The organism is Pseudomonas azadiae (assembly GCF_019145355.1).
In the GTDB taxonomy this organism is placed as follows: domain Bacteria; phylum Pseudomonadota; class Gammaproteobacteria; order Pseudomonadales; family Pseudomonadaceae; genus Aquipseudomonas; species Aquipseudomonas azadiae.
The window spans coordinates 1,817,788-1,933,130 of sequence record NZ_JAHSTY010000002.1; the positions used below are offsets into that span (position 1 = coordinate 1,817,788).

The 115,343-nt window shown below is 61.6% G+C and carries 97 protein-coding genes and 2 pseudogenes (2 of these 99 only partly in view); 59 read left to right on the forward strand and 40 right to left on the reverse strand.

Annotated elements, in window-relative coordinates:
* Positions 1-514: the start of an apurinic/apyrimidinic endonuclease family protein gene (locus KVG91_RS24640; RefSeq protein WP_169375001.1), read on the reverse strand. Its footprint begins 515 nt before the window's first position; the window shows 514 of its 1,029 coding nt (coding positions 1-514); its start codon is at positions 512-514; the stop codon falls past the left edge of the window.
* Between the two features lie 361 nt (positions 515-875).
* On the opposite strand from KVG91_RS24640, the gene KVG91_RS24645 reads away from it, so the two are divergent.
* Together KVG91_RS24645 and KVG91_RS24650 are read left to right on the forward strand one after the other, a co-directional pair.
* The gene (locus tag KVG91_RS24645) at positions 876-1,301 is read left to right on the forward strand and encodes a DUF2231 domain-containing protein (protein ID WP_169375000.1); all 426 of its coding nucleotides are present in this window, start codon (positions 876-878) and stop codon (positions 1,299-1,301) included.
* Positions 1,298-2,590 carry a PQQ-dependent sugar dehydrogenase gene (locus KVG91_RS24650; RefSeq protein WP_169374999.1) on the forward strand — a complete coding sequence of 431 codons (1,293 nt, stop codon included), beginning with the start codon at positions 1,298-1,300 and terminating at the stop codon, positions 2,588-2,590. The genes KVG91_RS24645 and KVG91_RS24650 overlap by 4 nt, the downstream gene beginning before the upstream one ends.
* Before the next feature lie 30 nt (positions 2,591-2,620).
* On the opposite strand, the gene KVG91_RS24655 is transcribed toward KVG91_RS24650, so the two are convergent.
* Positions 2,621-3,526, reverse strand: coding sequence for a LysR substrate-binding domain-containing protein (locus tag KVG91_RS24655; protein WP_169374998.1), 906 nt, complete (start codon positions 3,524-3,526; stop codon positions 2,621-2,623).
* 95 nt (positions 3,527-3,621) lie between these two features.
* Between KVG91_RS24655 and KVG91_RS24660 the strand changes: the two genes are divergently transcribed.
* Positions 3,622-4,599 (forward strand): DMT family transporter, encoded by a 978-nt coding sequence (locus KVG91_RS24660; RefSeq protein ID WP_169374997.1) that lies wholly within the window; start codon positions 3,622-3,624, stop codon positions 4,597-4,599.
* Here KVG91_RS24660 and KVG91_RS24665 read toward each other — a convergent pair.
* Positions 4,586-5,989 carry an MFS transporter gene (locus KVG91_RS24665; protein ID WP_169374996.1) on the reverse strand — a complete coding sequence of 468 codons (1,404 nt, stop codon included), beginning with the start codon at positions 5,987-5,989 and terminating at the stop codon, positions 4,586-4,588. The genes KVG91_RS24660 and KVG91_RS24665 overlap by 14 nt on opposite strands.
* A gap of 142 nt (positions 5,990-6,131) precedes the next feature.
* Positions 6,132-6,662, reverse strand: a complete 531-nt coding sequence (locus KVG91_RS24670; protein WP_169374995.1) for a GNAT family N-acetyltransferase — start codon at positions 6,660-6,662, stop codon at positions 6,132-6,134.
* 264 nt (positions 6,663-6,926) lie between these two features.
* On the opposite strand from KVG91_RS24670, the gene proP reads away from it, so the two are divergent.
* Together proP and KVG91_RS24680 are read left to right on the forward strand one after the other, a co-directional pair.
* Positions 6,927-8,429 (forward strand): glycine betaine/L-proline transporter ProP, encoded by a 1,503-nt coding sequence (gene proP / locus KVG91_RS24675; protein WP_169374994.1) that lies wholly within the window; start codon positions 6,927-6,929, stop codon positions 8,427-8,429.
* Positions 8,430-8,480: 51 nt separating this feature from the next.
* A complete protein-coding gene (locus tag KVG91_RS24680; protein WP_169374993.1) occupies positions 8,481-8,984 on the forward strand; it encodes a GAF domain-containing protein in 504 nt (167 codons plus the stop codon).
* Here KVG91_RS24680 and KVG91_RS24685 read toward each other — a convergent pair.
* Positions 8,923-9,879: an AraC family transcriptional regulator gene (locus KVG91_RS24685; RefSeq protein WP_169374992.1), complete on the reverse strand. Its 957-nt coding sequence runs from the start codon at positions 9,877-9,879 to the stop codon at positions 8,923-8,925. The two genes, KVG91_RS24680 and KVG91_RS24685, sit on opposite strands and share 62 nt — an antisense overlap.
* A 166-nt stretch (positions 9,880-10,045) precedes the next feature.
* Between KVG91_RS24685 and KVG91_RS27850 the strand changes: the two genes are divergently transcribed.
* From KVG91_RS27850 to KVG91_RS24695, 3 genes are read left to right on the forward strand one after another with little or no spacing between them, the layout of a single operon-like run.
* On the forward strand, positions 10,046-10,168 hold the full coding sequence (locus tag KVG91_RS27850) for a hypothetical protein (protein ID WP_256664817.1): 123 nt from the start codon (positions 10,046-10,048) through the stop codon (positions 10,166-10,168).
* Entirely contained in the window at positions 10,165-11,373 is a 1,209-nt protein-coding gene (locus KVG91_RS24690; RefSeq protein WP_169374991.1) for an MFS transporter, read from the forward strand. Before KVG91_RS27850 ends, KVG91_RS24690 begins: the two co-directional genes overlap by 4 nt.
* A gap of 32 nt (positions 11,374-11,405) precedes the next feature.
* Complete coding sequence (locus tag KVG91_RS24695; RefSeq protein WP_169374990.1) at positions 11,406-13,979, forward strand: bifunctional diguanylate cyclase/phosphodiesterase; 2,574 nt, start codon at positions 11,406-11,408, stop codon at positions 13,977-13,979.
* Between the two features lie 12 nt (positions 13,980-13,991).
* Here KVG91_RS24695 and KVG91_RS24700 read toward each other — a convergent pair whose 3' ends face one another.
* Positions 13,992-14,813 (reverse strand): AraC family transcriptional regulator, encoded by an 822-nt coding sequence (locus tag KVG91_RS24700; RefSeq protein ID WP_169374989.1) that lies wholly within the window; start codon positions 14,811-14,813, stop codon positions 13,992-13,994.
* Positions 14,814-14,911: 98 nt separating this feature from the next.
* Between KVG91_RS24700 and KVG91_RS24705 the strand changes: the two genes are divergently transcribed.
* Both KVG91_RS24705 and KVG91_RS24710 read left to right on the forward strand, forming a co-directional pair.
* Positions 14,912-16,123, forward strand: a complete 1,212-nt coding sequence (locus KVG91_RS24705; RefSeq protein WP_169374988.1) for an MFS transporter — start codon at positions 14,912-14,914, stop codon at positions 16,121-16,123.
* 114 nt (positions 16,124-16,237) lie between these two features.
* The gene (locus KVG91_RS24710) at positions 16,238-17,362 is read left to right on the forward strand and encodes a sensor histidine kinase (RefSeq protein ID WP_169374987.1); all 1,125 of its coding nucleotides are present in this window, start codon (positions 16,238-16,240) and stop codon (positions 17,360-17,362) included.
* Between the two features lie 68 nt (positions 17,363-17,430).
* Here the strand turns inward: KVG91_RS24710 and KVG91_RS24715 are convergent, their stop codons facing one another.
* Positions 17,431-17,853, reverse strand: coding sequence for an MAPEG family protein (locus tag KVG91_RS24715; protein ID WP_169375003.1), 423 nt, complete (start codon positions 17,851-17,853; stop codon positions 17,431-17,433).
* Positions 17,846-18,151 (reverse strand): DUF2834 domain-containing protein, encoded by a 306-nt coding sequence (locus KVG91_RS24720; protein WP_169374986.1) that lies wholly within the window; start codon positions 18,149-18,151, stop codon positions 17,846-17,848. The genes KVG91_RS24715 and KVG91_RS24720 overlap by 8 nt, the downstream gene beginning before the upstream one ends.
* A gap of 77 nt (positions 18,152-18,228) precedes the next feature.
* Here KVG91_RS24720 and KVG91_RS24725 point away from each other — a divergent pair, with 77 nt between their 5' ends.
* Both KVG91_RS24725 and KVG91_RS24730 read left to right on the forward strand, forming a co-directional pair.
* Positions 18,229-19,023 carry a helix-turn-helix domain-containing protein gene (locus tag KVG91_RS24725; protein WP_169374985.1) on the forward strand — a complete coding sequence of 265 codons (795 nt, stop codon included), beginning with the start codon at positions 18,229-18,231 and terminating at the stop codon, positions 19,021-19,023.
* A 54-nt stretch (positions 19,024-19,077) separates the two neighbouring features.
* Complete coding sequence (locus KVG91_RS24730) at positions 19,078-20,787, forward strand: amidase (protein ID WP_169374984.1); 1,710 nt, start codon at positions 19,078-19,080, stop codon at positions 20,785-20,787.
* Positions 20,788-21,644: 857 nt separating this feature from the next.
* Here KVG91_RS24730 and KVG91_RS24735 read toward each other — a convergent pair.
* Together KVG91_RS24735 and KVG91_RS24740 are read right to left on the reverse strand one after the other, a co-directional pair.
* Entirely contained in the window at positions 21,645-21,863 is a 219-nt protein-coding gene (locus KVG91_RS24735; protein ID WP_169374983.1) for a DUF6434 domain-containing protein, read from the reverse strand.
* Positions 21,864-21,959: 96 nt separating this feature from the next.
* The gene (locus KVG91_RS24740) at positions 21,960-23,057 is read right to left on the reverse strand and encodes an SMP-30/gluconolactonase/LRE family protein (protein WP_217894947.1); all 1,098 of its coding nucleotides are present in this window, start codon (positions 23,055-23,057) and stop codon (positions 21,960-21,962) included.
* Between the two features lie 214 nt (positions 23,058-23,271).
* Between KVG91_RS24740 and KVG91_RS24745 the strand changes: the two genes are divergently transcribed.
* Complete coding sequence (locus KVG91_RS24745) at positions 23,272-23,703, forward strand: nuclear transport factor 2 family protein (RefSeq protein ID WP_169376923.1); 432 nt, start codon at positions 23,272-23,274, stop codon at positions 23,701-23,703.
* Positions 23,704-23,731: 28 nt separating this feature from the next.
* Here the strand turns inward: KVG91_RS24745 and KVG91_RS24750 are convergent, their stop codons facing one another.
* Complete coding sequence (locus KVG91_RS24750) at positions 23,732-25,057, reverse strand: aminotransferase-like domain-containing protein (RefSeq protein ID WP_169376922.1); 1,326 nt, start codon at positions 25,055-25,057, stop codon at positions 23,732-23,734.
* A 92-nt stretch (positions 25,058-25,149) separates the two neighbouring features.
* Here KVG91_RS24750 and KVG91_RS24755 point away from each other — a divergent pair, with 92 nt between their 5' ends.
* Complete coding sequence (locus KVG91_RS24755; RefSeq protein ID WP_169376921.1) at positions 25,150-26,040, forward strand: DMT family transporter; 891 nt, start codon at positions 25,150-25,152, stop codon at positions 26,038-26,040.
* Here the strand turns inward: KVG91_RS24755 and KVG91_RS24760 are convergent.
* Entirely contained in the window at positions 26,037-26,588 is a 552-nt protein-coding gene (locus KVG91_RS24760; protein WP_169376920.1) for a YceI family protein, read from the reverse strand. The genes KVG91_RS24755 and KVG91_RS24760 overlap by 4 nt on opposite strands.
* An 87-nt stretch (positions 26,589-26,675) precedes the next feature.
* On the opposite strand from KVG91_RS24760, the gene KVG91_RS24765 reads away from it, so the two are divergent.
* The 3 genes from KVG91_RS24765 to ampC are packed head-to-tail and all read left to right on the forward strand — an operon-like array spanning position 26,676 to position 29,310.
* Positions 26,676-27,170, forward strand: coding sequence for a PaaI family thioesterase (locus tag KVG91_RS24765; RefSeq protein ID WP_169376919.1), 495 nt, complete (start codon positions 26,676-26,678; stop codon positions 27,168-27,170).
* A gap of 44 nt (positions 27,171-27,214) precedes the next feature.
* Positions 27,215-28,102: a YghX family hydrolase gene (yghX, locus tag KVG91_RS24770; RefSeq protein ID WP_169376918.1), complete on the forward strand. Its 888-nt coding sequence runs from the start codon at positions 27,215-27,217 to the stop codon at positions 28,100-28,102.
* A 59-nt stretch (positions 28,103-28,161) separates the two neighbouring features.
* On the forward strand, positions 28,162-29,310 hold the full coding sequence (ampC, locus tag KVG91_RS24775) for a class C beta-lactamase (RefSeq protein ID WP_169376917.1): 1,149 nt from the start codon (positions 28,162-28,164) through the stop codon (positions 29,308-29,310).
* 26 nt (positions 29,311-29,336) lie between these two features.
* Here the strand turns inward: ampC and KVG91_RS24780 are convergent, their stop codons facing one another.
* Entirely contained in the window at positions 29,337-30,293 is a 957-nt protein-coding gene (locus tag KVG91_RS24780; RefSeq protein ID WP_169376916.1) for a polyprenyl synthetase family protein, read from the reverse strand.
* A gap of 270 nt (positions 30,294-30,563) precedes the next feature.
* On the opposite strand from KVG91_RS24780, the gene idi reads away from it, so the two are divergent.
* The 5 genes and pseudogenes from idi (at position 30,564) to KVG91_RS24805 (ending at position 36,101) form a co-directional block, all read left to right on the forward strand.
* The gene (idi, locus tag KVG91_RS27740) at positions 30,564-32,108 is read left to right on the forward strand and encodes an isopentenyl-diphosphate Delta-isomerase (RefSeq protein WP_225927053.1); all 1,545 of its coding nucleotides are present in this window, start codon (positions 30,564-30,566) and stop codon (positions 32,106-32,108) included.
* A 308-nt stretch (positions 32,109-32,416) separates the two neighbouring features.
* Positions 32,417-32,609: pseudogene (locus tag KVG91_RS27745) on the forward strand (GFA family protein); the annotation flags it as partial.
* A gap of 112 nt (positions 32,610-32,721) precedes the next feature.
* Complete coding sequence (locus tag KVG91_RS24795; protein WP_169376915.1) at positions 32,722-33,618, forward strand: dihydrodipicolinate synthase family protein; 897 nt, start codon at positions 32,722-32,724, stop codon at positions 33,616-33,618.
* Positions 33,619-33,701: 83 nt separating this feature from the next.
* Positions 33,702-35,276, forward strand: coding sequence for an aldehyde dehydrogenase (NADP(+)) (locus KVG91_RS24800; RefSeq protein ID WP_169376914.1), 1,575 nt, complete (start codon positions 33,702-33,704; stop codon positions 35,274-35,276).
* 126 nt (positions 35,277-35,402) lie between these two features.
* Positions 35,403-36,101 carry a GntR family transcriptional regulator gene (locus KVG91_RS24805; RefSeq protein ID WP_169376913.1) on the forward strand — a complete coding sequence of 233 codons (699 nt, stop codon included), beginning with the start codon at positions 35,403-35,405 and terminating at the stop codon, positions 36,099-36,101.
* A 174-nt stretch (positions 36,102-36,275) separates the two neighbouring features.
* On the opposite strand, the gene KVG91_RS24810 is transcribed toward KVG91_RS24805, so the two are convergent.
* On the reverse strand, positions 36,276-37,277 hold the full coding sequence (locus tag KVG91_RS24810) for a 4-hydroxyproline epimerase (RefSeq protein WP_169376912.1): 1,002 nt from the start codon (positions 37,275-37,277) through the stop codon (positions 36,276-36,278).
* A 23-nt stretch (positions 37,278-37,300) separates the two neighbouring features.
* Complete coding sequence (locus KVG91_RS24815; protein ID WP_169376911.1) at positions 37,301-38,545, reverse strand: NAD(P)/FAD-dependent oxidoreductase; 1,245 nt, start codon at positions 38,543-38,545, stop codon at positions 37,301-37,303.
* A 366-nt stretch (positions 38,546-38,911) separates the two neighbouring features.
* Between KVG91_RS24815 and KVG91_RS24820 the strand changes: the two genes are divergently transcribed.
* The 6 genes from KVG91_RS24820 (at position 38,912) to KVG91_RS24845 (ending at position 44,583) form a co-directional block, all read left to right on the forward strand.
* Positions 38,912-39,742 (forward strand): transporter substrate-binding domain-containing protein, encoded by an 831-nt coding sequence (locus KVG91_RS24820; RefSeq protein ID WP_169376910.1) that lies wholly within the window; start codon positions 38,912-38,914, stop codon positions 39,740-39,742.
* 50 nt (positions 39,743-39,792) lie between these two features.
* Positions 39,793-40,455 (forward strand): amino acid ABC transporter permease, encoded by a 663-nt coding sequence (locus KVG91_RS24825; RefSeq protein ID WP_169376909.1) that lies wholly within the window; start codon positions 39,793-39,795, stop codon positions 40,453-40,455.
* 6 nt (positions 40,456-40,461) lie between these two features.
* Positions 40,462-41,121 (forward strand): amino acid ABC transporter permease, encoded by a 660-nt coding sequence (locus KVG91_RS24830; RefSeq protein WP_169376908.1) that lies wholly within the window; start codon positions 40,462-40,464, stop codon positions 41,119-41,121.
* Positions 41,114-41,839: an amino acid ABC transporter ATP-binding protein gene (locus KVG91_RS24835; protein ID WP_169376907.1), complete on the forward strand. Its 726-nt coding sequence runs from the start codon at positions 41,114-41,116 to the stop codon at positions 41,837-41,839. Before KVG91_RS24830 ends, KVG91_RS24835 begins: the two co-directional genes overlap by 8 nt.
* Before the next feature lie 121 nt (positions 41,840-41,960).
* On the forward strand, positions 41,961-43,775 hold the full coding sequence (locus KVG91_RS24840; protein ID WP_169376906.1) for a serine hydrolase domain-containing protein: 1,815 nt from the start codon (positions 41,961-41,963) through the stop codon (positions 43,773-43,775).
* 4 nt (positions 43,776-43,779) lie between these two features.
* Positions 43,780-44,583 (forward strand): MipA/OmpV family protein, encoded by an 804-nt coding sequence (locus KVG91_RS24845; protein ID WP_169376905.1) that lies wholly within the window; start codon positions 43,780-43,782, stop codon positions 44,581-44,583.
* Here KVG91_RS24845 and KVG91_RS24850 read toward each other — a convergent pair.
* A complete protein-coding gene (locus tag KVG91_RS24850; RefSeq protein ID WP_169376904.1) occupies positions 44,580-45,857 on the reverse strand; it encodes an ATP-binding protein in 1,278 nt (425 codons plus the stop codon). The genes KVG91_RS24845 and KVG91_RS24850 overlap by 4 nt on opposite strands.
* Positions 45,858-46,565: a winged helix-turn-helix domain-containing protein gene (locus KVG91_RS24855; protein ID WP_169376903.1), complete on the reverse strand. Its 708-nt coding sequence runs from the start codon at positions 46,563-46,565 to the stop codon at positions 45,858-45,860.
* A 157-nt stretch (positions 46,566-46,722) separates the two neighbouring features.
* Here KVG91_RS24855 and KVG91_RS24860 point away from each other — a divergent pair, with 157 nt between their 5' ends.
* Positions 46,723-47,922 (forward strand): MFS transporter, encoded by a 1,200-nt coding sequence (locus tag KVG91_RS24860; RefSeq protein ID WP_169376902.1) that lies wholly within the window; start codon positions 46,723-46,725, stop codon positions 47,920-47,922.
* On the opposite strand, the gene miaE is transcribed toward KVG91_RS24860, so the two are convergent.
* The gene (miaE, locus tag KVG91_RS24865) at positions 47,878-48,480 is read right to left on the reverse strand and encodes a tRNA-(ms[2]io[6]A)-hydroxylase (RefSeq protein ID WP_169376901.1); all 603 of its coding nucleotides are present in this window, start codon (positions 48,478-48,480) and stop codon (positions 47,878-47,880) included. The genes KVG91_RS24860 and miaE overlap by 45 nt on opposite strands.
* A gap of 151 nt (positions 48,481-48,631) precedes the next feature.
* Between miaE and KVG91_RS24870 the strand changes: the two genes are divergently transcribed.
* Complete coding sequence (locus KVG91_RS24870) at positions 48,632-49,495, forward strand: universal stress protein (RefSeq protein ID WP_169376900.1); 864 nt, start codon at positions 48,632-48,634, stop codon at positions 49,493-49,495.
* A 129-nt stretch (positions 49,496-49,624) separates the two neighbouring features.
* Here the strand turns inward: KVG91_RS24870 and KVG91_RS24875 are convergent, their stop codons facing one another.
* A complete protein-coding gene (locus tag KVG91_RS24875; protein ID WP_169376899.1) occupies positions 49,625-50,095 on the reverse strand; it encodes a DUF1289 domain-containing protein in 471 nt (156 codons plus the stop codon).
* A 397-nt stretch (positions 50,096-50,492) separates the two neighbouring features.
* Here KVG91_RS24875 and acnB point away from each other — a divergent pair, with 397 nt between their 5' ends.
* Positions 50,493-53,102, forward strand: coding sequence for a bifunctional aconitate hydratase 2/2-methylisocitrate dehydratase (gene acnB / locus KVG91_RS24880; RefSeq protein ID WP_169376925.1), 2,610 nt, complete (start codon positions 50,493-50,495; stop codon positions 53,100-53,102).
* A 231-nt stretch (positions 53,103-53,333) separates the two neighbouring features.
* Here acnB and KVG91_RS24885 read toward each other — a convergent pair whose 3' ends face one another.
* A complete protein-coding gene (locus KVG91_RS24885; RefSeq protein WP_169376898.1) occupies positions 53,334-54,611 on the reverse strand; it encodes a serine/threonine transporter in 1,278 nt (425 codons plus the stop codon).
* Between the two features lie 397 nt (positions 54,612-55,008).
* Here KVG91_RS24885 and KVG91_RS24890 point away from each other — a divergent pair, with 397 nt between their 5' ends.
* Positions 55,009-55,533 carry a cysteine hydrolase family protein gene (locus KVG91_RS24890; RefSeq protein ID WP_169376897.1) on the forward strand — a complete coding sequence of 175 codons (525 nt, stop codon included), beginning with the start codon at positions 55,009-55,011 and terminating at the stop codon, positions 55,531-55,533.
* 10 nt (positions 55,534-55,543) lie between these two features.
* Here the strand turns inward: KVG91_RS24890 and KVG91_RS24895 are convergent, their stop codons facing one another.
* Positions 55,544-55,876: a hypothetical protein gene (locus tag KVG91_RS24895; protein ID WP_169376896.1), complete on the reverse strand. Its 333-nt coding sequence runs from the start codon at positions 55,874-55,876 to the stop codon at positions 55,544-55,546.
* Positions 55,873-56,208, reverse strand: a complete 336-nt coding sequence (locus KVG91_RS24900) for a hypothetical protein (RefSeq protein WP_169376895.1) — start codon at positions 56,206-56,208, stop codon at positions 55,873-55,875. Before KVG91_RS24900 ends, KVG91_RS24895 begins: the two co-directional genes overlap by 4 nt.
* A 181-nt stretch (positions 56,209-56,389) precedes the next feature.
* Between KVG91_RS24900 and KVG91_RS24905 the strand changes: the two genes are divergently transcribed.
* The 3 genes from KVG91_RS24905 (at position 56,390) to KVG91_RS24915 (ending at position 59,330) form a co-directional block, all read left to right on the forward strand.
* Complete coding sequence (locus tag KVG91_RS24905) at positions 56,390-57,343, forward strand: 2-hydroxyacid dehydrogenase (RefSeq protein ID WP_169376894.1); 954 nt, start codon at positions 56,390-56,392, stop codon at positions 57,341-57,343.
* A gap of 129 nt (positions 57,344-57,472) precedes the next feature.
* Complete coding sequence (locus KVG91_RS24910) at positions 57,473-58,540, forward strand: phosphotransferase family protein (RefSeq protein WP_169376893.1); 1,068 nt, start codon at positions 57,473-57,475, stop codon at positions 58,538-58,540.
* Between the two features lie 22 nt (positions 58,541-58,562).
* Positions 58,563-59,330, forward strand: a complete 768-nt coding sequence (locus KVG91_RS24915; RefSeq protein ID WP_122488127.1) for an SDR family oxidoreductase — start codon at positions 58,563-58,565, stop codon at positions 59,328-59,330.
* On the opposite strand, the gene KVG91_RS24920 is transcribed toward KVG91_RS24915, so the two are convergent.
* The gene (locus KVG91_RS24920; protein ID WP_169376892.1) at positions 59,331-59,774 is read right to left on the reverse strand and encodes a carboxymuconolactone decarboxylase family protein; all 444 of its coding nucleotides are present in this window, start codon (positions 59,772-59,774) and stop codon (positions 59,331-59,333) included.
* A gap of 154 nt (positions 59,775-59,928) precedes the next feature.
* On the opposite strand from KVG91_RS24920, the gene pdxR reads away from it, so the two are divergent.
* The 6 genes from pdxR to KVG91_RS24950 all read left to right on the forward strand — a co-directional run bounded on the left by pdxR (position 59,929) and on the right by KVG91_RS24950 (position 71,460).
* On the forward strand, positions 59,929-61,362 hold the full coding sequence (gene pdxR, locus KVG91_RS24925) for a MocR-like pyridoxine biosynthesis transcription factor PdxR (RefSeq protein WP_169376891.1): 1,434 nt from the start codon (positions 59,929-59,931) through the stop codon (positions 61,360-61,362).
* A gap of 84 nt (positions 61,363-61,446) precedes the next feature.
* On the forward strand, positions 61,447-61,728 hold the full coding sequence (locus KVG91_RS24930) for a putative quinol monooxygenase (RefSeq protein ID WP_169376890.1): 282 nt from the start codon (positions 61,447-61,449) through the stop codon (positions 61,726-61,728).
* Positions 61,729-61,941: 213 nt separating this feature from the next.
* Positions 61,942-63,048 (forward strand): efflux RND transporter periplasmic adaptor subunit, encoded by a 1,107-nt coding sequence (locus KVG91_RS24935; RefSeq protein ID WP_169376889.1) that lies wholly within the window; start codon positions 61,942-61,944, stop codon positions 63,046-63,048.
* Between the two features lie 2 nt (positions 63,049-63,050).
* The gene (locus KVG91_RS24940; RefSeq protein WP_169376888.1) at positions 63,051-66,134 is read left to right on the forward strand and encodes an efflux RND transporter permease subunit; all 3,084 of its coding nucleotides are present in this window, start codon (positions 63,051-63,053) and stop codon (positions 66,132-66,134) included.
* Between the two features lie 110 nt (positions 66,135-66,244).
* Positions 66,245-71,089, forward strand: coding sequence for an RHS repeat-associated core domain-containing protein (locus KVG91_RS24945; RefSeq protein WP_217894948.1), 4,845 nt, complete (start codon positions 66,245-66,247; stop codon positions 71,087-71,089).
* The gene (locus KVG91_RS24950) at positions 71,086-71,460 is read left to right on the forward strand and encodes a hypothetical protein (protein ID WP_169377653.1); all 375 of its coding nucleotides are present in this window, start codon (positions 71,086-71,088) and stop codon (positions 71,458-71,460) included. Before KVG91_RS24945 ends, KVG91_RS24950 begins: the two co-directional genes overlap by 4 nt.
* Positions 71,461-71,647: 187 nt before the next feature.
* Here KVG91_RS24950 and KVG91_RS24955 read toward each other — a convergent pair whose 3' ends face one another.
* Positions 71,648-72,877 carry a M20/M25/M40 family metallo-hydrolase gene (locus KVG91_RS24955; protein ID WP_169377654.1) on the reverse strand — a complete coding sequence of 410 codons (1,230 nt, stop codon included), beginning with the start codon at positions 72,875-72,877 and terminating at the stop codon, positions 71,648-71,650.
* A gap of 40 nt (positions 72,878-72,917) precedes the next feature.
* Positions 72,918-73,547 carry a LysE family translocator gene (locus tag KVG91_RS24960; RefSeq protein WP_169377655.1) on the reverse strand — a complete coding sequence of 210 codons (630 nt, stop codon included), beginning with the start codon at positions 73,545-73,547 and terminating at the stop codon, positions 72,918-72,920.
* Positions 73,548-73,649: 102 nt separating this feature from the next.
* Between KVG91_RS24960 and KVG91_RS24965 the strand changes: the two are divergent.
* From KVG91_RS24965 to KVG91_RS24990, 6 genes and pseudogenes are all read left to right on the forward strand, one after another.
* Positions 73,650-74,438, forward strand: a pseudogene (locus KVG91_RS24965) (aminotransferase-like domain-containing protein); the annotation flags it as partial.
* Between the two features lie 226 nt (positions 74,439-74,664).
* Positions 74,665-75,915: a ribonucleotide-diphosphate reductase subunit beta gene (locus tag KVG91_RS24970; RefSeq protein WP_217894949.1), complete on the forward strand. Its 1,251-nt coding sequence runs from the start codon at positions 74,665-74,667 to the stop codon at positions 75,913-75,915.
* Between the two features lie 150 nt (positions 75,916-76,065).
* Complete coding sequence (locus KVG91_RS24975) at positions 76,066-76,554, forward strand: DUF1289 domain-containing protein (RefSeq protein ID WP_076952353.1); 489 nt, start codon at positions 76,066-76,068, stop codon at positions 76,552-76,554.
* A 50-nt stretch (positions 76,555-76,604) separates the two neighbouring features.
* Positions 76,605-77,519: a class I SAM-dependent methyltransferase gene (locus KVG91_RS24980; RefSeq protein WP_169377139.1), complete on the forward strand. Its 915-nt coding sequence runs from the start codon at positions 76,605-76,607 to the stop codon at positions 77,517-77,519.
* Between the two features lie 149 nt (positions 77,520-77,668).
* Positions 77,669-78,385: a phosphatidylcholine synthase gene (gene pcsA, locus KVG91_RS24985; protein ID WP_169377138.1), complete on the forward strand. Its 717-nt coding sequence runs from the start codon at positions 77,669-77,671 to the stop codon at positions 78,383-78,385.
* A 197-nt stretch (positions 78,386-78,582) separates the two neighbouring features.
* A complete protein-coding gene (locus KVG91_RS24990; protein WP_169377137.1) occupies positions 78,583-79,362 on the forward strand; it encodes a TSUP family transporter in 780 nt (259 codons plus the stop codon).
* Here KVG91_RS24990 and nudC read toward each other — a convergent pair.
* Together nudC and KVG91_RS25000 are read right to left on the reverse strand one after the other, a co-directional pair.
* Positions 79,330-80,163: an NAD(+) diphosphatase gene (nudC, locus tag KVG91_RS24995; RefSeq protein WP_169377136.1), complete on the reverse strand. Its 834-nt coding sequence runs from the start codon at positions 80,161-80,163 to the stop codon at positions 79,330-79,332. The two genes, KVG91_RS24990 and nudC, sit on opposite strands and share 33 nt — an antisense overlap.
* Before the next feature lie 5 nt (positions 80,164-80,168).
* Entirely contained in the window at positions 80,169-80,981 is an 813-nt protein-coding gene (locus tag KVG91_RS25000; RefSeq protein WP_169377135.1) for a crotonase/enoyl-CoA hydratase family protein, read from the reverse strand.
* Positions 80,982-81,166: 185 nt separating this feature from the next.
* Here KVG91_RS25000 and KVG91_RS25005 point away from each other — a divergent pair, with 185 nt between their 5' ends.
* The 3 genes from KVG91_RS25005 (at position 81,167) to KVG91_RS25015 (ending at position 83,477) form a co-directional block, all read left to right on the forward strand.
* Complete coding sequence (locus KVG91_RS25005; protein ID WP_169377134.1) at positions 81,167-81,721, forward strand: UPF0149 family protein; 555 nt, start codon at positions 81,167-81,169, stop codon at positions 81,719-81,721.
* Between the two features lie 78 nt (positions 81,722-81,799).
* On the forward strand, positions 81,800-83,056 hold the full coding sequence (locus KVG91_RS25010; RefSeq protein ID WP_169377133.1) for a 3-phosphoshikimate 1-carboxyvinyltransferase: 1,257 nt from the start codon (positions 81,800-81,802) through the stop codon (positions 83,054-83,056).
* A gap of 31 nt (positions 83,057-83,087) precedes the next feature.
* On the forward strand, positions 83,088-83,477 hold the full coding sequence (locus KVG91_RS25015) for a hypothetical protein (RefSeq protein ID WP_169377132.1): 390 nt from the start codon (positions 83,088-83,090) through the stop codon (positions 83,475-83,477).
* A gap of 1 nt (position 83,478) precedes the next feature.
* Here KVG91_RS25015 and KVG91_RS25020 read toward each other — a convergent pair whose 3' ends face one another.
* A complete protein-coding gene (locus KVG91_RS25020) occupies positions 83,479-84,078 on the reverse strand; it encodes an NAD(P)H-dependent oxidoreductase (RefSeq protein WP_169377131.1) in 600 nt (199 codons plus the stop codon).
* A 69-nt stretch (positions 84,079-84,147) separates the two neighbouring features.
* On the opposite strand from KVG91_RS25020, the gene KVG91_RS25025 reads away from it, so the two are divergent.
* Positions 84,148-84,741, forward strand: coding sequence for a TetR/AcrR family transcriptional regulator (locus KVG91_RS25025; RefSeq protein ID WP_169377130.1), 594 nt, complete (start codon positions 84,148-84,150; stop codon positions 84,739-84,741).
* Between the two features lie 158 nt (positions 84,742-84,899).
* Here KVG91_RS25025 and KVG91_RS25030 read toward each other — a convergent pair whose 3' ends face one another.
* Positions 84,900-85,565 (reverse strand): GNAT family N-acetyltransferase, encoded by a 666-nt coding sequence (locus KVG91_RS25030; RefSeq protein ID WP_169375807.1) that lies wholly within the window; start codon positions 85,563-85,565, stop codon positions 84,900-84,902.
* Positions 85,566-85,763: 198 nt separating this feature from the next.
* On the opposite strand from KVG91_RS25030, the gene KVG91_RS25035 reads away from it, so the two are divergent.
* Positions 85,764-86,615, forward strand: coding sequence for a CAP domain-containing protein (locus KVG91_RS25035; RefSeq protein WP_169375806.1), 852 nt, complete (start codon positions 85,764-85,766; stop codon positions 86,613-86,615).
* Between the two features lie 153 nt (positions 86,616-86,768).
* Positions 86,769-88,991 carry an ATP-binding protein gene (locus KVG91_RS25040; protein WP_169375805.1) on the forward strand — a complete coding sequence of 741 codons (2,223 nt, stop codon included), beginning with the start codon at positions 86,769-86,771 and terminating at the stop codon, positions 88,989-88,991.
* Between the two features lie 827 nt (positions 88,992-89,818).
* Here the strand turns inward: KVG91_RS25040 and KVG91_RS25045 are convergent.
* From KVG91_RS25045 to KVG91_RS25060, 4 genes are all read right to left on the reverse strand, one after another.
* A complete protein-coding gene (locus tag KVG91_RS25045) occupies positions 89,819-90,988 on the reverse strand; it encodes a GGDEF domain-containing protein (RefSeq protein WP_169375804.1) in 1,170 nt (389 codons plus the stop codon).
* A gap of 51 nt (positions 90,989-91,039) precedes the next feature.
* Positions 91,040-93,277, reverse strand: a complete 2,238-nt coding sequence (glgB, locus tag KVG91_RS25050; RefSeq protein WP_169375803.1) for a 1,4-alpha-glucan branching protein GlgB — start codon at positions 93,275-93,277, stop codon at positions 91,040-91,042.
* Positions 93,274-96,621 (reverse strand): maltose alpha-D-glucosyltransferase, encoded by a 3,348-nt coding sequence (gene treS, locus KVG91_RS25055; RefSeq protein ID WP_169375802.1) that lies wholly within the window; start codon positions 96,619-96,621, stop codon positions 93,274-93,276. The genes glgB and treS overlap by 4 nt, the downstream gene beginning before the upstream one ends.
* 151 nt (positions 96,622-96,772) lie before the next feature.
* Positions 96,773-98,761, reverse strand: coding sequence for an alpha-1,4-glucan--maltose-1-phosphate maltosyltransferase (locus tag KVG91_RS25060; protein WP_169375801.1), 1,989 nt, complete (start codon positions 98,759-98,761; stop codon positions 96,773-96,775).
* Positions 98,762-98,965: 204 nt separating this feature from the next.
* Between KVG91_RS25060 and KVG91_RS25065 the strand changes: the two genes are divergently transcribed.
* Positions 98,966-99,142 (forward strand): hypothetical protein, encoded by a 177-nt coding sequence (locus KVG91_RS25065; RefSeq protein ID WP_169375800.1) that lies wholly within the window; start codon positions 98,966-98,968, stop codon positions 99,140-99,142.
* Here the strand turns inward: KVG91_RS25065 and KVG91_RS25070 are convergent.
* On the reverse strand, positions 99,120-99,611 hold the full coding sequence (locus tag KVG91_RS25070) for an MgtC/SapB family protein (RefSeq protein ID WP_169375799.1): 492 nt from the start codon (positions 99,609-99,611) through the stop codon (positions 99,120-99,122). The genes KVG91_RS25065 and KVG91_RS25070 overlap by 23 nt on opposite strands.
* A gap of 120 nt (positions 99,612-99,731) precedes the next feature.
* Here KVG91_RS25070 and KVG91_RS25075 point away from each other — a divergent pair, with 120 nt between their 5' ends.
* The 3 genes from KVG91_RS25075 to mapR all read left to right on the forward strand — a co-directional run bounded on the left by KVG91_RS25075 (position 99,732) and on the right by mapR (position 103,132).
* Positions 99,732-99,971 (forward strand): DUF3203 family protein, encoded by a 240-nt coding sequence (locus KVG91_RS25075; RefSeq protein ID WP_169375798.1) that lies wholly within the window; start codon positions 99,732-99,734, stop codon positions 99,969-99,971.
* A 184-nt stretch (positions 99,972-100,155) separates the two neighbouring features.
* Positions 100,156-101,565 (forward strand): cytochrome c oxidase accessory protein CcoG, encoded by a 1,410-nt coding sequence (ccoG, locus tag KVG91_RS25080; protein ID WP_169375797.1) that lies wholly within the window; start codon positions 100,156-100,158, stop codon positions 101,563-101,565.
* Between the two features lie 157 nt (positions 101,566-101,722).
* On the forward strand, positions 101,723-103,132 hold the full coding sequence (gene mapR, locus KVG91_RS25085) for a GntR family transcriptional regulator MpaR (protein ID WP_169375796.1): 1,410 nt from the start codon (positions 101,723-101,725) through the stop codon (positions 103,130-103,132).
* 183 nt (positions 103,133-103,315) lie between these two features.
* Here the strand turns inward: mapR and KVG91_RS25090 are convergent, their stop codons facing one another.
* The 5 genes from KVG91_RS25090 to tpx all read right to left on the reverse strand — a co-directional run bounded on the left by KVG91_RS25090 (position 103,316) and on the right by tpx (position 113,014).
* Positions 103,316-104,785 (reverse strand): efflux transporter outer membrane subunit, encoded by a 1,470-nt coding sequence (locus tag KVG91_RS25090; RefSeq protein ID WP_169375795.1) that lies wholly within the window; start codon positions 104,783-104,785, stop codon positions 103,316-103,318.
* Complete coding sequence (locus KVG91_RS25095) at positions 104,782-107,889, reverse strand: efflux RND transporter permease subunit (protein WP_169375794.1); 3,108 nt, start codon at positions 107,887-107,889, stop codon at positions 104,782-104,784. Before KVG91_RS25095 ends, KVG91_RS25090 begins: the two co-directional genes overlap by 4 nt.
* The gene (locus tag KVG91_RS25100) at positions 107,886-110,987 is read right to left on the reverse strand and encodes an MdtB/MuxB family multidrug efflux RND transporter permease subunit (protein ID WP_169375793.1); all 3,102 of its coding nucleotides are present in this window, start codon (positions 110,985-110,987) and stop codon (positions 107,886-107,888) included. The genes KVG91_RS25095 and KVG91_RS25100 overlap by 4 nt, the downstream gene beginning before the upstream one ends.
* Positions 110,984-112,282 carry an MdtA/MuxA family multidrug efflux RND transporter periplasmic adaptor subunit gene (locus KVG91_RS25105; RefSeq protein ID WP_169375792.1) on the reverse strand — a complete coding sequence of 433 codons (1,299 nt, stop codon included), beginning with the start codon at positions 112,280-112,282 and terminating at the stop codon, positions 110,984-110,986. The genes KVG91_RS25100 and KVG91_RS25105 overlap by 4 nt, the downstream gene beginning before the upstream one ends.
* A gap of 231 nt (positions 112,283-112,513) precedes the next feature.
* Positions 112,514-113,014: a thiol peroxidase gene (tpx, locus tag KVG91_RS25110; RefSeq protein WP_169375791.1), complete on the reverse strand. Its 501-nt coding sequence runs from the start codon at positions 113,012-113,014 to the stop codon at positions 112,514-112,516.
* Between the two features lie 157 nt (positions 113,015-113,171).
* On the opposite strand from tpx, the gene KVG91_RS25115 reads away from it, so the two are divergent.
* The gene (locus KVG91_RS25115) at positions 113,172-114,461 is read left to right on the forward strand and encodes a glycosyltransferase (RefSeq protein WP_169375790.1); all 1,290 of its coding nucleotides are present in this window, start codon (positions 113,172-113,174) and stop codon (positions 114,459-114,461) included.
* Between the two features lie 82 nt (positions 114,462-114,543).
* On the opposite strand, the gene KVG91_RS25120 is transcribed toward KVG91_RS25115, so the two are convergent.
* Positions 114,544-115,056, reverse strand: coding sequence for a GNAT family N-acetyltransferase (locus tag KVG91_RS25120; RefSeq protein ID WP_169375789.1), 513 nt, complete (start codon positions 115,054-115,056; stop codon positions 114,544-114,546).
* A gap of 153 nt (positions 115,057-115,209) precedes the next feature.
* On the opposite strand from KVG91_RS25120, the gene KVG91_RS25125 reads away from it, so the two are divergent.
* Positions 115,210-115,343, forward strand: the 5' portion of a protein-coding gene (locus tag KVG91_RS25125; RefSeq protein WP_124400516.1) for an AraC family transcriptional regulator. The gene runs 772 nt beyond the window's last position; the window shows 134 of its 906 coding nt (coding positions 1-134); the start codon lies at positions 115,210-115,212; its stop codon lies beyond the right edge, outside the window.

The following is a 115,343-nucleotide window of genomic DNA, read 5'->3' on the forward strand; positions in this document are numbered from 1 at the left end:
TGAGGTCCTGGAAGCGTCGGCCGTAGCCCATCATGCGGACCATGTCGGCGTGGTATTCGAACTCGGCCAGGCTGTTTTCCACCACGCCAGGGTTTTCCGAACCGAGCACGCAGTACTGGCCAGGGTGGAATGACAGGCGAATGTCCGACGCGCGCGCCAGTTCACCGATGGCGGCGAAACCTTGCGCCAACTGACGCTCAATGGCCGGGTCTTTGTACACGGCGGCGACTTTCGGGTGACTGTAGAACGGCAGCAGATCGCTGCTCAAGCGCAGCATGCGCAAGGTCGGCGGCAGTTCAGCCACATAGGCCAACAGGCGCAGTTGGGCGGCCAGGTTGTGGGTGACCACTTCCACCAGCTTGTCGCGGGCGACTTGCGCGGTGACCCCGTCCATCCAGCGCAGGGTGGTGGTACGCGGGTTGAACGGGCCTTCGATCAGCTTCAGGGCGCTGGTCGACAGCAGGCGTTCGGGATGCTTGTACTGGCAGGCAAAGCCGATGCGGGGATGGGTCATGGGGGGGCCTGATTGGTGGGCAATCGTCAGAATTATAGGGGCTTAGGCGCCCGGCCGGGCCAGGGGTTCACTGCTTAACCGCCATCTTATTTGGCGCAGGCAGTGTGTAGTGAGCGGGCTTGTCCCGCGCTGGGTGGCGAAGCCGCCCCAATAAAGACACCGCAGTGCTTCAGACAGAACCGAATCGCCTGGTATGGGGCTGCTTCGCAGCCCAGCGCGGGGCAAGCCCGCTCACTACAAGTTGTGTAGACGCCATGGGCCGATAACATCCCGACACGAAAGCCAATGAACTTTCTGACAAAGCGTACGCTCCTTTCCTATGCACTCCCCTGTGCATCGTCAATAAGGAGCCGCCCCCCACATGACTACCCTCCCCACCTACTACCCGACAAGGCCCGGTGCGCTGCATGCGATCTTGCTTGCCGGCAGCGTCCCGTTGTTTCTGGGCGCCCTGCTCAGTGACATTGCCTACGGCCAGACCTACCAGATTCAATGGGCCAACTTCGCGTCCTGGCTGATTGCGGGCGCGTTGGTATTCAGTGGATTCGCGCTGTTGTTCGCGCTGGTCAATCTGCTTCGCGCCGAACGTAAATCCGGGCGACCGGCCGCCTATTTCCTGCTGCTGCTCGCCGCCTGGGTACTCGGCCTGGTCAATGCCTTCCAGCATGCAAAGGATGCCTTCGCAATGATGCCCGCGGGCCTGGTGCTTTCGGCGATCGTCACGCTGCTGGCATTGGTTGCCGCGTGGATCGGCCTGACTAACCTGCGTTCGGGAGTCGACCAATGAAAACGTCCAGCACACTGACCCTGTTAAGTGCCGCCCTGTTGCTGACCGCCTGCGGTGGCGAGGGTGACAAGACCCAGGCGCGTGGCCCCGACCCCAAGTTGCCGGAGCAACAAAGCAGCCTGCTGCCGAGCATGAAAATTGCCGAGCCTGCGCCCTGGGGCGAGCAGAAACCCAAGGTGCCAGAGGGCTACAGCATCACCGCCATCGCCACTGACCTCGCGATCCCGCGCCAGACCCTGGTGCTGCCCAACGGTGACATCCTGGTGGCCGAAGGCCGTGGCGGCAGTGCGGCCAAGCTCAAGCCCAAGGATGTGATCGCCAGCCTGATCAAGGCCGAGGGCAATACCAAGGTCAAGGGCGGCAACCGCCTGACGTTGCTGCGCGATGCCGACGGTGACGGCACCTACGAACTCAAGACAGTCTTCGCCGACAACCTCAACGCGCCGTACGGCCTGGCGTTCGCCAACGGCAAACTCTACGTGGCCAACCAGGACGCGTTGGTGAGCTTCGACTATGCAGACGGCCAGACCAAGGCCGGCGGCCCGCCCACCAAGGTCACCGACCTGCCGGCGCAGATCAATCATCACTGGACCAAGTCCCTCGCGGCGAGCGAAGACGGCCGCCAGCTCTATGTGGGGATCGGCTCCAACAGCAACGTCACCGAGCGCGGCATGGAAGTCGAGATCGACCGCGCCATGGTCTGGCAGATCGATGCCGCGACCGGCGCGCACAAACCCTACGCCACTGGCCTGCGCAACCCGACGGCGCTGACCATTCAGCCGGGTTCCGGGCAACTGTGGACGGTGGTCAACGAGCGTGACGAACTGGGCCCCGACCTGGTGCCGGACTACCTGACGTCCGTGCGTGAAGGTGCGTTCTACGGCTGGCCCTACAGCTATTGGGGCCAGAACGTCGACCCGCGTGCACAACCGCAGAACCCGGCCAAAGTCGCCGCCGCGATCAAACCGGATTACAGCTTGGGCTCCCATGTCGCGGCATTGGGCGTGGACTTCTCTATCCCGCAAATGGGCGAGAAGTTCGCCGACGGCGTCTTCGTCGGCGAGCATGGCAGCTGGAACCGCGACAACCCCGTGGGCTACAAGGTGATTTTCGTGCCCTTCAGCAACGGCAAGCCCTCCGGCGAGCCCGTCGATTTTGCCACCGGCTTTCGCGGTGATGACGGCAAGACCCGTGGGCGCCCGGTGGGCGTGACGGTGGACCCGAAAGGCGCGTTGATCATCGCCGATGACCTGGCCAACACCGTTTGGCGGGTAACGCGTAACCAATAACCGCGCACGACAGGGGCGACAAAGCCCCTGTCACTCCTCCTGCAGTTGCGCCTCGAGCCAGGCGAGCAGCGCCGCCACTTCATCCCGCCTCCCCGCCGCCTGATGCCGGTAAACCGAAATAGCCTCGGGCAAGTGCACGCTCTCCGCGCACGGCCTCACCAGCGCTCCCGTCTGCATCAAGCAGCTTGCGGTGCGGCGCCAGCCCATGGCAATCCCATGCCCTTCCACCGCGGCCTGCAACATCAGCGGGTAGCTGTCGAACGTCGCGCTGCGCGCGTCCTCGGGTAACGTCTGGCCAAATACCTGCATCCACTGTTCCCACGCCATCAGGTGCGGTGGCGCAGCACTGTGGTGCAGAAGCGTCTGGCGTTGCAACCCGCTCAAGGGCAGCGGTTCGCCCAAGCTGAGGTAGGCTGGGCTGCACACCGGAAAGACGTCGTCCGACGCGGTGAACATCAGACAATGCGCCCCGCTGGCGCGCCGCGTGCTTTGCAGGGCAACGTCGAAGGGGTCGCTGAATTCCGTCAATGGCCGGGTGGTGGTCACCACCTGGATCTCGATATGCGGGCATTGCTGGTGAAAGGTCGATAAGCGCGGCATCAGCCAATAAAACGCTTCACACAACTGGCAGAGCAACACCACCCGGTGGCTGTGGACGGTGGCACGCAGGCTCGCAGCGCTTTCACCGATGCGGTGCAGCGCTGCGCTGACCACACTGGCCAGTTCGCGCCCTTGCGGCGTGAGAAATACGGCGCGATTACGCCGCACAAACAACTTGACCCCCAGGTCGTCCTCAAGCCCGCGAATCTGCCGGCTGATCGCGGCCTGGGTGATGTGCAGTTCATCGGCCGCCTTGGAGAAACTCTCCAGGCGTGCGGCCGATTCAAAGGGCAGCAAGCTGGCGAGGGGCGGTAAGGTTTTGCCGAGCGCATTCATAATCAGCGGTTATGCATCCAGGGCCGAGAACTCGTTTGTAGCACAGCCGCGCGGCCGCGCACCATGGCTGTCGATTACCGGATGGAGGTCTGCGGATGAACCCGGCAGCTGTCTCATTGTTTCTCGGCCTGCTGTTTGCGGTGGTGGCAACCCTGGGCTGGGCGCTGAACTTCATCACGCCCTATGTCACCGGCCCCTACAGCCTCTACGACCTGATGATGGTGCGATTCCTTTTCGTCGGCGTGCTCGGCGTCGGCGGGATCATCCTGTGTCGCGCTCGGTTGCCGTTGATCTCGCCCGGCCAGCGGTTACTCGCCGCAGGCCTGGGAGCGCTGGGTTGCCTGGGGTACGGCGTGTGCATCGCCGCTGGCGTGCACTTGGCGGGGCCGGTGCTCACGCCCGCGATGGTCGGGATGGTGCCGCTGTTGCTCGCCTTGCTGGGCAATGCCCGCCACAAAAGCGTCGAATGGCGCCGGCTGATCGCACCCTTGGCGTGCCTGCTGGTCGGGCTGCTGCTGTCGAACGTCGGCAGCTTCCATCAATCGACGCTGGATGCAGGCACCTGGCTGGCGGGGTTGTTATGTTCGCTGGGCGCCGTTGGCATATGGCTGCTGTTCAGCGTGCTCAATCAACAGCACTTGGTGCGGTTGCCGGCTCAGGCGACGGGCGCATGGACTGCGTTGATGCTGGTGGGCGCCGGCGTGGCCGCGCTTTGCCTGTTGCCGCCATTGCTGGCCCTCGGCCTGCTGAGGCTGCCGGTCCTCGGTGTCGGGTTTGAGCAGGCGGCGCCGCTGTTTGCCTGGAGCCTGGTGATAGCGCTGATGTCTACCGTGGTCGGCGCCTGGGCCTGGAACGCCGCGACGCGTCGCCTGCCCATGGTGCTGAGTGGTCAGTTGATTGCGCTTGAATCCGTGTTCGCCAGCCTGCTCGGCCTGGCATTCGAAGGTCGCGGCCCGACGCCGATGGAAGCGGCGGGCCTGACGACGGTACTGATCGGCGTGATCCTGGCAGTACGAATCGTCCTGACAGGCAGGCATTGCGCCGACCTGCCCGTGCCGATTACAGGTCAGTGATTTCCTTGTGACGCGGCACCAGTGCCTTCATCACACTCCAGGCCACCAGATAGGCCAGCGCACAGATCGCAAACATGATCATGTAGCCGGTGTGGATATCGTTGATGGACTTGTAGTAGTCGAACACCCAGCCGCCGATCTTGGTCATCACCACGCCGCCCAGGCCGCCGGCCATGCCACCAATACCGACCACCGAGGCCACGGTCTTCTGCGGGAACATATCGGACACGGTGGTGAAGATGTTGCACGACCACGCCTGGTGCGCCGACGCGCCCACGCCGATCAGCAATACCGGGATCCAGAAGCTGATGTAACCCAGCGGCTGCGCCAGCAATACCACCAGCGGGAACAGTGCGATCACCAGCATGGCTTTCATGCGGCCATCGTAGGGTGCATCCCCGCGTGCCATGAAGTAGCTGGGGAACCAGCCGCCACCGATGCTGCCCACCATGGTCATGCTGTACAGCACCGCCAGCGGCAGCACGATATCGGGACCTTTCATGCCATATTGCGCCGACAGGTAGGTAGGCAGCCAGAACAGGAAGAACCACCACACGCCGTCCGTCATGAACTTGCCGAAGGCAAACGCCCAGGTCTGGCGATAGGTAAGCAATTTGAACCACGAGACTTTTTTCTCAACCGCACCAACGCGCGCGGGGGTGAAGGGCTGCACGGTCTGGTCGCTACGGATATAGGCCAGCTCTTCGGCGGACAGGCGCGGTTGCTCGTCCGGCTTCTTATAGAGCGCGATCCACACCGCGACCCACACGAAACCCAGCCCGCCGATCACGATAAACGCTGCTTCCCATCCCCACAGACCGGCAATCAACGGCACGCAGATAGGCGCCAGGATTGCACCGACGTTGGCACCGGAGTTGAAAATCCCCGTGGCCAGCGAGCGTTCTTTCTTGGGGAAATATTCGGCGGTGGCCTTGATCGCGATCGGGAAGTTGCCCGCCTCGCCAATCGCCAGCACCGCGCGGGACAACATGAAACCGGCAATCGACACCGGTATCACCGCCAGGCCGATCGCCCCGCTGATGGCGGCGATGCCCTCGCCCATCGGCACCGAGAACGCGTGCATGATGGCGCCCGTGGACCAGATGCCAATCGCCACCACGTAGGCGGCCTTGGTGCCGATCCTGTCGACAAAGCGCCCGGCGAACAGCATGGAAATCGCGTAGACAAACTGGAACACCGCGGCAATGTTGGCGTAGTCGGTGTTGCTCCAGCCAAATTGCGTCGACAGTTGCGGCGCCAGCAAGCTGAGCACCTGGCGGTCAAGGTAATTGACGGTAGTTGCGAAAAACAGCATCGCGCAGATGGTCCAGCGATAGTTGCCTACAGCTTGGCCAACGCGGTGCGCATGGATGGGCTCGATCAGGTTCATGGCATCACTTTTTATTTTTGTTAGATAGGACATATGTAACGACATATGTCGTCGTACAACTGCCGCTTTTATAGCGAGACGCCTGAACGCTGTCAATCTGAAGATTGTGCTTTATCGAGCTATTGCGAGGTTAAGTGCCGTGTCAGGCGTGAGCAGTTGTAGGATGACAAATCCTGAACACTCGACTCGGCGCCCTGCCCGGCACATCATCCAGCAGGCCGAAAGGCTGCATGCCGATCTTTTCCAGCACGCGAATCGACGCGGCATGGTCCGGGCGCACAAGGCCGAATACTTCGGGCAAGCCGAGGGTTTCGAAGGCCAGCGCCAGGGCATCCCGAGCCACTTCGGTGGCGTAGCCCTGCCCCCAGGCTTGCACAGCGAATCGATAACCCAGGTTGACGCGTCGCTCAGTCAGGTAGTTGAGGGGAGCGATGCCGCCAAAGCCGATGATGAATTGCGGCGCCTCCCTGAGGGCAATCGCCCACCAACCGTAACCCTCGGCCGCCCACTGCTGGAGCCACTGGTCCAGCAGGCGTTGCGCCGCGTCTACGTTGGCCAGGGGGCCGGCGGGGTTGAACTGGTTGGTCTGCGGATCGCCGAAGATCTCTAACAATCGCTGCAGGTCGCTGGGAAGCGGCTGACGGTAGACAAGACGCGACTCGGTCGTAAACATAAATGATCCTTGTAGTGAGCGGGCTTGCCCGCGCTGGGGGGCGAAGCCGCCCCAAACCAGGCGGCTGGGTTCTGGATGAAAATGCGGTGTCGTTATTAGGGGCGCTCCGCCCCCAGCGCGGGGCAAGCCCGCTCACTACAAAACCCAGGCAAGCAAAAAAACCAAGATAGTGGTGAATTATTTAGTGTCCGCTTGTATCTGAACTGACAGAGCGGTGCCATCGGTGCGATGGCACCTCCCCTGTTCTGCTTTAGAGTGTCCCGCATGAAATTACGTAAGAAAAGCGTCAAGCCCATCGGATTGAAAGACATCACCATCGTCGATGACACCAAGGTGCGCAAGGCGATCACCGCCGCCGCACTGGGTAACGCCATGGAATGGTTCGACTTTGGCGTCTACGGCTTTGTCGCCTACGTGCTCGGTAAGGTGTTCTTCCCCGATGCCTCGCCCAGCGTACAAATGATCGCCGCGCTCGGTACGTTTTCCGTGCCCTTCCTGATCCGTCCCCTGGGCGGTCTGTTCTTTGGTGCATTGGGCGACAAGTACGGGCGGCAAAAGGTGCTCGCCGCAACCATCGTGATCATGTCCTTGAGCACCTTCGCGATCGGCCTGATCCCCTCGTATGCGTCCATCGGCATCTGGGCGCCGATCCTGCTGCTGTTGTGCAAGATGGCCCAGGGCTTTTCGGTCGGCGGCGAATACACCGGCGCCTCGATCTTCGTCGCCGAGTACGCCCCGGACCGCAAGCGCGGCTTCCTCGGCAGTTGGCTGGACTTCGGCTCCATCGCCGGTTTCGTGTTGGGCGCAGGCGTCGTGGTGCTGATTTCCAGCGTCCTGGGCGAAGCGGACTTTGAAGCCTGGGGCTGGCGCCTGCCGTTCTTCCTCGCCCTGCCTCTGGGCATCATCGGCCTGTACCTGCGCCATGCCCTGGAAGAAACCCCCGCCTTCCAGCAGCACATGGACAAGCTCGAACAAGGCGACCGCGAAGGCCTGACCCACGGGCCCAAGGTCTCGTTCAAGGAAGTGGCGACCAAACACTGGCGCAGCCTGCTGACCTGTATCGGCATTGTCGCGGCGACCAACGTCACGTACTACATGCTGCTCACCTACATGCCGAGCTACCTGTCGCACAACCTGCACTACAAAGAAAACAGCGGCGTGCTGATCATCATCGCGATCATGGTGGGCATGTTGTTCGTGCAGCCGTTCATCGGTTTTGTCAGCGACAAGATCGGCCGCAGGCCATTCATCATCGCCGGCAGCATCGGCCTGCTGTTCCTGGCGATTCCGGCATTTATGCTGATCACCAGCGGCAAGATCGGGCTGATCTTCGCGGGCCTGCTGATCCTTGCAGTGATCCTCAACTTCTTCATCGGCGTGATGGCCTCGACGCTGCCCGCGATGTTCCCCACCCACCTGCGCTACAGTGCGTTGGCCAGTGCGTTCAATGTTTCGGTGCTGATTGCCGGCCTCACCCCGACCGCCGTGGCCTGGCTGGTGGAAAGCACCAACGACTTGTTCATGCCCGCCTATTATCTGATGGTGTTTGCCGTAGTCGGCCTGGTGACCGGCCTGACCATGAAGGAAACCGCCAACAAACCCCTGCGCGGTGCGGCACCGGCCGCTTCGGACATGGAAGAAGCCAAGGAACTGCTGCAGGAACACCATGACAATATCGAGCAGAAGATCGAAGATATCGACGCCGAGATTGCCGCATTGGAGGCCAAGCGCCAGAATCTGGTGCAGCAGCATCCGCGCATCAACTAACGCCTGAACAGGCGGGGTGGCCCAGGCCACCCCACGAATGGAGTGTCACCCATGGTTCCAAGCGTCACCGCGCCACAGTCTCTGCTCAGCGCAGACGAACGCGCCGCTATTGCCGAAATAGAAGCCACCACCAGCATCCTGCAATTAGTCACCCGTCTGACCGGAATGCGCTTCGCCGGCATTGCCAAGTTCACCGACCAGGATTGGATCGTGTGCTCGGTACACGACACCATCGACATGGGCATTCACGTCGATGACGTACTCGACCTGGAAACCACGCTGTGCAGTGAGTTCTGCATCGACCCGCACACCCTGTTCGTCCCGCAGATCAGCCAGAACGGCCGTTTTGCCGCACGCCCGGTGGTCAAGCAATACGCGATCGAGAGCTACGCCGGCGCGCCGATCTTCCTGCCCGATGGCCGCCTGTTCGGCGCGCTGTGTGCGCTGGATTCGCGAGCGATGCTGTTCGAGGACCCCAACCTGCCGGAAACCCTCAGCCTGTTTGCGCGTCTGATCGGCTGCATTTTTTTCGCGAATCTGACAACTGATCGGTGACTTCGGCCTTGCCACGCAAGGCCGCGATGTCGCGCTTGGGCGGCACACCGAACAAACGAGCGTACTCGCGGCTGAACTGGGAGGGGCTTTCATAGCCCACTTTGAACGCGGCGCCAGACACGTCCTGGTGCTCGTTCAACATCAGGCGCCGCGCCTCGTTCAAGCGCAGCCACTTCTGGTACTGCAACGGGCTCATGGCGGTCAGTTGGCGGAAGTGGTGATGAAAGGTCGCCGCGCTCATTTGCACGCGCGCGGCCAACTCATCCACGCGCAGCGTCGCGCCGTAGTTGAGCTTCAGCCAATCGATGGCCTTGGCAATCCGATAACCCTGCCCGTCCACGGCACAGATCCGGCGTAGGCGGCTCGCCTGGTCGCTCTTCAATAGCCGGTAATGAATCTCGCGCTGGATCAACGGCGCAAGCACCGGGATCGCCTCGGGTTCATCGAGCAGCGCCACCAGACGCGCGAATGACGCGAGCATGCCTTCGGTCACCGCGCCGATACCCACCCCCTTGAGCTCCGCCCGATCCCGCGTTGGCGGCAACTCACTCTGGGCGATCAGCTCGGCCAATATGCGCAGGTCCAGCTTGAATGTGAGGCCCAGGCACGGCTGTTCGGGGCTGGCCGCGATCACTTCGGAGTTGGCCGGCATGTCCAGCGAGGTCACCAGAAAACGCGAGGTGTCATACAGATAGCCTTCGCCTCCAACCCACAACCGCTTCTCACCCTGGGCCACCAGCACGATGCACGGTTCGACCATGCACACCACCGGTTGCGCGGGCTGATCACGTCGATAGAAGCCCAGGCCGGGAATCGGCATGGGGCAGTCGCCGGGCGCCTGCACCCGCGAGCCGATGGCTTGGACCAGCACGTCCAAAGATTCCTTGATCGTCATGACAGGTTCATTCCTCTGTTGCCTGAACTTTACCCCGGCCAACCGGTGGGCGTCCCGCGCATACCGCAAGTCTCAGAGGATCAGGCAAGTCATCCAGGCAAATGCACTACAGAAGCCTGGCCTCACTCGGGAAAATGCGCGGACCTACCTTCTCAAGGATCACGCGATGAAAAGCCTCTTCAAGGAACTGGTGATCATCGCGGATGCCGGGCATGTGGACTTGTACGACCGGGTCGACTTGATCCCGTTCGCCAAGCCCACAACGTTCTTCAAGAGCCAGTTGAAATGAGCACCCAACACACAAAAAACTGGGGCGCCGTGTTCGCGATGTCGCTGGCGGCATTCGCCCTGGTGGCGTCCGAGTTCATGCCGGTGAGCCTGCTGACGCCACTGGCCGCCGACCTGCAGATCACCGAGGGCCAGGCCGGCCAGGGCATTTCGGTGTCCGGGCTGTTTGCCCTGCTCACCAGCCTGGTGATCGCGGGCATGGCGGCCCGGGTCGAGCGCAAGTGTCTGCTGCTGTCCTTGACCCTGCTGATGATCGTCTCCGGAACCGTGGTGGCGCTGGCGCCAAATTACCCGGTGTTCATGCTTGGCCGTGCGTTGATCGGCGTGGCCATCGGCGGCTTCTGGTCGCTCTCGGCCGCTACCGCCATACGCCTGGTGCCTGAGCCTCAAGTGCCGCGTGCCTTGGCTATCGTCAATGGCGGTAATGCGCTGGCCACGGTGATCGCCGCGCCGCTGGGCAGCTTCGTCGGCGGCTTGATTGGTTGGCGTGGGGCATTTTTTTGCGTGGTGCCCGTTGCGGTGTTGGCGGCAGCCTGGCTGATGCTGAGCCTGCCGTCGATCAAGGCGCAAGGCGGCGCCAGCAACAGCGGCGTGTTGCAGTTGATCAAACGCACACCCGTGGTGTTGGGCTTGCTGGCGGTGAGCGTTTTTTTCATGGGCCAGTTCATGCTGTTCACCTACCTGCGACCGTTTCTGGAGACCGTCACCCAGGTCAGCGTTTCGAGGCTGTCGTTGATATTGCTGGTGTTGGGACTGGCGGGGTTGGCAGGGACGTTCCTGATCGAGCGCTTCCTGAACAAAGGCCTGCACCTGACGCTGGCGATCATTCCGCTGTTGATGGCGGGGATTGCACTGGCGCTGGTCGTGGTTGGCAGCTCCACGCTGATGACCACCGTATTACTGGGATTGTGGGGCTTGGTCGCCACGGCTGCACCGGTGGGCTGGTGGACCTGGTTGTCAAAAACCCTGCCCGACGATGCCGAGGCCGGCGGCGGCCTGATGGTTGCAATCATCCAACTGGCGATCGCCTCGGGCGCTATCGCAGGCGGCCTGGTGTTCGACCTGCGCGGCTACAAAGCGACATTCGAGTTGAGCGCGGCGGTGCTGGGCGCCGCAGCCCTGCTGGCCTGGCTGGCCGCGCGCGCCAGTGACAACGCCGCCCGACGGGCTAAATTTTTCGCCGCCGCGGCCGATAGCAAGACATAACCCTGACTTGCAGCGACGCCCTGCGGGAAATAATGCCGAACTCTCTCGCTCCTATCGCTCTCTCGCTTTCCGATCGAACCAGCCTGTCTCTGGCTCGCACCTCCCTGTTCCGGTTCATGGCCTTGCTGGCGGTGGTCTTCGCGGCCGCCGCCTATTCGCTGGTCTACCTTGCCCATGAACTGGACCGCTCCGAAGAGGTTGAAAGCGCTTTTTACACCCGCAAAGCCGTGCAGTCCCTGGAAAAAGCCCTGCGGGTGACGGTCAAGGACTATGCCTTCTGGAGCGATGCCTACAAGCACCTGCACGTTAAGGTGGACGAAGATTGGGCCTTTGTGCGGGGCAATATCGGCGCCACGCTGTTTGACGATTTCGGTTTCCAAGGCCTGTTTGTGGTCGACGACGCCAATCGCACGGTGTACGCGGTCATCGATGGTCAGCTGAAAAACGTCGAACTCACGTCATGGCTAGGCCGGTCCATCGGCGATATTCTCGAACAGGCGCGTGCCGGCGCAGACGACGAAACACCGGCCACGGCCTTTATCAACGTACAAGGCAGCCCCGCGCTGGTGGCGGCCGCCGCCATCACACCGGGCACCGATCCCACAGTGACGACCGATGGCCGGCAACCGTCGGTACTGATCTTTATCGACATCCTCGACAGCGCCAAGCTGGCCGTGATCGGCGATGAGTTCGGCGTGAACAAGCTGCACATTGCCACCCCCGATGAAATCGGCAAGACTCTGCTCTTCCCCCTCGGCGACAACGGCACCGCCGGCAGCCTGCACTGGGAACCGGCCCGCCCCGGCCTGCGCCTGATGGGTGTAGGCCTGCCGCTGCTGGGCCTGGCCGCGCTGCTGGTGTGCCTGATGACCTGGGTCATTTCGCGCCGCACCACCGCCGCCGCGCTCGCCCTGGACGCCAGCCATGCCTCGCTGCGCAACAGCCAGAATGCCCTGGCCACCAGCGAAGCACGCTTTCGCGATGTGGTGGAGGCCAGTTCCGATTGGGTCTGGGAAATCGATGCCGGTTGGCGTTTTACCTACCTGTCGGAGCGTTTCGAAGGCGTCACCGGGCTGGCGCGGCATGCCTGGATCGGCGCCACGATGAACGACTTGCTGCAAACCGATACCGGCCTGCTGTCGCAGTGGCTCAACGCGCCCGGACGTCGCCCGGACATCAGTGTGCAGTGTCGCTACGTTGATGCGCGGGGGCTGGAACGTAGCACACGCTTGTCGGCGCGGCAGATGCCCTGCGGCGGGTTTCGCGGCACCGCCACCGACGTGACCGAAGAAGTCGAAGCCCGTCGGCGCATCGAGTTTCTCTCCCAGCATGACGCGCTCACCGGGTTGGCCAATCGCACGCGCCTGCAAACCTTCCTCGACGGCAAACTCAAGGCGCTGCCCACTTCCAAACAGTCGCTGGTCATGCTCAGCCTGGACCTTGATCGTTTCAAGCCGGTCAATGACCTGCTCGGACACGCCGCCGGCGACCGGGTGCTCAACGAAGTGTCCACGCGCCTGGCCGAGTGCGTGCGCCACGGCGATCTGGTGGCCCGCGTCGGCGGGGATGAGTTTGTGCTGATCCTGGTTGATGCAGGCACACCAGATGAAGTCGAAGCCCTGTGCTATCGCTTGATCGAGTCCATCGAGCGCACGATCAGGATCGACGAGCAGGAGGTGTTCGTCAGCGCCAGCATCGGCATTGCCATCGCCCCCAACGATGCCCGCGAAGCCACGGAGCTGCTGCGCTACGCCGACATTGCCCTGTACGAGGCCAAGGCGGCGGGCCGTAATACCTGGCGTTTCTATTCCGGCGAAATGAATGCGCGCATCATCGAACGTCGCCGCCTGGAAAGCGACCTGCGCTTTGCGATCAAGCACGCCGAGCTGCGCCTGCATTTCCAACCGCGCTATCGCATCGCCGACGGCCAGATGGTGGGGGCCGAAGCGCTGGTGCGCTGGCAACACCCGGAGCGCGGCCTAATCGCGCCGGACACCTTCATTCCGATTGCCGAAGAGTCCGGGCTGATCCTGGCATTGAGCGACTGGGTACTCGAAACCGCCTGCATGTGTGCAGCCCAGTGGCCGGAACATCTGTTTGTGTCGGTGAACCTGTCACCCACGGAATTCAAGCGCGGCAACCTGGTGGCGCGCGTACGGCAGGCGCTGAACGCCTCCGGTATCGACCCCGCGCGCGTAGAGCTGGAAATCACCGAAAGCGTGATGCTCGAAGATGCCACCGGGGCGCTTGAGGTCATGAATACGCTCAAGCAATTGGGCATACGCATCGCCATGGACGACTTCGGGACCGGCTACTCCTCCCTGAGTTACCTGCGTGCGTTCCCGTTCGACGGTTTGAAAATAGACCGCAGTTTCCTGACCCGGCTGGAAGACAGCGACGATGACAAGGCGATTATCCAGGCCATTGTCGGCCTGGGCCGTGCCCTGGCACTGACGGTCACCGCCGAAGGCGTCGAAACCGCTGAACACTTGGCACTGCTCAAGGCCGTGGCGTGTGAAGAAGGCCAAGGCTATTTCCTCAGCCAACCGCTGGATAACGCAACCTTCAACGGCTTGCTGGAGGTATACGCAAGCAGCGTGGTGTGATCGTGCCCGGCATTAGCGGAAAAAATGGCTCGGGGTCTTGCCGAACTGTTTCTTGAACATGCTGGTAAACGCGCTGGGGCTTTCATAGCCCAGCTCCAGGGCGATGTCGATCACCTTCCCGCCCACTGCGATGCGTTCCAGCGCCAGCAGCAGCCGGGCCTGCTGGCGCCAATGGCCGAAGGTCATGCCGGTTTCCTTGCGGAACAGGCGCTGGATGGTTTTCTGGTCCAGGCCCAGGCGCTCGCTCCAGTCCGCCACGGTGGAGGCATCGCCCGGTTCATCCTGCAATGCCAGGCAAATGCGGTGGATGCGCGGCTCGGCCGGCAACGGCAGCGACAATGGCAAAGCCGGCAACAGCGCGAGTTCGTCGAGGATCAGGTGCATGATCCGCGCGTCCCGCGAATCCTCGGCATAGGGGGGCTTCAAGCTCACCGACGCCTTGATCAGCTCGCTCAACAGCGGCGAGATACTCACCGCCTTGGTCTCGGTGGGCAGGTTGGGAAAGCTGCCAGGGCGAACAAACACGCTGCGCATCTTCAATGGCCCCACGCACCGCAAGGAGTGGACGTGCCCACAGGGCATCCAGAAGCCACGGTTGGGCGGCACGGTCCACTGGTTCTGCGCCGAGTGCACCACCATCACGCCTTCGGTCGCATACAACAGCTGGTGCTTTTCGTGGCTGTGGTCGGGTATCACCCAGTTTTCCGGATAATCGGTGGCCGAACTGATCACCGCCCAGTCGCCTTCGTCGATCTCCTGTAAAAATATATCCAGTGATTTGATCATTTCGCCCTTTTTGCGATGGTTGACGCCCCAATTGCGCGAGACAGGCATTGACGGCGAATCTAGCATAAACGCCGAATCATCTTGTAATGGATGGCGACCTTAAGACGTTGCCGCCTTTGATCAGCTGCCTTGTCTGGAATGCCTGCATGTCGACCCTCACCGCGTCACCCGCCGCTGCACCCCCTGCCCCCCAAGCCAGCCCCTTGGTCATGCGCATCCTCGGCGCCTGCGCCCTGGCGCATTTGATCAATGACCTGATCCAGGCTGTGCTGCCGTCGATCTACCCGATGCTCAAGGCCAACTACGGCCTGTCATTCACCCAGGTGGGCCTGATCACCTTGACCTTCCAACTGACCGCTTCGCTGCTGCAGCCCTGGATCGGCTACCACACCGACCGCCACCCCAAGCCCTGGCTGCTGCCGGCGGGCATGGTGTGCACCTTGATCGGCATCCTGCTGCTGGCGTACGTCGGCAGCTTTCCCGCGATTCTGCTGGCAGCCGGGTTGGTGGGCGTTGGCTCGTCGACCTTCCACCCGGAAACCTCGCGCGTGGCGCGCCTGGCCTCGGGCGGGCGCTACGGCCTGGCGCAATCGACGTTCCAGGTCGGCGGTAACACCGGCAGCGCCTTGGGCCCGTTGCTCGCGGCGGCAATCATCATTCCTTACGGCCAGGGTCATATCGCCTGGTTCGGGCTGTTCGCCGTGTTCGCGATCCTGGTGCTGTACGGCCTGAGCCGCTGGTACCGCACCCACCTCAACCTGTTCAAGCTCAAGCAGGGCGGTAAAGCCAGCCATGGCTTGTCCAAAGGCCGCGTGACCTTCGCCCTGGTGGTGCTGGCTGTGCTGGTGTTCTCCAAATACTTCTACATGACCAGCCTGACCAGTTACTTCACCTTTTACCTGATCGAAAAATTCCATTTGTCGGTCGCCAGCTCGCAGATGTACCTGTTCCTGTTCCTCGGTTCGGTGGCCGTCGGCACCTTCGCCGGGGGCCCGATTGGCGACAGGATCGGCCGCAAGAAAGTCATCTGGTTCTCCATTCTCGGCGCCGCTCCGTTCACCCTCGCCCTGCCCTACGTCGACCTGTTCTGGACGGCGGTGTTGAGCGTGGTGATCGGCTTTGTCCTTGCCTCGGCATTCTCGGCCATCGTGGTGTTTGCCCAGGAACTGGTGCCGGGCAATGTCGGCATGATCGCCGGGATCTTCTTCGGCCTGATGTTCGGCTTCAGCGGGATTGGCGCGGCACTGCTCGGTTTGCTCGCCGACACCCACGGCATCAACTACGTCTACACGCTGTGCTCGTTCCTGCCACTGGTGGGCATCCTGACCGTGTTGCTGCCTTCCACCAAAGGCGTCTGACGAACCTCTGGCTGACGCAGGCAAGGACGCCTGCGCAGCATCAGCGGCGCAATTTGTGCTTAAATCCCGGTTTGGCAGCTTCCCGTGCGTTTCTGCCCCTCCTAGGACCTTCGCATGCGCCTGCCAGACTTCATTCTTGAGAACCTCGAGCCGATCCTCCAGGCCTGGGAAGACTTCGCCCGCACCATCCAGACCCCAGGCGCTGATCTGGACGCTACAGGCCTGCGTGACCATGCCGAGCAGATGCTGCGCGCCATCGTGCTCGACCTGCGAACCACCCAGACCGTGCAGGAACAAATCGACAAGGCCCAGGGGCTGGCACCGCAGCAGGATGACGAGACCCCGGCTGAAACCCACGCGGTGACGCGCTTGATGGCGGGGTTCTCCATCGACCAGATGGTGTCGGAGTACCGGGCGTTGCGCACCAGCGTGCTCAGCCAATGGCTCAACCAGATCAAACACGGCACGCCGCTGGCAGTGGACGACATGAACCGCTTCCATGAGGCCATCGATCAGGCGCTGGCGGAATCCATCGCCAGTTACTCGCGCGCCGTGGAAGCGTCGCGCAATGTGTTCCTGGGCATCCTCGGTCACGACCTGCGCACGCCGTTGGGCGCGATCCTGCTGGGCGCCGATATCCTCAGGCGCTCGCCCACCGCAGACGAACGCGGTACGCGGGTGGCCAGGCAGATCTACGCCAGCGTGCAACGCGCCAGCCAGATCGTCGGCGACCTGCTGGATTTGACACGCTGCCAGATGGGCCCGGGCATTCCGGTCAAGCGCACGGTGACCGACCTGGCACCGATCTGCGAACGCATCGTCGAGGAGCTGCGCGCGTTTCACCCCACGTCAAACATCCTGTTCGAAGCCGACACCCCGACCATCGGCGCCTTCGATGGCCCGCGCATGGAGCAGGTGTTTTCCAACATCATCAGCAATGCGGTGCAGCACGGCGATGCGCAGTCACCGATCACGGTCCAATTGGCGACGACCGCTGAAACGGTGGTGTTTACCGTGCACAACCACGGCGAACCCATCCCGGTCGATGTGCTGCCGTTTATCTTCAACCCCATGGGGCGCTTTTCCCAGCGCTCGGTGATTGAACACGGGCCCACGGCCGGCCTTGGGCTGGGTTTGTTCATTGCCTCGGAAATTGCGGCATCCCATCAAGGGGTGATCGAAGTGGAGTCGGATCGAGCGGCGGGGACGCTTTTTCGCGTGGTAGTGCCCCGGCAATAAATACCAGGCCAGTTCAGCGAACGCAGTGCTTACAGCAACCTGGATCAAATGTGGGAGCGGTGAAACGCTCATATCATTGCGCAAGCCACCAACCCGCCAAGCCCGAACAGGCATACTGTGCCGACCGCATACGCCAGGGTGCGCCAGGGCTGCCATCCGCCCAGATAAAGTAGCGTATGTGCCATGCGGGCCAAGGTAAAACCAACGAACAGCCCAGCAGTCATCTCACTGGAAGTCACCAGTACCACACACAACCCGCCAATCACAAAAAACAGCGGGATGTTCTCCAGGTCATTCGCCCACGCCTTGCTCGCACGCACGACTTGCAGCAGTTCCCCCGTATGCGCGGCGCGGTTGAAGCATGCTGCGTCTTCGGGATTGGTAAACACGTGGCTCCTGAGGCGAAAAAACCCCTGGTAGCAGGATATTGCGAACATCTTCAGGCACAGCACCAGCACACACAGTGTGTAGACCTGCAAAAGCTCACTCATCGCGGCCCCCATTCACCACCAGATAAAGCAACGGCCCCACCGACACGAACACCGCCGTCAGCAAAAAATACGGCATGACCGAAACCAACGAACGCCCCCGGCGCCGCGCATCCCGGTACATCCACACACACGCCAGCACCGCCATCAGGTACAGGTCGATCACCACCTGCGCCGTGTCCGGGCGCGCCATCAATTCCTGGCCAAACGATAACAGCGACTGCTCGGCCGTCAGCATCGTCGCCAGGGTGTACAGGGAAAACCCGAGCAACGCGGCCAGGGCCATAGAGGGTCTTTTCATGGTGGCTTCCTTGGAGTGATCAAGGCTTAAGTTAGTGGTAAGGTTCAGCCCCTCGCAATGACCTCGGAGGTCATGGTTTGGTCACGGACTACTCTTCCACCGCTGGCGAACAACTGCGCCACTTGCGCAGGCTGGCCAAGCTGAGCCAACTCGACCTGGCGTTGATCACGGGGGTTTCCCAGCGGCACCTCAGTTGCATCGAGACGGGCCGGGCCAAGCCAGGCCCAGGCACCCTGCATACGCTGCTCGCGGCGCTGGAGGCACCGCTGGACCAGCGCAACCGCGTATTCCTCGCGGCCGGCTATGCTCCGCGCTACCCCGCCACGCCGCTCGCCTCCCCCGCGATGGCCGCGATCCGCGAAGCGGTCAGCCACGTGCTGCACGCCAACAATCCAGCCCCCGCCATCCTGCTGGACAGCCAGTGGCAGGTGCTGGCGGCGAATGCCAGTACCCATGCGCTGTTTGCATTGGTGGGCATCACGCCGGATGCGGCGCAGGGTGTGAACCTGCTGGTCACCTTGCTGCAAGCGGGCGGCCTGGGCGATCACCTGCTCAATGCCGACGAGATTCGCACCCTGGCCTGGCAGCGTGCCTCCCGCGAAGCGCTGGGCAATCCGGAACTGGCCGCGTTACTCGCCACCTTGCCGGCACCGACAGATGCCGAACTGCCCGCGCACCTGCCACCCTTGGTGCTGACGCGCATTCGCTCGACCCAGGGCGAACTGAGCTTTCTGTCTACCTTCACAACGTTCGGCATGCCTCAGGACATCACCCTCGCCTCCCTGCGCATCGAACATCTGATTCCCGCTGACGCGGCCACCTGGCAGGTGATGCGCGGTGCCCAAAGGGATGATGCGGCGCTGGTTTTGTGAAATAGCTGTACGTAGACTGCCGCCATACCCCCACTTGAAGGCGGCGAAAAAAACGTGATGCAAGTTACCGAAGTGTCCATTGCCCAATTGCGCGCTGCGCTTGAATCCGGCCAAACCACAGCCGTTGAGCTGGTCAAGGCTTACCTGGCGCGGATCGATGCCTATGACGGTCCGCAGACGGCCACCGCGCTGAACGCCGTGGTGGTGCGCAACCCCGATGCGCTGAAAGAAGCCGAAGCATCCGATGCACGCAGGATGAGGGGTGAAACCCTGGGGCCGTTGGAGGGCATTCCCTACACCGCCAAAGACAGCTATCTGGTCAAGGGCCTGACCGCTGCATCCGGCAGCCCGGCGTTTGCCAACCTGGTCGCCCAGCGCGACGCGTTCACCATCGAGCGCCTGCGCGCCGGGGGCGCCATCTGCCTGGGCAAGACCAATATGCCGCCGATGGCCAACGGCGGGATGCAGCGCGGTGTGTATGGCCGGGCGGAGAGCCCGTATAACGCCGATTACCTGACCGCACCGTTTGCCTCCGGCTCGTCCAACGGCGCCGGCACCGCGACGGCCGCCAGCTTTGCCGCCTTCGGTCTGGCGGAAGAAACCTGGTCCAGCGGACGCGGCCCGGCGTCCAACAACGGCCTGTGCGCCTACACCCCGTCCCGAGGGGTTATTTCGGTGCGCGGCAACTGGCCTTTGACGCCCACCATGGACGTGGTCGTGCCCTTTGCCCGCACCATGGCCGACCTGCTGGAGATACTCGAGGTGGTGGTGGCCGAAGACCCGGACACCCGTGGCGACCTGTGGCGCCTGCAGCCGTGGGTGCCGATCCCGAGTGTCGCTTCGGTGCGCCCGGCGTCCTACCTTGAACTGGCGGCAACGGCCGAGTCCCTCGCGGGCAAGCGCTTTGGCGTGCCGCGCATGTACATCAATGCAGACCCGGATGCCGGCACCAGCGAAAAGCCGGGGATTGGCGGCCCGACCGGGCAGAAGATCAACACCCGCGCCAGCGTGATCGCGCTGTGGCAAGCCGCACGCCAGGCACTGCAAGCCGCTGGTGCCGAAGTCGTGGAGGTGGACTTCCCGCTGGTCTCCAACTGCGAAGGCGACCGCCCCGGCGCGCCCACTGTGTTTACCCGCGGGCTGGTGTCCAAGGAATTCCTCCACGATGAACTGTGGGAACTGTCGGCCTGGGCCTTCGATGACTTCCTGCGCGCCAACAACGACCCCGCCCTCAACCGCCTGGCTGATGTGGACGGGCCGAAGATCTTCCCCCACGACCCAGGCACCCTGCCCAACCGTGAAGACGACCTGGCGGCCGGCATGGACGAATACGTGCGCATGGCCGAGCGCGGTATTACTCCATGGGATCACATCAGCAGCGTTCCCGACGGCCTGCGCGGCCTGGAGCAAACCCGGCGCATCGACCTGGAAGACTGGATGAACACGCTCGGCCTCGACGCTGTGCTGTTCCCCACGGTGGCCGACGTGGGCCCGGCGGATGCCGACGTGAACGAAGCCTCGGCGGATATCGCGTGGAGCAACGGCGTCTGGGTAGCCAACGGCAACCTCGCCATCCGCCACCTCGGCGTACCGACCGTCACCGTGCCGATGGGCGTGATGGCGGATATCGGCATGCCGGTGGGGCTGACATTTGCCGGGCGGGCTTATGACGATTCGGCGTTGCTGCGATTTGCTTCGGCGTATGAAGCGACGGGCAGCAAACGCCAGGTCCCGCCGCGTACTCCGCCGTTGGCGGCAGACTAAACACCGTTCAACTGTGGGAGCTGGCTTGCCTGCGATTGCGGTCTTTCAGGTACACATGTACCAACTGAACCACCGCCATCGCGGCATAGGTTTCTACACATTTTTGTAGTGAGCGGGCTTGTCCCGCGCTGGGTGGCGAAGCCGCCCCAATAAAAGACGCCGCGCAGTTTCAGACAAACCCAATTCGCCTGGTTTGGGGCGGCTGCGCAGCCCAGCGCGGGACAAGCCCGCTCACTACAAAGATGTGTAGATACCTATGGCCATCGCAGGCAAGCCAGTTCCCACATTTTTGAACGCATTTCAGGCCGATTCGGCGTAAACCGTCACCGGCCGCAACCCCCCAGATCCCACCGCAGGCAGCAGGCTAAACACCGTGCAACTGTGGGAGCTGGCTTGCCTGCGAAAGCGGTCTTTCAGTGACAAATGTGCCGACTGACCCACCGCCATCGCGGCATAGGTTTCTACCCATTTTTGTAGTGAGCGGGCTTGTCCCGCGCTGGGTGGCGAAGCCGCCCCAATAAAAGACGCCGCGCAGTTTCAGACAAACCCAATTCGCCTGGTTTGGGGCGGCTTCGCAGCCCAGCGCGGGACAAGCCCGCTCACTACAAAGATGTGTAGATACCTATGGCCATCGCAGGCAAGCCAGTTCCCACCTTTTTGAGCGTATTTCAGGCCGATTCGGCGTAAACCGTCACCGGCCGCAAACCCCAGATCCCACCGCAGGCAGCAGGCTAAACACAGTGCAACTGTGGGAGCTGGCTTGCCTGCGAAAGCGGTCCTTCAGTGACAAATGTGCCGACTGACCCACCGCCATCACCAAGGCGTCGCAGGGCACCCCTGGTATTTTTCATCGGGCGTCATGGGCGTGAATCCTCGTTTCGACGTTGCCATTCATCCACCACATCGCCCAGGGTCTTGGGCTGGTCGTTGCGGATCCAGGCCATGAAGGGGCGGTCGAACTTGAACCTCGGACCGCACTGCTCAAGCATGAAGCGGCGCACGTTCTGTGTGTTTTTGTAGTGACGGTTCACGGGTGTGGCGCGGGTGATGGGGTCGCTGTGCCAATTGAAGTCCATTTGCTTGACGCTCCGATGTCTCAGGAGCTCGCAGCATAGCGCCAAAATGCCACAGTGAACGCCGGTCAACCGATGTTCACCGTGGTTTCTTTCGCGTCACCCGACGAAGTCGGCACCACGCGTATTGACGAACAGCGCATAGATCGAATGGCTGCCCGCCATGAACAGGCGGTTGCCTTCGCGGCCGCCAAAACACAGGTTGGGACAGCGCTCCGGCAGCGAGATATGCCCGATAGCCTTGCCCTGTGGGTTGAACACGCGCACGCCGTCGAGTTTTTCCAGGTCGGCCTTGGGGTCGCCGTTGCCACCCCAGCCACACCACAGGTTGCCGCTCTCGTCGCACTTGATGCCGTCCAGCGCTGCGTAGTCAAACCCTTCGATGTGCTTGCGACGTGCGCCGAGCGTGCCGTCCTCCTTCACGTCGATGGCCCAGACCAGCCGGTTGGGTTTGGCCCGGCCCTCCACCACATACAGGATTTTTTCGTCCGGGGAAAAGCACAAGCCATTGGGCCCGTTGAGGTCGTCGATCACCCGCGTGACCTTGCCGCTGTCTGCGTCTATACGATAAACGCCGTGGGGCTGAGTGGGTGTGATCTTGTGCCCTTCGTAGTTGTTGCCGGTCTGGAAAGGCGGGTCAGTGAACCACACCGAGCCATCACGTTTGCACACGATATCGTTGGGCGAATTGAAAGGCTTGCCCTCAAAACTGTCCGCCAGCACAGTGATGCGGCCGTTGTGTTCGGTCCGGCTGATTCGCCGACCCTCACTCGTGGTGGTCGAACCTTCGCACACCAGCAGACGGCCCTGGCGATCACGGCACATGCCGTTGGAGAAGTTGGCGTTGTCACGGTACACCGACAGGCTATCGGTCACTTCGTCCCAGCGCAGGATGCGGTTGTTGGGGATATCGCTGACCAGCAAGTAGCGGCCATCCCCGATCCATACCGGCCCCTCCGCCCAGCGCAGGCCGGTCGCGAGCCGTTCGACGCTGGCGTTGAACAGGCGCAACTCGAGGAAGCTGTCATCGAGCACGTTGATCAGCGGGTCGGGATAACGCTGGCTCAAGGGTTCGGCGGCTTCTGCCAGGCCAGGCACATTGCCGAGCACCGCGACCGATGCGCAAACTGCCAGGGAACGCTTGAGGAAGACGCGGCGACTGTGGTCGGCCCGCGCAGGCAGAGGAGGAAATGCCATGGTGTGTCTCCGTTATTTTATTGTTAGACGGAGAACCATTCTTGCTTAGTGATGGGACGTCGTACAAGAACATTAGGACCTCAATGCTGCTTTCCTATGGGCACGCGTGCAAATAATCAAAATTACGATTCCAAAATCGAGCCGGATATTGCAATGTTGTACGACGACACAATCTGTAACGTGTCTGTCCTCCAACAACAATAAGGAATCCCCCATGCAAAAACTCAAACTGCTGATCGGTTTTCTGTGCCTGTTCACCGGTTATGTCGCAGCGGCGCCCGCTACTGCCGAGAAGGAAGTGGCCCAAGCGGTCGACCAACTGACCCAAGCCATGCTGCACCTGGACCTCAAGCAGCTTCACGCGCTGACCTCCGACACGCTCACCTACGGCCACTCCAGCGGCAAGGTGCAGAACAAAGCGCAATTCATCGCTGACCTGGAAACCCGCACCAGCGCCTTCAAGACCCTGGAGATGCAGAACCAGACCATCACCCTGCAAGGCGACACCGCGCTGGTGCGCAACCACTTCCACGCGCTGGCCGTGAACAGCGGCGTCGAAGTCCCTACCGACATCGACAACTTCCAGGTGTGGCAGAAGCAAAAAGGCAAATGGCTGCTGATCGGGCGTCAGGCTTACAAGTACTGAGGGCCGCGGGTGAGCCGCCGCAGTCGGCTCACCCTGCCACCACCTTGCGCACGGTCAGCAGCGCGTCACGCAACGCCGGCATCGCCAGCGAGCCCAACGCCAGCCGCAACGCATGCGGGACATGGGCAGAAACGGCAAACGGCTCGGCGGTGGACACCGAAATGTGCTCGCGCTGCAAGGCCATGGCGACCTGATCGGCGCGGGCCTCTTCGGCCAGGGGCAACCACAAGAAATACGATGAGGGATGGCTGGTGTAGGCCAGCCCTTTGAGCACCTGCGCCGCCAGGGCCTGCCGCGCCTGGGCATCCTCGCGCTTTTGCGCTTCCAGTTGCGCGACGGTGCCATCTTCGATCCACGCCACCGCAATCGCACTCATCACGCCTGGGACGTTCCAGGTGGTGGCCATGATCGTGCGCTCCAGTGTCTTCACCCATTCCCGGGGCGCCGCGACAAAGCCCACGCGCAGACCGGTCGCGACACTTTTCGAGAGCCCGCCCACGTACACCGTGCGTTCCGGCGCCAGGCTCGCCACGGGCGGCGGCGGGTTTGCGGCGAGGAACGCGTAGGCCGCGTCTTCGATGATGATCAGGTCGTGCTGGCGGGCGATGGCGACCAACCGCTCGCGCTGCGCCCGGTCCATCACCCAGCCCAAAGGATTGTGCAGCGTCGGCATGCTGTACACGGCCCGCACCGGGCGGCGGCGACACAGGTTTTGCAGGGCGTCCAGGTCTGTGCCGGCGGGCGTCACCGGGATCGCGACGATTTCCAGGTGCAGGGTCTCGGCGAGCACCTTGAACCCCGAATAGGTCAACGCATCCACGGCGACCACATCGCCGGGCTTGAGCAGCGCCATCAGCGTCACCGCCAAGCCGTGCTGGGCGCCGCTGACCAACAGCACCTGCTCGGCCTGCACAGTCAGCCCACGATTGAGCAAATGCCGGGCGACGGCGGCACGCTCGTGCAAACGCCCCGCGTGAGGCTGGTAACGCAACAGGGCTTCTAGGTCACCGGACAGCGCCAACTGGCGTAACGCCGTGCGCAGCAGGTCGGCCTGGCCCGGCAACGCGGGGTAGTTGAAATTGAGGTCGCGCATGCCCGCTGCAACCGTCATCTGCCCACTGCCCTGCCCTGGCGGCAACAAGATTTCGCGCACAAAGGTGCCACGCCCGGTTTCACCGCTGACCAGCCCCATCGCCGCAAGCTCGCTGTACACGCGGCTCGCGGTGACCAGCGCCAGGCCGTGCTCGGCGGCCAGTTGGCGGTGAGTCGGCAGCCGCGTGCCGGGCGGCATTTTGCCGCTGCGGATGTCCTCGGCGAACCTGTCGACCAGTAACTTGTAGCGGGCACGCGGCATAGGGGATGTATCCATGACAATTTTTTGATTGTCTTTATGCTCGCCCCTAGGATGGCCCAAGCGCAACCCTTCTTTCTGGCGGGCATCTCCTCATGGAACGTACATCTTTCTTCAGCACCCTGGGTACAAGCACCCAAGGCTGGATCAACGGTTTTATCGGCGTGCTGATTTTCAGCGGTTCATTGCCCGCCACGCGCCTGGCCGTAATGGAGTTCGACCCCGTGTTCCTTACCATGGTGCGTGCCGTCATCGCCGCCAGCCTGGGCTTGCTGCTGCTGTGGCTGTTCAAGGAAAAACGCCCTGCGCGCCACCAATGGATGCCCCTGGCAATCGTCGCCCTTGGCGTGGTGATCGGCTTCCCGCTGCTCACCGCCCTCGCGCTGCAATACGTGACCTCGGCCCACTCCATCGTGTTCATCGGCCTGCTGCCGCTGGCCACCGCCGTGTTTGGTGTCCTGCGTGGCGGTGAGCGGCCGCGCCCGGTGTTCTGGCTGTTTTCGACCCTGGGCAGCATGCTGGTGATGGGTTATGCCGTCGTCCAAGGCCTGAGCGCCGCGCCCGTCGGCGACCTGTTGATGCTGTTGGCGGTGCTGGTGTGCGGCCTGGGCTACGCCGAAGGCGCCACGCTGTCGCGCAGCCTGGGTGGCTGGCAGGTGATCTGCTGGGCGCTGGTGATCTCGCTGCCGGTGGTCTTGCCGCTGAGCCTGATCCTGGCGCCGTCGAGTTTTGCCGGCATCAGCCTGCCGGCCTGGCTGAGCCTGGGTTACGTGGCGTTGTTCAGCATGTTGATCGGTTTTGTGTTCTGGTATCGCGGCCTGGCCCAGGGGGGCATTGCGGCCGTCGGCCAGCTGCAATTGCTGCAACCGTTCTTCGGCCTGGCACTGGCGGCGGGCCTGCTGCACGAACAGGTGAGCCTGGGCATGGTGCTGGTGACGGTCGCGGTGATCGGCTGCGTCGCCGGTGCAAGGAAGTTCGCCCGTTAACGCTGCGGCGCGACCATCTTGAACTTGATGTTGATGTCATTGGACACCACGCTGTTGCCGGCCCACTCGCCCTCGCCAATCCTGAAGTCGCCACGCTTGAGAATGAACTCACCGTCGAACACGCCAATGCCATCCAGCTCCTTGAGCAGCACCTGCACATCAACCGGCTGCGTGGTGCCTTTGATGGTCAGGTGCCCGCTGATCCTGAAGCGGTTACCGCCCAGGGCCTTGACCGAAGTGGATTCATACACGCCCACCGGATAGGTGGCGGTATCGAACCAAGAGGCACGTTGCAGGGTGTCATTGGCGTCGTCGCTCCCCGCGTTGATGCTGGCGAGCTGAATCTTGAGCCGTGCATGCCCCGCCTCCGGCCGCTGGGTATCGAAGGTCAGCGTGCCCTCAAACTGGCCGAACGTGCCATACACCCGCTGCCCCAACTGCTGGTAGGTGAAGCTGATCTGACTGGCGGCAGGGTTGACGTCGGTGTACTCCACCGCCTGTGCATTGGCGATACAACCCAGGGCGAGCAGTAGAATTCCACGTTTCATGCCGCGCTCTCCAAACAAATGCATGTATTCCCATCAGGCGCCTGTCCTGCTAAACAGAGTAGCCGCTCACCACAATAAGGACTTTGCATGCATTCCCCGTCTCTGCAAGACATCACGGCCCCGGAAGGCGTCTGCTACGGCTGCGGCACCAGCAACCCACAGGGCCTGCACATCAAGAGCCGCTGGGACGAAGACCGCATCCACGTCATCGCCGAGTATCAACCCGAGCCCCACTACACCGGCTGGCCCGACCTGGTCTACGGCGGCCTGATCGCCATGCTGGTGGACTGCCATTCCAACTGGACCGCCATGGCCTACCACTACCAGGCCGAACACCGCGAACCGGGCAGCCTGCCGCGTATCGATTGCGTCACCGGCAACCTGGGCATCAAATTCATCAAGCCCACCCCCATGGGCATCCCGCTGACCCTGCGCGCGCGGGTCGACGGCGACGTGGGCCGTAAAAGCCGTGTGGTCTGCGAGGTATACGCCGGCGACGTGCTCACCGCAATCGGTGACTCGGTGTTCGTGCGGGTCGACACCGCGCAACTGGCCGCCGCCGCCCATGGCCGCGAGGGCTGAACCTGGTCTACATTGATTGCCACCGCCAATCGAGGACTGCACCGATGACTCGTCTCACCGCCAAAGACTTTGCGCCCGAACTGCTGGAGCTCTACGACGGCTATGCCCATGGCAAGATCAACCGCCGCGAATTTCTCGACCGCGCCGCCCTGTTCACCTTGGGCGGCCTCACCGCCTCGGCCCTGCTCGCGGCGCTGAGCCCCAACTACGCCCTGGCCGAGCAGGTAAAATTCACCGACCCGGATATCGTCGCCGACTACATCACCTACCCCTCGCCCAAAGGCAACGGTACCGTGCGCGGCTACCTGGTGCGGCCGGCCAAGGCCTCAGGCAAACTGCCGGCCGTGGTGGTGGTCCACGAAAACCGTGGCTTGAATCCCTATATCGAGGACGTCGCCAGGCGCCTGGCCAAGGCCGGCTTCATCGCGCTGGCACCGGATGGCCTGACCTCAGTGGGCGGTTATCCCGGCAACGACGAGAAAGGCGTGGCGCTGCAACAGACCGTCGACCCGACCAAGCTGATGAACGACTTCTTCGCCGCCATCGAATGGCTGATGCACCACGACAACAGCACCGGCAAAGTCGGGATCACGGGCTTCTGTTATGGCGGTGGCGTGACCAACGCGGCGGCGGTGGCTTATCCGGAGTTGGGCGCGGCGGTGTCGTTTTACGGGCGCCAGCCAGAAGCCAAGGACGTACCCCGGATCAAGGCGCCGATCATGCTGCACTTCGGCGAGCTGGATACGCGGATCAATGAGGGCTGGCCTGCGTACGAAACGGCGCTGAAGACGGCAGGCACCACCTATGAAGCCTATATCTACAAGGGTGCCAACCATGGCTTCCATAACGACTCGACACCGCGTTATGACAAGGCGGCGGCGAATCTTGCGTGGGAAAGGACATTAGGTTGGTTCCGCAAGTATCTGGTTTAATGCGTTTTTTTTCCAACGGCAGGCGTTGAAATGAGCTGCCCACTTTTCGGAAACCCCTCATGCTCCAACCGTTCATAGCACGCCATTCAACCGCGCTGGCGTTGTGCCTCGTCGCCGGCAACTGCCTGGCCGCGCCGGACCTGCGGGCGGTGGTGGACGCCAGCGTCGAGCCATTGATGCAGCAACAGTCCATTCCCGGCCTCGTCGTCGGCGTCGTGAAGGACGGCAAGACGGCGTACTTCAGCTATGGCGTCGCCAGCAAAGACACCCGACAGCCCGTCAGCGAAAACACCCTGTTCGAGATCGGTTCGGTGAGCAAAACCTTCACCGCCACCCTTGCCGGGTATGCCGTAGCGACCGGCAACCTGACCCTCAGCGACCCGGCCAGCCGGTATCTGCCCGCCTTGCGCGGCAGCCCGTTCGAGCACATCAGCGTGCTCAACCTGGGCACCTACAGCGCTGGTGGCCTGCCCCTGCAGTTTCCCCGCGAGGCCGATAACAACCCGCGCATGATCAGCTATTTCCAGCACTGGAAACCCGACTTCGCCCCTGGCACCCACCGCCTGTATTCCAACCCGAGCCTGGGCCTGTTCGGCTACCTGGCGGCGCAAAGCCTGAAGCAGCCTTTCGATCAATTGATGCAGGACATCCTGCTGCCGAAACTGGGCCTGGAGCATACCTTTATCAAGGTGCCCAATGAGCAAATGAGCCTGTACGCCCAAGGCTATGGCAAGGACGGTAACCCCGTGCGCGTGGGCCCCGGGGCCCTCGACAGCGAAGCCTACGGCATCAAGACCAGCGCGTCGGACCTGCTGCACTACGTGCAGGTGAACATGCGCCCGGCAACGCTGGACCCTGCGCTGCAACGGGCCATCGCCACCACCCACACCGGCTACTACACCGTCGAAGGCATGACCCAGGGCCTGGGTTGGGAGATGTATCCCTACCCGATCAAGCTTGATGCGTTGGTGGAGGGCAACTCAACAAAAATGGCCATCGAGCCGCACGAGGTCAACTGGCTCACCCCGCCGCAGGCGCCTGACGCCGATAGGCTGGTGAACAAAACCGGTTCCACCAATGGGTTTGGCGCGTATGTGGCGTATGTGCCGAGCAAGGGCATGGGCGTGGTGATATTGGCAAACAGGAACTACCCGAATGCGGAACGGGTGAAGGTAGCCCATGCAATCTTGAGCGCGCTAGGCCAGTAAGCGGCAATCGTTAGGACGAGTGCCGGTTAGTCGTCCTTCGCGAGTAACCGTTTGTAGTAGTCGTCTTCAGGGCGAAGCTGGAAATGGACGCTCTGTAAGAACGCATCCAACCGTCTGATGTTTACACTGGCGTCAAGCTGACGGATAGCATGCAAGCATTGCAGGAGGCCGCTATAGGCTTGCTCCATCAGATCCATGGCCTCCTTGAAAACGCCGGCATCTCCATACGCTTGAATGATTTGCTTTTTTTGATCCGAACTTCGCGCCCCCTTAATCAAGGGATCAGCCGCAAGTATCATCAAGAATGACTTTGGGCCGCCTTCCAAGTCCATAGCAAACCCTTTCACTCCAAAATGCGTCATATCAATGATGTCACGCAAATCATTAATATAACGATAATAGATACCCAGCCCCCACAACATGGAGTCCAGCCACTTATAGACCTCCTCATTCAGCGGCTTCAAACACTGACAAGCCTCCAACAGAAATATGAAAAAGCAGCCAGTATTAGCTTTCGCAATACAACCATACTCTTCCAGCGTTAGCAGTGTTTTACTATCACTTGCCTCAAGGTCAAGAAACTGGCCAACATGCAAGCGTTCAATACTTCTGATTCCAGCACAGACAACATCTAAATTATTCAGTTCGGCGAGTCGCTGAAGCCCCTCAACATGACCACACATTCCCGACAACAGTGCAGGACCTTCGCCAAATTTCGTCCAAACAGAACGAACCCCACGGCGCAGTTCATCACGATCGAGTTGATCGTCTTGTATCAATGAGGACACGTTCATTTTCTCTACCGCATCGCACAATATTCGAGTTTGTGAGGCGTGCAGACCGAACAATGTTGAAAGTGCCCTAGCCAGTTCGGTTCGAACGAGCTTCCCGCGTACGCGTTCTTGATATACGAACGGCTCGCGCCACTTGGCCTTGGCGCTTGAGTACCAAGTGTCATCAAGTTCTACGAAGGAATTGGGCATAGAGAGGATCCCGCTGAGGATGGGAATGAGGGTTTCCTCTCCCGTTCTACACTGTGAATTTTTCACGCGTAAAAGACCACCAGCACTAAAGGTCACAGCTCTACGTCGACGACACCTGATTACAAAAGTTAGCAGGAACTAAAAGTGCCGAGTAAAATTTTTTATACCATTTTAATCTTTTCATCATTCCAAACCGATATAAATCGGTGCGCGTGCTCCTTGCGAGCCTAGGCTATATATCATTCTACTGTTATTCAGGAATATCTACGCATGGAAGAATTACTCATCTTGGTCGACCCTAAAGACCGGCAGATCGGCACTGCCGGAAAGTTGCGCGTGCATCAGAAGGGTTTTCTCCACCGCGCGTTTTCGATTTTTATATTTGATCAACAGTCCCGCTTGTTGTTACAACAACGAGCAGATGGTAAGTACCATTCTGCAGGCTTATGGAGCAATACATGTTGCGGACATCCGCGTCTCGGGGAAAAGACATTGGACGCTGCAAAACGACGATTAATGGGGGAAATGGGGCTGACGTGTGAACTGTCTGAGCACTTCGCATTTATCTATCAGAAACAACTTATGGAGGGGATGACGGAGCACGAGTACGATCATGTGCTGGTAGGCCGCAGCGTGACTGAACCCACCTTGAACCCTGATGAAGCCAAAGCCTACCGTTGGGTGCACCCCCTGGCGTTACAGGATGAATTGACACGCGCACCCGAAACCTTCACGGTTTGGTTCCACCTTATCCTCGGGCGTTGGGGATTGCCTGAAATGGCAACTTTGGCAAGCCCTTTGCGGGATGCCAACCGGCCCTCGCCCGTCGCGGGGGGGGCCGCAAGCAGTGCCCTTTTCCGTCTGCCGCTCTGCTTTGAAAGAGAGTCCTATCCGCTTAGCCCCTTCACCAACCAAGCCCAACAACATACTCGGCAATGGCTCAAGAATATGGGGCTGGAAGACACCCCTCATGCGGCGCGACAGCTGGACATCTACGATCCCGGCCGGTATGCCAGTTACATGTGGAGTAAAGCGCCCCTTGAGATATTGTGCATTCTTTCCGATCTGGTCGGCTGGTTCAGTTGCCAGGATGACTTTGCCGACGAGGATTGCGAGAACCCCGAAACCTTGGAGCAACTGATTCGCGGGGCCTATAACAGCGCCTTCACCGCCAATACGCTTGACCGCCGGCCGCTTGCTGCAGCGCTCGCGGATATCATCCGACGAGCAGCCCGCCTGATGCCGCCACTCTGGAAGGAGCGGGTTGGCGAACAATATTTAAACTACCTTTTGCCCTGTGCAACAGCGCTGATGCATCGCACACATAACACTCAGCCAGGAATCGACGGATTTCAAAGCCTGTGGCAGAACGCCGGCGGATTCCAGGTGTGCTTGGAGTTCACCTACATGGTCCAAAACATTCAGTTACCGTCATCCCTGTATTACAGCCAACCCTGGCAGGAATTGCGGAGCCTCGCCCTGAACTTGTTTAAAGCAGTCAACGATTTGCTGTCTTTTCGAATCATGGAGAACCCTGACGACGATATTTACAACCTCCTTACCCATTTGAGACACACCCAGGGCTATTCGTCGGCGCAAGCGGCGCGAGAAGTCTCGCAACGCATTGAGCTGTGGGCCAATCAGTTTGCAACTGCTCAGGCTCGGTTACCCGAGCGTTTGGCGAGCGCGGGCTACGACGAGCTTGCCCAGGAACAACTGGTGACATGCGCACAGGCTCTGCATGAGCAATTGCTTGGCAACGCCGCTTGGCATTTAGCCGTAGAGCGCTATCGGGAAATACGTTTTAAAGGCTAGAGAGCACCATCGGGGGATACGTCGGCATACGCTACGACCGCAATGTGCAGTGGGTGAAACTCAATAAGCCTCGGGCGGTTCATGGGCGCAGTATCCTGATGCGCGAAGTGGAGGCAGTGCCCATCTCCTTTCGCGTGTTGATAGCCACGTTGATGTCAGAAAAACACCTGAGCTGAACAGTGACCCTGCCTGCAATGCAAGTGAAGTGCGCCAGTCAGGATGCTCCAACTGAACCACTGCTTTCGCGGGCAAGCCCGCTGCCACAGCTGGATCGAACCAGTTGAAGCCGGCGCCGAGGACACTGCCTGGAGCTGACTCGCCCGTTTGACTCGGCGATCGACACGCCGGTGCCGCCGAGGCATATACACCTGATGCTCGGGTCGAAGGCGCTGTAGGAGAAGCCACGACCTGCAGTTCGACAAATACCCCAAGGAGTTTGTTGCCCAATGGCATGAACGGCGCGGGCTGCCCGTTCAGCGCCACGGACTTTTTTTGCCATAAAAAAATCAAGCCTTGTGTGGACAGGCGAAATCGCGAAATTGTAGATTGGATACAGTTGACAATTTAAGCGCAATTTCACCCCCACAAACCACAACAAAAAAAGGTACTTGAAATGGCAATCTGGAAAGGCGTTTTCCCCGCGGTCACCACCAAGCTGACTGAGGATGGCGAGGTCGATCTGGCAGCAACCCAAGCCAGCATCGATCGCCTGATCAATAACGGCGTTTCCGGCGTTATCGTCCTGCCGATGCTGGGCGAGAATGCGTCCATGAGCATGCCGGAGCGTGAGTCGGTTATTCGCGCGGCGGTCGAAGTCGCCGCCGGCCGCGTGCCCGTGCTGTGCGGGCTTGCCGAAATCACCCTGCACACCGCGAAGAAACATGCAGCGCTCTACAAGAGCTTTGGTGCACAAGGCCTGATGGTTTTCCCCAGCCTGGGCTACAAGACCGACCACCGTGAAACGGTGGAGTGGTACAAGGGCATCGCCAGTGCCACCGACCTGCCGATCATGATCTACAACAATCCGATCGCCTACGGGGTCGACTGCACCCCGGCGATCCTGGCAGATCTGGTGGATACTCCCGAGATTGTCTGCGTCAAGGAAGAAACCGGAGACATTCGGCGTGTGACCGACATGTACGTCGCCTTCGGTGATCGCTTCAGTATCTTTTGCGGGGTCGACGACCTGATCGTCGAAAGCAGCGCGCTGGGCGTCACCGGTTGGGTATCGGGCATGACCAACGTGTGGCCGGCGCAGTGCGTGAAGCTCTTTGAGCTCTGCGCCCAGCAACGTTTCAGTGAGGCCCGTGAGCTGTACCACATCCTGACGCCGTCCTTTCATTTGGATGTACACGTCAAGCTGGTGCAATACATAAAACTGGCCGAACACCTGGTCTATGGGGCCCCGGAGTGGACACGCGCGCCACGCCTGGCGCTGGTCGGCCAGGAGCGCGAGTACGTGATCAGCACCGTGCAAAAAGCTATCGACACCCTCGCTGTTCGCGGGTAGCCCCCGCGGGCCCCTGCCTTGGCTTGGGGCCCACCTCCTATACAGAAACCACACACTCATTTTTCCATTGAGCGAGGCTTGTTATGTCAATCACCGGTGAAATGCTGATCGGCCAGACGACAGTTCGCGGTAAAAACGGCCAGATCCATGGGATCGACGCCGCTACCGGCGAAACGTTGGCACCGGCTTTCGGCGGCGCCACGCCAGACGATCTCGAAAACGCTTGCGCCCTTGCGCAGGCGGCTTTCGATGCTTACCGCGAAACGACGCCAGAGCGTCGCGCAGTTTTCCTGGAAGCCATCGCCAGCAATATCCTCGCGCTGGGTGATGCATTGATCGAGCGCTGCATGGCCGAAACCGGGCTGCCGCGTGGGCGACTCGAAGGCGAGCGGGCACGCACGATCAGCCAGCTTGCACTGTTCGCATCGGTTGTTCGCGAGGGCAGTTTCCTGGACGTGCGTATCGATCCGGCACGCCCGGACCGTACGCCACTGCCTCGCGCGGATATCCGCCTGCGCAATATTGGCATTGGCCCGGTTGCCGTATTCGGCGCCTCCAACTTTCCGCTGGCGTTTTCGGTTGCAGGGGGCGATACGGTCTCCGCACTGGCCGCCGGCTGCCCCGTGATCGTTAAAGCGCATTCGGCGCATCCAGGCACCTCTGAGCTGGTGGGCCAGGCAATTCAACGATCGGTACGCGAATGCAACCTTGCAGAGGGCGTGTTTTCCCTGATATTCGATTCGCAGCACAGCATCAGCCAGGCACTGGTTGCCGACCACCGGATCAAGGCTGTCGGTTTCACAGGCTCGCAACACGCAGGCGTCACCTTGATGAATATCGCGGCGGCACGCAGGGAGCCTATCCCAGTCTACGCAGAGATGAGCGCGATCAACCCTGTGGTGTTACTGCCGCACGCATTGGCCGAGCGCGGCGCGGCTATCGCTGACACCTTTATCGCCTCACTCACCGTGGGCGCAGGCCAGTTTTGTACAAATCCGGGATTGATCCTGGCGATCGAAGGCCCGCCACTCGCGGCCTTCGAGCGCGCGGCAGTCACCTCCCTGAGCGCAATACCTGCGGCAACCATGCTGACGTGCAGGATCTACGAAGGCTTTTGCGAGGGTGTCGAAAAACTGCGGGCGCAGCCTGATGTTGAGCTACTTGGCCGAGGCCGACCGGGTGAATGCCTTCAAGGGCAGGCCGCGCTGTTCGCCACCCGTGCGCATGCGTTCCTGGCACACACCGCACTGCGCCACGAAGTGTTTGGCGCCTCGTCCCTGATTGTTCGCTGCCCTGATGCAGACACATTGCTGCAGGTGATTGAAGCGCTGGAGGGGCAGCTGACGATCGCGGTTCACGCGAGTGCCGACGATTATCCCCACCTTGGTGCGCTGGTGCCGACCCTGGAGAAAAAGGCCGGCCGCATTCTGCTCAATGGTTTTGGTACAGGCGTGGAGGTGTGTAACGCCATGGTGCATGGCGGCCCCTTCCCGGCCACGTCAGACCCTCGCACTACCTCGGTGGGCAGCTTGGCAATCAATCGTTTTTTGCGGCCGGTGTCTTACCAGGATTTCCCCGAGGCGTTGTTGCCCCCAATACTCCAGGACGCCAATCCATTCGGCATTAGCCGCCGAGTGGACGGCCGGACTGAACCCTGACTGAGCATCGGGTTGAAATGTTTCGCTCACAGCTACTGGAAGGGTCCTACATCGGTGCGCCTGGGTTATGATCGACCGCTAAGGATCACGAATCCTGGATCCATTCACCTGTCAGTAGCTTGAAGAATGCCTAAAAAACAGCCTTTGCCCAATCTGCGCATCAAACGTCAAAGCTTGCCCGAAACCCTGGCGGAATCCTTACGTGAGCGGATTCTTAACGGAGAGTTCAAGGAAGGTGAGTCGCTGATCCAGGAAACCATTGCAACCGAGTACGGTGTGAGCCGCATGCCGGTGCGCGAAGCGTTCAAGGAACTGGAAGCCTCCGGCTTGATCACGACGCAGATTCATAAAGGATCGGTGGTCAAGTCCATTCCCCTGGAGCAGATCGCGGAGCTGTTTGATCTGCGCGCATTGCTGGAGTCGGAGCTGCTGGAACGTTCCCTGCCGAACATGACGGAGGCACACTTCGCAGCTACCAAACAACTGCTGCCGCAACTCGAAGCCGCCTACCTGGACGATGACATTGCGCAATGGGGCAAGCTCAACTGGCTGTTTCATGAAAGCCTGTACGCCGCGGCTGACCGCGTGCAAACGCTGGCTATCGTTCAAGGCATCAACATTCAGACGGATCGTTACATCCGCTTGCAACTGTTGCTGACCGCCGGAAAAAAAGAAGCCGAAGTCGACCACCGTGAGCTGCTCAAACTGTGTGAAAACGGTGATGTGAGGAAAGCAGTCCAGTTCCTGCGCAAGCACATTCAGCGCGCCGGCGCCGACCTGGTCACCCTGCTCAAGAAAAAACGCGACAAAGACACCCAGGTTTGAACGCGAGCGGGAACAGAAACTTGTAGTGGGGGCTTGTCGAATCGTCGTACCGCCCGCGCCGGGTGGCGAAGCCGCCCTAATCGGAACGCTGCGGCGTGTCAGATGAAACGGGGTCGACTGGTTTCGGGGCGGCTTCGCCCCCCCAGCGCGGGGCAAGCCCGCTCACTACAGGATTCAACCCAGTTGAAACCCATGCGCCAACGGGTCGCGCTCATCCACAAAAATCGTGTTATGGCCAATGACCTGAGCCCATCCCGCAATGCTCGGCATGATGCCTGCGAAAGCGCCAACTTGCGTCGCTGATTCGACCCTGCAGTCAAACAGCGTGCCGATGATGCTCTCGTGGATGAACTCATCGCCCACCTTCAAGCGGTTTCGGGCGACCATCTGCGCCATGCGCGCCGACGAACCGGTGCCGCACGGCGAACGATCGATGGCCTTGTCGCCATAAAACACCGCGTTGCGCGCATGGGCGCTCGGGTTTCTGGGTTTATCGCACCACATCACATGGCTGACGCCCTGGATACGGCTGTCCAGCGGATGCACCGGAGCCAGCAGCGCCTGCGCGGCCTGGCGCACCAGCGGGCTCAGCCTGACGATTTCGCTGACAGCCATGGAATCCAGGCCCGCCCAACCCGCCTGTGGCTCGATGATGACGTAGAAATTCCCACCGTAGGCCAGGTCGACGTTCAATTTACCCAGGGTGGGCACCTCAAGTTCGATATCGGCTGCGTGCAGGTAACTGGCAACATTGTAGAGACGGACTTGCTCCACAGTTGCACCGCTTCTCACGTAGTCGATCGCAACACGCCCCGCCGGCGCCTCGATTGCCAGCGTGCCCTCAACTCTTGGCATCACCAGGCCCGCTTCCAGCGCTGCGGTCACCGTACCGATGGTGCCGTGACCGCACATGGGCAGGCACCCACTGACCTCGATGAACAACACGCCGATGTCGCAATCCTCACGCGACGATGGATACAGTATGCTGCCTGACATCACATCATGGCCCCGGGGCTCGAACATCAAGGCCTGCCGTACCCAGTCATGTTCACGCTGGAAAATCAGGCGTTTTTCAGCCATCGAGACATTGGGCAGCAAAGGTCCTCCGGCAGTAATAACGCGTACCGGATTACCGCAGGTGTGGGCATCGATGCAAAAGAACGTATGACGAGACATAGGAACTTCCTTTTTTGGACGGCTTAGTTGAAACGGCTGATTGCATACGGTGCAAGGTCGACCAAAGGCGGCTTGCCCAGGGCGATATCGCTGACCAACCGCCCGGTTGTCGCAGCCTGAGTCAGGCCGAGGTGCCCGTGGCCAAATGCATAGATGACGGCGGGGTTACGCGGCGACACCCCGATAACGGGCAAGCTGTCAGGGGTCGCCGGGCGATGTCCGGCCCAGCAGGTGCCGCCCTCCAAGCGCAGCCCGGGGAGGTACAGAGCGGCCAGCCTGGCCAAGGCCTGCGAGCGCTTGAAATTCGCCGGTGCGTACAGCCCGCCGAACTCAGCCGCGCCGCCAATTCTCAAGCCACAACTCAATGGCGTAGCAACGAAATGGCGTTCGGCGAAAATAATTTCCCTGGACAGGGCGACACCCGGCGCTGGCAGCGTAGTGTTGTAGCCTCGCTCGCTTTCCAGCAGGACCTTGTCGCCAATACGCCGAGCCAGCAGACCGGACCACGCACCGGCCGCTACCACGACTTTGTCGGCCAGTAACCTGCGGCCATCGCTCAGGCATACCGATACTGCGTCGCGCTCCAGGCCCGAATGGATACCGCAGACCTCGCCGATCTGGATAAAGAGGCCTCGGGCTGCCAATGACTGGCGCAACTTATCGACCAGGGTTTTAGGGTCCTTGACGTGCGACCACTGCGGCATAAACACACCACGGGTAATCGACGGACCGAGCGCAGGCTCGATGTCGCGTGCTTCGTTGCCACTGAGCGCATGCACCTCAACACCACAAGCTCGCCTGAGGTCCCACTGCGCCGCATCCTTGTCGAATGCCGCCGCTTTTTCGTAAACCGTCAGTGCGCCAAACTGCTGGAGCTCTTCGTGCAGGCCATGTTCGGCGAGCAGTGGCAGGAGGTCTTCATAGACCCGGGCGTTAAGCGCCGTCAATGCCGCCGCGATGCGCTTGACCTCCGACGGCTTGCCCGCACCGGCGAAACGCAACAGCCAAGGCAGCAGCCTGGGCGCATGGCTTGGGCGTATCGCCAAGGGGCCCAAGGGGTCCGACAACCAGCCGGGCACCTTCCATAACACACCCGGAATCGAGGCCGGAATCACTTCCGTGACCGCGATGCCACCGGCATTACCGAACGACGCCTTGTCACCTTCAGGGTCGCGGTCGACCACGGTGACTCTGACGCCTTCCTTCAGCAGGTGATGCGCCGTTGCGAGCCCCACGATACCGGCGCCTATGACGATGACGTGCCTCATGAATCACACCCCTTCTCAGATGAAACAGATGCGCCAGTGAAACCCGATCAGGGTCGGATCGACCGGCAAAATGGCCTCATGTAGATTGGATACATTAAACATATTTTGTCAATCCACTGCTTCTCATCTGCCAAACGCTGAAACAATTCATAGCCTGCAACATCTTTTTTTTTGATATTAAGCCACTGAAAAATATACTTATTTTTTCTATAAATAGAGTTTTTGATACTGCGCGCTTTGAAAAAAACCCCACCGCTCTTTTTCCACTAATAAACATTTGGTAGATTTTTTGGACTTCGAAGATTGGATACAACCTACACATCAACTACACCCCTAAAAACAATGCCAACCAGATCGGGGATTCATATGAACACTGCACGCCACGTAAGCGCCTCTCTCCTGCTCGCCCTCGCCGCCGCCACCTTCATGGCTTCAGCCGTTGCCAACTCGACCCTTGACCAGGTTATTTCGTCCAAAACCCTCAGGTGTGGCGTGCAGCTCGACTATCCACCGGCGGGCTTTCGCAACCGCGCCAACGAGCCGGACGGCTACGATGTTCAGTACTGCAAGGACATGGCCCATGCCCTCGGAGCGGAGGCTGTCATTGTCGAGACGCCCTCCTCCGAGCGCATCCCCGCACTGGTATCCAATCGTATCGACGTGCTGATTGCCTCCGCCTCGATCTCTCCCCAACGCGCCATGAGCGTGAGCTTTTCCCAGCCCTACGTGAACTACACCAACGTAGTGCTCACCCGCAAAGGCGCCAATATCGAGAGCTTCCAGGATTTGAAAGGCCGCCACATTGGCGGTGTCACGGGCACGACAACCGAGCAGGAGCTGCAGGTGCTGCGCAAAGGCTGGAATGACCAGAACGGCAGCTACACGGGTTTCGGCAGCGAAGCGGAAGGTTACCTGGCACTGGCCCAAGGCAAGATCGACGGCGTGATCATCGGAAACGCATCGGCGGCAGCGCTGGTTCAGAGCGGTCAATTCCCTACGCTTGCGATCAAGGGCGTCGCTCCTACGCCTCCTGACCTGTGCGGCATCGCCGTGAAAAGGTCGGACACGCAGATGCTCAACTGGGTGAAGACCTTTGTCTGGGCCCAGGTCAAGAACGGTCGCTACAAAGAGTTGTATGCGCATTACTTCGGTGAAGGCCAGGCGCCTTCGCTCACGGTCGCCGGCGTGGACTACTAACCCACCCTTCGAGCGGCCCGTTTCGGCCGCTCCTGCCCGGAGTCTGCGCTATGTTTGGATACACGTATTACTGGTCGATGGTCTGGGAAAAGCTTCCCGAGCTTATCGAGGGCGCCAAAACGACACTGGCCCTCACCGTACTTTCGATGGTCACCGGCACATTGATCGCCCTTGCGCTGACCTTGTTGCGCAAACACGAAAAAGGCCTCGGCAACGCCCTTGCCACTTCCTGGGTTGAAGTCGCCCGCAATACCCCGGCGCTGTTTCAGGTGTACATGATTTATTTCGGCCTGGGTGCGGTGGGGCTGCACTTCTCCAGCTACACGGCGATGCTGTTGGCGTTGTCGTTCAACAACGCGGGGTACCTGGCGGAGATCTTTCGCGGAGGACTGCAAGCCATTCCAAGGCAACAACATACGGCTGCGCGATCACTGGGTATTTCGTCGTTCGCCGCCTACACCCACGTGGTTTTTCCGCAGTTGTTCAGAATTGTCTATTTCCCGTACGTCAACCAGCTCAACTGGGCACTGCTTAACAGTTCGCTGGGCATGATCATCGGCTTGCGCGAACTCACGGGTGCAACGCAGGCAGCGCAGTCCGAATCGTTCAGGACATTCGAGTTCTTTATCATTGCTGCGGTGATGTATTACCTCATGTCCAAGCTGATCGAGGGCGGCGCCCGACTCACTTTCTGGCGCGTTTTCAAGGGGTAGACAACCATGCAATTTCAACTGGCGTATTCAGGTTTGCACTGGGGCGATATTCCGTTTGTGCTGACCGGTATCTGGCACACCTTGTTACTCACGCTGCTGGCCACGTTTTTTGGCACCTTGCTTGGCCTGCTGGTCGGCTGGCTTCGCCACGAATCAGTCGTCGCCCGGCTCGCACTGGCGCCGTTAGTCAATGTCCTTCGCAGCATCCCGTTGATCATCCAGTTCATCCTGGTCAACAGCCTCTTCGCCATGGCCGGTTTCGGGATAAGCCCATTGCTCATCGGCGTCATCGTTCTGAGTCTCTACATGGGAATGCTGACCTCGGAGCTGGTCCGTTCGGGCTTGCAATCGGTCCGACCCCAACTGAAAAAGGCCAGCCGGTCACTTGGGCTGAGCTACTGGCAGACGCTGCGCCACGTATCCGCACCTCTTGCCTTGCGCACCTTGTTTCCTGGCTGGATCGGCACGGTGATAGGCCTGACCAAAGATACCGCGCTGGTGAGTGTGGTGGGCTATATCGAGCTGCTCAGAGCCTCGCAGATCCTGATCAACCGCTCCAATGAAGCACTCCTGGTACTCGCGGGCACCGGGCTCTTCTACTTTGCAATCTGCTACCCCATTTCCCGCTACAGCCGCCATCTTGAAAAGGTAATGCGCCATGATTGATATCTCGAATGTCCGCAAAAGCTTCGGCCCCATCGAAGTCATCAAGGGCGTCAACCTGACGATCCGCAAAAGTGAAGTCTTGTGCCTGATCGGCGCCAGTGGCTCGGGGAAGTCCACCTTGCTGCAATGCATCAATGGCCTGGAGCCGATCCAAGGCGGCAAAATCGTGGTCGACGGTACGGATGTGCACGCCAAGGGAACGGATCTGAATAAGCTGCGCCAGAAACTCGGCATCGTGTTTCAGCAATACAACGCGTTCCCCCACCTCACCGCGCTGGAAAACGTGGCGCTGGCACCGCGCCTGGTCAAGAAAATCCCCAAGGCCAAAGCCATGCAGTTGGCCCATGAGCACTTGAGTTTCGTCGGCCTGGGCAATCGTGCAGACATGCGCCCCGCAAGCCTGTCCGGAGGCCAGCAGCAACGGCTTGCAATCGCACGCGCCCTGGCGATGCAGCCAGACTACATGCTGTTCGACGAAGTCACCTCCGCCCTCGACCCCGAGCTGGTGGGAGAAGTGCTGGATACCATCCGCAAACTCAAGGACTCCGGCATGACCCTGATCATGGTGACCCACGATATTGCCTTCGCGCGCGAATCCGCAGACCGGATTGCGTTCTTCGATAACGGGCTGATCTGTGAAGTCGGTGACGCGCGCCAGGTCATCAATGAGCCACGGAAGGACAGGACTCGGCAGTTCCTCCAGCGTGTATTGCACTGACAGGATCCACCAGGGCTCGCCCGTTAACAGTCTTTGACAGTTTTTCGACAAAGCTGTCAAAGACCCCCAGGCGCCGCGCCCCTAGCATTCGAGCCTCCAAACCACCTGCCGGGTGCTCTTCATGCTTCGCTCATTGCGCGGTATTCCACTGCTCGGTTGCCTGTTGGGCAGTATCGGCTGCCATGGGCAGCCACCTGCGCCGCCGCCGGTTCCCAAGGGCGATTACAGCGCGATTATCCGCTACCTGCAAAACCGCATCCCCCGCGACATGGCCCAGGCCAATACCCTGGGCCTGTCGATTGCACTGGTGAAAGGCCAGGAATTGATCTGGGCCCGCGGCTTCGGCATGGCCGACAAAGCGTTGGGTGTGCCAGTGACGCCAAACACCGCCTTCCGGGCGGGCGCCATCTCGAAACTCCTTACCGCCAGCGCCGCCCTGCAACTGGTCGAACGCAAGCGGTTGGCGCTGGATGCGCCGATCCAGCAAACGCTGCGTGAATTTCATGTGCGCTCGCGCTTTCATGACGATCAACAAGCCGCCGACCGCGACATCACCTTGCGTCGCCTGCTCAGTCATCAATCCGGCCTTCCCAGTGAACACTTGCGCGACCTGCGTACCGGCTTCGCCATGGGACAGATGCCGTTGCGCCTGTCCGGCGTTTGGCTGAGCACACCGCCCGGCACGCAAGTGGCCTACTCCAACCTGGGTTATGCGTTGGTCGGGGCGGCCATCGAGCGCAGCAGCGGCAATGCGTTTGAAACCCAGCTGCAGCACAGCCTGCTCAAACCCCTTGAGATGAACCACGCGAGTTTTGTCGGTACCGCCGCGCATTCGGGCTACCGCGCACAGGGGTATGAGGACGGTATCGCCAGCACCGACGCGCAAGTCCGTGACCTGGCCGCCGGTGGGTTGTGGGCCAGCCCCGAGGACCTTGGCCATTACGTGCAGATGCTCTTTGCCAAGGGGCTGTACAAAGGCAACCGGGTAATGGCCAGCCGCTCCATCGATGAAATGTTTACCCAACAGAACACCGGCAACGCCCTGGACTTCGATTGCCAGATCGGCCTGGCCTGGTTTCTTGCGCCCTGCGGTGACGAGCCGGTGGGCCCTGGGGTGCGCGCCTTCCAGCACAGTGGCGGTGGCGATGATTTTGCCGCGCAACTGACGTTGCTGCCGGACCAACAGCTGGCTGTGATCATCATGGCCAATGACAGCAAGGCCGAAGATATGGTCGCCACACTCGCCACCGATACCCTGCGCCTGATGCTCCAGGCGCAAACCGGCGAGGCGGTGTGCGGCGACGACTGCCAGGCGCCCCGCCATGGACTGAAGTTGCGCCAGGTGCCGGCCGCCGTCGACCGCCAACGCCTGGCCGGGTTCTATGCCACCGCCTGGGGAATCTTCCGAATCAAAGACGATGCCCAGCGACTGCACGGCGAACTGGCCGGCCATGACTTCGAGCTGCTGCGGGACAACCACGGCTGGCTGCGCGCGCAAAAAAAGGTCCTGGGCTTCTGGCTCAAGGACCTGGGCGAACTGGGCCGCGTGCAGCTTGACGTAATTACCGTACAAGGCCGGCAGATGCTCACCGCGCGCAGCCACGGCCAGCGCGTCGCTATTGGTGAGCGCATCAATCCGCCGCCGCTGTCGCTGGCCTGGGCCGACACCGTCGGCACCTATCAAGTGCTCAATACCCACGAACCCGATGCGCCTTTGAGCGGCATCAGCGTGCGCCTGGAAGAAGGTTTTCTGGTGATTCGCGGCCAACTGCACGACGAACCGCTGACCGACTACATCCTGCTGCCCGTGGACAACGCCCATGCGGTGCTCGCCGGTACCGGCTACGGCCTGGGCGACACCGTCAGCCGCCAGATCAACGGCCTGAGCGCTTCGGGCTATTCCTTCAAACGTACCCACCCCTCCTTGAGTTTCTGAGCCCATGAAAACCCTGATCAATGCCAAACACCTTTGCCTGTCCTTCACCTCCCTGTGTTTGCTAACCGGCGCCGACAACGTGCTGGCCGAGGACTGGGCCTACAGCCTCAAGGCCGGCGTGGCGAACCTGCCGCGCTACAGCGGCAGCGACGAACGCAGGACCACGCCCGTGGTCGGCGCCGCCGTCGTCAGCCCCTGGGGGATTTTCCTCGACACCGACAAAGGCCTGGGCTGGGGCTACGAAGGCAATGCGTTGAGCTTCAGCGCCTACGTCGGCACCAGTGAATCGCGCAAGGATAAAGACGCGTCCATGCACGCGGGCGCCAAACGCCTCAAAGGCATGGGCGAGATCAAGTCACGTGCGCAACTGGGGGTCAGTGCCCGCTACAACCTGGGCAGGGTGGTCGTCGGCGCAACCCTTGAGCACGCCCTCAAGGAAGACGATCACAAGGACAGCGGCAAGGCGTTTACCCACCTGGAACTGAGCCTCGGCACCCAGCTCTATGAAGGCCGCTACGGCTCCGTCGATGCCAGCCTCAACAGCCATTTTGGCGACCGCAACTACTTGCAGACCTGGTACGGCGTGACCACTGGCCAGGCCGCGCGCAGCCGCTTCCAGGCCTACAAGGCGGGTGCGGGCAATATCAGCAATGGCATGAACCTGGTATGGAGCCTGCCGATCAGCGAACACACCCGGTTCTCGACCTTGCTGGACGTGCAGTACCTGGCGGATGAAGCAGGCAAGAGCCCGATCGTGGAGCGGCGGCTGCAGACGTCGGTGATGGGCGCGATCGAATACACCTTCTAGTCGGCATACGCCCATGTCATCCGGAACGACGCCCCGCCCCATTCCGAATCCAGCACTTGCACCTGGCCGCCGTGCCACTGCGACACCCGCTGCACCAGCGCGAGGCCCAGGCCGAAGCCGCCGGTGCGACGGTCGCGGCTGGCGTCCAGGCGCATGAAGGGCTGGAAGATCCTCGAACGGCCTTCTTCCGGCACGCCGGGACCGTCGTCACAGACCCGCACTTCATAGCCACTGCCGAATTTGACCAGCGACACCTCCACGCGGCGCTCGGCGTAGCGGATCGCGTTGCGCAGCAGGTTGATCACCGCACGCGCCATGAAGCGCGGTTCGATCTCGATAAAATCCACCTCGCAGGTGCGCAACGACAGTTGAATGCCGGCGGCCTCAGCCTCCAGCGCCACGCTGCCGATCACACTGTCGAGCCAACTGTGGGCCTCGATGCGCTCACGGGTGACCTGGGTGGCGCCACGCTCCAGGCTGGCGTAGGTAAGCAGCTCGGAGACCATTTCTTCCAGCTCGCCGAGGTCGGCATACATGTCCGCGATCAATTCGCCGCGCTGGCGCGGGTCGCTCTGTTGCTTGAGCTGGTCAAGCTCGAACGACAGGCGCGCAATCGGCGTGCGCAGCTCATGGGACACGGCGTTGGTCAAGTCGCGCTGGTTGGCGATCAGGCTTTCGATGCGCTCGGCCATCTGGTTGAAATGCCCGGCCAACGCGCGCACGGTGGAGCGGCGTGGCAACAGGATGCGTGAACTGAGGTCGTTGTTACCAAAACGTTGCGCCGCCAGGCGAATGTGTTCCAGGTCGCGCCAGTGCGGACGCACCCAGAAATACAGCACGACCGCCAGGCTCAACCCCAGCAGGCCGTAGGCCCACAGGTACAGCCATTTAGGCTCTTCGGGCAGCTTTATATTGAGCAGTTGCGGGCCACCGTCGATCGTGGCGATGAACTCCATGAAATCGCCACGTACCACCAATTGCCCGTCTGCGAGCAATTGCCGCTCGCGTTGGCTCAACCCCAGTTCATCGCGCTGCACCAGGTCCAGACGCAGGCCGTAATAGGGCTGCAGCTCGCGCACCCGGGCCTCGCGCGCGCTCGCCGGCAGTGGTCGCAATTGCTCGACCAGCCCATAGGCCGGGCCACGCATGGCTTCGCGGTTAAAGGTCTCATTGGCTTCAGGCAGCAGTTCGTCGTAGGTGTAGTTGACCAGCCAGATCGCCCCCGCCAGGCCCAGCGCCAGGATGATGTACAGGCGGATGTAGAGCCGCAGCATCTAGACCTCCCACGCGAACGGGTTGAACAGGTAGCCCTTGCCCCAGATGGTCTTGATGCACACCGGCTCGCGTGGGTTGTCGTTGAGTTTGCCGCGCAGTTTGCTGATGTACACATCGACGCTGCGGTTGAGGCCATCGAAGGCAATGCCGCGCATACGGTTGAGGATGTCATCGCGGGACAGGATCGTGCCCGAATTGCTGGCCAGCAGCCACAGCAGCTCGAACTCCATGGTGGTGAGGTCGATCTTGTCGTCGCCCAGGCTGACCACCCGGCAACTGCGATCGATGGACAAGCGCCCGAAGGCCAGGGCCCCGCGCACCGTCGGCTCCGGCGCCTGCCGACGTTGCAGGGCACGCAGGCGCGCCAGCAGCACGGGAGGCTTGATCGGTTTGATCACGTAGTCGTCGGCACCGGACTCCAGGCCAAGGATATGGTCCAGGTCGTCTTCCTTGGCGGTGAGGATCACGATCGGCGTGTCGGACACCGCGCGGATCCCGCGGCACACGTGCAGGCCGCTCTGCCCGGGCAGCATCAGGTCGAGCACAACGATCTTCGGCTTGAAGTCCAGGAACGCCGCCAGGGCCTCGTCGCCGCGATGCTCCACACGCACCTCGAAACCATGCTGCGACAGGAAATGCGCGATCAGCCCTGCCAGTTTTTCGTCGTCTTCAACGAGCAAGACCTTGCCCAGCCCCAGGTTTTCCATAGATTCTCAGTGTGCCGACGCGGATTGAAGAGCAGGCATTATAGGTGGCAAGCTGCGCAACCAGAGCAGCTGGCCAGCATTGGCCGGTGAAGCTTCATGCTTTTAAGAGTTTTTAACAAATAACCTGCACTCTTTAACGCCACCCACAGGGAGTTGTATGCGCAAGGATTACCTGGCGTTCTTTGTATCACTGTTCCTGTCGCGGCTGGGCGACCAGATCCTGCTGTTTATCGTGCCATTGATTGTGTTCCAGACCACCCAAAGCGTCGCCTGGGCCGGGCTGGCGTTCTTTGTCGAATCGCTGCCACGTTACCTGGCGTTCCCGGTGTGCGGCGCATTGTGCGACAGGTTTGCACCGGCGCGCATCCTGCATGTCAGCCAAGTTTACCGGGCGCTGGCCTGTGTGCTGGCGGTCGCCTTGTACGCGGTGTTCGACGGTATCTACTGGATCGTGGTGCTTTCGGCGCTGTGCGGGGTGCTGACCACCCAGGGCATCATGGCGCGGGAGGTCCTGATGCCGCGCGTCTTCGAGCAGTACACCTACGCCAAGACCCTGTCCTATTCACAGATTGCTGACCAGAGCGGCCTGGTGCTTGGCCCGCTCGTCGCCGCCCTGATGCTGGAGGTGTGGGCCTGGCATTGGGTGGTGCTGGGGATCGCCGGGCTGTTTGTGCTGGCCGACCTGGCGATGCTGGTCTGGCAGCGCAACACCACGGTGAACCTGGCGCGCTTCGATCAGCATGGGGACATCTGGCTGCAACCGCTGCGCATCGCCTTCGGGCATATTCGCAACTTGCCGGAACTGAAGCGGATCATTGCCCTCGCGGTCGGTGTGAACCTGATCATCGGCGTGACGCTGGCCACCTCGGCAGCGATGGTCACGGGGCAGTTCGCCGCCGGTAAAGACGCCTATGCGCTGTTGCAGGCCGCCGGCGCGGGGGTAACGATCGCCATTCTGTTTTACTTGGCACGCGCGACCCTGGCGTTGAAAGTGCTGGGCGGGCTGTCGTATTCGATGATCGGCGTCGGGGCGCTGGTCATGGCGTTCAGTCCCGACCTGTGGGCCTATAGCCTGGGTTTCCTGCTGGTCACCGGTTTCGACAAGATGTTCAACGTGTACATGCGCAGCACGCGTCAGCGGGTTATCCCCGCGCAGGATTTCGGCAAAACGGTGGGCGTTATCACGTTATTCAACAACCTCGCGCAACCCTTGGCCGGCCTTGCGATTGCCGTGCTGGCCGCGCCTTTGAGTACCCAGACGGTGATCTTGCTGCTGACCTTGGTCAGCGCATTGATCGGCGTGGCCGTGGCCTCAGGCTGGCACGCCACTGTGAAAGCGGAACTCGACGTCGGGTGATTCGATCAATTCGTGCTCGGCCGCCCTCACCCGCTCGATGACCTGGGCGATATCCTTGGCGTCGCCATACTGGTACGCCAGCTTCAGGTAACCCTGGAAGTGCCGTGCCTCGCTTTTCAATAAACCGAAGTAGAACTTGCCGAGCTCTTCGTCCAAATGCGGCACCAGCGCTTCGAAACGCTCGCAACTGCGCGCTTCGATAAAGGCGCCCACCACCAGGGTATCCACCAGCTTGACCGGCTCGTGACTGCGCACGACTTTGCGCAAACCGGAGGCATAACGCCCGGCATGCAACTGGCGCAGCTCCACCTTGCGCTTCTTGATCAGACGCATGACTTGCTCATGGTGCACCAGCTCTTCGCGGGCCAGGCGCGACATCATGCTGATCAGGTCAACATGGCCGTGGTACTTGGCGATCAGGCTCAGGGCGGTGCTGGCGGCCTTGAATTCGCAGTTCTTGTGGTCGATCAGCAGGGTTTCCTGATCGGCCAGCGCGGCCTGGACCCAGGCATCAGGGGTGCGGCAACCGAGGAATTCGTGGATTTCTGGCAGGTTCATCGGGCTCACGGGCAAAAAGGCTCACAAAAGGGCGTCGATTATACCGACCGCGCCGCAGACCACCAGTCGCTGGCCTTGATGCGCATCAACATGACGTCTGCCGCGCAGCAACTATAGTTGTTGCCTATGCCCCTTCCTGGAGATCCCGATCATGCAAGCTATCCGCAGCATCCTGGTGGTCATCGAGCCCGAGCATTCGGAAAGCCTGGCCCTCAAGCGCGCCAAGCTGATCGCCGGCGTCACCGGCGCGCACCTGCACTTGCTGGTCTGCGACAAGCAGCATGAGCATTCGGCGCTGTTGAGCCTGCTCAAGTCGGGTTTGCAGGAAGACGGCTACAGCGTCAGCACCGAGCAGGCGTGGAATACCAGCCTGCATGAAACCATTATCGACGTGCAGCAGGCCGAAGGGTGCGGGCTGGTGATCAAGCAGCACTTTCCCGACAGCCCGCTGAAAAAAGCCCTGTTGACGCCGGCAGACTGGAAACTTCTGCGTTATTGCCCGTGCGCCGTGCTGCTGGTCAAGACGGCTACGCCGTGGGCGGATGGCGTCATCCTGGCGGCGATTGATGTGGGCAACTCCGATGCAGAACATCAGCAACTGCACAACGCGATCATTGATCACGGCTTTGAAATCGCCAGCCTGGCCAAGGCGCAGCTGCATGTGATCAGCGCCCATCCGTCGCCCATGTTGTCGGCGGCGGATCCGACGTTCCAGCTCAGGGAAACCATCCAGGCGCGTTACCGCGAGCAGTGCAAGGCGTTTCAAGCAGCGTTTGATGTAGACGACTCGCACCTGCATATCGAGGAAGGGCCGGCGGATGTGTTGATCCCGTTCGCAGCCCACAAGTGGCAGGCGGCCGTGACGATCATCGGCACCGTGGCGCGCACCGGGCTGTCGGGGGCGCTGATCGGGAATACGGCGGAGGTGATACTGGATGCGGTGGAGAGTGATGTGCTGGTGCTCAAGCCACAGGCGTTGATGGATCACCTGGAGGAGCTGGCGACCAAGGCCTGATCATCCAGACACAAACGGTCAAAGGTGGGAGCTGGCTTGCCTGCGATAGCGGTGTGTCAGCAGCGGACACCTGGCCTGATACACCGCTATCGCAGGCAAGCCAGCTCCCACAGTTTTAATCCGTGCCGGTCAGTGGTCCAGTGCATCCTTCAGGAAACCGGGGGCGATATAGCGCTGGTAATGCGCTTCGGAGAGGATAAAGAACTCCCGATCAATCGCATCCCGCAGTTCAGGCAAGGGCCAGTCGCGGAACTCCGGCAGCAGCACCATGCCATACGCCTCCAGATTGGAAATCACCCGCGCGCCCCGCGCAATCAGTTGGTAGGCCCAGCAGTACGCGGACTGATGCGGCACAAAGCGGATCTTGCGTTGCTCCAGTTGGCCGCGCAGGGTCTTGGGGTCGAAAACTTCCAGCTTGGCGACCATCACCTGCACCAGCAGTAGCTCCAGCCGCAGCCAGACCGCGCGTTTTTCTTCTTCGTTATAGCCGTTCCACTGGATCACTTCATGGTGGAAGCGCTTGCAGCCACGGCACACGAGATCGCCGTATACCGTGGAGCACAGGCCGACGCAGGGGGTCTTGATGGTTTGGTGGGACATGGGCAACGGCACGCAGATCAGCGAAACAATGCGCCATGTTAGCCCTTTGTCTAACCTTCATCACCCTGCAAACTTGGTGTGGCAACTTACCTTTAGTTTTTTTTTGCCGTAGAATCACCCGGCCTTGTAAGGCGCCAATAATCCGCTGGAAGCTGTTTTCAAAGCGTCACGAGCACAGTCGTTCCTTCAGAACGGTGTTGGCGATGGTCAATGACTCGGTAGGTCAGAGCCCTCGCCAACCCTCATCAGCTCCGTTCTGCAGGCGTAAAACTTTGAAAGCAGCTTCTGTGAGAGATGCCGGCAGCGCTGGCTTTGCGGCCCAAAAAGCCCCCGAGCGCACGCGTGCCGGTCATGTCTGGATGAGCGTCCCGTGGGACCACTGATGAGGGTAATAACTGTGCTTGAAGCCTACCGCAAACATATCGAAGAGCGTGCAGCCCTGGGTATCGTTCCCCAGCCGCTTAACGCCGAACAAACCGCAGGCCTGGTCGAGCTGCTGAAAAATCCCCCGGCTGGCGAAGAAGAATTCCTCGTTGACCTGATCACCAACCGCATTCCTCCAGGCGTTGACGAAGCTGCCTACGTCAAGGCCGGTTTCCTGTCCGCCCTGGCCAAGGGTGAAGCCACTTCCCCCCTGATCGACAAGAAACGCGCCGTTGAACTGCTGGGCACCATGCAAGGCGGCTACAACATCGTGACCCTGGTCGAGCTGCTGGACGACGCCGAACTGGCTCCTGTCGCCGCCACCCAGCTCAAGCACACCCTGCTGATGTTCGATGCGTTCCACGACGTGGCTGAAAAAGCCCGCAACGGCAATGCGCACGCCAAGGCCGTGATCCAGTCCTGGGCTGACGGCGAGTGGTTCAGCAACCGCCCTACCCTGGCCGACAAAATCAGCCTGCGCGTATTCAAGGTCACCGGCGAAACCAACACCGACGACCTGTCCCCCGCGCCTGATGCCTGGTCCCGTCCCGACATCCCTCTGCACGCCCTGGCCATGCTGAAAATGGCCCGTGAAGGCATCGTGCCGGACGAGCAAGGCAAGACCGGCCCGATGAAGCAGATCGAAGAGATGCGCGGCCAAGGCTTCCCGATTGCCTACGTCGGCGACGTGGTCGGTACCGGTTCCTCGCGTAAATCCGCGACCAACTCGGTGCTGTGGTTCTTCGGCGATGACGTGCCCTTTGTTCCGAACAAGCGCGCCGGCGGCTTCTGCTTCGGCAGCAAGATCGCTCCCATCTTCTACAACACCATGGAAGATGCCGGCGCACTGCCAATCGAATTCGACGTGTCCAACATGAACATGGGCGACGTGATCGACCTGTACCCGCATGCTGGCAAGGTCTGCAAACACGGTACCGACGAAGTCATCACCACCTTCGAAATGAAGACCCCGGTGTTGTTGGACGAAGTTCGCGCCGGCGGCCGTATCCCGCTGATCATCGGCCGCGGCCTGACCGACAAGGCACGCGCTGAACTGGGCCTGGGCCCTACCGACCTGTTCAAGTTGCCTGAAGCGCCTGTCGACACCGGCAAAGGCTTCACCCTGGCACAGAAAATGGTCGGCAAGGCGTGCGGCCTGCCGGAAGGCAAAGGCGTTCGTCCTGGCACCTACTGCGAACCGAAGATGACCACCGTCGGCTCCCAGGACACCACCGGTCCCATGACCCGTGATGAACTGAAAGACCTGGCGTGCCTGGGCTTCTCGACCGACCTGGTCATGCAGTCGTTCTGCCACACCGCGGCGTATCCAAAGCCGATCGACGTGACCACCCACCACACCCTGCCTGACTTCATCATGACCCGTGGCGGTGTATCGCTGCGTCCAGGCGACGGTATCATCCACAGCTGGCTGAACCGCATGCTGCTGCCGGACACCGTGGGCACCGGTGGTGACTCCCACACCCGTTTCCCGATGGGCATTTCGTTCCCGGCAGGCTCCGGCCTGGTCGCGTTCGCCGCCGCCACTGGCGTGATGCCACTGGACATGCCGGAATCGATCCTGGTGCGCTTCAAAGGCAAAATGAAGCCTGGCATCACCCTGCGTGACCTGGTTCATGCCATTCCTTACTACGCGATCCAGTCGGGCCTGCTGACGGTCGAGAAGAAAGGCAAGAAGAACGCCTTCTCCGGCCGCATCCTGGAAATCGAAGGCCTGAACGACCTGACGCTGGAGCAGGCTTTCGAGCTGTCCGACGCCTCGGCCGAACGCTCGGCTGCCGGTTGCACCATCAAGCTGTCCAAAGAGTCCGTCACCGAGTACCTGAACTCCAACATCACCCTGCTGCGCTGGATGATCGGCGAAGGCTATGGTGATCCACGTACTCTGGAACGTCGTGCTCAAGCGATGGAAGCCTGGGTTGCCAACCCGGAGCTGATGGAAGCTGATGCCGACGCCGAATACGCCGAAATCATCGAGATCGACCTGTCGGAAATCAACGAGCCGATCCTGTGCGCGCCGAACGACCCGGACGATGCCCGTCTGTTGTCCAGCGTTGCCGGCGAGAAGATCGACGAAGTGTTCATCGGTTCGTGCATGACCAACATCGGTCACTTCCGCGCTGCCGGCAAGCTGTTGGAGCAGGTCAAGGGCCAGTTGCCAACTCGCCTGTGGCTGTCGCCGCCGACCAAGATGGACGCTCACCAGTTGACCGAAGAAGGCTACTACGGCATCTACGGCAAGGCCGGCGCGCGCATGGAAATGCCGGGCTGCTCGCTGTGCATGGGTAACCAGGCACGTGTCGAGCCGAACTCGACCGTGGTATCCACGTCGACCCGTAACTTCCCGAACCGCCTGGGTGACGGCGCTAACGTCTACCTGGCGTCGGCCGAGCTGGCGGCAGTGGCTTCCACCCTGGGTCGCCTGCCGACCGTCGAGGAGTACATGGGCTACGCGGCGAAACTGGACACCATGGCCAGTGACGTCTACCGCTACCTGAACTTCGACCAGATCGCCGAGTTCCGCAAGATCGCAGCAAGCGCCAACATCCCGGTGATTCAAGCCTAAGGTGTTGATGTGAAGGGACGCCGCGTATCGCAAGGTACGCGGCGTTTTTTTTATGCCTGGAATACAGTGTTAATAGCAACCCTAAACAAATGTGGGAGCTGGCTTGCCTGCGATAGCGGTGTCTCAGTCAGCCCATCTGACACTGATACACCGCTATCGCAGCGATGCGGCGACCCGACAAGCCAGCTCCCACAGTTTCAGCCCTGTTCAGTCATATAGACCGCGTGAGGCTTAAGCAATAAACGAATACACCAACGCCGTAATCGCCACCAACCCCACCGCCGTGACAAACACATTCGACGCCTGCCCGCGGTATTTGGCCATGGCCGGCACCTTGCGGATCGCGTACATCGGCATCAGGAACAGGATCGACGCGATGATCGGCCCGCCCAGTGTCTCGATCATGCCCAGGATGCTCGGGTTGAGCGTGGCAACGATCCAGCACACCACCAGCATGAAGGCGGCCGTCATGCGGTCCAGGTTCTTGGCGCCCGGACGGCGGCCGGTCTTCAGCACCAGACCCTTGAGGCCTTCGCTGGCGCCGATATAGTGCCCCAGGAACGACTTGGCGATCGCCACGAACGCGATCAACGGCGCGGCAAACGCGATGGTGGGGTTATTGAAGTGATTGGCCAGGTAGGACAGGATCGACAGGTTCTGCGCTTTCGCTTCAGCCAACTGCGCCGGCGACAGGGTCAACACGCAGCTGAATACGAAGAACAGCACCATCGCCACCATCAACAAGTGCGCGCGGGCCAGGATCTGCGAGCTGCGCTGATCGGCGTGAGCACCGTACTGGCGCTTCTGGTCGACCGCAAAGGCCGAGATGATTGGCGAATGGTTGAACGAAAACACCATCACCGGAATCGCCAGCCACAGGGTATTGAGCAATGCTGACGGCGACGGGACCACGCTGGCGGTGCTGAGGATGCCGCCACTCCAGTGCGGCACCAGGTACACCGCCAGGAACAGCAAGGCGACGATAAACGGATACACCATCAGGCTCATGGCCTTGACGATCACCTGTTCACCGCAACGCACGACGGCCAGCAGGCCGAGGATCAGCACGAACGACAGGATCGCCCGTGGCGGCGGCTGGATGTGCAGTTGGTGCTCCATGAAGCTGCCAACGGTATTGGTCAACGCCACGCTGTAGATCAGCAGGATCGGGAAGATCGCAAAGAAGTACAGCAGCGTGATCAGCGCGCCGGCCTTGATGCCAAAGTGTTCTTCAACCACGTCGGTGATGTCGGAGCCCCCGCGCCCGGACAGGACGAAACGGGTCAGGCCACGGTGGGCGAAGAACGTCATCGGGAAGGCCAGCAGCGCCAGGATCACCAGCGGCCAGAAGCCGCCCAGGCCCGCGTTGATCGGCAAGAACAGCGTGCCGGCGCCAATGGCGGTGCCGAACAGGCCAAGCATCCAGGTGGTGTCCTGGCGGCTCCAGGTTGTGAGGGTTGCAGGTGTCGTCTCATAGCGTTCGTCGACGCTATTGGCCTGATCATTCATCCGGTCGGATCTCCGCATTGACACGGCCGGGACGAGTCAGAAAACCTGACAGGCAGCGCCCCGATCATAGAAGGGGCCGGATTGTCCGGGATTCTTTTGAATAAGCAAAGACTTAGCTGAGGAACGGTGGGCCGGTGCAGCGGCCAGAATCGGGCGCAACGCGCCGCTGTCCGGGGCATTGCCGGTTGACAGCGCCTCGCCGACGCCAGCATGATCGGGCCATGAATGTTATCGCGCTGAACCTCACCCGCACCCCCACCACGACCGCTTCCGGCGGGCCGTGCGGTGGCTGTGAGTGCCTGAGCTAGACACTTCACGGATCCAACCCAAGGCCCCGCCAGCAATGGACGGGGCCTTTTTAGTGCTCCGCCATTCGGCAATCACAAGGAGCAGCACCATGGCTGACGCCCTGCTGATCATCGATATGCAGACCGGTTTATACGACGGCCCGGAAAAACCCTTCGAACGCGAACGCGTGCTGCACACCATCAACCAGCTGATCCAGCGCGCACGCCGCGCAGGCAAGCCGATCTACGTGGCCTGTCACACAGGCCCGGCTGGTTCACCGATTGAAGCCGGCAGCCCCCTCTGGCAACTGTGGCACGCACTGGACGTGGACGCGTCCCGTGATCACCTGTTCAACAAGACCCGCCCCAGCTGCTTCCTCGGCACGGATCTGGAGCAGCACCTGAAAGCGGCGCAGGTCGATGAACTGGTGGTCGTGGGTATGAAAACCCAGTTCTGCATCGACACCACCTGCCGTGTGGCGGTGGAGCTGGGCTTTTCTGTGGTATTGCCGCAGGACGCTCATACCTGCATGGACACGCCGGCACTCAAGGCCGAGGCGATTATTGAGCATCACAATGCAACGTTGTCCGGCGCGTTTGTGCAGCAGGTCAAGGCAATGGACGTTTGGAAGTGAGTACTTCGCGCTAAAACGCCGAAGTCTCCAGGTTCGCGTTGCGCAGTTCGCCCTTTATAGCGACCTGCGCAACCTCCAGTTTTTCGACCAGTTCGGCCGTCTCGTGGGCGGTAAGCGCCATAATCGGCCGGTCCCAGTCGTGGTTCTTGATGACATTGATCCGAAAACCACCTGCCGTATCAAACTCAGGATACCAGCCGACATCCAGCAAATAGCCACCAGCAAACTCCACCTGGAGCATGTCCTCCTTTAGCAGGTCTACTTGTTTGACCACCGCGACATCCTGCAAGAGCGATAGCTCGTCGTGGGTCACCGTACCACCGGTAAAGTTGAGCGGGATCAATTTATTAACCTCCTGAATTCCTGTTCAGAAATGGGATGACCGTGAATAGCGCCTGAGCTGAGTTCAACCCGGACCCAGCGACTGAGCCGGCCTTGGCTGGCGCCTATGCAATAGGGGAACTCCATCACCTTCCAGGGCCTGCCGTTAGCGGTTGGCGTACCATTTTTATAGGCCTCTCTTTCGATCTTTTCAATAGCGATCCCCGGCCGGTACTTGGCCGGACCGGCAAGCGTGCTGGCAATGACCGTTCGCCAAGGGATGAGCGTGGAAGGGCAGTGTTTGTATCCATAGGGCGTCCATTCAATATCGTCAGATGTGGCAGGAACAAGCATCCATGTCGTCTCTGCAGGTGGGAAAGTCGCTGAAGTCTGACGCAACCCATCGACCCTGGACGAACGGTCTGGAAATTCAGAATGGCCTTACGGAAAAAGAAATTTTTCCATCTCGGCAAAACGCTCCCTCCTACAAATCCCGCATACTGCCTCCCTCAAACCCTTCAGGAAGCGCCTTCCGATGACTGCAACTGTTCTGGTCCTGGTTGAAACCATCAACGAATACCTGCCCATCATCGAGAGCAACGACTTTCACGTGATCCTGGCGCCGACGCCCGCCGAACGCGCCAACGCCATCAAGGCCCACGGTGGCCAGATCAAGGCGGTGCTGACCCGGGGCCCGCTGGGCTTGTATGCCGAGGAAATCGCCGCCCTGCCGCTGCTGGAAATCATCTGCGTGATCGGCGCCGGCTACGAACACGTGGACCTGCAGGCCGCCAGCAATCGCGGGATTGTCGTTACCAACGGCGCGGGTGTGAATGCGCCGTCGGTGGCCGACCATGCCATGGCGTTGTTGCTGGCGCTGGTGCGCGGCATCCCGCAGACGGACGCCGCCGTGCGCCGCAGTGAATGGCCGAAGGTGATGCGCCCTTCCCTGGGCGGCAAGCAGCTGGGCATTCTCGGGCTCGGCGCCGTGGGCCTGGAGATCGCCAAGCGCGCATCGCTGGGGTTCGGCATGCAGGTGAGCTATCACAACCGCCAGCCGCGCGATGATGTCGACTACACCTACTGCGCCACCGCCGTGGAACTGGCGCGCACCTCGGATTTCCTGATCCTGGCCACGCCCGGCGGCGCCGGCACCCGGCACCTGATTGATCGCCACGCCCTGGATGCCCTGGGGCCCAATGGCTACCTGGTCAACATCGGCCGTGGCAGCGTGGTGGTCACCGCCGACCTGATCGCGGCCCTGGAGCAACGCCGCATCGGTGGCGCCGCGCTGGATGTGTTCGACGACGAACCCAAGGTGCCCGACGCACTCAAGACGCTCGCCAATACCGTGCTCACCTCCCATGTTGCGGGCCTGTCGCCGGAAGCCGCCCATGACACCGTGCAGCGCGTGGCCGACAACCTGGTGGAATACTTCGCCGGACGGCCGGTGCTCACGCCGGTGGCATTGCCCCCGCCCAATAAATGACCGATCAGGCACGCTGATCATCCTCCAACACGCTAACCTATTAAGCCGCCCCGACCTTGTCGCTGGGCGGTTGCGCGCATTAGATTAGGAAATAGTCCAAGGCCTTTAGAATAAGCAGAAGGGATAAGCATGGCGCTGAACGACCAATCGACACAGATTCGCCCAGGCGAAGAACTTGATGCCAACCTGATCGATCCCTACCTCAAGGTCCATATCCCCGGCCTGAGCGGCACGCCCAGCATCAGCCAGTTCCCCGGTGGCGCGTCCAACCTGACCTACCTGCTGGAATATCCGGGCCAGGAGTTCGTGCTGCGCCGCCCGCCCTTTGGACACAAGGCCAAATCCGCCCACGACATGGGCCGCGAATACCGCATTCTCAATCAGCTCAAAGACGGCTTCCCCTATTGCCCCAAGGCCTACGTGCATTGCACCGACGAGTCGGTGATCGGCGCCGAGTTCTACGTGATGGAACGCGTCAACGGCATCATCCTGCGCGCAGATCTCCCGGCAGAGCTGAACCTGGACGCGAGCAAGACCGAGGCGTTGTGCAAAAACTTTATCGACAAGTTCGTCGAACTGCACCAGGTGGATTACGCCGCCTGCGGCCTGGCGGACCTGGGCAAGCCCGAAGGGTACGTGGCGCGTCAGATCCGTGGCTGGAGCGAGCGCTACGAAAAAGCCCTGACCCCCGACGCTCCTCGCTGGGAAGCCGTGCGCGCCTGGCTCAACGACAAGATGCCGGCCGACCATCCAACCTCAAGCATCGTGCACAACGACTACCGCTTCGATAACGTGATCCTCGACCCGCGCAACCCGATGCAGATCATCGGCGTGCTGGACTGGGAACTCACTACCCTTGGCGATCCGCTGATGGACCTGGGCAACACCCTCGCCTACTGGATCGAAGCCGGTGACCCTGCGCCGGTGCAACTGATGCGCCGCCAGCCGAGCAACGCCCCCGGCATGCTGACCCGCCGCGAATTCGTCGACTATTACGCCGAGCGCTCCGGCATCCGGGTCGACAATTTCGACTTCTACTACACCTACGGCCTGTTCCGCCTGGCCGGCATCGTGCAGCAGATCTATTACCGCTTCTTTCATGGCCAGACCCAGGACAAACGCTTCGCGCAGTTCATTCACATGAACAAGCTGCTGGAGCAGATGAGCCTGATCGTCATCGGCAAATCAGCGCTCTGATCGCCCACAACAAGGAACTCCCATGTCCAAGACCCACCTGTTCGACCTCGATGGCAAGATTGCATTCGTGTCCGGCGCCAGCCGGGGCATTGGTGAGGCCATCGCCAAGTTGCTGGCCCAGCAAGGCGCCCACGTGATCGTGTCCAGCCGCAAGCTGGAAGGCTGCCAGCATGTGGCCGATGCGATCATCGCCGACGGCGGCAAGGCCACGGCCGTGGCGTGTCATATCGGTGAAATGGAGCAGATCACCCAAGTCTTCGCCGGTATCCGCGAACAATTCGGGCGCCTGGATATCCTGGTCAACAACGCCGCGACCAACCCCCAGTTCTGCAACGTACTGGACACCGACCTCGGCGCCTTCCAGAAAACCGTGGATGTGAACATCCGCGGCTATTTCTTCATGTCGGTGGAAGCCGGCAAGCTGATGCGCGAAAACGGCGGCGGCAGCATCATCAACGTGGCCTCGATCAACGGGATCTCGCCGGGTGTGTTCCAGGGCATCTACTCGGTCACCAAGGCCGCGGTGATCAACATGACCAAGGTCTTCGCCAAGGAATGCGCCGAGTTCGGCATTCGCTGCAACGCGCTGTTGCCGGGCCTGACCGACACCAAGTTTGCCTCGGCGCTGGTGAAGAACGACGCGATCCTGAAGATGGCCCTGGCGCAGATCCCGCTCAAGCGCGTGGCTGACCCGAGCGAAATGGCCGGCGCCGTGCTGTTCCTGGCCAGCGATGCCTCGAGCTACACCACCGGTGTGTCGTTGAATGTGGACGGTGGCTTCCTGTCCTGATCACAGGTTGGGCGGCTGCTGCCGAAAACTCACTGCCAGGCGGTTCCAGCCACTGATGCTGGACACCGCCATGGTCAGGTCCACCAGTTCCTGCTCGCTGAATTCCACGCGCACCGCCGCGTACAACTCGTCCGACACCGTCGAGGTCGGCAGCGTCGCTACCGACTCGCTCCAGGCCAATGCCGCCTTTTCCCGCGCGGTGAAGAACGGCGAGTCACGCCAAACGCACAACGCGAACAAGCGCCGCTCGGTTTCGCCGCGCTGACGCGCCGCCATCGAATGCATGTCAGTGCAGAAACCGCAGTGGTTGAGCTGCGAGACACGAATCTTGATCAGCGCCAGCAGGGGCTTTTCGATGGACAAGCCAAAGGTGGTCGCCTCCAGCATCAGCATGCCCTTGAGCGCTTGCGGCGAGGCGGAGTAATAATCCAGGCGCGATTCCATGGGACGGTTCTCTGACGGCGGGTGCGATGACAGTCCAGCCTAGCGTTCATCAGGCATACGCCCTATAGCCAATCGGCCGGTTTGTGCGAAGACCATTTTGCGCCTGCCCCGCGCGCGCGTAGTCTTGGCGCAGACTCAATGCGCGGGATACGACATGGAATTGCACGTGGTGATCAACGGCCGCAAGGACCTGGCCGAACAGCTCTACCAGCAGTTGCGCGAAGCCATCGGCTGCGGGCGTCTGGTCGCCGGCGCACAACTGCCGCCCAGCCGCCTGCTCGCCGAACAGTTGGGCGTGTCGCGCAAGACTGTTTCCGACACCTACGCCGCCCTGACCTACGAAGGCTTGCTGATCGGCAAGACCGGCCGGGGTACCTTCGTCAACGCCGGCACCCCACAGAGCGAACGCCTGCAATCCGCCACCGACCTGGCCTGCGCAGCCAACCTGGCGAAGTGGCAATCGCTGCCCTCGCCCATGCGCCACCCCACCCGCGACAGTACGTTGCGCTATGAATTTATCGGCGGTGCCACCAGCCGTAACCAGTTCCCTCAGGACGAATGGCGGCGTTGCACCCAGGACGCGCTGCGCCGCATCGCCCAGAACAGCGGGTTCTACAGCCAGCCCGAAGGCTTGCCGGCCTTGCGCAGTGCCATCGCCGGGCACATCGCGTTCTCGCGCGGGGTCAACTGCCGAGACAGCGACATCATCGTCACCAACGGCGCCCAGCAGGCGCTGGACCTGATCGCCCGTGTGGTGCTGGAGCCAGGCAGCACCGTGGCCATGGAAGACCCGGGCTACAGCCCCGCCCGCCAGCTATTCATGGCAATGGGCGCCCGCGTCGCCAGCGTTGCGGTGGATGACCAAGGTATCCAGGTCGACCGGATTCCCCACGGCACGCGGCTGATCTACGTGACGCCCTCCCATCAATTCCCGCTCGGCATGCCCATGAGCCCGTCGCGCCGTGAAGCGCTGCTGGCACGGGCGTTCGAGCTGGGCGCGATCATCATCGAGGACGATTACGACAGCGAATTCCGCTACGAGGGGCGGCCCACCGACTCCCTGCAAAGCATGGACAGCCGCGGTGTGGTGACCTACGTCGGGACCTTTTCGAAAACCTTGCTGCCGGAGCTGCGCCTGGGCTACGCGGTGCTGCCACCGGCGATTCATGGCGCGGTGCTCAAGGCCAAGCAGCTCACCGACCAGCACAGCTCGACGCTGCCGCAATGGGCCTTGGCCAAATTCATCAGTGAAGGCTACCTGCTCAAGCATATCCGCCGCTGTCATACGGTGTATGCCGGGCGTCGCGAGCGAATCCTGCAGCGCCTGGCGGGGGATCTGTCGCCGTGGTTCGAAGCCGTGCCTACCGTGGCCGGGTTCCACATGGCGGCGCTGTGCAAGGTGCCGGTGGACATCCCGTTGCTGATGCAGCTGGCGCGCCAGGTCGAAGTGGGTCTGTACCCCCTGGATGTGTTCTTCCACGACACTCCGGTGCGTCCGGGCCTGATCATCGGCTTCGGCGCCATCGAAACCCTGGATATCGACCCGGCGCTGGACAAGGTCCGCGATATTCTCAAGCAGATTGGCTAGCGGACTTTCCGCCGGATTGGCCATTGGTCCTGGCGCCAGGAGGTTCTAGCCTGCGCACTGACATCCGCCCCGGAGACCATTGCCATGCCAGCCTGTGCCTTCAACACTGTCCATGTCCGCGCGACCGCCGGGCGGTCAACGCAACTGGGCGAGCGCCTGCAGCAGATCGCCCAAGCCATACGCACCGCCCCCGGCTGCCTGGGTTACACGGTGCAGCGCGACCCGTTCGACCCTGAATTGTGGACCGTCAGCGGCCATTGGGCCTGTGTCGAGCAGCTCAACGCCCACTTCAGCCTGCCCGCCCTGCAAGGCTTTATCGAACTGACCGGCGAGCGCTTGGCGCAGCGTTTAACGTTCGACCACTGAGGCATTGGTCTACAGGTCTTCGCCGGGATTGATCAGTGGGCTCGACACCTCTCCCAGCGCCGTCAGGGCCACCCGTAAAAACAACACGCTGCGCGATGCGGCCGGGGCGTCTGCCATGGGGAACATCCGGGGCTGGATTAATTTATATTTCGACCATAATATGAGTTAAAAATTATGTTCGTAATTTTTTCCAACTGGTACCCGGAGCCCGCCATGCACCCTTTCCCCCTGCGTCTTCTCACTCCCCTGGCGCTGTTGATCGTGCTCAGTGGCTGCAACAGCCAGGCCGACACCACCGCCCAAGCGCCTCAACCACGCCCGGTTCTGGCTGCCAAGGTCGAGGCGGCCGGCACCCAGCAAAGCGCCTATACCGGCGTAGTGGCAGCCCGTACTGAAAGCGACCTGGGGTTCCGGGTCGGCGGCAAGGTCATCGAACGCAAGGTCGATCCCGGCCAGCATGTGTCCCGTGGCGATACCCTGCTGGTGCTGGACATCGGCGACTTCGAACTGGCCCTGCGCTCGGCGAAAAACCGCGTCAACGCCGCCCAGGCGCAACTGCGTCAGCGCCGTGACGACGAAAACCGCTACCAACGCCTGGCCAGCACCGGCGCGGTGTCGCGGCAGATCTTCGACCAGTCGGCGACCAACCTGCGCGTCGCCGAGGCCGAACTGGCCGCGGCGCAATCCGACGCCAGCCAGATCGAGAACCGCCGCACTTACTCAGTCCTCAAGGCCGATGGCGACGGCATCATCACCGACGTGCGGGCGGACCGTGGCCAGGTGGTCGCCGAAGGCCAGATCGTCGCGCGCCTGGCCCATGACGGCGCCCGCGAAGCCATCGTCAACCTGCCGGAAAACCAGCGTGGGCAAGCTGCGCAGAACGCCCTGGCCTCCCCCTTCGGCGCCCCGGACCAGGCCGTGACCGCAACCCTGCGTGAACTGTCCGCCAGCGCCGACCCGACCACCCGCACCTACCGTGCCCGCTATGTCTTGCACGGCGCCGTCGAGCGTTTCGCCCTCGGTTCGACCATCACCGTGCGCTTGCAAGGCAACGGCCAGGCCCAGCAAACCCGCGTGCCCATCGGCGCCCTGCAGGATTCGGGACAAGGCACCGGCGTATGGCTGATCGGCGCCGACGACAAGGTCAGCTTCGCCCCGGTGAAAGTCGCCAGTCTCGGCCAGGAAGACGCCTTGCTGGACAGCGGCGTGACGCCCGGACAGGTCATCGTTGCCCTCGGCGCACACCTGCTGCACAACGGTGATGCGGTACGCCTGCTGCCCGCCCAGGTGCTGGCTCTCAACCGCAAACAGGATAACTGAGCATGCGCGGCATCAACCTCTCCGAACTGGCGGTCAAGCACCGCGCAGTGACGCTGTTTCTGATCATCGCGATCCTTGCCGCCGGGGTCTTCTCGTTCGGCAAGCTGGGGCGCGCCGAAGACCCGCTGTTCACCGTCAAGGTCATGACCATCACCGCCGCCTGGCCCGGCGCCACGGCCCGGGAAATGCAGGAACAGGTAGCCGACCGCCTGGAAAAACGCCTGCAGGAACTCGACTACTACGACCGCGTGGAAACCATCGCCCAGCCGGGGTTTGTGTCGATGCGCATGACCTATAAGGAATCCGCGCGCCCCAGCGAGGTCCAGGACCTGTTCTACCAGACCCGCAAAAAGCTCAGCGATGAAGCCGCGCGATTGCCCAACGGCGTGATCGGGCCGTTCTTCAACGATGAATATTCCGATGTGTACTTTGCGTTATACGCCCTGGAAGCCGAACACCTGCCGCACCGCCAGCAAGTACAGATGGCCGAAGACCTGCGCCAGGGTTTTCTCAACCTGCCGGGGGTGAAGAAGGTCAATATCCTCGGCGAGCAGGCCCAGCGCATTTTCGTCGAGTTTTCCTATGAGCGCCTCGCCACCCTGGGCATCAAGCCGGACCAGATCTTCGCCGCCCTCGCCGCGCAGAACGCCGTGGCGCCCTCGGGGTTCGTGGAAACCGCCGGTGCGCGCGCCTACATCCGTATCGACGGCGCCTTCGACAGCTTGGCGCTGATTGAAAACGTGCCCCTGCAAGTTAACGGCCGCCTGTTGCGCATCGCCGATGTCGCCCACGTCAGCCGTGGCTACGAAGACCCGCCCAGCTACCGCATCCGCCACCAGGGCGACCCGGCGCTGATGCTTGGCGTGATCATGGAGAAACACTGGAACGGCCTGGAGCTGGACAAAAGCCTCCAGGCCCAGGAAGCCAGGATCCAGGCTGACCTGCCCCTGGGGGTGAATTTCGCCAAGGTCTCCGACCAGGCAAAAAACATCAGCCTGGCGGTGAACGAATTCATGCTGAAATTCTTCGTCGCCCTGGCGGTGGTGATGATCATCAGCCTGTTGGCCCTGGGTTTTCGCGTCGGCCTGGTGGTGGCGGCGGCGGTACCGCTGACCTTATCGGTGGTGTTCGTGATCATGCTGCTGACCGGCCGCGAGTTCGACCGCATTACCCTGGGCGCGCTGATCATTTCCCTCGGCTTGCTGGTGGATGACGCCATCATCGCCATCGAAATGATGGTGGTGAAACTCGAAGAAGGCTTCGACCGGATCCACGCCGCGACGTTTGCCTGGAGCTCCACGGCAGCGCCGATGCTCACCGGTACCCTGGTGACGATCATCGGCTTTCTGCCGGTGGGATTTGCCCGCTCGGGCGCCGGGGAATATGCCGGCAATATCTTCTGGATCGTCGGCTTTGCGCTGATCTCATCCTGGCTGGTGGCGGTGCTGTTCACCCCCTACCTGGGCGTGAAACTGCTGCCGCAGATCAAGCCGGTGCCCGGTGGGCACGATGCGATCTACGCCGGGCGTTATTACCAGAAACTGCGCGGGTTGGTCGAAGCCTGCGTGCGTCGGCGCGGGTGGGTGACGGGGCTGGTCGTGGCCGCGTTTGTGCTGTGCGTGCTGGGCATGGGCGTGGTGAACAAGCAGTTTTTCCCCAACTCCGACCGTTCCGAGCTGATTCTTGAGGTGTACATGCCGCCGGGCAGCGCCTTCAAAAGCACTGAAGCGGTGGCGGCGCAATTGGAGAAAGCCCTGCTGCAAGAGCCGCAAACCCGCATGGTGGACACGTATGTGGGCGGTGGCGCGCCACGCTTTTTTCTGTCGTTGAACCCTGAGATGCCCGACCCGGCGTTTGCCAAGCTTATCGTGCAGACGCCGGATTCCCATGCCCGTGACGCCCTGAAACTGCGGATGCGTGAGCGGATTGCCGCCGGTGAATTTCCCTCGGCGCGCGTGCGTGTGACGCAGCTGCTGTTCGGCCCGCCCGTGCCGTTTCCGGTGGTGTTTCGCGTCTCCGGCCCGAGCCTGGACGTTTTGCGGGGTGTGTCCGAAGAGGTGCGTAAAGTCGTCGCCGCCAACCCATTGACCCGCGATGCCTTCCTCGAGTGGGGCGAGCGCACCAGCGGTTATCGCCTGGTGCTGGATCAGGATCGCCTGCGCCTGTTGGGCTTTACGCCCGACGAGGTCAAGTCCCAGCTCAATGCCCTGCTCAGTGGCAACCCGATCACCGAAGTGCGCGAAGGTAACCGCACCGTGTCGGTGGTCGCGCGCGCCCAGGGTAGCCAGCGCGAGGACCTCGGCAACCTGAATAACATGACCCTGACCAACAGCGCCGGCACCTCGGTGCCGCTGGCTCAGGTCGGGCATTTCCAGGCGGTGATGGAAGAACCGATCCTCAAGCGTCGCAATCGCGCAACCACCGTGGAAGTGCGCGCCGACATCATCGACGGCGTGCAACCGCCCGACGTGGAAATGGCCGTGTACAAAGACCTGCAGCCGCTGATCGCCAAGCTGCCCGCCGGTTACCGGATCGACATCGGCGGCCCGGTGGAAGAAAGCGCCAAGGCCAACGTCGCCCTGGCCGCGCTGTTCCCGATCATGATTTTGCTGACGCTCACGGTGATCATGTTCCAGGTGCGCTCGTTCGGCGTCATGTTCATGGTCTTCGCCACCGCACCGCTGGGGTTGATTGGCGCGGTGCCGACCTTGCTGCTGTTCAACCAGCCGTTCGGCTTCAACGCCATTCTGGGCTTGATCGGGATTGGCGGGATCCTGATGCGCAACACGCTGATCTTCACCGACCAGATTCGCCAGAACCAGGACCACGGCATGCCGATACGAGAAGCGATCATCGAAGCCACGGTGCGCCGAGCACGGCCGGTCATCCTGACCGCGCTGGCGGCGGCGCTGGCGTTTATCCCGCTGACGTTGTCGGTGTTCTGGTCGTCCCTGGCTTTTGTGCTGATTGGTGGCGTACTGGTCGGCACGGTGCTGACGCTGTTGTTTTTACCGGCGCTGTGCAGCGTGGTGCTGGGCCGGGAGAAAACGAAAGTTGTCGAAACGTCCCACATAACCGCCGGATAAGCTCTACTCCCCTCCTACGCAAAGCTCCGCAAAGTCCCTCGCCTGAATACACAGTGCGAGGGATTGCAGATGGTTTTACGTGTCAGTGCCCCGGTTGACGGGGCTGCTTCATGATCCAGCTAACCGGCCAAGCCATTGGCTACCTGGTGCTGGCCGCGATGGATTCGAAGACGCGGGACGTCGACTCCGTTCTCAGCGATTTCAAGGGCTGCCTCAACCACTACGATGCCTGGGCCGAGAGTTTTTTCAGCTTTTCGGCATTGGCTATCGAACAGGTCTTCAAGGTTGGGGATGACGTGGCGCTGGTGGCGCCGATCAACCGCTCGATTATCCCCAGCAGCACCGTCGCGACCTGCCAGGCAAGCGGCACGCTGACCCTGGTGCATATGTTCCAGAGTTCACGGTTCGTGCCCATTGGCAATACGCCCGTGATGGTGCAACGCATCGACCCCGACGGCGGTCCTTTGGGCGAGCCGATCCACAAGACCATCGGCCCCAGCGGCATTCTCCAAATCACGGAGTGCGACCGCAACCAGCGCTACCGCGTCAGTTTCTACCCCAACGTTTCCAAAGCGCATTTCAAAGCGTTGTACGCCTCCTATCAATCGGTTATTGCGCCGCTGGAAGGTTGGCTGCGCAGCGAATGGGCCACCACCTTCGCACCGCTGTGGAAGGGGTATTCCGAAGCCGACTTCCTCAAGCGCTACCTTTCGCTGCATCAGGCCTACGCGCGTGGGTTCGGCGAAGCGCTGTACTCGCTATGGGACAACCTCAAGCAGTTGGCTCAGTGGCTTGCCGACCCGCTGGGGTATGCCGAACAGCTGCTGCACTACCTGTCCCAGGACGAATTTGAAAAGCTGCTGAACCTCGGCGCCGACACCCTGGCCAAGGGTCTTCTGGTACTCAGCGATGAGCCGCTGTTGTTTATCTACCTGTCGGCAATGGTCAGTTGGATGCGGATGTTGCCGCCGCCTTACCTGAACGAATTGCTCGGGGAAATCACCGCCGAAGTATTGATCAACCTGTTGCTGGGCCTCGCCACTGCCGGGATGGGCATGGCGGTGCGGATGAGTACGAAAGTGCTGGGCGGCATCAAGTCTCAACGTGCGCGCCGATGGCTGGAGCACATGGCCGGGCAGTTTGGCAAAGCTCGCGTGGATGACCACGCCGAGCTCGCCAAGCCGATTCTATTGGGTGGGCCTGCGACGCCGATCAGGACGATTCCGGATGTGCCGTTGAGGGTTGGGGATCAGTTGGTTTCGAACCCGGTGCAGGTGGTTCGCAACAAACCCCAGAGGACGGCGTTGGTGCGACAGGAGCCTGTCGACGATGTGCCTGCTGTTGCTAAGAACCCGGCGGGGGATGCAGCTGATTCTTCGGATAAGACCGTGACCAATGGTTGCCCGGTGTCGATGGTCACGGGCGAGGAACTGCTGACGCTGACCGATGGTGTGCTGGACGGGGTTTTGCCGTTTGAGTGGACCCGGTTGTACCGCACCAGTGCGGTGGAGGTGGATGTTGGATTGGGGTTTGGCTGGAGCCACTCTTTATCGCATCGGCTGAGTGTTTCTGGTGATTCGGTGGTGTGGGTCGATCATGAGAATCGGTCGACTGCCCTGCCCTTGCCGACCGTGGCTCGGCCAGCAATTACCAATAGCCTGGCGGAAGCTGCGATCTATTTGGGGGCTTTGCCAGGTGAGTTGGTGCTGGCCCAGGCATCGTGCTTCTATCACTTTCGCGATGGCGTGCTGTTCTCGATCAGCGATGCGTATGACAACCGGCTGCGGATTTCCCGGGATTTTTTGGGGCGCATTGAGCGGTTAGATAACGGTGTCGGGCGTTCGTTGTTTTTGCGCTATGCGTCAGGTCGCATAGTGGCGGTGGATTACCAGATTGAGCGGGCAGTGGACGACGGTCCGTTTGTCTGGGTGACGGAGCAGACCGTTGTTTCCTACGCGTATGACGACCTTGGACGGTTGGTCTCGGCGACCAATGCCGTAGGCGAAAGCGAGGTTTATCGGTACGACGAGCAACACGTCATTCTTGAGCGGGGGTTGGCCGGTGGCGCGATTTTCTATTGGGAGTGGGAGCGGACTGGCAAGGCGGCGCGGTGTGTCCGGCATTGGGCGAGTTTTTCGCAGATGGACACCCGGTATGCCTGGGGCGATGACGGGCGGGTCACAGTTTTTAATGCCGATGGCAGTCAGGAAGTCTACGTGCACGATGATCGTGCGCGGCTGGTGCAGCGCATCGATCCAGATGGCGCCCAGCACTTCAAATCCTACGACGACAAAGGCCGACTGACGGTTGAGCAAGACCCGCTCGGGGCGATCACGGCGTATCAATACGACGAAGCCGGGCGTTTGGTGGCGTTGTTTCCAAGGGATGACGAGCCGACGACCTACGAGCATGACAACGGTTTCGTACGGGTTGTGCGCCGTGGTGGAGCAGTCTGGAAATACGAGCGTAATGATCAGGGCGACGTCACGCGCAGGACCGATCCTGACGGCAACTCTACGGACTACAGCTACAACAAATACGGCCAGCTGGTTGGGGTTTGGCATCCCGATCACAGCTGCCATCGCTTGGTATGGAATGCGCGCGGGCAGTTGCTGGAAGAGCAGCTGCCGAATGGCGGAATCAAGCGTTATCGCTATGACGATCTAGGCCGGCAGATTGCGCGCGAAGATGAACGCGGCGCGCTGACGCAGTATCAGTGGGATGCCGCAGGCCGCTTGCTGAAACTAACTCAACCCGGTGGCGCCACGCGGGAATACAGCTACAACGCCTACGGAAAAATCACCTCCGAACGCGATGAACTGGGCCACGTCACCCGCTACGAATACGCTGACGGCCTGCACCTGATCAGCCGCCGCATCAACGCCGACGGCACCCAGGTCAAATACCGCTACGACAACGCCAGGTTATTGCTGACCGAAATCGAAAACGAATCAGGCGAAACCTACCGGCTCCAGTACAACGGCAACGGCCTCATCCAGCAGGAAATCGGCTTTGACGGCCAGCGCAGCGCCTACGTCTACGACCTCAACGGCAACCTGCAGGAAAAGACCGAACACGGCGACGACGGCAGTCAGCTAGTTAAACGCTACGAACGCGATCACGCCGGGAGACTCGTAAGAAAAACCCTGCCCGACGGCAACATCATTGATTACACCTACGACCGCCAAGGCAATCTCCTCAGCGTCGACGACGGCCATTGGTTTTTAGCCTACGAATACGACCCACAAAACCGCCTCACCGCCGAACACCAAGGCTGGGGCACCTTGCGCTACGGCTACGACGCCTGCGGCCAGCTCCAAAACCTGCGCCTGCCCGACAACAACCGCCTCACCTTTAACCACGACAAAGGCGGCCACCTCGCCACCGTCGAACTCAATGGCAAGCTGCTCACATCGCACCTGTTCAAAGCCGGCCAGGAACACCAACGCCAACAAGGCCAACTGATCAGTCGCTACCACTACGACGATCAACAGCGCCTCCACACCCACGCCGTCACCCAACAGAGCAACTACTTTTACGAGCGCCACTACGACTACGACAAATCCGGCAACCTCACCCGCCTGAACGACACCCGCAAAGGCGAACACCGCTACCACTACGATCCACTCAACCGCCTCACCCGCGCCGACCACTCCCAAGGCGAGCTCGAACGCTTCGCCCACGACCCGGCCGGCAACCTGCTCATGCAGGACCGCCCCGGCCCCGACATCGTCGCTGGCAACCGCCTGCTGATCCAGGGCGACCGCCATTACGACTACGACGCCTTCGGCAACCTCATCCGCGAACGCCGCGGCAAAGGCCATCAACTCGTCACCGAATACCGCTACGACTGCCAACACCGGTTGATCGGCATCACCCAACCCAACGGAAAAACCGCCAGCTACCGCTACGATCCCTTCGGTCGCCGAATCAGCAAAACCGTCGACGGCATCACCACCGAGTTCTTCTGGCAAGGCGACAAGCTCATCGCCGAACACCATGCGGACCGCCACCGCAGCTATCTCTACGAACCGGACAGCTTCCGGCCACTAGCCCTATTGGAAGGGTTTGGCCCCAAAGAAACCAATCCCTACCACTACCAACTCGACCACCTCGGCACGCCCCAGGAACTCACCGCCCCGGACGGCGAAATCGTGTGGTCCGCGCATTACCGTGCCTATGGCGAAATTAGCCGCCTAGACATAGGAAAAATCAACAATCCACTGCGCTTCCAAGGCCAATACTTCGATCAGGAAAGCGGCCTGCACTACAACCGCCATCGCTACTACAATCCGGATATTGGTCGCTACCTGACGCCGGATCCGGTGAAGCTGGCGGGTGGAATCAATGCGTACCAGTACGTGCACAACCCTACGGGGTGGGTAGATCCATTAGGGCTGAATTCCTGTCCTGATGCGAGTGGTTGCAAGCCAAACGCTACCGCCCAAAACCCAGTTGAAGGTGTTAATCACGGAAACCCAGCGTTACCGCAACTGACAAGTAGGCAGCGACAAGCAAGAATTGATGAGCTTGCCGAATCAAATGCGTATCGGCGTTTATCGGAGCTCGAAGCATCAATTCCGGAAGCACACTTTTTGGAAAAACACGGAGCTCAGACATCGCTAGAATCTCAGCTCGAACGAGTGATGACGGCTAAAAATCCCACTACCGGCGAAATTGAGACCTTCGAGAATGGGAGACGGAGGGGACTGCCAAGGCCACCAAGTGCCGCCACTCACTTCCTAAGCCACAGGGATCAATTGAACGCAATTCACCGCGCACAACTCATTTTTAAGCTTACTGATCTGTCGATGTCAAAAGAGCCTATGCATATGGGGAAAATAATTGGTGAAGGATACAAGAGAGATGGGTACGAATATGGAAAACAAAGAAAAGCCAGAGTTTTTTTGAATGATGAAGGTCAACCTATTACAGCCTTTACGGAGTTCGAATGAAAATTAAGCCAAGCACATCAACTATCCAAGGTTTGCTATTCACTTACTGCGTCGAAAATGCAAAAAACTCGGACAAAGAGGAGCTTATCGCAACCACAAATATTAATGACGATGGAGAGCTAGAGAGCCTGTTCAACAAACTTACCAAACCAGAATTCATTAAATACAAAAGCGCCGAAAGGCAGCGACATATTGACACCCTAGAGCACTTCTTAGAGACAGATGAAAATTTTGAATCGGTTTTTTATCTCTTTGATACACATTTTGACGACGAGATTACCGACAAAAGACATTTCATGAAGTTATTGCTAGAGTGCATACGGCGTTACCACTTAGAGGCAACCGCAGCCGAATCGCCAACAGTTTTATAACCTGGTAAACAACGCCGCCCTAGACCCCCCTTCTGTAGTGAGCGAGCTTGCTCGCGCTGGGCCGCGAAGCGGCCCCATCCCAGGCAATGCGTATTTACAGTTAAATCGGCATCGTCTGTTTTGGGGCTGCTGCGCAGCCCGACGCAGGGCAAGCCTGCTCGCCACAGAGGAGGTAAGCTCAGCCAGATCAGCGTTTACTCAGCTCCATGATCATCCGGCCAAGCAGATAAACCCGCGGTACCACACTCTCCACCTCGGCATACTCCTGCGCCGTATGAATATTGCCCCCCACAATCCCAAACCCATCCAGCGTCGGCGTGCCGACCCCAGCCGACAGACTCGCATCCGCCGCCCCGCCGCTGCCTTCAATCGTCAGCTTCTTGCCCAACTCCGCATAAATTCCCTGAGCAATCGCGACTAATTTGTCCGACTCCGCCGTCTGCGGCATCGGTGGCAGCCCACGTTGCAAGCTGGTCTTTACTTCGGTTTCGGGGATCAGCTTGTTCGCGGACACCCGCATCAGATCTTTCTCAATCCGGTCAAACTCTTCCGGCAGCGCCGCGCGCACGTCCGCCTTGGCGGTGGCCTGGTCGGGGATGACGTTGGTGCGGTCGCCCGCCTTGAGCACGGTGAAGTTGATGGTGGTTTTCTTCTCTTCATCGCCCAGTTTGCCCAGCTGCAAAATCTGGTGCGCCGCTTCCATGGCGGCGTTGCGCCCCAGTTCCGGGGCGACCCCGGCGTGGGCGGCTTTGCCTTTGACTTCGACCACGGCGGTGGCGCTGCCTTTGCGCCACACCACCAGGCCATCCGCCGGGCGGCCGGGTTCGAGGTTGAGGGTGACGTCGTGACCCTTGGCGGTGTTGCGGATGAGTTCGGAGGCGGCCTCGGAGCCGGTTTCTTCGCTGGCGTCGAGCAGGAAGGTGATCTGCGCGTAGTCCTTGAAACCCTGGTCCTTGAGGACTTTGAGCGCGTAGATGCCGGCGACGATGCCGCCCTTGTCATCCATCACGCCGGGGCCATAGGCGCGGCCATCCTTGATGTGGAACGGGCGCTCGGCGGCCGAGCCTTCCTTGAAGACGGTGTCCATGTGGGCCATCAGCAGGATCCTGGCCTTGCCGGTGCCCTTGAGGGTGGCAACCACATGGCTGTTATTGGCCGCTTTATCCGGCACCAGCTCGATGCTGAAGCCCAGCTGTTTGAGCTCATCCACGGCGATGTCGCGCACTTGGGTCAGGCCCGGTTCATAGCCCGACCCCGAGTCGATGTTGACCAGGCGCTCCAGCAGTTTCAGGGCCTCGCCCTTGTATTGCTCGGCTTGCGCCTGGATCGGTTTGTGGGGCTCGACGCTGTAGGCCGGCGCGGCGAAGGACAAGGCCAGGGTGGCGGCCAGGAGGGTGCGGGGGAAGTTGAAGAGCATGAACCGATCCTTGTTTTTTGTTGGAAGGTGCCGTCACACCCTACCCCACAGTCCGCGCCAGCATCAATGCCACGCCCAACAGCAGCACTGCCGTGATCCGCTGCAACAGCACACGGCGCTTGGGGTTTTCCAGCACATGCTGGATGCGTTGGCCGAAGTAGCCATACAGGCAGCCGCTGGCAAATTGCAGCAACAGGAACGTCAGCCCGAGAATTGCAATATCCAGGGCCGAACTGTGCTCGCCGGCCCCTGCGAACTGGGGGAATACCGCGCTGAACAGGATGATGGTCTTGGGGTTGGAAAAACCGGTCAGCAAGCCCTTGCCGAACAGGCTGCGCGCGCCTTCCACGGCACCGATCCGGTCGAGCACCGCGCCGCTGCTGGTCCATTGTTTGTAGGCAAGGTGAAGGATGTACGCGACGCCCACGCCCTGGATGGCCTGGGTGATGACGGGGTGCCCCTTGATCAGTTCCGAGAAGCCGACCGCAAAAATCAGTATCGATATCAGGTACGACACACTGGCGCCGAGCTGCGCCGGGATCGAACTGCGCAGCCCGTTACGCAGGCCCAGGCTCATCAGCAGCAACGTCATGGGCCCAGGGCTGAAGGTCATCGTCGCGCAAAACAACAGGAAATACAGAAACGAAGAGAGGGTTAACGCGCTGGTCATGGTCTGGAACCTGGGGAGGAGAGCCCGCAGTTTAGGCAGGTGGCATTGCACATGGCAGGTGAAGTCAGGCCTAATTCGGCCGAACTTCACCGGTAAAATTACTTCCACGCCAACCTGGCGCTGCACGGCGTCAAGGTGATCACGGTACAGCGCCGTCCCGACGGCTTTGACTTCGACGCCCTCGAGCAGCTTCTGGCCGAACATCGTCCCAGCCTGTACCTGACCACCAGCCTGCTGCACAACCCAACCGGCCATTCCTTCAGCCCTGGCCAGGCGTTTCGGCTGCTGCAACTGACCCAGCGCTACCACTGCCATATCGTCGAAGATGACCTCTACGGCGACCTGCACCCCAACCCTCCGCCGCGCTTGGCCGCGCTTGCCGGCCTGGACCAGGTCACCTATCTGTCGGGCTTCTCCAAGATCCTCAGCGCCAACGCCCGCGTCAGCTTCGTGGTGGCCGCGCCGCAACTGGCGGCCAACCTCACCAATATGAAGCTGATGAGCGGCGGCTTGACCTCAGAGCTGTTCGAGCAACTGGTGTACCGCATGCTCAGCGAAGGCAGCTACGCCAAGCACCGCAAGCGCATGGTGCAGCGCTTGATGGAGTCCGGTGGACGGGTCGAGCAATGGCTCAAGCGTTGCGGCTGCGAACTGCCGATGGGCTATGAAGGCGGGATGTTTATCTGGGCGCGCCTGCCGCCGGGCATCAACGGCGAACGGCTGGCCCAGGCCGCCTTGAAGCAAGGCATGGTGCTGGCGCCGGGCGCGCTGTTTGGCTATGACCCGGCGCACCGCGATTCGATGCGTTTCAATGTGGCCCACAGTGATGAGCCCCAGGTGCGGCAAGTGTTTGAGGCATTGTTGCGGGCTGCAAACTTGGGTCGCGGGTAGAGCAACGCCGACAATTGGCGTTGCGCACGCAGGCCAGCCTCCGTCTTTGATGATAACGCTTGTGCGTTGACCATCCCTGTTACACACCATATAGTGTGCCCACAAACAGAACAGACCACTACATAGTGTGCAGTATCGGTATTTGCCGACCACACTATGCGCAGTATTTCAATGCCTTGAAGCCTGCAAAGACACTTATTTTTCGAGTACCCGGAAGGAGAATTCAATGCTGAGTTGGGATGAAGTCGACAACGAAGACACCGGTGCAGCGGTGATAAAAGGCGCCAACGCCGGCCACGCCAGCGAAGCCAACATGGACCGTCTCGACGGTGCCGGCGCTGCCGCTGCCCTGGAAGCACGTAATGTGACCGCCAACGACTCGGCCGCCATCATCCGCGCCAAGGCCGCCCTCGACAAACTCGACGTCGCCGAAGGCCTCGCCGAACTCGAAGGCGCCTCCGCCCGCGTTGCCGTTGACGAAAAGCGCATGATCAACTGCCGCGCCGACCTCAACCAACTCGTACCCTTCAAATACGACTGGGCCTGGCAGAAATACCTCGACGGCTGCGCCAACCACTGGATGCCGCAGGAGGTCAACATGACCGCCGACATCGCCCTGTGGAAAGACCCCGAAGGCCTGACCGACGACGAACGCCGCATCGTCATGCGCAACCTCGGCTTCTTCTCCACCGCCGACTCGCTGGTCGCCAACAACCTGGTGCTGGCCGTGTATCGCCTTATCACCAACCCGGAGTGCCGCCAGTACATCCTGCGCCAGGCCTTCGAAGAAGCGATCCACACCCACGCTTATCAGTACTGCATCGAATCCCTGGCCATGGATGAAGGCGAGATCTTCAACATGTACCACGAGATTCCGTCGGTCGCTAAAAAAGCCGCCTGGGGCCTGAAGTACACCCGCTCGATCTCCGATCCGAAGTTCGAAACCGGCACCGTCGACACCGACAAAGAACTGCTGCGCAACCTGGTCGCCTACTACTGCGTGCTGGAAGGCATCTTCTTCTACTGCGGCTTCACCCAGATCCTGTCCATGGGCCGCCGCAACAAAATGACCGGCGTGGCCGAGCAGTTCCAGTACATCCTGCGCGATGAGTCGATGCACCTGAACTTCGGGATCGATGTAATCAACCAGATCAAGATCGAAAACCCGCATTTGTGGGATGCCGAGATGAAGGAAGAAGCGACCCAGATGATTTTGCAGGGGACGCAGCTGGAGATTGAATACGCTCGCGACACCATGCCGCGCGGTGTTCTCGGTATGAACGCGGCGATGATGGAGGATTACCTCAAGTTCATCGCCAACCGTCGCCTGTCGCAGATTGGGTTGAAGGAAGAGTACCCAGGCACCACCAACCCGTTCCCGTGGATGAGCGAGATCATGGACTTGAAGAAGGAGAAAAACTTCTTCGAAACCCGTGTAATCGAGTACCAGACCGGCGGCGCGCTGAGCTGGGACTAACCCACGACGCAGAGCCAAAATGTGGGAGCTGGCTTGCCTGCGATAGCGGTGGGCCAGCCAACGCTCGTGTGACTGATACACCGCTATCGCAGGCAAGCCAGCTCCCACATGGAAGTCTGCGGTGATTCATAGACTTTGCGTACAAACCCTATGCCCAATCAAACCATCAAAACCCCCTGCGTCGGCCTGTGCTCCACCGTTTACGGTGACCTGGTCTGCCGGGGCTGCAAGCGTTATCACCATGAAGTCATCCAGTGGAATGGCTACAACGCTGACGAAAAACAGGCGGTGTGGCTGCGCCTGGAGCAATTGCTGGTACAGGTGATGGCCAGCAAGCTGGAGGTGTTTGATCCGCACCTGCTGCGCCAGCAACTGGAAAATCGCAAGATTCGCTTTATGCCGCACCAGTCGCCGTATTGCTGGGCGTATCAGCTGATTGCCCGGGGCGCGCGGGTCATTTCCAAGCTGGATGCGTACGGGCTGGCCTTGTTGCCGGAGTTTCGCGAGCGCAGCCTGGCCGATCTGCGCGATGCGATTGATCGGGAGTTCTTCCTGCTGTCCGAAGCGCATTACGAACGGTATATCGCACCGGGGTTCATGCGTGAGGTGTTTGGCGCGCCGCTGATTGCTGCCTTTTAACGCCGTGATTGTGGTTAAAATGTCGGCCGTTCAATGACCGACGCTCAACGATGAACCCTGACGCACTCGCCACGCTGCACACGCATTTGCTGACGGCCCTGCAAACCCCGCCCAGCGAAACCCGTCGCCTGTTCCACGGCCGTGGCCGCTGCTGGCCGGGCCTTGAGCAACTGACGGTGGACTGGTTGCAAGGCGTGCTGCTGGTGTCGTTATTCAAGGAACCGGACGCTGCGACGTTGCAAGCCTTGAAGCAACTGCTGCACACCCACTTCGGCACTTACACCCTGGCCCTGCAACACCGTTACCTGCCGCAAAGCCCCCTCGAATGGCTGGCGGGCGAGCCTGTCAACGAGCTGACCATCACCGAAGGCGGCCTGCGTTACTTGATCGACCTGGGTAAAAAGCAGAACAGCGGTCTGTTCCTCGACATGCGCTACGGCCGCAACTGGGTGCGCGAACAGGCCAAGGGCCAGCGCGTGCTCAACCTGTTTGCCTACACCTGCGGATTTTCCGTAGCGGCCATCGAAGGCGGTGCCGAGCACGTAGTGAACCTGGACATGGCCCGTGGCGCCCTGAGCCGTGGCCGCGATAACCATCGCCTCAATGATCATGACCTGAGCAAGGTCAGCTTCCTGGGCCACGATCTGTTCAAGTCCTGGGCCAAGGTCACCCACAGCGGCCCTTATGACCTGGTGATCATCGACCCGCCGTCGTTCCAGAAAGGCAGTTTTCTGCTGACCAAGGACTACCAGCGCGTATTGCGCCGCTTGCCGGATTTGCTGACGCCACAGGGCACGGTGCTTGCCTGCATGAACGACCCCGCGTTTGGCGAAGACTTCCTGATCAACGGCGTGACCCAGGAGGCACCCGCATTGCGTTTTGTCGAACGGCTGGAAAACCCGCCGGAATTTCCTGATATTGATGCACAAAGTGGCTTAAAGGCGCTGGTGTTCCGCCAAGGTTGATGCCGAAACGTCTTACGCTTGCTACCCTAAGTGATGCGTCGGTCTGGTGAACCTTCTTACCCCCTTTCCGGTCGATACCTGCATTCCCCGGCCAGACTCGACGGCGTCACGTCGTCGGCTGCCCCGTTTGATCTTTTGGAGAACCACCCGTGATATCGACCCTGCATGTAGCCAGACTCAAAGCCTGGGGCGCCCACGGCTTCACCGCCACCGGCGTGGTATTGGCCTTCCTGGCGACCTTGGCGCTGCTGGAAAACTCGCCCAAGGCCTGCCTGCTGTGGCTCGGCCTGGCGCTGGTGGTGGACGGCGTCGACGGTTCGCTGGCGCGACGGGTCAATGTCAGCACGGTGCTGCCCAGCTTCGACGGCTCGGTGTTGGACCTGGTGATCGATTACCTGACGTATGTGTTTATTCCGGCGCTGTTTATCTACCGCTATATCGACCTGCCGGAATTTACCCACCTGTTGACGGTGTCGGTGATCTTGGTGTCGTCGCTGTTCTGCTTCTGCAACGTGAACATGAAAAGCAAGGACAACTACTTCGTCGGCTTCCCGGCCGCGTGGAATGTGGTGGCCTTGTGCGTGTATATCATCCAACCGGACGCCTGGGTCACCTTGCTCACGGTGATCGGCCTGGCCTTGCTGACCGTGACGCCGATGAAGTTCCTGCACCCGTTCCGGGTCAAGCGCTTCATGCCAATCAATATTGCGGTGACCACGATCTGGTTGCTGTGCAGCTTTTTGATGGTGGTGGATTATCCGAATACCAACCCGTGGACGTTTGGGTTGTGGTCGGTGATGTCGGCGTATTTCCTGGGGATTTGCGTTTGGCGTACCGCCCTGGAATGGCTCGAAACCCACCGCTGAATCAAGCGGGCGCGGTTTAAAAAGGTGGGAGCTGGCTTGCCTGCGATAGCGGTGGGTCAGCCAGCACAACGCTGCCTGACGCACCGCTATCGCAGGCAAGCCAGCTCCCACATTTGGTTTTGCGTACATCCGGCAGGTAAGATGCAGGCCTTGGTGCAGCCTCTTCGCTGTGCCCCGCTAACAATAAGCCCCTGCCCATGCCCTTCGAACTCAGCGTAGACCTCACCACCCTCGCCATCCTGGCGGTGGTTGCCTTTATCGCCGGTTTCATCGACGCCATCGCCGGCGGCGGCGGCCTGCTCACCACGCCCGCCCTGCTCACCGCCGGCATGCCGCCGCACCTGGTGCTGGGCACCAACAAACTCAGCTCCACCTTCGGCTCGGCGACCGCCAGCTTTACCTTCTACCGGCGCAAGCTGTTCCACCCGCGCCAGTGGGTGCACGCCATCGTCGGTACATTGGTCGGGGCGCTGGCCGGCGCCGTGGTTGCGCATTACCTGCCCGCTGAAACCCTGAACAAGATGCTGCCGGTGATCGTATTCGCCTGCGGCGTGTATTTGCTGTTCGGCGGCACGCCCAAGGCGCCGCTGGACGCCGAAGCGCCGATCAAGAAGAAGTGGCAAGCCACCCAGGGTTTCGGCCTGGGTTTCTACGATGGCGTGGCAGGCCCCGGCACCGGGGCATTCTGGACCGTGAGCACGATGCTGCTGCACCCCATCGACCTGGTCAAAGCCAGCGGCGTGGCGCGCAGCATGAACTTCGTCAGCAACGCGGCGGCGCTGTCGGTGTTTATCTTCAACGGCTCGGTGGACTGGATCGTCGGCCTGGCGATGGGTATTTCGGTGATGTGCGGCGCATTCTTTGGCGCACGCAGCGCGATCAGCGGCGGCGCCAAATTCATTCGCCCGGTGTTTATCACCGTGGTCCTCGGCCTGACCGTGCGCCTAGCCTGGCAGCACTGGTTCAGCGTGGCCTAAGCGGCGCGCCAGGTAGAGGTCGATGAGGTAACGCGCGATCGAACGTGACGCCGGCAGCGGCGGCAATTCGTGGACGTTGAACCACTGCGCGTCTTCGATCTCGTCGGCCTGGGCCACGATATCGCCGCCGGCGTACTCGGCGTGAAAGCCCAGCATCATCGAATGGGGGAACGGCCAGCATTGGCTGCCCATGTACTGAATGTTCTTCACCTCCACCTGCACTTCTTCACGCACCTCGCGGATCAGGCACTCCTCCGCCGATTCGCCCGGCTCGGCAAACCCCGCCAGCGTGCTGTACACGCCCGTGACAAAGCGTGGCGAACGCGCCAGCAGGATCTCGTCGCCACGGGTCACCAGCACGATCATGCTCGGCGAGATCCGTGGGTAGCTGCGCAGGTCGCAGGCCTGGCAATACATCGCGCGCTCGCGTGGCACTTGCACCATGGCCTGGCCGCAACTCCCGCAGAACCGATGCTCGCGCGCCCAGGTGCCGATCTGCGCGGCGTAGCCGAGCACCTTGTACAGGGTGTGATCGCCCTGCAGCATGAAGCCGCGCAGGCCCTGCCAGCTGCAACCCGGCACGTGCACCGCCGAGTCGAGTTCGAGCAGGTACACCGGCTCACCGTCGAGGTGGCCGATGCCGTGTTCGGCAAACACCGGCAGGTCCTGGCGCTTGAGCCATTCGCGCGGGAACAGCGGGCCGTTGGCGTCATGCAAAAAGCCGTCGCGGCTGCGCGCAACGGCCAAGCCGCCGGGGGTGTCGTTGTCCAGCAGCGTTGTGGTAATCCAGCCTGGGGTCATGTCGGTCAATCCACGAATTCGGGTTTCTGCTTGTTCATATGGGCCGCGATGGCCACACGCAAGTCGTTGGATTGCAACATAGCCGAGTTCCAGGTGGCAACGTATTCCAGGCCGTCGCTGATTGTATGGTCACGCATGTAACTGATCATGGCCTTGGTGCCGGTGACCGCGATCGGCGATTTGGCGGCGATTTCCCGGGCGATGTCCATCACGGCGGCCAATAAGCTGGCGTGATCGGGATAGACGCGGTTGACCAGGCCGATGCTGCGCGCTTGCTCGGCGCCAAACTGGCGACCGGTGTACGCCAGCTCGCGCAGCATGCCATCACCGACGATGCGCGGCAGACGCTGCAGGGTGCCGACATCGGCGGCCATGCCGATATCGATTTCCTTGATGGAGAACTGCGCATCTTCGGCCGCATAACGCATGTCGCAGGCGCTGATCAGGTCAATGGCGCCGCCGATGCAGTAGCCGTGGATCGCCGCCAGCACCGGCTTGCGGCAATTGTCGACCGCGTTGAACGAGGCTTGCAGGTCAAGAATCTTGCGCCGCAGCAGGCGGGCGTTGCGGCCCACGTCCTTGCCGAATTCGTTGGCCACCGAAGCCAGCATCATCAGGTCTATCCCTGAGGAGAAATGCTTGCCGGCGCCGCTGAGCACCACTGCGCGCACGGCGTCGGTGTCTTCGACCCACTGGAAGATGTCGATGATTTCGGTCCAGAACGCCGCGTTCATCGCGTTGATCTTTTCCGGGCGATTGATCTGCACATGGGCAACGTTGCCGCTGAGTTCGACGACGAAGGCTTGGTATTCGGACATGGCAGTGATCCCTGACTGGCGAGTGATGAGGGCCGAACTATAACAAGGGAGCGCAAGGACGCATCAGCCAAAAGCGGGACTGGCAAAGGTGGCGGAAAATCCGCTGGATAAAACCCCGCGCACGCGCCATCCTTCGCGCTTTGAGCCGCCCCACCAGCGGCGCTCGACGTTTAAAGGATATGCCCATGCACGCCCACCCGCTCACCGCCGCCGACTTCGAATTCATCGAAAACGCCCTGCTCCAGTATGGCGACGACCATTCAGTGCTGAACCTGGCCGAACTCGACGGCTACTTCACCGCGTTGGTGTCCAGCCCGGTGCAGGTCGATGTGGCCGAGTGGTTCCCGGCCATCTGGGGCGGGCAGAACCCGCAGTGGGGCAACGTGGACGAAGCGCAACGCGTGCTCGAAATGTGCGTGCGCCATATCAACACATTGGCCGAGCAACTGGCCACCGATGCCAGGGGCTTCAAGGCACGCTTCGACGAGACCGAACACCAGGGCCAACGCGTGACCCTCGCCGAAGAGTGGTGCTTTGGCTACATTCGTGGCGCCGCCATTGGCAATTGGCCAGAACTGCCGGCCACCCAGGCCGCCGCGCTGGAGAAGATCTCCTGGTGTGCCGAACAAGACAACTTCGAGCTGCCGGCCGACCTGGATGTGCCGGCGCACCAGCAGCGCGTCAGCGAGATCGAACCGGCGGCGCGGGCGCTGCATGATTACTGGCTGAGCCTGCGCTAAGCCTCGACAAGCACCGCCGCTTTGGCCGATTATTCGGGTCCGCCCGCAGACCTTGCCTTGAATCAGGAGCCCTGTACCTTGAGTTCGCAGAAAACCGTGACCGTGACACCGCCCAACTTTCCGCTCAATGGCAAGGTCGCGCCCCCCGGCTCCAAATCCATCACCAACCGCGCCTTGTTGCTGGCGGCCCTGGCCAAGGGCACCAGCCGCCTGAGCGGTGCGCTCAAGAGTGATGACACCCGCCACATGTCGGTGGCCCTGCGCCAGATGGGCGTAACCATCGACGAGCCGGACGACACCACTTTTGTGGTCACCGGTCAGGGCAAACTGCAATTGCCGCCGCAGCCGCTGTTCCTCGGCAACGCCGGCACCGCGATGCGCTTTCTCACTGCAGCCGTCGCCACCGTGGAAGGCACTGTCGTGCTGGACGGCGACGACTACATGCAAAAACGCCCGATCGGCCCGCTGCTCGCGGCCCTCGGCCAGAACGGTATCCAAGTCGACAGCCCCAGCGGCTGCCCGCCGGTTACCGTGCACGGCGTGGGCAAGATCAGGGCCACGCGTTTTGAGATCGACGGTGGCTTGTCCAGCCAATATGTGTCCGCCCTGCTGATGCTCGCCGCGGCAGGCGTTGCCCCGATTGAAGTGGCGCTGACCGGCAAGGACATCGGCGCCCGTGGCTATGTGGACCTGACCCTGGATTGCATGCGTGCCTTCGGCGCCCAGGTTGAAGCCGTCGACGACACCACCTGGCGTGTGGCCGCTACCGGCTACACCGCCCATGATTACCTGATCGAACCCGACGCCTCCGCCGCGACGTACCTGTGGGCGGCTGAAGTGTTAACCGCTGGCCGCATCGACATCGGCGTGGCCGCGCAGGATTTCACCCAGCCCGACGCGAAAGCCCAGGCCGTGATCGCACAGTTTCCCAACATGCCGGCCACGGTGGTCGGCTCGCAAATGCAGGACGCGATCCCGACCTTGGCGGTCCTCGCCGCGTTCAACAACACCCCGGTGCGTTTCACTGAGCTGGCCAACCTGCGGGTCAAGGAATGCGACCGCGTGCAGGCGCTGCATGACGGCTTGAATGAGATCCGCCCCGGCCTGGCGACGATCGAAGGCGACGACTTGCTGGTCGCCAGCGATCCTGCCCTGGCCGGCACGTCGTGCAACGCGCTGATCGACACCCATGCCGACCACCGCATCGCCATGTGCTTTGCGCTGGCCGGGCTGAAGGTCTCGGGTATCCGTATTCAGGACCCGGACTGCGTGGCCAAGACCTATCCTGGGTACTGGCAGGCATTGGGCAGTCTTGGGGTCCAGTTGAGCTATTGATCCAACGGTGCCGGAACGGGGGGCAACGCACATGACTATTCGCCAACCCTGCCCGCCCGGCGCCTGCGTCTGCGACCGTGAACGACTGCTGGATGCCCCGGAAGCCGACCTGCGCATCCTCAACCTGACGCGTCAGGAGGAGAAGAAGCTGCTCGATCGTCTCGAAGACCTCAAAAGCCTGCAAGACCTGCAACACATGCAACAGCGCATGTACAACCTGCTGGGTATCCGCGTGCATATCGCGCCAGGGCACACCGAGGTCAAGAGCATGCGCGGGATCCAGATTGTGATCGACGCGCTGCCGGGCATGTGCCGCAAGACCCGCCAATCCATCCCGGCCGCGATCCGTCGAGGCCTGGAGAAACGTCCGGAAATCGCCTACCGTTTGCTCGACGCCCACGACCTGTTTCGCGAAGGCTGAATCAACCGGCGAGCGTTTCGGCACCGAACAGACCCTGGCCGACAGCCCTGGCTTTTTGCAGATGCGCCTGCGCCCCGCCGCTTTCCGAGTCCAGCAACAACTCGGACGTCACCACCTTCGCGCCACAGTAATCGAAGATGCCGTAGTCAATTTGCGTGCGCATCGCCTTGGCATAACCGTGCCGATCAAACGCATCGTCATCGGCTGCGCCCAATGCCAGCAGGTGCACCGGCAAGTGCCCGAGCTTTTTCACCACCGGGGTATCGGGACCGTACTCGATGGCCCAGCCGTTGACGAATACGCGGTCGATCCAGCCTTTGAGCAGGCCCGGCAGCGACCACCAGTAGATCGGAAACGCTAGCACCAGGGCGTCGGCGCGGTCGACGCGTGCCTGTTCGGCGAGCACGTCGGCGGGTGGCGTGGCGCGGGTGCGGTGTACCTGGTGGTCAGCGGCGGTGTAGCGCGGGTCGAAACCTTCGGCGGCAATGTCGGCGATGTCGAAGGTGTGTCCCGCTGCGGCAAGCCCGGCGGCCACCTGCGTGACCACACTGTGAGTGAGAGATTGCGGGTCGTGATGAGCGACAACGATCAGTGCGTGCATGACATTGACTCCGTTTGGGGTTAGGCTTGGCTTAAGTTACGATTAGTAAGTTACTTTTGGTATATAAGCATGTCAAGCACTTCAGCCCCCACCCCACGTCGTCGCCTCTCCCGTGAAGATCGCCTGCGTCAATTGCTGGACGTGGCCTGGCAACTGGTGCGCGATGAAGGCACCGAAGCCCTCACCCTAGGCCGCCTGGCGGAGTTGGCGGGCGTGACCAAGCCCGTGGTCTACGACCATTTCGTCACCCGTGCCGGGTTGCTGGCGGCGCTGTACCAGGACTTCGATGCGCGCCAGGACCGCGTGTTCAGCGAGCGCATCGAAGCCAGCGGCGCGACCCTTGAGGATCGGGCCTGGGTAATCGCCGCTTCATATGTGGAGTGTGTATTGTTACAGGGCCGGGAAATTCCGGGGGTGATTGCAGCACTGAGCAGCTCACCGGAACTGGAAAGCCTCAAGCGCGAGTACGAGGTGATCTTCCTCGACAAGTGCCGCGCTGCCTTGTCGCCCTTTGGCCGCGTCTCCCAGGCCGGACTGCGGGCTATGCTGGGCGCGGCAGAAGCGCTGTCCCAGGCAGCGGCCAGCGGCGAGATCAGCCGTGAGGAGGCGCAGCAAGAGCTGCTGGAAACCATCCTGGCAATGGTCAACCGCGCATGCCTGTAGTGAGCGGGCTTGCCCCGCGTTGGGTGGCGAAGCCGCCCTAATCCAGTCACCGCCGAGCTACAGATAAAACCGTGTCGCCTTGTTTGGGGCGGCTTCGCCACCCAGCGCGGGCGGTGCGACGATTCGACAAGCCCGCTCACTACAGACCTTGGCAGAGACTAACGCGCGGCGATAAACAGCTGGACCTTGCGCGCCAACTGATCGAGATGCCGATCGCGCTGTTTCTCGGCATCCACCATGGCGCGCTTGCCGTGTTTTTGCAGCAGGTACGTATGAATCTGCCGCACCTCCAACGAGCTGTAGATCGCCGCTACATCGAGCACGCCCATCAGCCCATCGGTGCCGTAGTCGCGGGTATTCATCAGTACCTGGGTGCCGCGCGCGCCGCGTAGCTTAAAGCCCATGGCTTCGAATGCCGGAACCTGCTCCACCGCGCACGCCAGCTCGGCATGCGGGTAGCGGGCCAGTACGTCCTGCATCATCCGGCGTGCCACGCCCTGGCGCCGGAAACCGGCCTGTACCGCCATGAACGCGATGCCGCAGGCTTGAGGATCATCCTTCACCGGCAGATACAGGCAAAAGCCGAGCAGTTTTTCTTCGTCCATCGCCACGACCAGTTCAACGGCAATGCCCTTCGAACCGTCCAGCGCCTCCAGGTACAAGTGCACCTCAAAACCGATGGCGTACTGGTAAAGGTTGTACAGCAGGTTGCTCGGCGGCAGTGCCACGCTGCTGATGTCGGTGAGGTTATCCACTACCATCTGCAGGATCTGGGCATTGACAGGCTCGGGGCACGGTGTGGTGTAGCGGGTAAGGCTGAACATGCAAATTCCTGGGCTTGGCATCAAGGCAGCGGCGATTGTACCTGCTGCAGCGCGCGGGCCGGGATAATGGCATGTGGCCGCACCCCTGCCGCTGATGCCCCGCAGAACACCCGTTGAGGCAAAAAAACAAAAAAGGCGTTGCGCCAGACCGGGTTACATCGCGCATCATGGGCACTTTCAAGCTCAAGGGTAACGTCCATGCGCGTTCTGTCATTGATGATGGGTCTTACGACGCTGGCCGCCAGCCTGGTGTTCTGCGCCAGCGCGATGGCGAATGAAGAAAGTCAGTTGGTAGAACAGATCAACCACTACCGCAGCCAGGTCCAACGCTGCGGCGACCAGGGTTCCCAGGAACTGCCACCGCTGGCCAGCGATACGCGGTTGGTGCTGCCGGCCAACAATGCGGGCGATTTGCAGCAGGCACTGGCGCGGGCCGCCTACCCGATGGTCAACGTGCAGGCCATCAGCCTGTCCGGGCCCAAGGATGCACAGTCAGCCATGAAGGCGGTGCGCGAAAGCTTCTGCCGCGTGGTGCTGGACCCGCAATTCGTCGATATCGGCGTGAGCAACAGCGGCCAGGACTGGCGCATCGTGCTCGCCCGCCCGCTGCTCACCAGCGGCCTGGGCGATTGGCAGACCGAAGGCAAGCAACTGCTCAACCTGATCAACACCGCCCGCGCGCAACCGCGCCAGTGCGGCACCCAGGCGTTTACCGCGACCACGCCCCTGTCCTGGAATGACGACCTGGCCGGCGCCGCCAACAGCCACACGCGCAACATGGCCAACGGCAACTTCTTCGACCACCTCGACCACGACGGGCGGACCCCCGGCGATCGCGCCGAACTGGCCGGGTATATCGCAAAAAACATTGGCGAAAACATCGCCGCGGGCCTGGATACACCGCGCAAGGTCGTCGACGGCTGGCTGGCCAGCCCCGGCCACTGCGCCAACCTGATGAACCCGCAATTTCGCGAACTGGGCGCGGCGTACGCCATGGACCCGAAGAGCGATGCGGGGATTTACTGGACAGCGGTTTTCGGCGCGCAATAATGGCCCTTGCAAATTCACTCCTGTGAACGAGATATCATATAGCCATCTCATGGATAATTATCCCGGAACCGATGGCCGCCAACCCGGTCTGTAGCTTGGCAGCCTGAGCCGACAGGCAACCGACAAGACCGTGGTTAACAAGGTGTTTTTGCAATGATGAATTGGCTGCAAAGTAGCAGCGACATGGCTGAGCGGGTGCGCCAGCATGACTGGGCGAATACGCCTCTGGGGCCGCTGGAGCAGTGGCCGGATGTGCTCAAGACCACAGCCGCGCTGTGCTTTGCCTCAAGTTTCCCCCAGGCCATCGTCTGGGGGCCGCAACTGATCACGCTCTACAACGACGCGTTCAGTCCGATCCTGGGTGACAAGCCCTATGCGTTGGGGCGTCCGTTCAGCAGAATCTGGAGCGAAGCCTGGGCCGAGATCGGGCCTATCGCCAACGCCGCGTTCGAAGGCCACGCCACCTATATCGAGAATTTCCCCCTGCTGATCGAGCGCGGCATGGGGCCCGAACAAGCGTATTTCACCTTCTGCTACAGCCCCATCCGCGACCCTCAGGGCAAGGTCGTGGGCATGCTCGACACCGTCACTGAAACCACCGCCACCGTGTTCCTCAACCGCCGCCTGGCCGTGCTGGACGCCATCGGCAGCGCCGTGGCCAACGCCACCGATGCCGCCAGCATCATGTCCACCACCACGCGCCTGCTGGCCGAGCACCTGAACGTGTCCAATTGCGCCTACGCCGACATGGACGCCGACGAAGACGGTTTTACCGTTCGCGGCAACTGGGCGGCGCCCGGCTCGCCGAGTGTTGTGGGCCGCTATAGCCTGGCAGCCTTCGGCGCCCGTGCGGTGCAGCAGTTGCGCGCGGGCGCGCCGCTGGTGGTGCAGGACAACCGCGTCGAATTCCCGCCCGAGCAGGCCGCCAGCTACCAGGCACTGGGGGCGCTGGCGACGGTGTGCTTCCCGCTGATCAAGGGTGGCCGCCTGACGGCCCTGATGTCGGTGCACCACAAAGCCGCCCGGGCCTGGTCGCCTTATGACCTGGCGCTGGTGGGCGAAGTCACTGAACGCTCCTGGGCCCATATCGAGCGAGTGCGTGCCGACGCCGCCGTGCGCGAAGGCCTCGCCGCCTTCACCGAACTGAATGCGACCCTGGAACAGCGGGTGCAGGAGCGCACCACCGCGCTCACCGAAGCCGAAGCCGCGTTGCGCCAGTCCCAGAAGCTTGAAGCCATTGGCCAATTGACCGGCGGCGTGGCCCATGACTTCAACAACCTGTTGACCATCATTCGTTCTTCGGTGGACTTCCTGCGCCAGCCGGGGCTTTCCGAGCAGCGGCGCCAACGGTATATGGGCGCCGTTTCCGACACCGTCGAGCGCGCCAGCAAACTCACCAGCCAACTGCTCGCCTTCGCCCGGCGCCAGCCGCTGAACCCGCAGATCTTCGACGCCGGCCAGCGGGTCCAGAACATCGGCGAGATGCTCGAAAGCGTCACCGGCGCCCGCATCCATGTGCAGGTGCAACTGCCCGAGCACCCTTGCCATGTGCGCGTCGACGCCAGCCAGTTCGAGACCGCGCTGATCAATATTGCCCTGAACGCCCGGGATGCGATGGACGGCCAAGGCACCCTGACGTTGCGCGTCGACAAAGTTGAAGGGATGCCGCGCATCCGTGGCGATAAAGCGGCCCATCAACCGTTTGTGAGCATCTCGCTCACCGATACCGGCAACGGTATCGCGGCTGATACCTTCGAGCGTATTTTCGAGCCGTTCTTCACCACCAAGGCGGTCGGCAAAGGCACCGGGTTGGGGTTGTCTCAGGTATTCGGGTTCGCCAAGCAGTCCGGTGGCAACGTTGATGTGGCCAGCCAGCCGGGCCAGGGCGCGGTATTTACCCTGTACCTGCCCGAAGTGGCGCCGCAGGCAACGCAGCACCCGCACACCCAGGAAGACCCGCCAGCGATCCAGGACACGACGCAGCACCATGTGCTGATCGTGGAAGACAACCTGGAAGTGGGCCGCTTCGCCAACCAGATCCTGCAGGACCTGGGTTACCAGACCACGTGGGCCACGAATGCCGAACAGGCGCTCGCCCTGGCCGGTGCGGATGCCCTGGCGTTCGATGGGATTTTTTCCGATGTGGTGATGCCGGGCATGACCGGGGTGGCGATGGCCAAACTACTGCGTGAACGCCGTCCGGATTTGCCGGTGGTGCTCACTTCCGGCTACAGCGAAGAGCTGGCCGACAGCGGCTACGAAGGGTTCGAGTTTCTGCCCAAGCCCTACTCCGCCGACCAAGTCGCACGGGCGCTGGCCAAGGCGATGCTCAAGGAACCCACACAGCCGAACCCTGTGGGAGCTGTCGAGCTTTAGCGAGGCAGGGATAGCGCAGTGTCAGGCGAATAAAATGCCAGCAATGCCGCCGCCTTCGCAGCCTCGCCGGGGCTCGACAGCTCCCACAGTTGAGCTGCGGCGCTGCTGAGAAAGCGCCCGCAGCCACACCGAAAATGCAACCCACACAGCCGATCCCTGTGGGAGCTCTCGAGCTCTAGCGAGGCTGCGATAGCGGACTGTCAGGCGAAGAAAATGCCAGCAGTTCCGCCGCCTTCGCAGCCTCGCCGGGGCTCGACAGCTCCCACAGTTGAGCCGAGGTGCTGCTGAGAAAGCGCCCGCAGCCACACCGCAATGCAACCCACACAGCCGATCCCTGTGGGAGCTGTCGAGCTTTAGCGAGGCTGCGATAGCGCAGTGTCAGGCGAAGAAAATGCCAGCAGTTCCGCCGCCTTCGCAGCCTCGCTGGGGCTCGACAGCTCCCACAGTTGAGCTGCGGTGCTGCTGAGAAAGCGCCCGCAGCCACAACCGCAAATGCAACCCACACAGCCGATCCCTGTGGGAGCTGTCGAGCTTTAGCGAGGCAGCGATAGCGGACTGTCAGGCGAAGATAATGCCAGCAGTTCCGCCGCCTTCGCAGCCTCGCCGGGGCTCGACAGCTCCCACAGTTGAGCTGCGGTGCTGCTGAAAATGGCGCCCAGGCGCTAAGCCGCAAATCCAAGCAACACAGCCGAACCCTGTGGGAGCTGTCGAGCTTTAGCGAGGCTGCGAAAGCGCGGTGTCAGGCGATGAAAATGCCAGCAATGCCGCCACCTTCGAAGCCTCTGGGCTCGACACGCATTAAAGCTCAGGGCGCCTTGGACTCAGCTCTACTCGGCCGCCACCGACACCTGATTGCGGCCCAGGGCCTTGGCGCGGTACAGCGCCTGGTCGGCGGTGTTCATCAGGCCGTGCAGGTCTTGATCCTGGGCATCGGTGTGCGCCACGCCGAGGCTGGCGCTCAACCCATGCACCGGTTCGCAGGCGAGGCCGGCAATCGCCTTGACCAGTTGTTCGGCAATCGCCCGCGCGGTTTCCAGTGAGGTATTGGGCAGCAACACCGCAAACTCTTCGCCGCCCAGCCGGCCGTAGACATCGGCCTGGCGGAACGAGGCCGTGATCACCCCGCCGATCTGGCGCAGTACCTGGTCCCCGGCCTGATGGCCATAGGTGTCGTTGATTGCCTTGAAGTGATCCATGTCCAGCATCAGTGCGCACAACGGTTGCTGGTGGTGACGGCAGCGGTCGTACAGCACCTGGGCATGCTCGAAAAATGCGCGACGATTCATCAGGCCGGTGAGCTCATCGGTCTGTGCGGCGCGCGTGGAAATGGTATGCGCACGCTCCATTTGCCGGGTCAGGCGAAACGCCTTCTCCAACGCATCGGACAGCTTGTGCGTGGCACTGAACACGAAGGTCGAAAACACCAGCACCGCAACCGCCAGGCCGACTTGCATCGATGAGGGCTGAAGCAATAACCACAAAGTGCACGGCAACAGCACCAGGCCCATGGAGGTCAGCGTCATATAGCGATACGCCGAGTAGCACGAGACCGCGGCGACCGACATGCCCACGGTAAACAGCATGACCAGCGCCTGGGACAAGCGGTCGTCGGTGGGCATCACCGCCAGGGCGCCGAGGCCCCAGATGCCGGCCGAGAGCATCAGCGTGGTCCAGTAGCGACGCTCCCAACGCCTTGGCGTGCGCTCGGCCTCGGGGCAGCGGAACCACTCCACGAACATCTTCACGCGCAACAGTGATGACCCTGCCAGTACCAGCAGCCAGACCAGGATGACCTGGCGGTCAAAGCGGTCCCAGCACAACCAGCACAGCATCACCGCGGCGATGTAGCTGCCGAAAATGGCGGCGAAAGACTGCCGGAACAGCTGGTGCAAACGGTCAGTTCGCACCTGCTCCTCGATAAAGCAATCCTGATCCTGCCCACGCCCAAGGCCACTCATGAGATCCGCCTGATCCGACTGCCACGACAAAGGCGCCATTGTGGCACCCTGCCAGTAGCGCGGACAACAGAATCCAGCGCGGTAGAGCCTTTAGAGCGGTTCCGGCCGTAGAATCAGCACCCCAAGCGGCGGCACGTTCAACGACAGCGACACCGGTTGCCCATGGCGTGGCTCATCCAGGGTAAACACTTCGCCGCCATTGCCGTAATTGGAACCCGCATACATCTCGGCATCACTGTTGATGACTTCGCTCCAGCGCCCGGCGAAAGGCACGCCGACCGTATAGGCCTCACGCGGCACCGGGGTGAAGTTGGCCACCACCAGCACCGGCTTGCCATCCTTGCTCCAGCGCAGCCAGGCATACACGCTGTTGACCGCGTCGTCGCCGATCAGCCACTGGAAGCCCTGCGGCGCGTCATCCTGCTCATGCAACGCAGGTTCCTCGCGGTACAGGCGGTTCAAGTCGCCCACCAGCTTTTGCACCCCCTGGTGCTCCTGATACTGCAGCAGGTACCAGTCCAACTGCTGGTCGTGGTTCCACTCGCGCCATTGGCCGAATTCGCAGCCCATGAACAGCAGCTTCTTGCCGGGGTGCATCCACATGAACGCCAGGTAGGCGCGCAGGTTGGCAAACTTCTGCCAGCGGTCGCCCGGCATCTTGTCGATCAGCGAATGCTTGCCGTGCACCACTTCGTCGTGGGAGATCGGCAAGATGAAACGCTCGGACCAGGCATACACCAGGCCGAAGCTCAACTCGTTGTGATGGTGGGCGCGGTACACCGGGTCCTGCTGGATGTAGTGCAGGGAATCGTGCATCCAGCCCATGTTCCACTTGTAATTGAAGCCCAGGCCGCCCTGTTGCGTCGGCTGGCTCACACCCGGCCAGGCGGTGGATTCCTCGGCGATCACCAGCGCGCCGGGCGCCTCCAGGGCCACCACGTCGTTCAAGTGGCGCAGGAACTCAATGGCTTCAAGGTTCTCGCGGCCGCCGTGGCGGTTAGGCACCCATTCCCCGGCCTTGCGTGAATAATCGCGATAAAGCATCGACGCCACGGCGTCCACGCGCAGCCCGTCGATGTGGAAGTGCTTGAGCCAGTGCAGGGCCGAAGCCAGCATGTAGCCATGCACTTCGGTGCGGCCCAGGTTGTAGATCAGCGTGTCCCAGTCCTGATGGAAGCCTTCCAACGGGTTGGCATATTCATACAGCGCGGTGCCGTCGAACTGCGCCAGGCCGTGGGTATCGGTGGGGAAATGCGCCGGCACCCAGTCAAGGATCACGCCGATGTCGGCCTGGTGCAGGGCATTGATGAAATACGCGAAATCTTCCGGCGAACCGAACCGCGCCGTGGGCGCGAATTGCGACAGCGCCTGGTAGCCCCAGGAACCGCCGAACGGGTGCTCCATGATCGGCATCAGCTCGACGTGGGTGAAACCCAGTTGCTGCACATAGGGCACCAGGCGTTCGGCCAGTTCGCGCCAGTTGTATTGCCGCGCCACCTCGCCCGCTTCGTCCAGCTCGCACTGCCAGGACCCCACGTGCAGCTCGTAGATCGACAGCGGCGCCGTGCTTTTTTGCTTTTCAACCCGTGCCTGCATCCATTCATGGTCTTGCCAGTCCACCTGCAGAGGCGCGGCGACCTTGGACGCAGTGTCCGGCGGCATCTGGGTGGCGAGCGCCATCGGATCGGCCTTGAGCGGCAGGATCCCATGGGCACCCAAAATCTCGTACTTGTAGGCCGCGCCCGGTTGCAGGCGTGGGATAAAGATCTCCCAGACGCCGGAAGGATGACGCAGGCGCATCGGATGCCGACGGCCGTCCCAGACATTGAAGTCGCCCACCACCGACACGCGCCGCGCATTCGGCGCCCATACGGCGAAACGTACGCCCTGCACGCCGTCGACACTGGTCACTTGGGCGCCCAGGCAACTGCTGAGGTCGCGGTGATTGCCTTCGGCGAACAGGTACAGGTCCATCTCACCCAGTAACAGTTGAGTGAAGCTGTAAGGGTCTTCGGTGATCTGCTCGCCCCCGGCCCACTGGATTTTCAGCAGGTACGGCTGGCGGCTCGAGAAGTGTCCGACGAACAACCCCGGCACCTGGCTCGCGTCCAGGCTGCCGATCTGCTCGCCGCTGTCACGCGCCAGCACCTGGACGCTCAAGGCCTCCGGCAGGAACGCGCGGATGAATTGGCCGCCGTGTTCATCATCGTGCGGCCCGAGGATCGAGAATGGGTCGTGGTGTTCGGCGCGTACCAGCGCTTCGACGTCCTTGGACGCCGGCAATGCTGTCAACTTCGGTTGCAGCGGTTCTTTATGTGTAAAGCTCATGACGTTTCCCCACCGCGTACAGTTTTCGATATAGGTGCAAGCCCGCACAACAGTCCGTGCAACCCTTGCAGGGGCACCGGCAACCAGGTCGGGCGGTTTTCCGCTTCGTAGGCCACTTCATACGCGGCCTTCTCCAGGCTGAACAAGGTCAGCGCCGCGTCCTGGCCGTTGGCATCCTGCCAGTCATGCGCCAGTGTAGCCGTAGCCGCCTGATAAGCCTGGATAAAGGCCTGGCGTGCTTCCTTCAGGTAGCGGTCGGTGACGCGTCGGCGCGCCTGGTCCGCTTCGGGCGAGTGGTCCACGCCTTGTACGTTCAGGGCCATGGCCGCCGCGTAATCAAACGAACGCAGCACACCGCTCACGTCTTTGTACGGGCTGTGCTTGCCACGTCGCTCGTGCAGTGGCCGCGCCGGCTCACCCTCAAAGTCGATCAGGTAGGCATCGCCCTTCACTACCAATACCTGGCCCAGGTGCAAATCGCCGTGGACGCGGATGCGCAGCCCGCCTGCGGTAGCTTTGGCCAACGCCTGGACATGCCCGGCAATCGCCTTTTTCTGCGCCAGTAAGTCACTGACCAACGCTTGATCGGCTGCGTTCAATTGCGCTTGGTTAAGTTTGAGCAGTTGCAACGCCCGGTCGAGCTGAGCGCCGACATCCTTGGCCCACGCCTGGGTGTCCTTGGCGCTGGTGACTTCGGGTTTGAAGTCCGCATTGGTGGTCTGTGCACCGAGCACCAGGTGCATTTCGCCCAGGCGCTGGCCGAGCAACCCGGCGAAATCCTTCAGTTCGCCCAAGGCGTTGTAGTGCTGCTCCTGCTCGGAAAGTGCCTCAGCCAATTCGTCGCGGATGGCGCGTTCCAGGTTGTTCTGGGTCCAGCTCCAGGCGTCGCCCTGATTGCTCAGGTAACCCTGGGCGATCATCAGCAGGTTGTCCTGGCCTTCGGCGTCGCGGCGAACCACAGCCCCCATCAACGGCGAAATGTTCGGGTAATCGGCGTCGGTCAGGTAGGCGCTCATTTCCAGCTCCGGGTGCACGCCGGCGCTGACTTTACGGATCAACTTGAGCACCAGGCTCTCGCCCACGACCACCGAGCTGTTGGACTGTTCGGCGGACAGGTAGCGCACCGCAAAGTCGTCCTTCAATTGCAGGTCGGTCAGGTGCGAGGTGGCTTCAAAGCGCAGATCACCGTCAGTGGAGGTGAGCACAGTGCCCGCGAGCAGGCCCTGGATCACCGAGCGGATAAACGGCTCAAGGCTGAACGCATCGGTGACCAGGCCCACTTCCCGTGCTCGGCGCACCCGGGCCATGGCCAGTTGTTGCGGCAATGCGCTGGTGAACTGATCTTCGGCAAGGAAGCCAAACGGCAATTGATAACGGCTGACCTGGCCACCCGCGGTGACCGCCAGCTCGCTGAGCAATACCGGGTGCTGGGCGTCGCCAAAGCGCACGCCGTAAGCGATATGTACGCTGTCGATCGCCGTATCCTTGCCCGCGAACCAGCGCCGATTGGGCAGCCAGGTGGGCAATGTGGTCGACTCCAGGGTGGTGCGGCACGGCTCGTCCAGCAACTCTTCCAGGCGCTTTTTCAGCACCAGAGTGGTGAAGTCGGGCATGCCTTGAACAGGTTCCACGTGCCAGCTGGGCATTTGATTCTCCGCCGCCAATACAAACCAGTAAAAGCCATAGGGCGCCAGGGTCAGCAGGAAACTCAACTGACCGATCGGGGGGAAGGCGTTGCCCCCCAGCATCTCCACCGGCACCATGCCGGCGAACGCCGACAGGTCCAGCTCGGCCGCCTGGGCACTGCGTGACACGTTGGCCACGCACAGGATGATTTCAGTGTGGCCATCCGGCGCGGTGTACTCGCGGGTATACGCCAGGATGCGTCGGTTGCTCGGCGAGAGCATTTTCAGGCTGCCGCGGCCAAATGCCTTGGACTGCTTGCGCACCGCCAACATGCGGCGCGTCCAGTTGAGCAGCGAATGCGGGTCCTGGGTCTGGGTCTCGACGTTGACCGACAGGTAGCCGTACAACGGGTCCATGATCGGCGGCAGCACCAGGCTGGCCGGGTCGGCGCGCGAGAAGCCGCCGTTGCGGTCGATGGACCACTGCATCGGCGTGCGCACGCCATCGCGGTCGCCAAGGTAGATGTTATCGCCCATGCCGATTTCATCGCCGTAGTACAGGGTCGGCGTGCCCGGCATCGACAGCAGCAGGCTGTTGAGCAATTCGACACGGCGACGGTCACGCTCCATCAACGGCGCCAGGCGCCGGCGGATGCCCAGGTTGATGCGCGCGCGGCGGTCGGCGGCGTAGTAGTTCCACAGGTAATCACGTTCTTTGTCGGTGACCATTTCCAGGGTCAGTTCATCGTGGTTGCGCAGGAAGATCGCCCACTGGCAATTGGCGGGAATCTCCGGGGTCTGGCGCAGGATGTCGGTGATCGGGAAGCGGTCTTCCTGGGCCAGCGCCATGTACATGCGCGGCATCAGCGGGAAGTGGAACGCCATGTGGCATTCGTCGCCGTCGTCGCCCTTTTTGTCACCGAAGTACATCTGGGTGTCTTCCGGCCACTGGTTGGCTTCGGCCAGCAACATGCGGTCCGGGTAGTTGGCGTCGATCTCGGCGCGGATTTGCTTGAGTACGTCGTGGGTTTCGGCAAGGTTTTCGTTGTTGGTGCCGTCGCGTTCGATCAGGTAGGGGATGGCATCCAGGCGCAGGCCGTCGATGCCCATGTCCAACCAATAGCGCATCACGCTGAGCACCGCCTTCATCACCTGCGGATTGTCAAAGTTGAGGTCGGGCTGGTGCGAGTAGAAACGGTGCCAGAAGTATTGGCCGGCAACCGGGTCCCAGGTCCAGTTGGACTTCTCGGTGTCGAGAAAGATGATGCGGGTGCCGTCGTATTTCTGGTCGTCATCCGACCACACATAGAAATCCCGCGCCGCCGAGCCGGGCTTGGCCTTGCGCGCACGCTGGAACCAGGGATGCTGGTCGGAGGTGTGGTTGATGACCAGTTCGGTGATCACGCGCAGACCGCGCCTATGTGCTTCGGCGATAAAACGCTTGGCGTCGGCCATGGTCCCGTAGTCGCTGTGCACGCCCCGGTATTCGGCGATGTCATAGCCATCGTCGCGGCGTGGCGAGGGATAGAACGGCAAGAGCCAGATGGTGTTCACGCCCAGGTCGGCGATGTAGTCGAGCTTGGCGATCAGGCCGGGAAAGTCACCGATACCGTCGTTGTTGGAGTCGAAATAGGATTTGACGTGAACCTGGTAGATCACCGCGTCCTTGTACCAGAGCGGGTCTTTGATAAAGGTGGCAGCGTTAGGCTTCTTAGCCATTGGAAAACTCCTGGAATACTGGAACTGAAGAAACACGGTCAATGTGGGAGCGGGCTTGCTCGCGAAAGCGGTGTGCCAGCCAGCGAATTCATTGATTGATTCACCGCCTTCGCGAGCAAGCCCGCTCCCACAGTTTTGATCTCCAGTGAGCTTAAGAGGTGGTAATACGCCAGATCCCAAACGGCATCTGCGGCTCCAGGCGGGTCCACTGGGTCTTGCCATACCAGGTCCAGCGATGGCCGTTCATCAAGTCTTCGCCCTGTGTCTGCGCATCATCCGGCAGGCCCATTTCCCACAGCGGCAGCTCGAAATGCGCTTCCTGGGCATTGAACGGATCCAGATTCACCGCCACCAGAATGAAGTTGCTGCCATCTTCGCTGCGCTTGCCGAAGTACAGGATGTTGTCGTTCCAGGCGTTGTAGAGCTTCAAGCCCAGGTGCGTCTGCAGCGCCGGGTTCTGCCGGCGAATGCGGTTGAGCTGGGCGATCTCGGCGATGATGTTGCCGGGCGCGGTGAAGTCCCGTGGGCGGATCTCGTACTTCTCCGAGTTCAGGTATTCCTCTTTACCCGGTACCGGCGCGGCCTCGCACAGCTCGAACCCCGAATACATGCCCCAAAGGCCCGAGCCCATGGTGGCCAGCGCGGCACGGATCAGGAAGCCGGGCCGCCCCGATTCGTGCAGGAACGCCGGGTTGATGTCCGGGGTGTTGACGAAGAAATTCGGCCGGTAGCATTCACGCCACGGCGACTCGTTCAACTGCGTCAGGTATTCGCTCAACTCGGCCTTGGTATTGCGCCAGGTGAAATAGGTGTAGCTCTGGGAATAGCCGACCTTGCCCAGCCGCGCCATCATCGCCGGCGTGGTGAACGCTTCGGCCAGGAAGATCACCTCAGGGTATTTGGCCCGCACATCGCTGATCAGCCATTGCCAGAAGGGCAGCGGCTTGGTGTGGGGATTGTCCACGCGAAAGGTCTTCACGCCCTCCTCGACCCAGCCCACCACGACGTCGCGCAACTCGGTCCAAAGGCCTGGGATTGCGTCCGCCGCATAAAAATCGACGTTGACGATGTCCTGGTATTTTTTCGGCGGGTTCTCGGCGTATTTGATCGTGCCGTCCGGGCGCCAGTTGAACCAGCCCGGATGCTCCTGGAGCCATGGGTGGTCCTGGGAGCACTGGATGGCGAAGTCCAGGGCGATTTCCAGGCCATGGTCGGCGGCGGCCTGGACCAGGCGCCGGAAGTCATCACGGCTGCCCAGTTGCGGGTGGATGGCCTCATGACCGCCCTCCTCGCTGCCAATCGCATACGGGCTGCCCGGATCATCGGGGCCGGCGGTCAGTGAGTTGTTCTTGCCCTTGCGGTGGCTGCGCCCGATCGGATGGATCGGCGGGAAGTACAGCACGTCGAACCCCATGTCATGGATCATCGGCAGCCGCGCATGCACGTCATTGAAGGTGCCGTGGCGTGCAGGATCGTCAGTGATCGAGCGTGGGAACAGCTCGTACCAACTGGCAAACAGCGCAGCCTCGCGCTCCACATCGATCGGATAGGCGGGGCTCACGCTCAGGTAGGCGCGATGATCGGCCTGGGTCATCAGGTGCGCACTGTCTTCGTGCAGGAACTGCGCAACCTGCTCGGTTTCCAGCAGGCCCGACAGTTCGTGGTGCAGCAGCATCAGCCGGTCGCGCAGTTCATTGTCGCTGCGCTCGGCGGCTTGCAACACCAGGCTGCGCCCTTCCTGCAGCTCCAGGCTGACCGGCACGCCGGCTTCGTGCTTCTTGCGCAGCTCGTAGCAAAAGCTGGCGAAGGTATCGATCCAGGCCTCAATGCAATATTCGTGGGGGCCTTGCTGGGACACGGTGAACGCGCCTTCCCAGCCGTTGTTACCGACATCGGTCATCACCACGCTATGCCAGCTTTCGTCCTGCAACGGTCGCCAGCGAATCAGTACGGCGAGTTTGTCATGACCGTCGGCGAACACTTTACTGGTGACCGTGACGCGCTGGCCTACCACGGCCTTGACCGCAAACTCGCCACCGTCGATCACGGGCGAGGTGCTCTCGATCGCAATCCGGGGCAGCAACAAGGCCTGGGACAGCGGCAATCTGGAGTTTTCTGGAACCTGTGTCTGGGCAGTCATCGAGCATCTTCCCCTTACGCCCTATGGACGCTCTTTGCTTGATCCGAATTCTGGTACGGCCACACTCTCCCAGAGCTGGGCCGCTTATAGGTCCGAGCTTGCGCCGCGGTTAAAAGTTCAGGTGGATGTGTCGCCATTGGGCGGGAATCAATTTGCCCCGGTGGGTGTCCACCCACAGAGCAAAGCACAAAGGAGGCCACACCGATGAATATCCCGATCCCGGCTGAAACGCCGGACCCGAATATCGACAACCCGACCCTGCCGCCCACCGAGCCGGCGCCGGTTCCGGAAAAAGAACCGCCCGGAAACGAACCCCCGCCGGTCGAAGAACCACCGACGACAATGCCGCCGGTGATCGTCAGTCCTTCTCGAAACGCTTGACGATTTTCGGCATCACGCTGAACACCGCCAACGCCAGCAACGTACTCAGTACCGCTGTCGATTCCCGGCCCAGCCCGGCCGAGACCCCAATCGCAGCGGTCATCCACAAGCCCGCCGCGGTGGTCAGGCCTTTGACATGGCCTTCGTCGTCATCCTTGCCCTTGATGATGGTGCCAGCACCCAGAAAGCCGATCCCGGCAATCACGCCCTGCATCACGCGGCTCATGGCATCCGCCTGGTTACCGGACATCTGCGGCACCAGCACGAACAGCGCCGCGCCCAGCGCCACCAACATATGGGTGCGCACCCCGGCGGCCTTGCCCTTGCTCTCGCGTTCAAAGCCGAGAATGCCGCCCAGGATCGCAGCCATCAACAGACGCACGGTGATCTGGGTGAGCTGCTTGGCGTCGCCGATATCGGCAAATTCGGCCTGCAGGGTTATCCACGCTTCATGCAACCAGGCTTCCATTAACGTTCCTCTGTCATCAATAGGTAATGAATGGACACTCGCGACCGCCAGTCAGTTGCCTGGAACCCCTGCGCTTCGTTGTTTCCTAACATTCGAGGGTCCATCAAACAGGAGATCGGCATGCCCCTACGTATCGAAAACCAACTGTGCTACTTCGTGCTTAATGACGATGGCCAGGAACACAGCGTGCCGGCGACCCGGGTCAATATCGCCACCGACACCGACAAATCCATGTCCTACGTGGAACTGGCGGCCGAGCGGATCTACATCACCGAAGCCGAGGCGGACGCGTTGACCGTCGCGGGCGCGCATGACGGGCGTCAACATGTAAAGGCCGACGAACCGGGTTCGGTGATCTGATTGATCGGTATCGGCACACTGAAAACCAGGCTGCACCCCTCCGGCCACGGGGTGCAGCCGATTGTCGCAGGGATGCCTGCGCAGCCCATCTGATCCGCTTTTTATCGCCCCAGGTGAGCCTGTTACGCAAACAGCGCCGCGCGCATAGTTCATCCGCCTGATGGAGGCGGATGAGCGAATGACCATGAGCGACAGAATCCCAACCGTGGACACCTTTGAGCCCCTGCACCCAAAGAAGGTGAAGGCCAAATCCAGCGATAACCTGATTCATACGCGCAGTTTCACCGGCCTGTTCCGCACCTTGCGCGTGGGCGGTGCAAGCTTTCTGTTCCTGGCCTTTTTCGGCACGGTGTGGCTGAACTGGGGCGGCCGGCAGGCCGTGCTGTGGGATCTGGCTGAGAGTAAATTCCACATTTTTGGCGCGACCTTCTGGCCGCAGGACTTCATCCTGCTCTCGGCGCTGTTGATCATCTGCGCCTTTGGGTTGTTTGCAATCACCGTGTTTGCCGGCCGTGTGTGGTGCGGCTATACCTGCCCGCAGAGCGCGTTTACCTGGCTGTTCATGTGGTGCGAAAAAGTCACCGAAGGCGAACGCAACCAGCGCATCAAACTGCACGCCGCGCCCTGGCGCCTGGAAAAACTCGCGCGGCGCTCAGCCAAGCACGCCTTGTGGTTGGGGATCAGTGTGCTGACCGGGTTGACCTTTGTCGGCTATTTCACGCCGATCCGCCCGTTGGCCGCCGAGTTGCTGACCTGGCAAATGGGCGGCATCAGTTTGTTCTGGGTGCTGTTTTTTACCGCCGCCACCTACCTCAATGCCGGCTGGTTGCGCGAGGCGGTGTGCATGCACATGTGCCCGTATGCACGCTTCCAGAGCGTGATGTTTGACAAGGACACCTTGACCGTTTCCTACGACGTGGCACGCGGCGAGCAACGTGGTCCGCGCAAGCGCGAAGTGAAACCCGCCGACGTTGGCCTGGGCGATTGCATCGACTGCCAACTTTGCGTGCAAGTCTGCCCCACCGGCATCGACATCCGCGATGGCCTGCAAATGGAGTGCATCGGCTGCGCGGCGTGCATCGACGCCTGCGATTCGATCATGGACAAGATGGGCTACGCCCGTGGTTTGGTGAGCTATACCAGCGAACATCAACTGCAAGGCGGCAAGACCCGCCTGCTGCGGCCACGCCTGATCGGCTACAGTGCCGTGTTGTTGTTGATGATCGCGGCTTTGGTCGTGGCATTGGTCGAACGGCCGATGGTATCGCTGGACGTGACCAAGGACCGCGGCATGTTCCGCGAGAATGCCGAAGGGCTGATCGAAAACATCTACAGCCTCAAGGTGATCAACAAGACCCAGCAGCGCCAGGATTACCGCCTGGCGCTGGTGGACGCCGACGGCTTCCAGCTGCAAGGCAAGACCCGGATCAGCCTGGCACCCGGGGAAATCAGCGACGTACCGGTATCGGTGGCATTGCTGGCGGACAAACCGGCAAGCAGCTCGCAAACCCTGCGTTTCAAGGTGACGGATGTGGACGAACCGCAGGTTTACAGCGCTGCCGACAGTCGCTTTGTGGCGCCGTTAAACCGCTGAAATCTACTTGGATGGATGAAATCCAAATGTGGGAGCTGGCTTGCCTGCGATAGCGGCTTATCAGCCACAGGTGTATCAACTGAAAGACCGTTATCGCAGGCGAGCCAGCTCCCACAGGTTGCGCTGCGTACACCCAAACATCTGTTCAAGGCCACCCATGAAACGCTACGAAAAATTCGCCGACGACATTGCTGAACTGATCCGCTCCGGCGTGCTAGGCCCCGGCCAGCGGGTGCCGTCGGTGCGCTATGCCAGCCAGACCTATGGCGTCAGCCCGTCCACGGTGTTCCAGGCCTACTACCTGCTGGAGCGGCGTGGCTTGATCCGCGCGCGGCCGCGTTCCGGCTATTTCGTCAACACCCACGCACCCAGCCCGTTCTCCGAGCCGGCCGTGAGCGAGCACGTGCATGAGTCCACCGAAGTGGATGTGAGCGAGCTGGTGTTTTCGGTGCTCGACTCGATCAAGGACCCCAACACCGTGCCCTTCGGCTCGGCGTTCCCCAGCCCCATGCTGTTCCCGCTGCCGCGCCTGGCCCGCTCCCTGGCCAGCGCCAGCCGCGAAATGGACCCGCGCCTGGTGGTCACCGACATGTCGCCGGGCAACCCGCAACTGCGCCGTCAAATCGCCCTGCGCTACATGGTCGGCGGCCTGATGTTGCCCATGGAAGAACTGCTGATCACCAACGGCGCCCTGGAAGCCTTGAACCTGTGCCTGCAAGCCGTCACCGAACCGGGCGACCTGGTCGCCATCGAAGCCCCGGCGTTCTATGCCTGCCTGCAGGTGCTGGAACGCTTGAAACTCAAGGCGGTGGAAATTCCCGTGCACCCGCGCGACGGCATCGACCTGGGCGCGCTCGCGCAAACCCTGGCGCGCTACCCGATCAAGGCCTGCTGGACCATGACCAGCTTCCAGAACCCCATGGGTGCTACCCTGCCGGAAGCCAAGAAGCAGGCATTGGTGGAACTGTTGCGTGGCCACCAGGTGCCGCTGATAGAAGACGATGTGTACGCCGAACTGTATTACGGCCAACACGCACCCAAGCCGGCCAAGGCTTTTGATACCGAAGGCCTGGTGATGCACTGCGGCTCCTTCGCCAAGAGCCTGGCCCCCGGCTATCGCGTAGGCTGGGTCGCGGCCGGGCGCTTTGCGCAGAAAGTCGAGCGCTTGAAATTGATGACCTCGCTGTGCCCCTCGATGCCGGCCCAGGCGGCGATTGCCGACTACTTGCAGCACGGCGGTTACGACCGACACCTGCGCAAACTGCGCTACGCGCTGGAGGAACAGCAAAGCGCCATGCTCGCCGCCATCGCCCGCTACTTCCCGGCGCAGACACGGGTCAGCCAGCCGGCCGGCGGGTACTTCCTGTGGCTGGAGCTGCCAGAGCAGACGGATTCGTTGAAACTGTTCCAGATGGCGTTGGCGCAAGGCATCAGCATCGCGCCGGGGCCGATTTTCTCGGCCACCCAGCGTTTTCGCAATTGTATTCGCCTGAACTACGGTAGCCCGTGGAGCGAGGCGTCGGAGAAGGCGATGGAAACGCTGGGGCGGATCGTGCGGTCGTTTTGACAGACGCCACACAATTTGTAGTGAGCGGGCTTGCCCCGCGCTGGGTGGCGAAGCCGCCCCAAACCAGGCGACCCGGTTTTACCCGGAACTCGGCGGTGTTTTTATTAGGGCGGCTTCGCCACCCAGCGCGGGCGGTGCGACGATTCGACAAGCCCGCTCACTACAAGATCAGGCAAGGCCGGTTCAGTCTTTGTCGACAATGGGTGTCTGCCCATCCCAGCCACCGCCCAAGGCGGCGATCAGTTGCACACTGGCCACCAGGCGCGACTGCAACAAGGTCAGCACGGTGCGCTCGTTACTCAAGGCCGTGGCTTGCACGGTGACCACGTCCAGGTAGCCGATCAGCCCGGCCTTGTACTGGTTCTGCGTGAGGCGCAACGACTCACGGGCCGCCTCGAGCGCTTCATTGCTGACCACCGCCTCGTCCTCCAGCACCTTGAGCTGCACCATGTAGTTTTCCACTTCGCGGAAACCATCCAGTACGGTCTGGCGGTATTTGGCGACGGTCTCGTCGTAGCTGGCCACGGTGCGGTCGACTTCGGCCGAACGCTGGCCACCGTCGAACAGGGTCATGGCCAGCTTCGGTCCCACCGACCAGAAGCGGTTCGGCAGGCTGATCCAGTCGGAATAGGTGCTGCTGGAATACCCGCCGGCCAGGCTCAGGCTCAGGTCCGGGTAATAAGCCGCCTTGGCCACGCCGATATTGGCGTTGGCGGCGATCACCGAGCGCTCGGCCGAGGCAATATCCGGGCGACGTTCAAGCAGTTGCGACGGCAGGCTCACAGGTACCTGCGGCAGCGCCGGAATGTCTTTGCTCACCGCCAGGTTGAAGTTGGCCGGCGCTTCGCCGATCAACACGGCAATTGCGTTTTCCAACTGGGCGCGCTGCCAGATCAGGTCGATCAGGCTGGCCTGGGTGGTCTTGAGCTGGGTTTGCGCCTGGGCCACCGCGTCCTTGCCGGAGATACCGGCGCGGTATTGGTTCTGGGTCATTTGCAGCGAGCGCTGGTAGGTCTCCAGCGTGGCTTGCAGCAAGCGGGTCTGTTCGTCCATGACGCGCAACTGCAGGTAGCTTTGCACCAGCTCCGACTGTTGGCTCAGGCGCATCGCCGCCAGGTCCGCCGAACTCGCCTCGGCGCTGGCTTCGTTGGCTTCCAGGCCACGGCGCAATTTGCCCCAGATGTCCGCCTCCCAGCTCACGCCCAGCTGTGCGTTGAGGGTGTCGCGGATACCGCTGCTGGAGCTGCTGAGGCTCGCGCTGCTGCTGCCGGTGCCTTGGCTCGCGCGGGTCTTGCCGGCGCTCAGGTCGACGGAGGGGTAAAACGCGCCACGGGAACTGCGCACCAGCGCCTGGGCCTGGCGAAAACGCGCTTCGGCCTGGGCCACGGTCTGGTTGGAGGTATTCAAGCGCTGCACCAGGTCGTTGAGCTGGCGGTCGCCGTACAGCTCCCACCAGGCGCCACGGGCCAGCGAATCGCTGGGCGTGGCCTGGCGCCAGCCCTGGGCCTCCTTGAATTGCGCAGGTTCCACGACTTCCGGGCGCGTGTAGTCGGGGCCGATGGCGCAGGCACTGAGCAGCACACCGCAGAGCAGCAGGCTCGCCACGCGGCAACCACGCAACGTGGCTAATCGGGCAAAGGTTGAATCGGTCATAGCGCAGTGTCCAGGGCAGCATCGGTACGCACGCCGCGCCAGGCGTTGAAACGATGGCGCGCGCGGTCGAGATAAAGGTAAACCACCGGGGTGGTGTAAAGGGTCAGGACCTGGCTGAGTACCAGGCCACCGATGATGGTCAGGCCCAGGGGGCGCCGCATTTCCGCGCCATCGCCAGTGCCCAGCAGCAAGGGTAACGCGCCGAGGATCGCCGCCAGGGTGGTCATCAGGATCGGCCGCAAACGCAGCAGGCAGGCACTTCGAATCGACTCCAGCGGGCCCAGGCGCTCATTGCGTTCCAATTGCAGGGCCAGGTCGATCATCAAGATCGCGTTCTTCTTTACCACGCCGATCAGCAGGAACAGGCCCAGCAAGGAAATCAGGCTGAACTCGCCACCCGTCAGGTAAATCGCGAGCATCGCGCCCACCCCTGCCGACGGCAGGGTCGAAAGAATCGTCAGCGGGTGAATATAGCTTTCATACAAGATGCCCAGCACCAGGTACACCGCCACCAATGCGCCGAGGATCATGAAGGGCTGGCCTTTCTGCGTCGCTGCGAACGCGTCGGCCGTGCCCGCCATCTTGGCGATCACGTCTTCCGGCAGCCCGACCTTGGCGATCGCCCGCTCGATGGCGGCCGTGCCCTGCTCCACCGTCACGCCAGGCGCCATGTCGAAGGCGATGTTTTCCGAGGCGAACTGGCCTTCGTGGCTGACGCGGTCGTCCGCCAGGCTGTTCTCGTAATGGGCGATGGTCGACAGCGGCACCCGCGCGCCGGTGGAGGTGATCACCTGCACCTGGTTAAGGGTGATCGGGTCCTGGGCATATTTGGGATTGACCTCCATCACCACCTGGTACTGGTTGAGGCTGTCATAGATGGTGGAGATCTGTCGTTGGCTGTAGGCGTTGTTGAGCACCGCCGTGACCATGTCCATGTCGATGCCCAGGCGCTTGGCCTGGTCGCGATCGACAATCAGCGTGACCTGCGCCGCGCCGCGCCCTTCGCGCGCGTCGATGGCGGTGAGCTGCGGCAGCTCGCGCAAGGCGGCCACCACCTTCGGATACCACAGGCGCAATGCCGCCAGGTCGCCGCTTTGCAGGATGTAGGAATACTGCGCGCTGGTCTGGTCGCGGCTGCCGCCAAATTGCAGGTCCTGGTCAGCCATCAGGAACAGGCGCCCGCCCGGTACCGGCGGGACGTCCTTGCGCAGGCGTTCAATCACCGCCTGGGCGGAAATTTTGCGCTCGCTGATCGGTTTGAGGCGCACCAGCATCACCGCGTTGTTGGTGCCGTTGTTGCCGCCGATAAAGCCGGCCACGCTGAGCACTGCCGGGTCCTTGAGCACCGCCTTGCGGAAGGTCTCCATCTTCGGCTGCATCACGCTGAACGACAGCCCGTCGTCACCGCGCACGAAACCGATCAACTGGCCGGTGTCCTGCTGCGGCATGAAGGTTTTCGGCACCACCACATACAATGCGACGTTGACCCCGATGGTCAGCAACAGGCTGAGCAGGGTCAGGCGACGATGGCGCAGCACCCAATCCAGGCTGGTGGCGTAGCCGGCGACCATACGGTCGTTGATCCTCTGGCTCCAGCGCTGCAAACCAGTCATCCGGTCTTTGACGTGGGGCTTGAGCCAACGCGCGCAGAGCATCGGCGTCAGGGTCAGCGAGACAATCAGCGAGACAATGATCGCCGCCGACAGGGTGATGGAAAACTCGCGGAACAAATTGGTGACGATCCCGCCCATGAACAGGATCGACAGGAACACCGCCACCAGCGACACGTTCATCGACAGCAAGGTAAACCCGACTTCCTGGGCGCCCAGGTACGCCGCTTTCATCGGCGGCACGCCCTCATCGATATGCCGCGAAATGTTCTCCAGCACCACGATGGCATCGTCCACCACCAGGCCGGTGGCCAGGATCAACGCCATCAGCGAAAAATTGTTCAGCGAGAACCCGTACAGGTACATCACCGCAAAGGTGCCCACCAGCGAGACCGGCACGGCCAGGGTCGGGATCAGCGAAGCGCGGAAATTGCCCAGGAACAGGTACACCACCAGGATCACCAGCCCGACGGCGATCAGCAATGTCATCTCGGCTTCGTGCAACGTGGCGGTGATCACCGGCGAGCGGTCCATGGCCAGGCTCAGCTTGACGCTGGACGGCAGCACCGCCTGCAACGCCGGCAACTGCGCCTTGATCTGCCGCACGGTCTCGATGATGTTGGCGCCGGACTGACGGTTGATCACCAGCAGCACCGCCGGTTCGTTGTTGAAAAAGCCGCTGTTGTAGCGGTCTTCCACGCCGTCGCTGATTTTCGCCACATCCTTGAGACGCAAGGCGGCGCCGTCCTGGTAGCGGATCAGCAACGGCTCGTAGTCCTTGGCCTTCTCCAACTGGTCGTTGGCCTGGATCTGCCAGTTGCGCTGGCTGTCTTCCAGGGAGCCCTTGGGCCGACGCTGGTTGGCATTGGCGATGGTGTTGCGCACATCGTCGAGGGCCACGCCGTACTGGTCGAGGGCCTTGGGTTCCAGCTCGATACGCACCGCCGGCAACGAGCTGCCGCCAATTTGCACTTCGCCGACACCCGGCACCTGGGACAGGCTTTGCGAGAGGATGGTCGAGGCCAGGTCGTACAGCTCGCCTTTCTGTAGCACGTCCGAGGTCAACGACAGCACCATGATCGGCGCCTGGGACGGGTTGATCTTCTTGTACGTGGGCATGCTGCGCATGCCGCTGGGCAACAGGTTGCGCGAGGCATTGATGGCCGCCTGCACTTCCCGCGCCGCGCCGTTGATATCACGGTCGGAATCGAACGCGAGGATCACCCGGGTGGAGCCCTGGCTCGACGAACTGCTCATGGTGGTGATGCCGGCAATCGCGCCGAACGAGCGCTCCAGCGGCGTCGCCACGGTGGACGCCATCACCTCGGGGCTGGCGCCGGGCAAGCTGGCCGACACCACGATGACCGGGAAGTCGATCTGCGGCAGCGGCGACACCGGCAGCAGGTTGAAGCTGACGCCGCCCAGCAGCATGATCGCCAGGCTCAAGAGCATGGTTGCTACCGGGCGCCGAATGAAAGGTCCGGACAGGTTCATGGCTCAACCGGCTCCAGGCTTTGCGGCTCTTTGCGCCAGCGTCGGCCGAGGCGGTCAAAGTACAGGTAGATCACCGGGGTGGTGAACAGGGTCAGCACCTGGCTTACCAGCAAACCGCCAACCATGACCAGGCCCAGGGGCTGGCGCAACTCTGCGCCGGAACCGGTGGCCAACATCAGCGGCACCGCGCCGAACAGCGCCGCCAACGTGGTCATGAGGATCGGCCGGAAGCGCAACAGCGCTGCCTGGTAGATCGCGGTCTGCGGGTCGAGCCCCTGATTGCGTTCGGCGTCGAGGGCGAAGTCGATCATCATGATCGCGTTCTTCTTGACGATGCCGATCAGCAAAATGATGCCGATGATCGCGATCATGCCCAGGTCATTGCCGCTGAGCAGCAACGCCAGCAACGCCCCCACCGCCGCCGACGGCAAGGTCGAGAGAATGGTGATCGGGTGAATGTAGCTCTCGTACAGCACACCGAGCACGATGTACATGGTCACCACCGCCGCCAGGATCAGCAGCAAGGTGCTCGACAGCGAGGCTTCGAACGCCTGGGCCGCGCCCTGGAACTGGGTCTGCACGCCCACCGGCATGCCGATGTCCTTCTGGGTCTGGTTGATCAGTTCCACGCCTTTGCCCAAGGCAACGCCTGGCGCCAGGTTGAACGACATCATCACCGCCGGGAACTGGCCGATATGCGCAATCGCCAACTGGGCCTGGCGCTGCTCCACGTGGGCCAGGCTGGACAGGCGCACCTGGCCGCCGTCGGTGGTCTTCACATGGATCTGGTTCAGCGCATCCGGCCCCAGGGTTTCTCCCGATTGAGCCTGCAGCACCACGCGGTATTGGCTGGCCTGGGTGTAGATGGTGGAAATCTGCCGCTGGCCGAAGGCGTCATAGAGCGCGTCGGTAATCGTCGACACGCTGACGCCCAGGCGTGAAGCCGCGTCGCGGTCGATCACCAGGTACACCTGCAGGCCCTTATCCTGCAGGTCGCTGGCAACGTCGGTGAGCTCGGGCAACCGGCCCAACGCATGGACCAGTTTTTCGCTCCACAGCGCCAGCAACTCGGCGTCCGGCGAAGACATGCTGAACTGGTACTGGGTGCGGCTCACGCGGTCTTCGATGGTCAGGTCCTGCACCGGCTGCATGAACAGGCGGATGCCCACCAGCTTGTCGATTTCCGGTTGCAGGCGGGTGATCACCTGGGCGGCGCTCAAGTCGCGCTGGCCGTGGGGCTTGAGGTTGATCAGCAAGCGGCCGCTGTTGAGGGTGGCGTTATCGCCGTCCACGCCAATATACGAAGACAGGCTTTGCACCGCCGGGTCCGCCAGGATGATCTTCGCCAGTGCCTGCTGGCGCTGGCTCATGGCGGCGAATGAGATCGACTGCGGCGCTTCGGAAATACCCTGGATCACGCCGGTGTCCTGCACCGGGAAAAAGCCCTTGGGCACCACCAGGTACAGCACCACGGTCAGGCCCAGGGTGGCGATGGCCGCCAGCAACGTCAGCGGCTGGTGCCTGAGCACCCACTGCAACAGGCTGCCGTAGCGCGCGATCAGCCAGTCGATCCAGGCGCCGCTGGCCTTGTAGAAGCGGCTTTGGTCCTCTTCCTTGGGTTCACGCTTGAGCAGCCGCGCGCACATCATCGGCGTGAGCGTCAGCGACACCACCAGGGAAATCAGGATTGCCACCGCCAGGGTGATGGCGAATTCACGGAACAGCCGCCCCACCACGTCGGCCATGAACAGCAGCGGGATCAACACGGCGATCAGCGACAGGGTCAGGGAAATCAGGGTGAAACCGATCTGCCTGGCGCCCTTGAGCGCGGCGGCCAGCGGCGTTTCGCCTTCTTCGATATGGCGCGAGATGTTTTCCAGCATCACGATGGCATCGTCCACCACAAACCCGGTGGCGATGGTCAGGGCCATCAGTGTCAGGTTGTTGATGGAGAACCCCGCCAGGTACATCACGCCAAAGGTGCCCACCAGCGACAGCGGCACGGCGATGGACGGAATGAGCGTGGCGCTGAAGCGGCGCAGGAACAGGAACGTCACCATCACCACCAGGGCAATGGCGATCAGCAATTCGTGCTGCACGTCGGTGACCGAGGCGCGGATGGTCTGGGTGCGGTCGGTGAGCACGGTCACGTCGAGACCGGCCGGCAAGTTGTCGGTGATGCTCGGCAGCAGCGCCTTTATGCGGTCCACCACCTCGATCACGTTGGCCCCCGGCTGGCGCTGGATGTTCAGCAGCACGGCCTGGTTTTCATTGGCCCAGGCGGCGAGGCGCTCGTTTTCGGCGCCGTCGACGATCTGGGCCACGTCCTTGAGGCGCAGCGGCGCGCCGTTGTTGTAGGCCAGGATCAGCTCGGCGTATTGCGCGGGCGAGACCAACTGATCGTTGGCGTCGAGCATCGACACCCGCGTGGGGCCGTCGAAGTTGCCCTTGGGCTGGTTGACGTTGGACGCGGCGATCAGGGTGCGCACGTCCGACAGGTTCAGCCCGTTGGCCGCCAGGGCCTCGGGGTTGACCTTGATGCGCACGGCCTGGCGCTGGCCACCGGCGATGCTGACCATGCCGACGCCGCTGATTTGCGCGATTTTCTGCGCCATGCGCGTGTCGACCAGGTCATTGAGCTTGGGCAGCAGCATGGTCTTGGAAGTGATGGCCAGGGTCAGCACCGGCGTGTCCGCCGGGTTGACCTTGTTGTACACCGGCGGCGCCGGCAAATCCTTGGGCAACAGGTTGGTGGCGGCGTTGATCGCGGCCTGCACCTGTTGCTCGGCGACGTCCATATTGATGTCGAGGTTGAAACGCAGGGTCAGCACCGACGCACCGCCGGAGCTTGTAGACGCCATCTGCGTAAGGCCGGGCATCTGCCCGAACTGGCGCTCCAGCGGCGCGGTGACGGCGCTGGTCATCACATCCGGGCTTGCGCCGGGGTACAGGGTCATCACCCGGATCGTCGGGTAATCCACCTGGGGCAAGGCCGATACCGGCAACAAGCGGTACGAAATGATGCCGGCCAATACAATGGCCAGCATGCTCAGCGTGGTCGCGACCGGGCGAAGGATGAACAGACGCGACAGGTTCATGAACCGACCTTTTGCGCCTTGCCGGCGGTGGTGCCGGTCTCCCCTTTCGCGGCGGGCTTGCCTTGCAGGTGTTCGGTCGGAGTGGTCGGTACTTCGCTGCTGTCATTCACCACTTCGATCTCGCTGCCGTCCTTCAATCGGTCGGTGCCTTCCAGCACGACGCGGTCGCCGGCCTTCAGGCCCTCTTTGATCACGGTGTTCTCGCCGTCGGTGTCACCGACCACCAGCGGCTGCACCTTGACCTTCTTGTCACCGTCTAGCACGTAGACAAAGGTACCGGCGTTGCCGAACTGAATCGCCGCCGACGGCGCCAGGACCACGTTGTGCAGGGTGTCGGCGAGCAGGTGCACATTGACGAACTGGTTGGGGAACAGCGCCTGGTCCTTGTTATCGAAGCGTGCCTTGAATTTCAGGGTGCCGGTGGTCACGTCGATCTGGTTGTCCAGGCTCTGCAGCACGCCGGTGGCTTGCACTTTCACGTCGCCACGGTCCCAGGCTTCCACGGGCAGCTTGTTACCGGCGCGGTAGCGGGCCAGTACGGTTTCCAGGGTGTTTTCCGGCAGGGTGAAGACCACGCTGATCGGCTGGGTCTGGGTGATCACGGCGAGGAACGTGGTGTCGTTGGCCGCAACCAGGTTGCCGACATCGACCTGACGCAGGCCGACGCGGCCGCTGATCGGCGCGCGGATCTTGGTGAACTCCAGGTTGAGCTTGGCGTCGTCCACCGCGCCCTGGTTGGTCTTGACCGTGCCCTGGTATTGCAGGACCAACGCTTCGGCGGTGTCCAGGGTCTGCTTGGCGATGCTGTCCTGGGCGTAGAGGTCGCGATAGCGCTGCACATCGACCTGGGCGTTCTTCAACTGGGCCTGGTTCTGCATCAGCGTCCCCTGGGCCTGGAGCAAGGCGTTCTGGTAGCTGCGCGGGTCGATCTCGGCCAGCAGGTCGCCGGCCTTGACCATCTGCCCTTCTTCAAAGGCGATCTTCACCAGCTCGCCGCCCACCCGGCTGCGCACATTGATGGTGTTCAGTGCGGTCACCGTACCCAACGCCTTGTAGTACACCGGGAACTCACCCAGTACCGCAGGCGCTACGCGCACGGGCACCGGGCCGGCGGCGCCGCCAAACCCCGGGCGCGCCATGCCGGTCTTGCTGGCGTGGCCGGCCGGCGCGTCTTTGTGGGCGGCACCGCCGGGCCAGAATTTCCAGCACAGGCCGGCGATAACCAGCAGCACGAGCAGGCCGAACAACCAGCGGCGGGAGTGGCGGGGGGAGGATTGCATGGAGTGATCAACCATTGGGCGCGAGCGCTTCTACTTTGGGAGGCTGAAAGATAAGCACTGGGGCGCATTAAGAAAAGCGCCTTTACCGGCTATTTACCTTGGGCTTACAACTTTTAACGGATGAGCTTAGTCCATCGCCTATTTCGCTAAGCGCCTGAAGCACAAATGAAAACGGCCTGGACTAGGCCAGGCCGCAAGCATGCATCAAGCGTGTTACTGCAAAACGACAGTAACGTACCGAAACAGTTACTTCAGAACAGACAGGGCGGCTTCGTAGTTTGGCTCCTGGCCGATTTCGCTGACCAGTTCGCTGTGCAGCACCTTGTCATTTTCGTCCAGCACCACGACCGCACGCGCCGTCAGGCCTTGCAGCGGACCGTCAGCGATGGAAACGCCGTAGTCGACCGCGAAGTCGGCGTTGCGGAAGTCCGACAGGTTCTTCACGTTGTCCAGCCCTTCGGAGCCGCAGAAACGTGCCTGGGCGAACGGCAGATCGGAGGAGATGCACAGCACCACGGTGTTTTCCACATCGTTGGCCTGGGCGTTGAACTTGCGTACCGAAGTGGCACAGGTAGGGGTGTCGACGCTTGGGAAGATATTCAGCACTTTGCGCTTGCCGGCGAAAGTGGCGAGGGTCGCGTTCGACAGATCGCCGGCGGTCAGGGTGAAGTCAGCAGCCTGGGTGCCGACTTGCGGCAATTGGCCTTCAACCTGGACCGGGTTGCCTTTGAGGGTGACTTGAGCCATGAACAGAATCCTTATGCTGGTTTTGGTTAAACGAATTCGAGAGGCCGAAGTTAACCACAAAGCGCGGTGGCTACCTACCGCCAGCGATAAATTGTCATGACCGGTTATGGTTTAATTGCGCGCCTTTTGTCCCCGCCCCCCAAGGAACTCGTTCTGAATGAATCAGCCTGCCACCAAAGTCCTGGTCATTGGTTATGTCTGGCCAGAGCCGCGCTCTTCAGCCGCAGGCGGGCACATGATGCAGATTCTTGAGAGCTTTCTTACGCAAGGTTGGGACATCACCTTCAGCAGCCCGGCAACCATCGGCGAGCACAAGGCCGATCTGCCTGCGCTGGGCATCGCCGAATGCGCCATTGAACTGAATAACAGCAGTTTCGACGACTTTATTCGCGCACTGGCCCCGGATATCGTGGTGTTTGACCGCTTCATGATGGAAGAACAGTTCGGCTGGCGTGTGGAGCAATGCTGCCCCAACGCGCTGCGCGTGCTGGAAACTTCCGACCTGCAAAGCCTGCGCGACGCACGTCGCCAGCGCCTCAAGGATCACCTGAAGGCGCACCCGGACAGCGACGACTTCAGCGCACTGTTTTCCCCGGCGCTGCCCGCAGAATTCCAGCTGATGGCCGACACCGACCTGGCAAAGCGCGAAATCGCGGCGATTTACCGCTGCGATATCAGCCTGATGATCTCCGACGTGGAAATCCGCCTGCTGACCGAGCAATTCAAAGTGCCGGCCGCCCTGCTCCACTGGTGCCCGCTGATGCTGGAGCCACCCGCCGAGGCGTTCGCGCCGTTTGAAGATCGCGCGCACTTCCTCAGCATCGGCAACTTTCGCCACGCGCCCAACTGGGATGCGGTGCTGTGGATGAAGAACAGCCTGTGGCCGCTGATCCGTCAGCAACTGCCGGGGGCCCAACTGCATATCTACGGCGCTTATACGCCGCCCAAGGCCACCGCCCTGCACAACCCGACGCAGGGTTTTCATGTGATGAACTGGGCCGAAGACGCCCTGCAAGTGATGACCGCCGCGCGCATCTGCCTGGCGCCCCTGCGTTTCGGCGCAGGTATCAAGGGCAAGCTGGCGGATGCGATGCTCTGTGGCACGCCGAATATCACCACGCCGATCGGCGCCGAAGCCATGGGCGATGACCAGCCCTGGCCCGGCGTGATCGCACACGACGCCCCGGCCCTCGCCGCCGCTGCCGTGGCCCTCTACCAGGACCGCGAGCGCTGGACCCAGGCCCAGGAACACGGGCGCCGGCTGCTGGCCCGGCGTTATGACCGGGCTCTGCATGGGCCAGCCTTGGTCGATTGCCTGGAGCGATGCCGCCGCAACCTCGCCGCCCATCGCCGGGACAACTTCACCGGCAGCATGCTGCGCCATCACGCGCACAAGAGTACCCAGTACATGTCCCAGTGGATCGAGGCAAAAAACCGCAACATTTAGGGAATCAAGCAACGCACATAGCATGAACTTTGCCCAGACTTGCCGCCGCTGCGCGGCAAGTCGAACCGGATATTCCCAAACCCTAACGCTCCCAAACGTACCTCACCTCATCCAGGGCCACCCCGCCACGAACGAGCGTGCGACGGCTGCCAAGCTCTTCCCTCCCCCCGAGCGCTTGATAGAAGCGCACAGCTCTTTGGTTTTCAGCTAAAACCCATAAGGTAATCACCTTATAACCCTGATCAACCAAACGCTTTAAACCTGACGCCCATAACTGGGCGCCTATACCCTTGCCCCAGTATTCTGCCAACACGTAGATGGCCATGACCTCTCCCGCTTCTGCGCAAGCCTTGTCTTCATCCCGGCAAGGCCCCACTGAAATCCAACCAGTAACCTTTCCATCCACCTCTGAAACTAAAACGTCAGACTCTTTGCTTTCAATCGCATGAGTCCAATGCGCTTCCCTCTTGGGCAAAGTCGCAGTAAGGGAGGCCAAAAAATCAGCGGGCATCAGATCAAGATAAGCTTGTTGCCAGCTACTGACGTGAACGCTGGCGATGCTATGTGCATCGCTGGGACGTGCATCGCGAATCATGAATAAGCCCTCGCTCGTGTCTGTTTCAGATAAAAATCTTCTGTAATCCTACTCGTACAGGATGCAGCGGCGCACGCTCAGACGCTTGAAGCTGGCAGGGCCGTGCACAACGGGGCATTATTCGGGTCGCAACCACAATAAAGCGACGGCAGCATGACCCGAGCAACGCGTATCACCGACCCTTCCTACGAGCTGATGGACGATCACAACGGTCTGTCCATCATCTATCGCCAGCACGGTTTCCCCTGCCCGCTGGTGCGCTGGCATTTTCACAAGGAATACGAACT

Bases quoted from the DNA above. Each gene is read 5' to 3' on its own strand.
- KVG91_RS24645 (WP_169375000.1), top strand. From the start codon at position 876: ATGACTACCCTCCCCACCTACTACCCGACAAGGCCCGGTGCGCTGCAT.
- KVG91_RS24650 (WP_169374999.1), top strand. From the start codon at position 1,298: ATGAAAACGTCCAGCACACTGACCCTGTTAAGTGCCGCCCTGTTGCTG.
- KVG91_RS24655 (WP_169374998.1), bottom strand. From the start codon at position 3,526: ATGAATGCGCTCGGCAAAACCTTACCGCCCCTCGCCAGCTTGCTGCCC.
- KVG91_RS24660 (WP_169374997.1), top strand. From the start codon at position 3,622: ATGAACCCGGCAGCTGTCTCATTGTTTCTCGGCCTGCTGTTTGCGGTG.
- KVG91_RS24665 (WP_169374996.1), bottom strand. From the start codon at position 5,989: ATGAACCTGATCGAGCCCATCCATGCGCACCGCGTTGGCCAAGCTGTA.
- KVG91_RS24670 (WP_169374995.1), bottom strand. From the start codon at position 6,662: ATGTTTACGACCGAGTCGCGTCTTGTCTACCGTCAGCCGCTTCCCAGC.
- proP (WP_169374994.1), top strand. From the start codon at position 6,927: ATGAAATTACGTAAGAAAAGCGTCAAGCCCATCGGATTGAAAGACATC.
- KVG91_RS24680 (WP_169374993.1), top strand. From the start codon at position 8,481: ATGGTTCCAAGCGTCACCGCGCCACAGTCTCTGCTCAGCGCAGACGAA.
- KVG91_RS24685 (WP_169374992.1), bottom strand. From the start codon at position 9,879: ATGACGATCAAGGAATCTTTGGACGTGCTGGTCCAAGCCATCGGCTCG.
- KVG91_RS27850 (WP_256664817.1), top strand. From the start codon at position 10,046: ATGAAAAGCCTCTTCAAGGAACTGGTGATCATCGCGGATGCCGGGCAT.
- KVG91_RS24690 (WP_169374991.1), top strand. From the start codon at position 10,165: ATGAGCACCCAACACACAAAAAACTGGGGCGCCGTGTTCGCGATGTCG.
- KVG91_RS24695 (WP_169374990.1), top strand. From the start codon at position 11,406: ATGCCGAACTCTCTCGCTCCTATCGCTCTCTCGCTTTCCGATCGAACC.
- KVG91_RS24700 (WP_169374989.1), bottom strand. From the start codon at position 14,813: ATGCCTGTCTCGCGCAATTGGGGCGTCAACCATCGCAAAAAGGGCGAA.
- KVG91_RS24705 (WP_169374988.1), top strand. From the start codon at position 14,912: ATGTCGACCCTCACCGCGTCACCCGCCGCTGCACCCCCTGCCCCCCAA.
- KVG91_RS24710 (WP_169374987.1), top strand. From the start codon at position 16,238: ATGCGCCTGCCAGACTTCATTCTTGAGAACCTCGAGCCGATCCTCCAG.
- KVG91_RS24715 (WP_169375003.1), bottom strand. From the start codon at position 17,853: ATGAGTGAGCTTTTGCAGGTCTACACACTGTGTGTGCTGGTGCTGTGC.
- KVG91_RS24720 (WP_169374986.1), bottom strand. From the start codon at position 18,151: ATGAAAAGACCCTCTATGGCCCTGGCCGCGTTGCTCGGGTTTTCCCTG.
- KVG91_RS24735 (WP_169374983.1), bottom strand. From the start codon at position 21,863: ATGGACTTCAATTGGCACAGCGACCCCATCACCCGCGCCACACCCGTG.
- KVG91_RS24740 (WP_217894947.1), bottom strand. From the start codon at position 23,057: ATGGCATTTCCTCCTCTGCCTGCGCGGGCCGACCACAGTCGCCGCGTC.
- KVG91_RS24745 (WP_169376923.1), top strand. From the start codon at position 23,272: ATGCAAAAACTCAAACTGCTGATCGGTTTTCTGTGCCTGTTCACCGGT.
- KVG91_RS24750 (WP_169376922.1), bottom strand. From the start codon at position 25,057: ATGCCGCGTGCCCGCTACAAGTTACTGGTCGACAGGTTCGCCGAGGAC.
- KVG91_RS24755 (WP_169376921.1), top strand. From the start codon at position 25,150: ATGGAACGTACATCTTTCTTCAGCACCCTGGGTACAAGCACCCAAGGC.
- KVG91_RS24760 (WP_169376920.1), bottom strand. From the start codon at position 26,588: ATGAAACGTGGAATTCTACTGCTCGCCCTGGGTTGTATCGCCAATGCA.
- KVG91_RS24765 (WP_169376919.1), top strand. From the start codon at position 26,676: ATGCATTCCCCGTCTCTGCAAGACATCACGGCCCCGGAAGGCGTCTGC.
- yghX (WP_169376918.1), top strand. From the start codon at position 27,215: ATGACTCGTCTCACCGCCAAAGACTTTGCGCCCGAACTGCTGGAGCTC.
- ampC (WP_169376917.1), top strand. From the start codon at position 28,162: ATGCTCCAACCGTTCATAGCACGCCATTCAACCGCGCTGGCGTTGTGC.
- KVG91_RS24780 (WP_169376916.1), bottom strand. From the start codon at position 30,293: ATGCCCAATTCCTTCGTAGAACTTGATGACACTTGGTACTCAAGCGCC.
- idi (WP_225927053.1), top strand. From the start codon at position 30,564: ATGGAAGAATTACTCATCTTGGTCGACCCTAAAGACCGGCAGATCGGC.
- KVG91_RS24795 (WP_169376915.1), top strand. From the start codon at position 32,722: ATGGCAATCTGGAAAGGCGTTTTCCCCGCGGTCACCACCAAGCTGACT.
- KVG91_RS24800 (WP_169376914.1), top strand. From the start codon at position 33,702: ATGTCAATCACCGGTGAAATGCTGATCGGCCAGACGACAGTTCGCGGT.
- KVG91_RS24805 (WP_169376913.1), top strand. From the start codon at position 35,403: ATGCCTAAAAAACAGCCTTTGCCCAATCTGCGCATCAAACGTCAAAGC.
- KVG91_RS24810 (WP_169376912.1), bottom strand. From the start codon at position 37,277: ATGTCTCGTCATACGTTCTTTTGCATCGATGCCCACACCTGCGGTAAT.
- KVG91_RS24815 (WP_169376911.1), bottom strand. From the start codon at position 38,545: ATGAGGCACGTCATCGTCATAGGCGCCGGTATCGTGGGGCTCGCAACG.
- KVG91_RS24820 (WP_169376910.1), top strand. From the start codon at position 38,912: ATGAACACTGCACGCCACGTAAGCGCCTCTCTCCTGCTCGCCCTCGCC.
- KVG91_RS24825 (WP_169376909.1), top strand. From the start codon at position 39,793: ATGTTTGGATACACGTATTACTGGTCGATGGTCTGGGAAAAGCTTCCC.
- KVG91_RS24830 (WP_169376908.1), top strand. From the start codon at position 40,462: ATGCAATTTCAACTGGCGTATTCAGGTTTGCACTGGGGCGATATTCCG.
- KVG91_RS24835 (WP_169376907.1), top strand. From the start codon at position 41,114: ATGATTGATATCTCGAATGTCCGCAAAAGCTTCGGCCCCATCGAAGTC.
- KVG91_RS24840 (WP_169376906.1), top strand. From the start codon at position 41,961: ATGCTTCGCTCATTGCGCGGTATTCCACTGCTCGGTTGCCTGTTGGGC.
- KVG91_RS24845 (WP_169376905.1), top strand. From the start codon at position 43,780: ATGAAAACCCTGATCAATGCCAAACACCTTTGCCTGTCCTTCACCTCC.
- KVG91_RS24850 (WP_169376904.1), bottom strand. From the start codon at position 45,857: ATGCTGCGGCTCTACATCCGCCTGTACATCATCCTGGCGCTGGGCCTG.
- KVG91_RS24855 (WP_169376903.1), bottom strand. From the start codon at position 46,565: ATGGAAAACCTGGGGCTGGGCAAGGTCTTGCTCGTTGAAGACGACGAA.
- KVG91_RS24860 (WP_169376902.1), top strand. From the start codon at position 46,723: ATGCGCAAGGATTACCTGGCGTTCTTTGTATCACTGTTCCTGTCGCGG.
- miaE (WP_169376901.1), bottom strand. From the start codon at position 48,480: ATGAACCTGCCAGAAATCCACGAATTCCTCGGTTGCCGCACCCCTGAT.
- KVG91_RS24870 (WP_169376900.1), top strand. From the start codon at position 48,632: ATGCAAGCTATCCGCAGCATCCTGGTGGTCATCGAGCCCGAGCATTCG.
- KVG91_RS24875 (WP_169376899.1), bottom strand. From the start codon at position 50,095: ATGTCCCACCAAACCATCAAGACCCCCTGCGTCGGCCTGTGCTCCACG.
- KVG91_RS24885 (WP_169376898.1), bottom strand. From the start codon at position 54,611: ATGAATGATCAGGCCAATAGCGTCGACGAACGCTATGAGACGACACCT.
- KVG91_RS24890 (WP_169376897.1), top strand. From the start codon at position 55,009: ATGGCTGACGCCCTGCTGATCATCGATATGCAGACCGGTTTATACGAC.
- KVG91_RS24900 (WP_169376895.1), bottom strand. From the start codon at position 56,208: ATGCTTGTTCCTGCCACATCTGACGATATTGAATGGACGCCCTATGGA.
- KVG91_RS24905 (WP_169376894.1), top strand. From the start codon at position 56,390: ATGACTGCAACTGTTCTGGTCCTGGTTGAAACCATCAACGAATACCTG.
- KVG91_RS24910 (WP_169376893.1), top strand. From the start codon at position 57,473: ATGGCGCTGAACGACCAATCGACACAGATTCGCCCAGGCGAAGAACTT.
- KVG91_RS24915 (WP_122488127.1), top strand. From the start codon at position 58,563: ATGTCCAAGACCCACCTGTTCGACCTCGATGGCAAGATTGCATTCGTG.
- KVG91_RS24920 (WP_169376892.1), bottom strand. From the start codon at position 59,774: ATGGAATCGCGCCTGGATTATTACTCCGCCTCGCCGCAAGCGCTCAAG.
- pdxR (WP_169376891.1), top strand. From the start codon at position 59,929: ATGGAATTGCACGTGGTGATCAACGGCCGCAAGGACCTGGCCGAACAG.
- KVG91_RS24930 (WP_169376890.1), top strand. From the start codon at position 61,447: ATGCCAGCCTGTGCCTTCAACACTGTCCATGTCCGCGCGACCGCCGGG.
- KVG91_RS24935 (WP_169376889.1), top strand. From the start codon at position 61,942: ATGCACCCTTTCCCCCTGCGTCTTCTCACTCCCCTGGCGCTGTTGATC.
- KVG91_RS24940 (WP_169376888.1), top strand. From the start codon at position 63,051: ATGCGCGGCATCAACCTCTCCGAACTGGCGGTCAAGCACCGCGCAGTG.
- KVG91_RS24945 (WP_217894948.1), top strand. From the start codon at position 66,245: ATGATCCAGCTAACCGGCCAAGCCATTGGCTACCTGGTGCTGGCCGCG.
- KVG91_RS24950 (WP_169377653.1), top strand. From the start codon at position 71,086: ATGAAAATTAAGCCAAGCACATCAACTATCCAAGGTTTGCTATTCACT.
- KVG91_RS24955 (WP_169377654.1), bottom strand. From the start codon at position 72,877: ATGCTCTTCAACTTCCCCCGCACCCTCCTGGCCGCCACCCTGGCCTTG.
- KVG91_RS24960 (WP_169377655.1), bottom strand. From the start codon at position 73,547: ATGACCAGCGCGTTAACCCTCTCTTCGTTTCTGTATTTCCTGTTGTTT.
- KVG91_RS24970 (WP_217894949.1), top strand. From the start codon at position 74,665: ATGCTGAGTTGGGATGAAGTCGACAACGAAGACACCGGTGCAGCGGTG.
- KVG91_RS24975 (WP_076952353.1), top strand. From the start codon at position 76,066: ATGCCCAATCAAACCATCAAAACCCCCTGCGTCGGCCTGTGCTCCACC.
- KVG91_RS24980 (WP_169377139.1), top strand. From the start codon at position 76,605: ATGAACCCTGACGCACTCGCCACGCTGCACACGCATTTGCTGACGGCC.
- KVG91_RS24990 (WP_169377137.1), top strand. From the start codon at position 78,583: ATGCCCTTCGAACTCAGCGTAGACCTCACCACCCTCGCCATCCTGGCG.
- nudC (WP_169377136.1), bottom strand. From the start codon at position 80,163: ATGACCCCAGGCTGGATTACCACAACGCTGCTGGACAACGACACCCCC.
- KVG91_RS25000 (WP_169377135.1), bottom strand. From the start codon at position 80,981: ATGTCCGAATACCAAGCCTTCGTCGTCGAACTCAGCGGCAACGTTGCC.
- KVG91_RS25005 (WP_169377134.1), top strand. From the start codon at position 81,167: ATGCACGCCCACCCGCTCACCGCCGCCGACTTCGAATTCATCGAAAAC.
- KVG91_RS25015 (WP_169377132.1), top strand. From the start codon at position 83,088: ATGACTATTCGCCAACCCTGCCCGCCCGGCGCCTGCGTCTGCGACCGT.
- KVG91_RS25020 (WP_169377131.1), bottom strand. From the start codon at position 84,078: ATGCACGCACTGATCGTTGTCGCTCATCACGACCCGCAATCTCTCACT.
- KVG91_RS25025 (WP_169377130.1), top strand. From the start codon at position 84,148: ATGTCAAGCACTTCAGCCCCCACCCCACGTCGTCGCCTCTCCCGTGAA.
- KVG91_RS25030 (WP_169375807.1), bottom strand. From the start codon at position 85,565: ATGTTCAGCCTTACCCGCTACACCACACCGTGCCCCGAGCCTGTCAAT.
- KVG91_RS25035 (WP_169375806.1), top strand. From the start codon at position 85,764: ATGCGCGTTCTGTCATTGATGATGGGTCTTACGACGCTGGCCGCCAGC.
- KVG91_RS25040 (WP_169375805.1), top strand. From the start codon at position 86,769: ATGATGAATTGGCTGCAAAGTAGCAGCGACATGGCTGAGCGGGTGCGC.
- KVG91_RS25045 (WP_169375804.1), bottom strand. From the start codon at position 90,988: ATGGCGCCTTTGTCGTGGCAGTCGGATCAGGCGGATCTCATGAGTGGC.
- glgB (WP_169375803.1), bottom strand. From the start codon at position 93,277: ATGAGCTTTACACATAAAGAACCGCTGCAACCGAAGTTGACAGCATTG.
- treS (WP_169375802.1), bottom strand. From the start codon at position 96,621: ATGGCTAAGAAGCCTAACGCTGCCACCTTTATCAAAGACCCGCTCTGG.
- KVG91_RS25060 (WP_169375801.1), bottom strand. From the start codon at position 98,761: ATGACTGCCCAGACACAGGTTCCAGAAAACTCCAGATTGCCGCTGTCC.
- KVG91_RS25065 (WP_169375800.1), top strand. From the start codon at position 98,966: ATGAATATCCCGATCCCGGCTGAAACGCCGGACCCGAATATCGACAAC.
- KVG91_RS25070 (WP_169375799.1), bottom strand. From the start codon at position 99,611: ATGGAAGCCTGGTTGCATGAAGCGTGGATAACCCTGCAGGCCGAATTT.
- KVG91_RS25075 (WP_169375798.1), top strand. From the start codon at position 99,732: ATGCCCCTACGTATCGAAAACCAACTGTGCTACTTCGTGCTTAATGAC.
- ccoG (WP_169375797.1), top strand. From the start codon at position 100,156: ATGAGCGACAGAATCCCAACCGTGGACACCTTTGAGCCCCTGCACCCA.
- mapR (WP_169375796.1), top strand. From the start codon at position 101,723: ATGAAACGCTACGAAAAATTCGCCGACGACATTGCTGAACTGATCCGC.
- KVG91_RS25090 (WP_169375795.1), bottom strand. From the start codon at position 104,785: ATGACCGATTCAACCTTTGCCCGATTAGCCACGTTGCGTGGTTGCCGC.
- KVG91_RS25095 (WP_169375794.1), bottom strand. From the start codon at position 107,889: ATGAACCTGTCCGGACCTTTCATTCGGCGCCCGGTAGCAACCATGCTC.
- KVG91_RS25100 (WP_169375793.1), bottom strand. From the start codon at position 110,987: ATGAACCTGTCGCGTCTGTTCATCCTTCGCCCGGTCGCGACCACGCTG.
- KVG91_RS25105 (WP_169375792.1), bottom strand. From the start codon at position 112,282: ATGGTTGATCACTCCATGCAATCCTCCCCCCGCCACTCCCGCCGCTGG.
- tpx (WP_169375791.1), bottom strand. From the start codon at position 113,014: ATGGCTCAAGTCACCCTCAAAGGCAACCCGGTCCAGGTTGAAGGCCAA.
- KVG91_RS25115 (WP_169375790.1), top strand. From the start codon at position 113,172: ATGAATCAGCCTGCCACCAAAGTCCTGGTCATTGGTTATGTCTGGCCA.
- KVG91_RS25120 (WP_169375789.1), bottom strand. From the start codon at position 115,056: ATGATTCGCGATGCACGTCCCAGCGATGCACATAGCATCGCCAGCGTT.